This is a genomic window from Luteimonas granuli, assembly GCF_007795095.1.
Classification (GTDB): domain Bacteria; phylum Pseudomonadota; class Gammaproteobacteria; order Xanthomonadales; family Xanthomonadaceae; genus Luteimonas; species Luteimonas granuli.
Window position 1 is genome coordinate 1078098 of record NZ_CP042218.1, and the last position, 112946, is coordinate 1191043.

The 112946-nt window shown below is 70.7% G+C and carries 98 protein-coding genes, 1 tRNA gene and 6 pseudogenes (2 of these 105 cut by a window edge); 58 read left to right on the plus strand and 47 right to left on the minus strand.

The genetic code is table 11. The features are described 5' to 3' along the window. The 3 genes and pseudogenes from FPZ22_RS04940 to FPZ22_RS04950 form a co-directional block, all read left to right on the plus strand. Positions 1-348: the 3' portion of a DUF4124 domain-containing protein gene (locus tag FPZ22_RS04940; RefSeq protein WP_144890957.1), read on the plus strand. Its footprint begins 48 nt before the window's first position; 348 of the gene's 396 nt are visible here — the last part of the coding sequence; its start codon lies off the left edge, out of view; its stop codon occupies positions 346-348. Between the two features lie 92 nt (positions 349-440). Further along, positions 441-2186, plus strand: coding sequence for a proline--tRNA ligase (locus FPZ22_RS04945; protein ID WP_144890959.1), 1746 nt, complete (start codon positions 441-443; stop codon positions 2184-2186). A gap of 987 nt (positions 2187-3173) precedes the next feature. Beyond that, a pseudogene (locus tag FPZ22_RS04950) lies at positions 3174-3530 on the plus strand (H-NS histone family protein); the annotation flags it as partial. 107 nt (positions 3531-3637) lie between these two features. On the opposite strand, the gene FPZ22_RS04955 reads toward FPZ22_RS04950, so the two are convergent. Next, positions 3638-4882, minus strand: a complete 1245-nt coding sequence (locus FPZ22_RS04955) for a threonine/serine exporter family protein (RefSeq protein WP_144890963.1) — start codon at positions 4880-4882, stop codon at positions 3638-3640. Positions 4883-4966: 84 nt separating this feature from the next. Here FPZ22_RS04955 and FPZ22_RS04960 point away from each other — a divergent pair, with 84 nt between their 5' ends. The 4 genes and pseudogenes from FPZ22_RS04960 to FPZ22_RS13975 form a co-directional block, all read left to right on the plus strand. Further along, positions 4967-6070, plus strand: a complete 1104-nt coding sequence (locus FPZ22_RS04960; RefSeq protein WP_144890965.1) for an ABC transporter permease — start codon at positions 4967-4969, stop codon at positions 6068-6070. After that, positions 6064-6861 (plus strand): ABC transporter ATP-binding protein, encoded by a 798-nt coding sequence (locus FPZ22_RS04965; protein ID WP_425463037.1) that lies wholly within the window; start codon positions 6064-6066, stop codon positions 6859-6861. The genes FPZ22_RS04960 and FPZ22_RS04965 overlap by 7 nt, the downstream gene beginning before the upstream one ends. A gap of 3 nt (positions 6862-6864) precedes the next feature. After that, a complete protein-coding gene (locus FPZ22_RS04970; protein WP_144890967.1) occupies positions 6865-7791 on the plus strand; it encodes an MlaD family protein in 927 nt (308 codons plus the stop codon). Further along, a pseudogene (locus FPZ22_RS13975) lies at positions 7788-8417 on the plus strand (ABC-type transport auxiliary lipoprotein family protein); the annotation flags it as partial. The gene FPZ22_RS04970 and the pseudogene FPZ22_RS13975, both read left to right, overlap by 4 nt. 62 nt (positions 8418-8479) lie before the next feature. Here FPZ22_RS13975 and FPZ22_RS04980 read toward each other — a convergent pair. Further along, positions 8480-9409 (minus strand): IS110 family RNA-guided transposase, encoded by a 930-nt coding sequence (locus FPZ22_RS04980; RefSeq protein ID WP_144890969.1) that lies wholly within the window; start codon positions 9407-9409, stop codon positions 8480-8482. Positions 9410-9763: 354 nt separating this feature from the next. On the opposite strand from FPZ22_RS04980, the gene FPZ22_RS04985 reads away from it, so the two are divergent. Both FPZ22_RS04985 and FPZ22_RS04990 read left to right on the plus strand, forming a co-directional pair. Continuing rightward, entirely contained in the window at positions 9764-11425 is a 1662-nt protein-coding gene (locus FPZ22_RS04985; protein ID WP_144890971.1) for an electron transfer flavoprotein-ubiquinone oxidoreductase, read from the plus strand. Beyond that, the gene (locus tag FPZ22_RS04990; RefSeq protein WP_425463019.1) at positions 11422-13521 is read left to right on the plus strand and encodes a glycoside hydrolase family 99-like domain-containing protein; all 2100 of its coding nucleotides are present in this window, start codon (positions 11422-11424) and stop codon (positions 13519-13521) included. Before FPZ22_RS04985 ends, FPZ22_RS04990 begins: the two co-directional genes overlap by 4 nt. A gap of 58 nt (positions 13522-13579) precedes the next feature. Here FPZ22_RS04990 and FPZ22_RS04995 read toward each other — a convergent pair whose 3' ends face one another. The 3 genes from FPZ22_RS04995 to FPZ22_RS05005 all read right to left on the minus strand — a co-directional run bounded on the left by FPZ22_RS04995 (position 13580) and on the right by FPZ22_RS05005 (position 17445). Then, the gene (locus FPZ22_RS04995) at positions 13580-15964 is read right to left on the minus strand and encodes a reprolysin-like metallopeptidase (RefSeq protein ID WP_144890973.1); all 2385 of its coding nucleotides are present in this window, start codon (positions 15962-15964) and stop codon (positions 13580-13582) included. A 105-nt stretch (positions 15965-16069) separates the two neighbouring features. Beyond that, positions 16070-16705 (minus strand): CoA transferase subunit B, encoded by a 636-nt coding sequence (locus tag FPZ22_RS05000; RefSeq protein WP_144890975.1) that lies wholly within the window; start codon positions 16703-16705, stop codon positions 16070-16072. Further along, positions 16705-17445, minus strand: coding sequence for a CoA transferase subunit A (locus tag FPZ22_RS05005; protein ID WP_144890977.1), 741 nt, complete (start codon positions 17443-17445; stop codon positions 16705-16707). Before FPZ22_RS05005 ends, FPZ22_RS05000 begins: the two co-directional genes overlap by 1 nt. Positions 17446-17884: 439 nt before the next feature. Between FPZ22_RS05005 and FPZ22_RS05010 the strand changes: the two genes are divergently transcribed. The 5 genes and pseudogenes from FPZ22_RS05010 to FPZ22_RS05030 all read left to right on the plus strand — a co-directional run bounded on the left by FPZ22_RS05010 (position 17885) and on the right by FPZ22_RS05030 (position 23447). Then, on the plus strand, positions 17885-18637 hold the full coding sequence (locus FPZ22_RS05010) for an electron transfer flavoprotein subunit beta/FixA family protein (protein WP_144890979.1): 753 nt from the start codon (positions 17885-17887) through the stop codon (positions 18635-18637). Then, positions 18637-19582 (plus strand): annotated as a pseudogene (locus FPZ22_RS05015) (electron transfer flavoprotein subunit alpha/FixB family protein). The gene FPZ22_RS05010 and the pseudogene FPZ22_RS05015 overlap by 1 nt, the downstream one beginning before the upstream one ends. Positions 19583-19589: 7 nt before the next feature. Then, positions 19590-19973, plus strand: coding sequence for an EamA family transporter (locus FPZ22_RS05020; RefSeq protein WP_144890981.1), 384 nt, complete (start codon positions 19590-19592; stop codon positions 19971-19973). After that, entirely contained in the window at positions 19970-22597 is a 2628-nt protein-coding gene (locus FPZ22_RS05025; protein WP_144890983.1) for a DUF7657 domain-containing protein, read from the plus strand. The genes FPZ22_RS05020 and FPZ22_RS05025 overlap by 4 nt, the downstream gene beginning before the upstream one ends. Positions 22598-22664: 67 nt before the next feature. After that, positions 22665-23447, plus strand: a complete 783-nt coding sequence (locus tag FPZ22_RS05030; protein WP_144890985.1) for a glycosyltransferase family 2 protein — start codon at positions 22665-22667, stop codon at positions 23445-23447. A gap of 32 nt (positions 23448-23479) precedes the next feature. Here the strand turns inward: FPZ22_RS05030 and FPZ22_RS05035 are convergent, their stop codons facing one another. Then, positions 23480-24187, minus strand: a complete 708-nt coding sequence (locus FPZ22_RS05035; RefSeq protein ID WP_168198940.1) for a methionine biosynthesis protein MetW — start codon at positions 24185-24187, stop codon at positions 23480-23482. 131 nt (positions 24188-24318) lie between these two features. On the opposite strand from FPZ22_RS05035, the gene FPZ22_RS05040 reads away from it, so the two are divergent. Beyond that, positions 24319-25461: a glycosyltransferase family 2 protein gene (locus FPZ22_RS05040; protein WP_342779198.1), complete on the plus strand. Its 1143-nt coding sequence runs from the start codon at positions 24319-24321 to the stop codon at positions 25459-25461. Between the two features lie 124 nt (positions 25462-25585). Here FPZ22_RS05040 and FPZ22_RS13980 read toward each other — a convergent pair. After that, positions 25586-29374, minus strand: a pseudogene (locus tag FPZ22_RS13980) (glycosyltransferase); the annotation flags it as partial. Between the two features lie 73 nt (positions 29375-29447). On the opposite strand from FPZ22_RS13980, the gene FPZ22_RS05050 reads away from it, so the two are divergent. Continuing rightward, positions 29448-30116: a hypothetical protein gene (locus FPZ22_RS05050; protein WP_144890989.1), complete on the plus strand. Its 669-nt coding sequence runs from the start codon at positions 29448-29450 to the stop codon at positions 30114-30116. Positions 30117-30130: 14 nt separating this feature from the next. On the opposite strand, the gene FPZ22_RS05055 is transcribed toward FPZ22_RS05050, so the two are convergent. The 6 genes from FPZ22_RS05055 to FPZ22_RS05080 all read right to left on the minus strand — a co-directional run bounded on the left by FPZ22_RS05055 (position 30131) and on the right by FPZ22_RS05080 (position 37893). Further along, a complete protein-coding gene (locus tag FPZ22_RS05055; protein ID WP_168198941.1) occupies positions 30131-30934 on the minus strand; it encodes a sulfotransferase in 804 nt (267 codons plus the stop codon). Next, positions 30927-32213, minus strand: a complete 1287-nt coding sequence (locus FPZ22_RS05060; protein WP_144890993.1) for an ABC transporter ATP-binding protein — start codon at positions 32211-32213, stop codon at positions 30927-30929. The genes FPZ22_RS05055 and FPZ22_RS05060 overlap by 8 nt, the downstream gene beginning before the upstream one ends. 153 nt (positions 32214-32366) lie before the next feature. Then, positions 32367-33869 (minus strand): hypothetical protein, encoded by a 1503-nt coding sequence (locus FPZ22_RS05065; RefSeq protein ID WP_144890995.1) that lies wholly within the window; start codon positions 33867-33869, stop codon positions 32367-32369. Positions 33870-34201: 332 nt separating this feature from the next. Next, complete coding sequence (locus tag FPZ22_RS05070; RefSeq protein ID WP_144890997.1) at positions 34202-35413, minus strand: type II secretion system F family protein; 1212 nt, start codon at positions 35411-35413, stop codon at positions 34202-34204. A 3-nt stretch (positions 35414-35416) separates the two neighbouring features. After that, positions 35417-37111 carry a GspE/PulE family protein gene (locus FPZ22_RS05075; protein ID WP_144890999.1) on the minus strand — a complete coding sequence of 565 codons (1695 nt, stop codon included), beginning with the start codon at positions 37109-37111 and terminating at the stop codon, positions 35417-35419. Further along, entirely contained in the window at positions 37108-37893 is a 786-nt protein-coding gene (locus FPZ22_RS05080; RefSeq protein ID WP_168198942.1) for an ABC transporter permease, read from the minus strand. Before FPZ22_RS05080 ends, FPZ22_RS05075 begins: the two co-directional genes overlap by 4 nt. 120 nt (positions 37894-38013) lie before the next feature. Between FPZ22_RS05080 and gspG the strand changes: the two genes are divergently transcribed. The 9 genes from gspG (at position 38014) to FPZ22_RS05125 (ending at position 45744) form a co-directional block, all read left to right on the plus strand. Further along, positions 38014-38463: a type II secretion system major pseudopilin GspG gene (gene gspG, locus FPZ22_RS05085; protein ID WP_144891003.1), complete on the plus strand. Its 450-nt coding sequence runs from the start codon at positions 38014-38016 to the stop codon at positions 38461-38463. Next, positions 38460-38849 carry a pilus assembly FimT family protein gene (locus tag FPZ22_RS05090; RefSeq protein WP_144891005.1) on the plus strand — a complete coding sequence of 130 codons (390 nt, stop codon included), beginning with the start codon at positions 38460-38462 and terminating at the stop codon, positions 38847-38849. Before gspG ends, FPZ22_RS05090 begins: the two co-directional genes overlap by 4 nt. Next, positions 38846-39289 (plus strand): PulJ/GspJ family protein, encoded by a 444-nt coding sequence (locus tag FPZ22_RS13585; RefSeq protein ID WP_168198943.1) that lies wholly within the window; start codon positions 38846-38848, stop codon positions 39287-39289. Before FPZ22_RS05090 ends, FPZ22_RS13585 begins: the two co-directional genes overlap by 4 nt. Further along, positions 39286-39867, plus strand: coding sequence for a PulJ/GspJ family protein (locus tag FPZ22_RS05100; RefSeq protein ID WP_144891009.1), 582 nt, complete (start codon positions 39286-39288; stop codon positions 39865-39867). The genes FPZ22_RS13585 and FPZ22_RS05100 overlap by 4 nt, the downstream gene beginning before the upstream one ends. Before the next feature lie 22 nt (positions 39868-39889). Next, positions 39890-40954, plus strand: a complete 1065-nt coding sequence (locus FPZ22_RS05105; protein ID WP_144891011.1) for a type II secretion system protein GspK — start codon at positions 39890-39892, stop codon at positions 40952-40954. 25 nt (positions 40955-40979) lie between these two features. Beyond that, positions 40980-41951 (plus strand): hypothetical protein, encoded by a 972-nt coding sequence (locus FPZ22_RS05110; protein ID WP_144891013.1) that lies wholly within the window; start codon positions 40980-40982, stop codon positions 41949-41951. Beyond that, on the plus strand, positions 41948-42727 hold the full coding sequence (locus tag FPZ22_RS05115; RefSeq protein ID WP_144891015.1) for a hypothetical protein: 780 nt from the start codon (positions 41948-41950) through the stop codon (positions 42725-42727). The genes FPZ22_RS05110 and FPZ22_RS05115 overlap by 4 nt, the downstream gene beginning before the upstream one ends. Before the next feature lie 303 nt (positions 42728-43030). After that, positions 43031-45181 carry a secretin N-terminal domain-containing protein gene (locus tag FPZ22_RS05120; RefSeq protein ID WP_144891017.1) on the plus strand — a complete coding sequence of 717 codons (2151 nt, stop codon included), beginning with the start codon at positions 43031-43033 and terminating at the stop codon, positions 45179-45181. Between the two features lie 29 nt (positions 45182-45210). Continuing rightward, entirely contained in the window at positions 45211-45744 is a 534-nt protein-coding gene (locus FPZ22_RS05125) for a hypothetical protein (RefSeq protein ID WP_144891019.1), read from the plus strand. A 28-nt stretch (positions 45745-45772) separates the two neighbouring features. Here FPZ22_RS05125 and FPZ22_RS05130 read toward each other — a convergent pair whose 3' ends face one another. The 8 genes from FPZ22_RS05130 to FPZ22_RS05165 all read right to left on the minus strand — a co-directional run bounded on the left by FPZ22_RS05130 (position 45773) and on the right by FPZ22_RS05165 (position 51242). After that, positions 45773-46942, minus strand: a complete 1170-nt coding sequence (locus FPZ22_RS05130) for a cystathionine gamma-synthase (protein WP_144891021.1) — start codon at positions 46940-46942, stop codon at positions 45773-45775. Positions 46943-46994: 52 nt separating this feature from the next. Next, positions 46995-47468 carry a gas vesicle protein gene (locus FPZ22_RS05135; protein ID WP_144891023.1) on the minus strand — a complete coding sequence of 158 codons (474 nt, stop codon included), beginning with the start codon at positions 47466-47468 and terminating at the stop codon, positions 46995-46997. Beyond that, complete coding sequence (locus FPZ22_RS05140; RefSeq protein ID WP_144891025.1) at positions 47465-47809, minus strand: BrnA antitoxin family protein; 345 nt, start codon at positions 47807-47809, stop codon at positions 47465-47467. The genes FPZ22_RS05135 and FPZ22_RS05140 overlap by 4 nt, the downstream gene beginning before the upstream one ends. Continuing rightward, positions 47796-48077 carry a BrnT family toxin gene (locus tag FPZ22_RS05145; protein ID WP_144891027.1) on the minus strand — a complete coding sequence of 94 codons (282 nt, stop codon included), beginning with the start codon at positions 48075-48077 and terminating at the stop codon, positions 47796-47798. The genes FPZ22_RS05140 and FPZ22_RS05145 overlap by 14 nt, the downstream gene beginning before the upstream one ends. A gap of 90 nt (positions 48078-48167) precedes the next feature. Then, complete coding sequence (locus FPZ22_RS05150) at positions 48168-49544, minus strand: pyridoxal-phosphate dependent enzyme (RefSeq protein WP_144891029.1); 1377 nt, start codon at positions 49542-49544, stop codon at positions 48168-48170. Positions 49545-49688: 144 nt separating this feature from the next. Next, positions 49689-49907 carry an HP1242/YdcH family protein gene (locus FPZ22_RS05155; protein ID WP_144891031.1) on the minus strand — a complete coding sequence of 73 codons (219 nt, stop codon included), beginning with the start codon at positions 49905-49907 and terminating at the stop codon, positions 49689-49691. A 352-nt stretch (positions 49908-50259) separates the two neighbouring features. Further along, positions 50260-50859, minus strand: a complete 600-nt coding sequence (locus FPZ22_RS05160) for a hypothetical protein (RefSeq protein WP_144891033.1) — start codon at positions 50857-50859, stop codon at positions 50260-50262. Beyond that, the gene (locus FPZ22_RS05165) at positions 50856-51242 is read right to left on the minus strand and encodes a DUF4398 domain-containing protein (protein ID WP_144891035.1); all 387 of its coding nucleotides are present in this window, start codon (positions 51240-51242) and stop codon (positions 50856-50858) included. Before FPZ22_RS05165 ends, FPZ22_RS05160 begins: the two co-directional genes overlap by 4 nt. 97 nt (positions 51243-51339) lie before the next feature. Here FPZ22_RS05165 and FPZ22_RS05170 point away from each other — a divergent pair, with 97 nt between their 5' ends. Next, complete coding sequence (locus FPZ22_RS05170) at positions 51340-52449, plus strand: PilT/PilU family type 4a pilus ATPase (RefSeq protein ID WP_144891037.1); 1110 nt, start codon at positions 51340-51342, stop codon at positions 52447-52449. Between the two features lies 1 nt (position 52450). On the opposite strand, the gene maiA is transcribed toward FPZ22_RS05170, so the two are convergent. The 6 genes from maiA to rplM all read right to left on the minus strand — a co-directional run bounded on the left by maiA (position 52451) and on the right by rplM (position 56129). Beyond that, a complete protein-coding gene (gene maiA, locus FPZ22_RS05175) occupies positions 52451-53155 on the minus strand; it encodes a maleylacetoacetate isomerase (RefSeq protein WP_144891039.1) in 705 nt (234 codons plus the stop codon). Between the two features lie 81 nt (positions 53156-53236). After that, complete coding sequence (locus FPZ22_RS05180; protein WP_144891041.1) at positions 53237-54226, minus strand: fumarylacetoacetate hydrolase family protein; 990 nt, start codon at positions 54224-54226, stop codon at positions 53237-53239. Positions 54227-54324: 98 nt separating this feature from the next. Continuing rightward, positions 54325-55068, minus strand: a complete 744-nt coding sequence (locus FPZ22_RS05185) for a 2OG-Fe dioxygenase family protein (RefSeq protein WP_144891043.1) — start codon at positions 55066-55068, stop codon at positions 54325-54327. 111 nt (positions 55069-55179) lie between these two features. Then, positions 55180-55254, minus strand: a tRNA-Gln gene (locus FPZ22_RS05190). Between the two features lie 50 nt (positions 55255-55304). Next, positions 55305-55697 (minus strand): 30S ribosomal protein S9, encoded by a 393-nt coding sequence (gene rpsI, locus FPZ22_RS05195; protein WP_144891045.1) that lies wholly within the window; start codon positions 55695-55697, stop codon positions 55305-55307. A 3-nt stretch (positions 55698-55700) separates the two neighbouring features. Next, positions 55701-56129, minus strand: coding sequence for a 50S ribosomal protein L13 (gene rplM, locus FPZ22_RS05200; RefSeq protein ID WP_144893944.1), 429 nt, complete (start codon positions 56127-56129; stop codon positions 55701-55703). Positions 56130-56438: 309 nt separating this feature from the next. Between rplM and coq7 the strand changes: the two genes are divergently transcribed. After that, positions 56439-57080 (plus strand): 2-polyprenyl-3-methyl-6-methoxy-1,4-benzoquinone monooxygenase, encoded by a 642-nt coding sequence (gene coq7 / locus FPZ22_RS05205; RefSeq protein ID WP_144893946.1) that lies wholly within the window; start codon positions 56439-56441, stop codon positions 57078-57080. A gap of 21 nt (positions 57081-57101) precedes the next feature. Here the strand turns inward: coq7 and sugE are convergent. Then, positions 57102-57404 (minus strand): annotated as a pseudogene (sugE, locus tag FPZ22_RS05210) (quaternary ammonium compound efflux SMR transporter SugE); the annotation flags it as partial. A 140-nt stretch (positions 57405-57544) separates the two neighbouring features. Further along, positions 57545-58336: an adenosylmethionine decarboxylase gene (speD, locus tag FPZ22_RS05215; protein ID WP_144891047.1), complete on the minus strand. Its 792-nt coding sequence runs from the start codon at positions 58334-58336 to the stop codon at positions 57545-57547. 217 nt (positions 58337-58553) lie between these two features. Here speD and crp point away from each other — a divergent pair, with 217 nt between their 5' ends. The 3 genes from crp to FPZ22_RS05230 are packed head-to-tail and all read left to right on the plus strand — an operon-like array spanning position 58554 to position 60430. After that, positions 58554-59186: a cAMP-activated global transcriptional regulator CRP gene (gene crp / locus FPZ22_RS05220; RefSeq protein ID WP_246121004.1), complete on the plus strand. Its 633-nt coding sequence runs from the start codon at positions 58554-58556 to the stop codon at positions 59184-59186. 4 nt (positions 59187-59190) lie between these two features. Next, a complete protein-coding gene (locus FPZ22_RS05225; protein ID WP_144891051.1) occupies positions 59191-59658 on the plus strand; it encodes a GNAT family N-acetyltransferase in 468 nt (155 codons plus the stop codon). A 16-nt stretch (positions 59659-59674) separates the two neighbouring features. Beyond that, a complete protein-coding gene (locus FPZ22_RS05230) occupies positions 59675-60430 on the plus strand; it encodes a sulfite exporter TauE/SafE family protein (protein WP_144891053.1) in 756 nt (251 codons plus the stop codon). A 58-nt stretch (positions 60431-60488) separates the two neighbouring features. Here FPZ22_RS05230 and FPZ22_RS05235 read toward each other — a convergent pair whose 3' ends face one another. The 4 genes from FPZ22_RS05235 to FPZ22_RS05250 form a co-directional block, all read right to left on the minus strand. Then, positions 60489-61244 (minus strand): haloacid dehalogenase-like hydrolase, encoded by a 756-nt coding sequence (locus FPZ22_RS05235; protein WP_144891055.1) that lies wholly within the window; start codon positions 61242-61244, stop codon positions 60489-60491. Next, positions 61241-62062 (minus strand): indole-3-glycerol phosphate synthase TrpC, encoded by an 822-nt coding sequence (trpC, locus tag FPZ22_RS05240; RefSeq protein ID WP_144891057.1) that lies wholly within the window; start codon positions 62060-62062, stop codon positions 61241-61243. Before trpC ends, FPZ22_RS05235 begins: the two co-directional genes overlap by 4 nt. After that, the gene (trpD, locus tag FPZ22_RS05245) at positions 62059-63129 is read right to left on the minus strand and encodes an anthranilate phosphoribosyltransferase (protein ID WP_144891059.1); all 1071 of its coding nucleotides are present in this window, start codon (positions 63127-63129) and stop codon (positions 62059-62061) included. Before trpD ends, trpC begins: the two co-directional genes overlap by 4 nt. Positions 63130-63195: 66 nt before the next feature. Beyond that, positions 63196-63774 (minus strand): anthranilate synthase component II, encoded by a 579-nt coding sequence (locus FPZ22_RS05250; RefSeq protein WP_144891061.1) that lies wholly within the window; start codon positions 63772-63774, stop codon positions 63196-63198. A gap of 167 nt (positions 63775-63941) precedes the next feature. Between FPZ22_RS05250 and chaB the strand changes: the two genes are divergently transcribed. The 5 genes from chaB (at position 63942) to FPZ22_RS13985 (ending at position 68442) form a co-directional block, all read left to right on the plus strand. Continuing rightward, the gene (gene chaB / locus FPZ22_RS05255) at positions 63942-64169 is read left to right on the plus strand and encodes a putative cation transport regulator ChaB (RefSeq protein ID WP_144891062.1); all 228 of its coding nucleotides are present in this window, start codon (positions 63942-63944) and stop codon (positions 64167-64169) included. A gap of 181 nt (positions 64170-64350) precedes the next feature. Beyond that, positions 64351-65022 (plus strand): cytochrome c oxidase subunit II, encoded by a 672-nt coding sequence (gene coxB / locus FPZ22_RS05260; RefSeq protein ID WP_246120936.1) that lies wholly within the window; start codon positions 64351-64353, stop codon positions 65020-65022. After that, positions 65019-67541, plus strand: coding sequence for a cytochrome c oxidase subunit I (ctaD, locus tag FPZ22_RS05265; RefSeq protein ID WP_144891066.1), 2523 nt, complete (start codon positions 65019-65021; stop codon positions 67539-67541). The genes coxB and ctaD overlap by 4 nt, the downstream gene beginning before the upstream one ends. After that, a complete protein-coding gene (locus FPZ22_RS05270) occupies positions 67538-67918 on the plus strand; it encodes a hypothetical protein (protein WP_144891068.1) in 381 nt (126 codons plus the stop codon). Before ctaD ends, FPZ22_RS05270 begins: the two co-directional genes overlap by 4 nt. Beyond that, positions 67915-68442: a DUF2231 domain-containing protein gene (locus FPZ22_RS13985; RefSeq protein WP_144891070.1), complete on the plus strand. Its 528-nt coding sequence runs from the start codon at positions 67915-67917 to the stop codon at positions 68440-68442. The genes FPZ22_RS05270 and FPZ22_RS13985 overlap by 4 nt, the downstream gene beginning before the upstream one ends. Here the strand turns inward: FPZ22_RS13985 and FPZ22_RS13990 are convergent. After that, the gene (locus tag FPZ22_RS13990) at positions 68363-68890 is read right to left on the minus strand and encodes a CopD family protein (RefSeq protein ID WP_246120937.1); all 528 of its coding nucleotides are present in this window, start codon (positions 68888-68890) and stop codon (positions 68363-68365) included. The two genes, FPZ22_RS13985 and FPZ22_RS13990, sit on opposite strands and share 80 nt — an antisense overlap. A 108-nt stretch (positions 68891-68998) precedes the next feature. Here FPZ22_RS13990 and FPZ22_RS05285 point away from each other — a divergent pair, with 108 nt between their 5' ends. Both FPZ22_RS05285 and FPZ22_RS05290 read left to right on the plus strand, forming a co-directional pair. After that, entirely contained in the window at positions 68999-69898 is a 900-nt protein-coding gene (locus tag FPZ22_RS05285; RefSeq protein ID WP_168198944.1) for a cytochrome c oxidase assembly protein, read from the plus strand. Positions 69899-69961: 63 nt separating this feature from the next. Beyond that, entirely contained in the window at positions 69962-70222 is a 261-nt protein-coding gene (locus FPZ22_RS05290; protein WP_144891075.1) for a DUF2249 domain-containing protein, read from the plus strand. A gap of 5 nt (positions 70223-70227) precedes the next feature. Here the strand turns inward: FPZ22_RS05290 and trpE are convergent, their stop codons facing one another. The 3 genes from trpE to FPZ22_RS05305 form a co-directional block, all read right to left on the minus strand. Further along, positions 70228-71703 (minus strand): anthranilate synthase component I, encoded by a 1476-nt coding sequence (trpE, locus tag FPZ22_RS05295; protein ID WP_144891077.1) that lies wholly within the window; start codon positions 71701-71703, stop codon positions 70228-70230. A gap of 67 nt (positions 71704-71770) precedes the next feature. Then, positions 71771-72448 carry a ribulose-phosphate 3-epimerase gene (rpe, locus tag FPZ22_RS05300; protein WP_144891079.1) on the minus strand — a complete coding sequence of 226 codons (678 nt, stop codon included), beginning with the start codon at positions 72446-72448 and terminating at the stop codon, positions 71771-71773. A gap of 81 nt (positions 72449-72529) precedes the next feature. Next, complete coding sequence (locus FPZ22_RS05305; protein WP_144891081.1) at positions 72530-72859, minus strand: J domain-containing protein; 330 nt, start codon at positions 72857-72859, stop codon at positions 72530-72532. Positions 72860-72939: 80 nt separating this feature from the next. Here FPZ22_RS05305 and FPZ22_RS05310 point away from each other — a divergent pair, with 80 nt between their 5' ends. Beyond that, positions 72940-73875, plus strand: a complete 936-nt coding sequence (locus FPZ22_RS05310) for a phosphoribosylaminoimidazolesuccinocarboxamide synthase (protein ID WP_144891083.1) — start codon at positions 72940-72942, stop codon at positions 73873-73875. A gap of 12 nt (positions 73876-73887) precedes the next feature. On the opposite strand, the pseudogene glnE reads toward FPZ22_RS05310, so the two are convergent. From glnE to FPZ22_RS05330, 4 genes and pseudogenes are all read right to left on the minus strand, one after another. After that, positions 73888-76690, minus strand: a pseudogene (gene glnE / locus FPZ22_RS05315) (bifunctional [glutamate--ammonia ligase]-adenylyl-L-tyrosine phosphorylase/[glutamate--ammonia-ligase] adenylyltransferase). A gap of 82 nt (positions 76691-76772) precedes the next feature. Beyond that, the gene (locus FPZ22_RS05320; protein ID WP_144891085.1) at positions 76773-78887 is read right to left on the minus strand and encodes a coiled-coil domain-containing protein; all 2115 of its coding nucleotides are present in this window, start codon (positions 78885-78887) and stop codon (positions 76773-76775) included. Between the two features lie 6 nt (positions 78888-78893). Then, positions 78894-79523, minus strand: coding sequence for a hypothetical protein (locus tag FPZ22_RS05325; protein WP_144891087.1), 630 nt, complete (start codon positions 79521-79523; stop codon positions 78894-78896). A 55-nt stretch (positions 79524-79578) separates the two neighbouring features. Then, positions 79579-80700, minus strand: coding sequence for an OmpA family protein (locus tag FPZ22_RS05330; RefSeq protein ID WP_168198945.1), 1122 nt, complete (start codon positions 80698-80700; stop codon positions 79579-79581). Positions 80701-80839: 139 nt separating this feature from the next. Here FPZ22_RS05330 and FPZ22_RS05335 point away from each other — a divergent pair, with 139 nt between their 5' ends. Together FPZ22_RS05335 and FPZ22_RS05340 are read left to right on the plus strand one after the other, a co-directional pair. Next, positions 80840-81403, plus strand: coding sequence for an ECF-type sigma factor (locus FPZ22_RS05335; RefSeq protein WP_168198946.1), 564 nt, complete (start codon positions 80840-80842; stop codon positions 81401-81403). Next, positions 81400-84246, plus strand: a complete 2847-nt coding sequence (locus FPZ22_RS05340; RefSeq protein WP_144891093.1) for a serine/threonine-protein kinase — start codon at positions 81400-81402, stop codon at positions 84244-84246. Before FPZ22_RS05335 ends, FPZ22_RS05340 begins: the two co-directional genes overlap by 4 nt. A gap of 416 nt (positions 84247-84662) precedes the next feature. On the opposite strand, the gene FPZ22_RS05345 is transcribed toward FPZ22_RS05340, so the two are convergent. Genes FPZ22_RS05345 through FPZ22_RS05355 form a run of 3 tightly spaced genes read right to left on the minus strand, consistent with a single transcriptional unit; the run spans position 84663 to position 88409 of the window. Continuing rightward, the gene (locus FPZ22_RS05345) at positions 84663-86282 is read right to left on the minus strand and encodes a phytoene desaturase family protein (RefSeq protein WP_144891095.1); all 1620 of its coding nucleotides are present in this window, start codon (positions 86280-86282) and stop codon (positions 84663-84665) included. Between the two features lie 3 nt (positions 86283-86285). Then, positions 86286-87485 carry a UDP-N-acetylglucosamine--N-acetylmuramyl-(pentapeptide) pyrophosphoryl-undecaprenol N-acetylglucosamine transferase gene (locus tag FPZ22_RS05350; protein ID WP_144891097.1) on the minus strand — a complete coding sequence of 400 codons (1200 nt, stop codon included), beginning with the start codon at positions 87483-87485 and terminating at the stop codon, positions 86286-86288. A gap of 9 nt (positions 87486-87494) precedes the next feature. After that, a complete protein-coding gene (locus FPZ22_RS05355; RefSeq protein WP_144891099.1) occupies positions 87495-88409 on the minus strand; it encodes a DUF808 domain-containing protein in 915 nt (304 codons plus the stop codon). Between the two features lie 186 nt (positions 88410-88595). Between FPZ22_RS05355 and FPZ22_RS05360 the strand changes: the two genes are divergently transcribed. The 4 genes from FPZ22_RS05360 (at position 88596) to FPZ22_RS05375 (ending at position 96206) form a co-directional block, all read left to right on the plus strand. Next, positions 88596-89165 carry an ECF-type sigma factor gene (locus FPZ22_RS05360; RefSeq protein WP_246120938.1) on the plus strand — a complete coding sequence of 190 codons (570 nt, stop codon included), beginning with the start codon at positions 88596-88598 and terminating at the stop codon, positions 89163-89165. After that, positions 89158-91920 carry a serine/threonine-protein kinase gene (locus FPZ22_RS05365; RefSeq protein WP_144891103.1) on the plus strand — a complete coding sequence of 921 codons (2763 nt, stop codon included), beginning with the start codon at positions 89158-89160 and terminating at the stop codon, positions 91918-91920. Before FPZ22_RS05360 ends, FPZ22_RS05365 begins: the two co-directional genes overlap by 8 nt. A 77-nt stretch (positions 91921-91997) precedes the next feature. Beyond that, positions 91998-93185: a hypothetical protein gene (locus tag FPZ22_RS05370; protein WP_144891105.1), complete on the plus strand. Its 1188-nt coding sequence runs from the start codon at positions 91998-92000 to the stop codon at positions 93183-93185. 42 nt (positions 93186-93227) lie between these two features. Next, positions 93228-96206: a hypothetical protein gene (locus FPZ22_RS05375; protein WP_144891107.1), complete on the plus strand. Its 2979-nt coding sequence runs from the start codon at positions 93228-93230 to the stop codon at positions 96204-96206. Positions 96207-96295: 89 nt separating this feature from the next. Here FPZ22_RS05375 and groL read toward each other — a convergent pair whose 3' ends face one another. The 3 genes from groL to FPZ22_RS13765 form a co-directional block, all read right to left on the minus strand. Beyond that, on the minus strand, positions 96296-97936 hold the full coding sequence (gene groL, locus FPZ22_RS05380; RefSeq protein WP_144891109.1) for a chaperonin GroEL: 1641 nt from the start codon (positions 97934-97936) through the stop codon (positions 96296-96298). A gap of 68 nt (positions 97937-98004) precedes the next feature. Continuing rightward, on the minus strand, positions 98005-98292 hold the full coding sequence (groES, locus tag FPZ22_RS05385) for a co-chaperone GroES (protein ID WP_144891111.1): 288 nt from the start codon (positions 98290-98292) through the stop codon (positions 98005-98007). A 158-nt stretch (positions 98293-98450) separates the two neighbouring features. Continuing rightward, positions 98451-98951: an acyloxyacyl hydrolase gene (locus tag FPZ22_RS13765; protein WP_144891113.1), complete on the minus strand. Its 501-nt coding sequence runs from the start codon at positions 98949-98951 to the stop codon at positions 98451-98453. 184 nt (positions 98952-99135) lie between these two features. Between FPZ22_RS13765 and cutA the strand changes: the two genes are divergently transcribed. The 14 genes from cutA to FPZ22_RS05460 form a co-directional block, all read left to right on the plus strand. Then, positions 99136-99465 (plus strand): divalent-cation tolerance protein CutA, encoded by a 330-nt coding sequence (gene cutA / locus FPZ22_RS05395; protein ID WP_144891115.1) that lies wholly within the window; start codon positions 99136-99138, stop codon positions 99463-99465. Continuing rightward, positions 99462-101822: a protein-disulfide reductase DsbD family protein gene (locus FPZ22_RS05400; RefSeq protein ID WP_144891117.1), complete on the plus strand. Its 2361-nt coding sequence runs from the start codon at positions 99462-99464 to the stop codon at positions 101820-101822. Before cutA ends, FPZ22_RS05400 begins: the two co-directional genes overlap by 4 nt. Beyond that, positions 101822-102421, plus strand: coding sequence for a TlpA family protein disulfide reductase (locus FPZ22_RS05405; protein WP_144891119.1), 600 nt, complete (start codon positions 101822-101824; stop codon positions 102419-102421). The genes FPZ22_RS05400 and FPZ22_RS05405 overlap by 1 nt, the downstream gene beginning before the upstream one ends. Positions 102422-102534: 113 nt before the next feature. Next, on the plus strand, positions 102535-102981 hold the full coding sequence (gene aroQ / locus FPZ22_RS05410; RefSeq protein WP_144891121.1) for a type II 3-dehydroquinate dehydratase: 447 nt from the start codon (positions 102535-102537) through the stop codon (positions 102979-102981). A gap of 52 nt (positions 102982-103033) precedes the next feature. Further along, positions 103034-103513, plus strand: coding sequence for an acetyl-CoA carboxylase biotin carboxyl carrier protein (gene accB, locus FPZ22_RS05415; RefSeq protein WP_144891123.1), 480 nt, complete (start codon positions 103034-103036; stop codon positions 103511-103513). A gap of 10 nt (positions 103514-103523) precedes the next feature. Continuing rightward, entirely contained in the window at positions 103524-104891 is a 1368-nt protein-coding gene (gene accC / locus FPZ22_RS05420; RefSeq protein WP_144891125.1) for an acetyl-CoA carboxylase biotin carboxylase subunit, read from the plus strand. A 13-nt stretch (positions 104892-104904) separates the two neighbouring features. After that, the gene (gene prmA / locus FPZ22_RS05425; RefSeq protein WP_144891127.1) at positions 104905-105822 is read left to right on the plus strand and encodes a 50S ribosomal protein L11 methyltransferase; all 918 of its coding nucleotides are present in this window, start codon (positions 104905-104907) and stop codon (positions 105820-105822) included. Between the two features lie 39 nt (positions 105823-105861). After that, the gene (locus FPZ22_RS05430) at positions 105862-106770 is read left to right on the plus strand and encodes a DUF3426 domain-containing protein (protein WP_144891129.1); all 909 of its coding nucleotides are present in this window, start codon (positions 105862-105864) and stop codon (positions 106768-106770) included. Positions 106771-106858: 88 nt separating this feature from the next. After that, positions 106859-107131, plus strand: a complete 273-nt coding sequence (fis, locus tag FPZ22_RS05435; RefSeq protein WP_144891131.1) for a DNA-binding transcriptional regulator Fis — start codon at positions 106859-106861, stop codon at positions 107129-107131. A 71-nt stretch (positions 107132-107202) separates the two neighbouring features. Then, on the plus strand, positions 107203-108789 hold the full coding sequence (gene purH / locus FPZ22_RS05440; RefSeq protein WP_144891133.1) for a bifunctional phosphoribosylaminoimidazolecarboxamide formyltransferase/IMP cyclohydrolase: 1587 nt from the start codon (positions 107203-107205) through the stop codon (positions 108787-108789). 151 nt (positions 108790-108940) lie between these two features. Then, positions 108941-110227 (plus strand): phosphoribosylamine--glycine ligase, encoded by a 1287-nt coding sequence (purD, locus tag FPZ22_RS05445; protein WP_144891135.1) that lies wholly within the window; start codon positions 108941-108943, stop codon positions 110225-110227. Between the two features lie 82 nt (positions 110228-110309). After that, positions 110310-111302, plus strand: a complete 993-nt coding sequence (locus FPZ22_RS05450) for an LLM class flavin-dependent oxidoreductase (protein ID WP_144891137.1) — start codon at positions 110310-110312, stop codon at positions 111300-111302. Between the two features lie 300 nt (positions 111303-111602). Further along, positions 111603-112532 (plus strand): IS110 family RNA-guided transposase, encoded by a 930-nt coding sequence (locus tag FPZ22_RS05455; protein ID WP_144890969.1) that lies wholly within the window; start codon positions 111603-111605, stop codon positions 112530-112532. A gap of 51 nt (positions 112533-112583) precedes the next feature. After that, positions 112584-112946 carry the 5' portion of an MFS transporter gene (locus FPZ22_RS05460; protein WP_144891138.1) on the plus strand. It continues 1548 nt past the right edge of the window, so the window shows 363 of its 1911 coding nt (coding positions 1-363); the start codon lies at positions 112584-112586; its stop codon lies off the right edge, out of view.

A 112946-nucleotide genomic window follows, 5' to 3' on the forward strand; every position in this document is an offset into this window, starting at 1 on the left:
GCCTTCGCCCAGCAGACCACCGGCGAGGTCTATCAGTGGACCGACGCCAAGGGCGTGACCCACTACTCGCAGACGCCACCGCCCCGGGGCGACTACCAGCACCGGCTGATCACCTCGTCGGAGGGCACCGCGCCGACCGCGGCCGCGCCGACCGCAGCGGCACCGACCGCCGCCGGGAACTCCAACTGCATCATCGCCCGCGCCAACATCGCCGCACTGCAGGGCGAAGGCGAGGTGCAGCAGGACACCGACGGCGACGGCAAGCCCGACACCGTGCTCGACGCCGCCCAGCGCGCCGCCCAGCTCGAACTGGCCCGGGCCGCGGCCAAGGCCTACTGCGCGCCCTGAGCCAACCCTGTCCCTACGGGAGGCAGGGCGGGCACGGCCCGTGCTGCATGGCACAATCGCCGGTCCGAGCCACCAGACCGATGATGCCGCCGATGCGCCTGTCGCAGTTCCACCTCCACACCGAAAAGGAAACGCCCGCCGAAGCCGAGCTCGCCAGCCACCGGCTGATGCTCAAGGCCGGCATGATCCGCAAGCTCGCCGCCGGCATCTACACCTGGTCTCCGCTGGGCCTGCGCGTGCTGCGCAAGGTCGAGGCCGTGGTGCGCGAGGAAATGGACGCCGCGGGCGCGATCGAGCTGCTGATGCCCTCGATCCAGCCCCGCGAACTGTGGGAGGAAACCGGCCGCTGGGAGAAGTTCGGCGGCCAGCTGCTGAAGATCCGCGACCGCAAGGACGCCGAGTACGCCTACGGCCCCACCCACGAAGAGGTCGTCACCGACTTCGCACGCCATGAGCTGGCCAGCTACCGCCAGCTGCCGGTGACCTTCTACCAGGTGCAGACCAAGTTCCGCGACGAAATCCGCCCGCGCTTCGGCGTGATGCGCGCGCGCGAGTTCCTGATGAAGGACGCGTACTCGTTCGACGTCGACGCCGAGGGCATGGCGGCCTCGTACGCGAAGATGCACGCGGCCTACACCCGCATCTTCAGCCGCCTCGGCCTGCGCTTCCGCGCGGTGCTGGCGGACACCGGCGCGATCGGCGGCGACGCCTCGCAGGAGTTCCACGTGCTGGCCGACTCCGGCGAGGACGCCATCGCCTGGTCGGACACCGGCAATGACAACGACGCCGCCGGCTACGCCGCCAACGTCGAAACGGCGCGCGCCGCGGCGCCCGGGCCGCGCCCGGCGGCGACGGAAGCGATGCGCACGATCGACACGCCCACCCAGAGGACCTGCGAGGCGGTGGCGGAACTGCTGGGCATCCCGCTGCAGCGCACCGCCAAGTCGGTGGCCGTGGTCGGCCACGATGCGGACGGCGGACCGCAGTTCGTGGTGGTGCTGGTCCGCGGCGACCACGAAGTCAACGAGATCAAGCTGTCCAAGGTGCCGGGCCTGGGCGAGTACCGCATGGCCACCGAGGCCGAGATCCTCGAACACCTGGGCAGCGAGCCGGGCTTCCTGGGCCCGGTGGCGCCGGCGAAGCCGGTGCGCGTGGTCGCCGACCTCGAGGTGGCGGCGATGGCCGACTTCGTGGTCGGCGCGAACCGCCGGGGCGAACACCTCGCCGGCGTCAACTGGGGCCGCGACCTGCCGGAGCCCGACGCCGTCGCCGATGTCCGCAGCGTGGTCGAGGGCGATCGCGCCGAGGATGGCGGCGTGCTGCGCCTGATGCGCGGCATCGAGGTCGGCCACATCTTCCAGCTCGGCCGGAAGTACGCCGAGGCCATGGGCTGCACCGTGCTCGACGCCGCCGGCAAGGCCGCGGTGCCGATGATGGGCTGCTATGGCATCGGGGTGTCGCGCATCGTCGCCGCGGCGATCGAGCAGAACCACGACGACGCCGGCATCGTCTGGCCCGAGGCGATGGCGCCGTGGACGGTCGCGGTCTGCGTGATCAATCCGAAGAACGATCCGGCGGTGGCGGAAGCCGCGGCCGCGCTCCACGACGAACTCGCCGCGCGCGGGCTCGACGTGGTGCTGGACGACCGCGGCCTGCGCCCGGGGCCGATGTTCGCCGACATCGAGCTGATCGGCATTCCGCACCGTGTGGTGGTGTCGGGGCGCGGCCTCGAGGCCGGGACCTTCGAGTACCGCGCGCGGACCGCGGCGGAAGCGGAGAACCTGGAGCGCGAAGCGCTGCTGGAGCGGCTGGCGGGTCCGCAGGGGTCGCGGCACTAGCGGTTCCTGCAAGACACGCTGCGGGATTTTTCCGGTTCTTCTCCAGACTCCTGGGTGACGGCGTGCAGTTGGCGCGTTGTCGCGCTTCTGGCGCACGGTCGCGCCTTGGAGTCGCCTCATTGGGATCCGCGCAGCCCGTCCCGCGCACAGGAGCGGCCCCGTTGTGGTCCGCGCAGCCCGTCCCGCGCACAGGGGGTGTGCTCCCCCGGCCGTCTCCGCGTCCTGCTCCCATCGGCCGGCCGCCGGCCATCCATGGCCGGCTGTCCGCACACCCCCTGTGCGCGGGACGGGCTCCGGCGTTCTCCGGCTTCGGGAGGAAAGATCAAGAGCGGTCGCGGCCCGGGGCCGCTCCTGATCATGACGACGCGACCATTTAGGCGTTGACCTTCTTCCAGACCGTGACCAGAGGTCGTGCCCGCCACGGACGCAGGGGGATGCCCCCAGCCGGATTCTCCGCGTCCTGCTGCCAGATCCGGCCGCCGGCCATCCATGGCCGGCTCTGGGCATCCCCCTGCATCCGCGCCGGGCTCGGACCGTCGTCGCGGTGGGGAGCGAAAGCAGAAGTGATGGCTACGGCGAAACCGCTGTGTCGCAACGTGGGGAGTGGAGACGAGGGTGACGGCGATGTCCCCGGACGCGAGCGACCGTTCTTGATCTCCCGTCACGAATCCGGGAAAGGTCGTGCCCGTCCCGCGCACAGGGGGTGTGCGGACAGCCGGCCATGGATGGCCGGCGGCCGGCAGTGGGAGCAGGACGCGGAGACTGCCGGGGGAGCACACCCCCTGTGTGCGGGACGGGCTGCGCGGACCCCAATGAGGCGACTCCAAGGCGCGACCGTGCGTCAGAAGCGCGACAACGCCTACTCAAGATCCGGGCAGCGTTCCCCGGAGTTGGGAGATGAACTTTTTTGCCGGTCGTGGGCGATGGCGATTACCATCGCGGCGTCGCCGGACGTCCGGCATCCACCCCCAGACCATCGGAGACCGCATGTCCATCGACCTCAACACGCTTTCGGCCAGGGAGCTCGACTCGCTGATCACCCGCGCGAAGAAGCGCAAGACGGTGCTCAAGAAGCGCAAGCCGATCGCCGCCGTGCGCGCGCGCCTGAAGGCCGCGGCCGCCGCCGAGGGCTACACCATCGAGGAGCTGTTCGGAACCTCCGCGGGGGCCGCGCCCCGCGCGGCCAAGGCTCCGCGGGCGCCACGCAAGACTGGCGTCAAGGTGCCACCGAAGTATCGCAACACCGCCAACCCCGAGCAGACCTGGACCGGCCGCGGCAAGCAGCCGCGCTGGATGGCCGAGGAAGTGGCGAAGGGCCGCAGGCCCGAGGACTTCCTCATCGCCTGACCCCCTGTCCAGACCCCTCCTGCAGGAGCAGCTACAGCTGCGACCCACGTCGACGCCAAGTCCGGGTCGCAGCTGTAGCTGCTCCTGCGGGAGGTTCTTGCGGGTCACAGGCTGCGCCGCGCAGGCAGCAGCAGGTTGCCGAAGATCAGCCCCGCCACGATCGCCAGCAGGATGTTGACGACCGCCATCGCGGCGGTCTGTCCGGCGCCCAGGTCCTGCTGCTGCACCGAGGTGATCAGGGTGCGCACGCTGGCGCTGCCCGGCACCATCAGGATGATGCCGGGCACGCGCACCACCGCGCCCGGCCGCCAGGCCCAGCGCGCGTAGCCATTGCCCGCGGCGGTGATCACCAGCGCCGCCAGGAAGATGCCGAACTCCGCGCCCCAGGCCTGCCCGGCGGTGCGCGACACGAGGTAGCCGGTGGCCGCCGCCGCCGCGACCAGCGGGTAGTCGCGCGCTTTCGCACGGAACAGCACCGCGAAGGCGAATCCGGTGACCGCCAGCGCGCACCATTCGACCCAGTCCGGCTGGGGCCGCCACGCGCGCACCTGCGGTTCGATGCCGAGCATGTCCGCGGCCACCATCGCCACCATCGTGCCGACCGTGAGCATGATCATGATCGCCACCGCACCGGCGAACCGCGCCGTGCCCGAGATCAGGTGCTGGCTGGTGAGTTCGTTGATGGCGTTGGTCAGGGTCAGGCCGGGCATGAGCACGATCAGCGCCGAGATGATCACGGTGTTGAGGTTGAGCGGCGCCACCCAGGCCGCGACCAGGATCGCGATCGAGGCCGCCACCATGGCACTGACCGCGTCTCCGGCCTCGCGCAGGCGCGGCCGCGTGCGCGCGGCGACATGCAGCAGGCCGATCACCAGACCGATCACCGCGGCGGTGGCGATGTCCAGCCACGGCAGGCGCAGCAGTCCGCCCACCCCTGCTGCCACCAGGCCGAAGCCCATCACCTGCATCGCGCTCTGGCGGCGGGACAGCGGCCGGTCGAGCGCGCGCAGGGCGGCATGGCCTTCGGCCAGGCCTAGGCGCCCGGCCAGCACGTCTTCGGCGATGCGGTCGACGTCGCACAGGCGGCCGAGGTCGTTGTCGCCGGGCGGCAGGCGCAGCACCCGGGTCGCGTCGCTGTCGCCGGGCGGACGCATCGGATCGCTGAAGGACAGCACCATGCCCGTGGGATTGGTCCAGGGCTCGCACTCCAGGCCGAGCCGGTGCGCGACCATCTCGATCGCGGCCTCCAGGCGTGGACCGGTGGTGCCGTACATGTGCAGGTGTTCGGCCAGCTCGACCAGGAAGGCGATGCGGGCGGCGTAGGCTTCCTGGGGGAACGGGCGCGACATGGGTGCGAAGCATCGCACGCGCGCAGCGCCCCGTGTTCGGTATCCTCGCGTGCAGCCTTCGCCGACACGGACGCCTTCCGCCCGATGCCCGCCGCCCGCCCTCCAACGCTCGTGCTCGACGGCGAGCGCTTGCGCCTGTCGGGAAACTGGACCCTCGACCACGCCGGGGCAGTGTCCGCGGCGCTGTCCGGGGCGCCCGGCGGCGCCACCGGCGTGGATGCGGCCGGCATCGAACGCCTCGACAGCCTGGGCGTGCTGCAGCTGCTGCGCTTCGCCCGTCGCCGCGGCCTGGCCGACGACGCGCTGCGCTTCCGGGACGAACACCTGGCCCTGGTCGCCGCGATCGAGGACGTGGCCGACGACCGGCCGAAGCGACGCCGCGAATACGGCATCGTCGCCGCCCTCGCCCGCCTCGGCATGGCCATGCACCACAACGGCCGCGAGGTGGCCGCCCTGGTGAGCTTCCTCGGCGAGAGCCTGGCCAAGCTCGGGCGCACCGTGCGCCAGCCGCGGCGGCTGCGCCTCACCTCCACCGTCCACCACATGGAGCAGGTGGGCCTGGACGCGATGCCGCTGGTGGCCCTGCTGTCGTTCATGGTCGGCGCGGTCATCGCCTACCTCGGTGCCACCATCCTCGCCGACTTCGGCGCCACGATCTTCGTGGTCGAACTGGTGGGCGTCGCCTTCCTGCGCGAGTTCGGGGTGCTCCTCACCGCGATCCTGCTCGCCGGCCGCACCGCCAGCGCGTTCACCGCGCAGATCGGGATCATGGTGTCGCGCGAGGAGGTCGATGCCATCCGCGCGCTGGGACTGGACCCCATCGACCTGCTGGTGATCCCGCGGCTGCTGGCGCTGCTGGTGATGCTGCCGCTGCTGACCTTCATCGCCATGATCGCCGGCCTGGCGGGCGGCATGGCGGTGGCGGCGTTCGAGGTCGGCATCCCGCCGCAGGCCTTCGTGGTACGCCTGCAGGACACCGTCGAGCTGCGGCACTTCCTCGTGGGCATCGCCAAGGCGCCGGTGTTCGCGGTGGTGATCGGCCTGATCGGCTGCCTCGAGGGCCTGCAGGTGCAGGGCACGGCGCAGTCGCTGGGCGAGCGCACCACGTCGAGCGTGGTGCAGGCCATCTCGCTGGTGATCCTGCTCGACGCCTTCGCCGCGATCTGGTTCATGCAGGTGGGCTGGTGAGCGCCGGCGAGGCCGTCGTCCGCGTGCGCGGGCTGGTCAACCGCTTCGGCGCCCAGGTGGTGCACGACGGCCTCGACCTCGACGTGCGCAAGGGCGAGATCCTCGGCGTGGTCGGCGGCTCGGGCAGCGGCAAGTCGGTGCTGATGCGTTCGATCATCGGCCTGCGCACGCCCGACGCCGGCGAGATCGAGGTGCTCGGCGTCGATGCGCGCTCCGACGAGCCGGAGAACCGGCTGTACGTGGAACGCAATTCGGGCGTGCTCTTCCAGGATGGCGCGCTGTTCTCGTCGCTGACCGTGGGCGAGAACGTCGAGGTGCCGCTGAAGGAGCACCATCCCGACCTGCCCGAAGACCTGCGCCGCGAGCTCGCCCTGCTCAAGGTCAAGCTCGCCGGACTGCCGGCCGACGCCTTCGACAAACTGCCCTCGCAGCTCTCAGGTGGCATGCGCAAGCGCGCAGGTCTTGCGCGCGCGCTGGCGCTGGACCCGCCGCTGCTGTTCCTCGACGAGCCCACCGCCGGCCTCGACCCGATCGGCGCCTCCGCCTTCGACGAGCTCATCCTCACCCTGCGCGAGGCGCTCGGGCTGACGGTGTTCATCATCACCCACGACCTGGACACCCTGTACGCTGTCTGCGACCGCATCGCGGTGATCGCCGACCGGCGGGTGGTGGCGACCGACACCGTCGAGCGGATCGAGCGGTTCGACCATCCCTGGGTGCAGGACTACTTCAACGGCCCGCGCGGCCGCGCGGCAAGACAGGCGGGCCGACGCACCGCCGGGGAGCCCTGAGCGATGGAAACCAAGGCCAACTACGTCCTCATCGGCGCCTTCACCCTGGCGGTGGCGGTGGCCATGCTGCTGTTCGGCCTGTGGGCGGCGAAGTATTCCAGCGACCGCAACTGGCAGGCCTACCACGTGGTCTTCAACGAGCCGGTCACCGGCCTCACCGAAGGCGGCGCGGTGCAGTACAACGGCATCAGCGTGGGTTCGGTGGATTCGCTGTCGCTGGCGCCGCAGGATCCGCGCCGGGTGGTCGCGCGCATCCGCGTGCTCGCCGACGTTCCGGTCAAGGTCGACACCCGCGCCAAGCTGTCGATGACCGGCCTCACCGGCGCCACCTTCATCCAGCTCACCGGTGGCAGCCCGGAAGCGCCGCGGCTGGCGGCACGCGATGGCGACGCCATCCCGGTGATCCTGACCGAGGCCTCGGCGCTGCAGAACATCTCCGACACCGCCAACCGCCTGGTGGCGCGCCTGGACGAGGTGCTGAGCGATGAGAACGTGGCGCGCATCGCGAACACGCTCGAGCACGTCGAGACCATGACCGGCGCGGTGGCCGGGCAACGCGAGGACCTGGCATCGCTGATCACCAACACCCGCGTGGCCAGCGAGAAGCTGATCGAGGCCGTGGAAACGTCCAACCGCGCCATGACCGGCATCGACCGCGAGCTGGTCCAGAAGCTGCCCGCCATGGTCGAACGCCTGGAATCCACGCTGGCGCGGATCGATTCCGCGGCCGGCAGCGCCGACGCGATCCTCGGCGAGAACCGCAACGCCATCAACAGCTTCGCCAACGACGGCCTGGCACAGCTGGCGCCGACGCTGGCCGAGCTGCGGGCGCTGGTCCGCGACCTGCGCCGGATCAGCGACCGCTTCGATTCCAACCCCGCGCGCTACCTGCTGGGCCGCGACGCACCGAAGGAGTTCGAACCCGAATGAAGCCGACCATCCTCCTCGCCCGTGGCGCCGCCGTCGCGGCCGCGCTTGCGCTGGGCGCCTGCTCGATCCTGGGCGGCGGCGAACGCGAGCGCGGCGCGATCTTCGCCCCCGCCCCGCGCATCCAGGCCGACGCCTCCTGGCCCCGGGTGGACTGGCAGCTTTCGGTCAGCCCGCCCAGCGCCGCGCGCACCGTCGACACCTTCCGGGTGGTGGTCCGGCCCGTTCCCGGCGAGCTCCAGGTCTATGGTGGCGCCAGCTGGGCCCGGTCGCCCTCGGACATGGTCGAGGACGTGATCCTGCGCACCCTGGAGGATTCCGGCCACGTCCCCGGCGTGGCCCGACGCGGCGCCGGCGTGGCCCCCGACTACCGCCTGCTGCTGGACCTGCGCCGCTTCGAGGCCGACTACGCCGGCCGCGCGGTGCCCTCGGCCACCATCGAACTCCACGCCAAGCTGCTGCGCGCGCGCGAGCAGGGCATCGTCGCCGCGCGCACCTTCACCATCGCCGAGCCGTCCACGGCCACCGACGTCGCCAGCGTGGCCGACGCCTACACACGCGCCCTGGAAACGCTGGGCCGCGAGGTCGCCGGCTGGACACTCACCACCGGCGACGCCCACGCCCGCGCAGCCGCTTCCCCAACCCCGACGCCACCCCCCCTCCTCACCCCCGTAGGAGCAACTGTCTTTTTTCAGACCGAGGCTGGCTGCCAGGGTTTGCCATCCCTGAGCATGGCGTTGATCTGCCCGAGGAAGGCGCGCATGCAGGCAACCAGGGCCACCTTGGCGCATTTGCCGCGGCTCCTTAGAGCCTCATAGCGTCGCTTCAGGGCGGGCTGGGCGCGGATGGCGCTCCATGTGGCCATGTACAGCACGCGCCGGATTCCGGCACGGCCGCCCTGGATGCGCCGCAAGCCGCGCTTGCCGCCGCTGTCGGCGTTGTAGGGAGCAACGCCGACCAGGGCGGCGATCTGCCGGCGTTCGATCTGCCCCAGCTCGGGCAGGAAGGCGATCAGGGTGGCGGCGGTCACCGGGCCGATCCCGGGTACGGCCCGCAGTTGGGCGGAACGCTCGCTGTCGGCGTCAGCCACGGCTTGGGTGATGGCCTTGTCCAGCAGCGCGATCTCCGCCTGCTGCGCGCGCAGCAGGCGCTTCAGGCTGGCCACCACCAGCGGCTGGCCCTGTACCTGCTGCAGCCGACGCCGATCGTCGTCGCGTTGCTGCACCACCTGCGCACGGCGTTGCACCAACGCCTGCAGCCGCTGCTGTTGCGGCGTTTCCGCAGCGGCCGGCGGCATTTCGGTCACCTCCGCCATATGGGCCAGCATGGCCGCGTCGATCGGGTCGGTCTTGGCGGTCCGGCCCATCGCAGTGGCAAACGAGCGCGCCCGGTGCGGTGGCACGCGCACCACCGGCCATTCATCCTGCAGGGCAGCCATCACCGCCCGCTCGTAGCCGCCGGTCGCCTCCAGCAGCACCCGTTCCACCGGCAGCTTCCGCAGCCGCTGCGCCAGCGACCGGTGCCCGGCCGAGCTGTTGGCCACCTCGAACACCTCTCCGTTGGGCCGCAGCGCCACCGCCAGCGTGGCCTTGGCCACGTCGATCCCCACGAACACAGACATCTGCTTCTCTCCTAGACTGGACGGGAGAGCACTCTTGCCGGCCCATGCTTGTGCAGTGCGAGCTGCTGACTCGTTCAACTGTTCGGGCTCTGGCAAGAGCGTGGAGTGCGGGCGCCCTGGCTCCTACACGTGCTTCAGGGCACCCCAGCTTGTCGGCGTCCCGCACTCCGCTCTCACCTGCACGCTAGGCCAAAGCGAAGACACAAGCAGCTACAGCTGCGACCCGATCCGCCGACCTTCGCCGGTCGCAGCTGTAGCTGCTCCTACCAGTGTCCGAGGGATGCGGGGTGGGGCGGGATGCGGGGTCGGGCGGGATGCGGGACAATCCATGCATCCGCCGCACGGACCCGCCGCATGAACCAGCAAGCCGATCCCAGCGCCACCGTCGAGGTGCCCCAGCCCGAACGCGACGTCATGGAATACGACGTCGTCACCGTCGGCGCCGGCCCCGCCGGCCTGGCGTTCGCGATCCGGCTCAAGCAGATCGACCCGGACATCTCGGTCTGCGTGATCGAGAAGTCCAGCACCATCGGCGCCCACATCCTGTCGGGCGCGGTGATCGAACCCGGTCCACTGGACGCACTGCTGCCCGGCTGGCGCGACAGCCCGCCGCCCGTCTGCGTGCCCGCGACCGAAGACGAACTCTGGTACCTGACGAAGGACGGCGGCCGGAAGTTCCCGGTCGTGCCGCCGGGCATGCGCAACCACGGCAACTTCATCGTCAGCCTGGGCGCGATGTGCGCCTGGCTGGCGCCGCAGGCCGAGGCGCTGGGGGTCGAGATCTACCCGGGCTTCGCCGCCGCGCAGACCCTGCACGCCGACGACGGCCGCGTCATCGGCGTGCGCATCGGCGACATGGGCATCGCCCGCGACGGCTCGCAGAAGCCGGGCTACACCGCGGGCATCGACATCCACGCGAAGGTCACCGTGCTTGCCGAGGGCGCGCGCGGGCATCTGACCAAGCGCCTGGTGAAACGCTTCGGCCTCGACGCCGGCAGCGACCCGCAGGCCTATTCGATCGGCATCAAGGAGCTCTGGCAGCTGCCCGCCGGCCGCGCCACGCCGGGGAAGATCGTGCACTCGCTGGGCTGGCCGGCGGACAGTGCGACCTACGGCGGCAGCTTCCTGTACCACCTGGAGGGCGACCAGGTCGCGCTGGGTTTCGTCAGCGGTCTCGACTACCGGGATCCGGAGTACAGGCCATGGGAGGCCTTCCAGCAGTGGAAGAACCATCCCACGGTGAAGCCGCTGCTCGAGGGCGGAAGCATCCTGTCGGCGGGCGCGCGCGCGATCGTCACCGGCGGCTGGCAGTCGCTGCCCAAGGTGGAGATGCCCGGCGCGCTGCTGATCGGGGACACCGCCGGGCTGCTCAACGTGCCCAAGATCAAGGGCACGCACCAGGCCATCCGCAGCGGGATGCTGGCCGCGGAGCACCTGGCCGGCAGCGCACTGGAGCCCGAGGGCTTCGACGCGAAGCTGCGCGACTCCGACGCCATGCGCGAGCTGCGCGCGGTGCGCAACATCAAGCCGGGCTTCAAGAAGGGGCTGTGGTTCGGCCTGGCCAACGCCGCGCTGGAGACCGCGCTGGGCGGGCACACGCCGTGGACGCTCAAGGTGACGCCCGACTGGTCTTCGCTGCGCAAGCTGGGCGAGTACGAATCACCCGACCGCGGCTGGGGTCAGCGCGAACTCGCGCCGCGCGACCGCCTGGCCGGCGTCTACTTCGCCGCCACCGAGCATGACGAGGACCAGCCCGTGCACCTGCTGGTGCACGACACCACGGTCTGCGTGACCCGCTGCGCCGAGGAATACGGCAACCCCTGCACCCGCTTCTGCCCGGCCGGCGTCTACGAGATCGTCGACGATCCGGACGGCCCGGCGGGCACCGGCAAGCGCCTGCAGATCAACGCCGCCAACTGCGTGCACTGCAAGACCTGCGACATCAAGGATCCCTACGAGATCATCACCTGGGTGACGCCCGAGGGCGGTTCGGGGCCGAACTACCAGAACCTGTGAGCACGCGCGCGCCGTCCTGGCCGGTGCGGGTCCATCGCGCGGCGTTCGCCGTCGCGCGCTGGGCCTTCCGCGCCCTGCCGATGACCGACGCCGTCCGCGACCGCGCCAGGCAGCGCGTCCTGTCGTCGGCGCCGTCACTGCTGCCGCCGCCGCCGACCGGGCAGTGGTCGACGGCGATCCCCGAGTGGCGCCCGCGCGCGCAGGCCGGCGGCCGCGCGATCGGCCATCGCGTCCGCACCGGCGCGCCCGTGCCCGACCCCCTGCCCGCCCGGCTGGTGGCGTTCTACCTGCCGCAGTTCCATCCGATCCCCGAGAACGACGCCTGGTGGGGCAAGGGCTTCACCGAATGGCGCAACGTCGCGCGCGCACTGCCGCAGTTCGAGGGCCATGCGCAGCCGCGCCTGCCGGACGATCTCGGGTTCTACGACCTGCGCCTGCCGCAGACCCTGCAGGCCCAGGTCGAACTCGCGCGCGAGCATGGCGTCTCCGCGTTCTGCACCTACTTCTACTGGTTCGGCGGCAGGACGCTGCTGGAGGCGCCGCTGCGCCAGTGGCTCGATCACCCGGCCATCGACTTCCCGATCTGCCTGTGCTGGGCCAACGAGAACTGGTCGCGCCGCTGGGACGGGCGCGAACAGGACATCCTGATCGGCCAGTCGCACAGCCCCGAGGACGATCTCGCGTTCATCGCACACGTGGCCGCGTACCTGCGCGATCCGCGCTACCTGCGCATCGACGGCCGGCCGGTGCTGCTGGTCTACCGGACCGGACTGCTGCCCGACCCTCCGGCCACCGCCGCGCGGTGGCGTGCCTGGTGCCGCGACCATGGCGTCGGCGAGATCCATCTCGCCTGCGTGCACGCGTTCGAACGCGACGATCCGCGCGCCATCGGCTTCGACGCAGCGGTGGAGTTCCCCCCCAACCTGTCCTCGCCTCCGTCGCTGGCGGCGACGCAGCGCCTGCTGAACCCGGACTGGCGCGGCGAGGCCCCGGACTGGCGCGACCTGGCCCGAGAATGGGCGGGGCGCCCGATGCCGGCCTACCCCCTCCATCCCGCGGTCAACTGCGGCTGGGACAACGAGCCGCGGCGGCCGGGTCGCGGGCGCAGCTACCTGCATGCGTCACCCCGCGGCTACCGCGACTGGCTGGCGGCGACGATCCGCGACCGCCTGCCGCGAGGGAAGGCGGGCGACCTGGTCTTCATCAACGCCTGGAACGAATGGGCCGAAGGCGCGGTGCTGGAGCCCGACAGCCGGCTCGGGCATGCGTGGCTGGAAGCCACGCGCGAGGCGCTTGCCGCCGCCTGCCCTGCGGAACCGGCCGAAGCCGGCGACGGGCCGGCCATCCGCAGCGCCATCGTCGTGCACGCCTGGTATCCGGAGGTCCTCGACGAGGTGCTCGACGCCTTGGGCGAGCACGCGAAGGCGCACCGTCTCCTGGTCACCCTGCCGGCCGACCGCCGCGCCGCCGTCGACACCCTGCTGCAGCGCCGGGGGCTGGCTGCCGAACTCGTCGAGGTCGAGAACCGCGGCCGCGACGTGCTGCCATTCCTGGACATGCTGGACCGCCTGGAGCCTGCGGTCGACGTCGTGCTGAAACTGCACACCAAACGCTCGACCCACCGCGACGACGGCGATCTGTGGCGGCGGGAACTGCTGCAGCGCCTGGCCACGCCGGCGAGGTTCGAGGGCGTGCTGCGTGCGTTCTCGAGCGATCCCCGGCTCGGGCTCGTCGCGCCGGAAGGCCACGTCCAGCCTGTCCGGGACTATCTCGGTGCCAACGCAGGTCACCTGGCCCATCTGGGCCGCCGGCTGGGCCTGCCGGCCGCGGACATCGCCGGCGCCCGGTTCGTCGCCGGCAGCATGTTCTGGGTCCGCGTCGCGGCCCTCCGGCCCCTGCTGGATGCACACCTGTCGCGGGACGAGTTCGAGCCCGAACGGGGACAGGACGACGGCACGCTGGCCCATGCGATCGAGCGCAGCTTCGTCGCCGTCGCCGAGGCCGCCGGCTACCGGCTCGACACCGCTGCCGCGTGTTGCGGGGAACCGGCACCGGATCCCCAGGGGATCCCATACCGGTTCGCACGGCCCGGTTGAGGCGGGGGAGGCAGCCCCGCGTCCGGTCACGGACTCGGGGCCACTCAGCCACGGTCGATCAGTCGACCACCCCCCAGTTGGCCGGATACCCGCCGAAGAACACCGAGTTGAAGGTGTTGCCGTTTCCGGTCCACATGAAGAGGTCGCGGGCCGCGCTGGTCCACACGACGTCCGCCATCGCGTCGCCGTTGTAGTCGCCGATCGCCGCCACCGTATAGCCCGGCCCCACGGGGGTGATCAGGGCCGCGCGCACCACGGTGGTGCCGTTCATGATGCGGTAGCTGAACTCGCGCGTGACCGGATTGTGGAACATGACGTCGGAACGCCCGTCGCCGTCGACGTCGCCCGCGCCCACCACCTGCCAGCCCGACGGATAGCTGCCGAAGTACACGGACTGGAAGGTGTTGCCGTTGCCGGTCCACATGAAGAGGTCCCGGGCCGCGCTGGTCCAGACGATGTCGACGAGTCCGTCGCCGTTGAAGTCGCCGGTCGCCGCCACCGTGTAGCCCGGCCCCACGGGAGTGATGAGGGCCGCGCGCACCACGATGGTGCCGCTCATGATGCGGTAGCTGAACTCGCGCGTGCCCGGATTGTGGAACAGCAGGTCCGCACGCCCATCGCCGTCGACGTCGCCCGCGCCCACCACCTGCCAGCCTGGCGGATAGGTGCCGAAAAACACGGACTGGAAGGTGTTGCCATTGCCGGTCCACATGTAGAGATCGCGCGCCGCGCTGGTCCAGACGACGTCCTCGCGACCGTCACCGTTGAAGTCGCCGGTCGCCGCCACCGTATAGCCCGGGCCGACGTTGCCGATCAGGGCCGCCCGCACCACGGCGGTGCCGTTCATGATGCGGTAGCTGAACTCGCGCGTGACCGGGTTGTGGAACAGCACGTCCGAACGCCCGTCGCCGTCGACGTCGTTCTCCGCGGCACTGGTATCGCCGCCGGCGACGCTGTTCCGGAAGGCCGCGATCAACGGCGAGGTGTTGCGCAGGCTGCGCGCATTGTCGGCCTGGTTGACGATGCCGCAGGGGCGGCCTCCGCAGAAGGTCGACTCCGGATTGGAGAAGACGCGCCACGGGGTCTGTCCCTGGGTGCCGTAGGCCATGACGGTGTAGAAATTGCCGTTGGCCGCATCGGTCCTGAGGCCGAAGGAGTACGGGTAGCGCCCGTATTCGTTCGGATCGAGGACGCCGTCGGTGCCGCGCGCGCTCTCGATGTCGTGCTGCGAACCCAGGTTGTGGCCGAGCTCATGCACCAGGGTCTCGTCACGGCAGTAGTGGCCGTTGTCCGGGGCCTGCATGCCGTTGGAATCGCTGATCGCGGAGTAGCCGAAGCGCTCGTGGCCCGGCTGGATCTCGGTCTGCGCGCCACCGATCAGCCAGGCGATGCCGCAGCCTCCCTGATCGGCGTCGCGGAAGCGGCGGACGAGCGACACCAGGTCGGCGCCATAGGCCTCGCGCGCGTTCCGCAGCGGCTGGAGCGCGGCCGGAATCGGCACGGTGGTCTGGCCGTTGCTGCCGGTCAACTGCTCCAGCGCGGTCTCGTTGCTGCCGCTGTCGGGGTAGCTGACCTGCAGCGTGCCGACCAGGCGCAGGCTGACGTCCACGCCGCTGTTGGTGAAGGCCTGGTTGCCGACGGTGACCATGTGGTTGAGGCGGGTCTGCGCCTGCGAGGTGCCGCCCAGCATGCCGGCGAAGCCCGGCGTGTAGCCGAGCAGCACGTCGACGGTGGTGGTGGTCGCGGGCGGCTCCGCCGAGGCGGCGACGACCGACTTTCCGGCGCCCGCCATCCGCGGACCCTGCGGCTCCGGTAGCGGCGGCGGCACCCGGTAATCGGGTCCCACCAGGCCGGCGTTGATCCGCCGCTCCAGGGGCGAGAGCACGCCCTTCGCCGTGGTCGCCATCCACGTCTGGCCGGCGTTGGTGGTCAGCCTCAGCGCGTCGTCCTCGCCATAGGGCAGCACGCCGAACACCGCCTTCTCGCCGAAGGTCAGGATGCCGTCCATGCCGTGCTCGTCGCGCCCGATCCAGCTCCAGTCACCGCTGGGATGCTCGACGTGGCGCTCGTACGTCAGGTCGATCCGGCGACCGTCCGGGCCGGTCACGTGCAGGGTGCCGGTGGCGATCGCGTCCAGCGCATGCGCTTCGCTCACCCGCACCGGATAGAAGGTGTGCGCGCCGCGGCGCTGGATCGTACGGACCGCGTCGTAGCCGACGAGGTCGCCGCGGTCGGCATAGCCGGCGATGGTGTCGTCGGCGGGACGCAAGCGCGGCGGCGCCGCGGTCGCGCGCTCGGCAGCCGCGTCGGCCGGGGCGAGGCCACTGGCGCCTTCAGACGCTCCGGTCGATGCAGTCGCCGATAATTGGGACTCGGGGGCGCAGGCGGCCAGAACGACCGAGCCCAGCGCGACCATGAGGAAGGTCGATAAGCTGGAAGACATGGGGGCGGCACTCTCGGGAACAGGGAAACCCGAGACTACCCCCGCGTAGATTCAAAGACGGTGAGCACTTGCTGACTGGCGTCCAGGCTGCGTCGCCCGGCCCATTCAGCCCGCTGTCGCGAAGGGAACTCCCGTGCGCTCCCGCAGCATGTCCGCGTCGACGCCGTCCGCAGCCTCGACCAGCACCAGGCCGTCGGGGGTCACGTCGAACACCGCCAGGTCGGTGATGATCCGGCTGACCACGCCCACGCCGGTCAGCGGCAGCGTGCACTCGGGCAGGATCTTCGGCTCGCCGTTCTTCGTGCAGTGCTCCATCAGCACCACCACGCGCTGCACGCCGGCCACCAGGTCCATCGCGCCGCCCATGCCCTTGACCATCTTGCCGGGCACCATCCAGTTGGCGAGGTCGCCCGTGTCGGTGACTTCCATCGCGCCGAGGATGGCGAGGTCGATGTGTCCGCCGCGGATCATCGCGAACGAATCATGGCTGCCGAAGTAGCTGGCGCCCTGGCGCGCGGTGACGGTCTGCTTGCCGGCGTTGATCAGGTCGGCGTCGACCTCGTCCTCGGTCGGGAACGGGCCGATGCCCAGCAAGCCGTTCTCGCTCTGCAGCCACACGTCCACGCCTTCGGGGATGTGGTTGGCCACGAGCGTCGGCAGGCCGATGCCCAGGTTCACGTACATGCCGTCGGCGAGTTCGCGCGCGGCGCGCTGCGCCATCTGGTCGCGGGTCCAGGCCATCACTTGCCTCCTTCGCGCACGGTGCGCTGCTCGATGCGCTTCTCCGGCGAAGCGTTGACCACGATGCGGTCGACGTAGATGCCCGGCAGGTGCACCTGGTCGGGGTCGATCGCGCCCACCTCCACCAGTTCCTCGACCTCGGCCACGCAGACCTTGCCGGCCATGGCGCAGGCGGGGTTGAAGTTGCGCGCGGTCTTGCGGAACACCAGGTTGCCCGCGGCGTCGGCCTTCCAGGCCTTGACCAGGGCCACGTCCGCGACCAGCGCCGTCTCCATCACGTAGTGCTTGCCGCCGAATTCGCGGGTCTCCTTGCCCTCGGCGACCACGGTGCCGTAGCCGGTGGCGGTGAAGAAGGCCGGGATGCCGGCGCCGCCGGCGCGCAGGCGCTCGGCCAGGGTGCCCTGCGGGTTGAACTCGAGCTCCAGTTCGCCGGCCAGGAACTGGCGTTCGAACTCCTTGTTCTCGCCCACGTAGGAGGAAATCATCTTGCGGATCTGCCGCGTCGCCAGCAGCTGGCCGAGGCCGAACCCGTCGACGCCGGCATTGTTGGAGATCGCGGTCAGGCCGGTCACGCCCGAATCGCGCAGCGCGGCGATCAGCGCCTCGGGGATGCCGCAGAGGCCGAAGCCGCCGACCGCCAGCGTCTGGCCGTCGGCCACCACGCCGGCCAGCGCGGCCGCCGCATCCGGATACACCTTGGTCTTCGTGGTCCCCGCTGTCGGGGCAACGGCCTGGGCCATCGTGCAGCTCCTGGAAACGGGCAAAGGCCGACAGTCTAGCGCCAGCGCGCGCGCCGCCGGACCGTACCTTCGGACAGTGGCCCCAGGCGCGCCGGGCCCTCCGCTCCCTGTAGGAGCCGCTACAGCGGCGACCGCGGGTGCTCCCTGCAGGAGCCGCTACAGCGGCGACCGCGGGTGCTCCCTGTAGGAGCCGCTATAGCGGCGACCGCGGGTGCGGGTCGCAGCTGTAGCTGCTCCTACACGTTTGCCGTGGGGCGGATTACGCATTTGCCGGGGGGGGCGGACTACGCATTTTCCGGTGGGGCGGGTTGCCGCATTCGCCGGGGGCGGGCGGTGTCCGATTCGCATGGGAACGCCGGGGCCGCTAAAATGCCGGGTCCGCCGCGGGCGCTTCCGGTCCGCCGCAGGCGCTCCTCTTTCCCCAGGGACCTCCGCAACGATGAAGATCCTCGTCGGCTACAAGCGAGTGGTGGACTACAACGTCCGCATCCAGGTCAGGCCGGACGGTTCCGGCGTGGTCACCGAGGGCGTCAAGCTCTCGGCCAATCCTTTCGACGAGATCGCGCTGGAAGAGGCCTTGCGCCTGCGGGACAAGGGCATCGCCAGCGAGGTCGTGGTCGCCACCATCGCCCCGGCCGACGCCCAGGCGCACCTGCGCAACGGCCTGGCCATGGGCGCCAACCGCGCCATCCACGTGGTCACCGGAGCCGGCCAGGAGGTCCAGCCGCTGGCCGCCGCCCGCGCCCTGCTGAAGCTGGTCGAGAAGGAGTCGCCGGACCTGGTGATCCTCGGCAAGCAGGCGATCGACGACGACGCCAACCAGACCGGCCAGATGCTGGCCACGCTCTGGGGCCGCCCGCAGGCGACCTTCGCCTCGAAGCTGGAGGTGGCGGACGGCAAGGCCACGGTCACCCGCGAGGTCGACGCCGGCCTCGAGACGCTGGAGGTGGACCTCCCCGCCGTGGTCACCACCGACCTGCGCCTGAACGAGCCGCGCTTCATCAAGCTGCCCGACATCATGAAGGCCAAGTCCAAGCCGATGGAGTCCATCGCCTGGGCCGACCTCGGCGTCGACGAGGGCCAGGGCCTGAAGACCACGCACCACGCCGCGCCCGCGAAGCGCAGCAAGGGCGTGATGGTGAAGGACGCGGCCGAACTGGTCGCCGCACTCAAGGACAAGGGGCTGCTCTGATGGCCAAGGTACTCATCGTCGCCGAACACGCCGACGGCAAGCTCAACGGCTCCACCGCCAAGTGCGTGACCGCCGCGCAGGCGCTGTCGCCGGAAGCCATCGACATCGTGGTGCTGGCCGCCGACCCGGCCGCGGTGGCCGCCGAAGCGGCGCAGCTTGCCGGCGTCTCGCGCGTGCTCACCGTCGCCAACGAGGCCAACGCGAACGCCATCGCCCAGGTGCTGGCGCCGCAGGTGGCGAAGCTGGCCGCGGGCTACAGCCACGTCTTCGGCCCCAGCTCGACCTTCGGCAAGGACCTGATGCCCTGCGTGGCCGCGCTGCTCGGCGTGCCGCAGGTCTCGGACCTGATGTCCGTGGAAGGCGAACACAGCTTCAAGCGCCCCATCTACGCCGGCAACGCCATCGTCACCGTCGAGGCGCCGGCCGGACAGACCCTGGTCGCCACCGTGCGCACCGCCTCGTGGAAGGAGGCCGGCAAGGGCGGCAGCGCGGCGGTCGAGGCCGTGGGCGTCGACGCCCCCCCTCCCCACGCACACCCGCTTTGTCGGCCTCGCCGCCGGCGGCGGCGATCGCCCCGACCTGCAGAGCGCGAAGCGCGTGGTCTCCGGCGGCCGCGGCGTGGGCTCGGCCGAGAACTTCGACATCGTCTACAGGCTCGCCGACCGGCTCGGCGCGGCGGTGGGCGCCTCGCGCGCGGCGGTCGACGCCGGCTACTGCCCCAACGAGATGCAGGTCGGCCAGACCGGCAAGATCATCGCCCCGGAGCTGTACGTGGCCGTCGGCATCAGCGGCGCGATCCAGCACCTCACCGGCATCAAGGACGCCGGCACCATCGTCGCGATCAACAAGGATCCCGACGCGGCGATCTTCGAGATCGCCGACATCGGCCTGGTGGGCGATCTGTTCCAGGTGCTGCCGGAGCTGGACGCGGCGCTGGGCGGCTGACGCAGCGATGATCGTCTATCTCCTGGTCCTGCTCACCACCCTGTGCACCATCGGTGGCCAGCTGATCCTCAAGCGCGCGGTGACGGACCTGAAGCCGCTCATGGCGCAGGGGCCGATCGAGTTCCTCTGGGGGGCGGCCCTGTCGCCAATGGTCTACGCCGCGCTGGCGCTGCAGGTCCTGGGCTACGTGTCCTGGATGTTCGTGATCTCGCGGGAAAAGCTCTCGATCGCGTTCGCGCTCTCGGGCTCGACGTTCTACCTGTTGATGGCCGCGGCGAGCTGGTATTTCTTCGGTGAACGCCTGGGCCAGGCGCAATGGCTGGGCCTGGTGCTGATCTCGGTGGGCGTGGTGCTGGTGACCGCGGCCGCACAGCCGGGCAGCCCGGGGTGACATCGGCCGCGGCGGCGGCCAAGCCCCCGCGCGGCCGCGCGCTGCCGCGTACCGCGGCCATCCTCGCGGTCGCGGCTCTCCTCGCCTGGCTGTTCCTGCTGTCGCGCCACGAACTGCGCGTCAACCTGGAGTTCTCCGCCACGGCGCCCGGACCGGGCGAAATTTTCCACGCCGCCGAAGGCGAGGAGTTCAGCGCCGGCAAGAGCGTGTCCTTCGCCACCGTCAGCGACGGCACGGCGCAGAAATACCGCGTGGACATCGCGTCGTCCGATCCGGTGTCGCGGCTGCGCCTGGACCCTGCGACCGGACCCGGCGCCATCGCCCTGCACGGACTCCAGCTCCGCGGCAAGGTCCTGTGGCTCAAGACGGCGCGGGCGGACGTCCCGCTCGAACCGGCGTCCGCGCACCATGCCGGACCGCCGGCGCGCGATGCCGGGGGACTCCGCTTCGAGACCCTGGGCAACGATCCCTGGCTGGAGATCCGGCTGCCCCCGGACACCTTGAGCGCGCTGGAGCGCCGGACGCACGGGCTGCGGCTCCTGGCCGCACTCCTCTGCGGCTTCGGGGTCGTCCTGCTCGACATCGCGCTGCGGTTCGCGCTGAAGCACGCACCCCGCGTCCGCGACCGCGCGCGCCGCTGGATGGCGCGGCTGGAGCCCGCCGCGCGCGCCTGCAGCGACGAGGGGACGATCGTCTTCACCCCGGCATCCTTCCTGGTCGTCGCGCTGGGCCTGTCCCTGGCCGCCGCGGGCGTGGCCGGCCGCATCAACCTCTCGTCCGCCGGCATGTGGGACGCGTACCTGCCGACGCCGTCGGCCGGCGACTCGCTCCTGGTCGGCGAGCCCCGCGCCATCCGCACCGACGAATGGCTGGTACACACCCCATGGATGCTGAGCCAGGCCGCGAACGGTTATCCGCTGCACAACCCCGCCATCGGCGCGCTCAACGCCACGCTGCTGACCTCGGTGCCGGTCCGGCATCCGATCACCGCCTTCCAGCCGGAGTTCTGGGGCTTCGCGCTCTTCGACGTCGAGCGGGCGGTCTCCTGGTTCTGGATGTACAAGACGCTGGGCCTGTTCCTGTCGGCATTCCTGCTGCTGCTGCTGCTCACCCGCGGCGACGCGGGCATCGCGTTCCTCGGCAGCGCCTGGCTGTGCCTGTCCTCGTTCACCCAGTGGTGGTTCTCGACCAACCTGCCGGAAATCCTGGTCGGGCTGTGCCTGACCCTGCTCGGATTCCTGTCCGTCTGCCTGGCGACGCGGCGTGCGACCTTCGCCTTCGGCGTGCTGGCCTTCCTGCTGGGCGCGGCGACGTTCGCATTCCAGCTCTATCCGGCGTTCCAGGTGCCCCTGGCCTATGCGGCCGCCGCGATCGTGGCGGGCGTGGCGCTGGCGCGCGCGGACCGCGCGCGCTTCCGGCACCGCGCCGGCCTGCGCCTGGGCGCGCTGGCGGCCTGCGCGGCGGTGCTCGCGGTGCTGCTCTACCGCTTCGCCGTCGACGCCGCCGCGACCATCGAGGTGGTCTCCGCCACCGTCTACCCCGGCCAGCGCTCGACCGTCGGCGGCTCGATGCCCTGGCGCATGGCCTTCGACGGCGTGTTCGAAGGCTGGCGCTTCGGAGAGACGGACTTCCCCTACGTCAATTCCAATGCATCGGAATCCAGCGACTACATCGTGCTGTTCCCGCTGGTCGTGGCCGCCATGCTCTGGCACGGGCGGCGCGCGTTGAAGGATGGGCTGCTGGTGTCTCTCGCCACGTTCTGCCTGCTGCTCGCGGCCTGGATGACCATCGCCCTGCCCGACGCAGCGGCACAGGCGGTCTCGCGGCTGCTGCTGCTGTCCTTCGTGCCGCCGCCGCGGGCCTCGGTGGCGCTGGGCGTGGCCTCGGTCGTCCTGGTCACGGTCTGGATGGCCCGCCTGCGCGCGATGCCGCGGCCGCCCCTGAGCGCCTCGCAGCCCGCCTTCGCGGCCATCGCGGCCGTGCTCGCCTGGGCCTACGGACTGCAGCTGCAGGAGATCGATCCGGCCTTCTTCACCCGGACACGCCTGCTGCTGGGCACCGCGCTCGTCGCGCTCGGCGCCTGGGCGATCGTGCGCGGCAGCCGCCTCGCGTTCGCGCTGTTCGTGGTCGCGCTGTCGATCCCGGGCACGACGGTCAACCCGGTGTCGCGCGGACTGGCGCCCCTGCTCGAGAAGCCGGTGCTGGCCGCGGCCGTCGCCGCCAGCGAAGGCGAGCGGCCGGCGCGCTGGATCGTGGTCGGCAGCTTCGTCCTCCCGCAGGCGTTCAAGGCCGTCGGCCTGGACGTCCTGGGCGGCGCCACCTTCGCGCCGGACCACGAGGTCATGCGCGTGCTCGATCCCGACGCGCGCTCGGCCGAGGTCTGGAACCGGTACGCGCACATCCAGGTCGAATCCGACGCTTCGCTGGAGGCGCCCGCCTTCGACCTGGTGCAGGCCGACCTCTATCGCCTGCGCGTGGACGTCTGCGCCGCGCCACTGGAGGCGCTGGGCATCAACCGGCTCGCGTATCCGGGCGAGGCGCCGGAAGCGGACCTCGCCTGCCTGCGCAGGATCGGCGAACCGGTGCAGGGATTCTCGCTGTACGCGCGCGTCGCGGATCGATGACGCGCCGGTCGAGCGTGACCGCGCTTCCTATAATCGGCGGCCAGGTCCGCCCGGAGTCCGCGTTCCCATGAACCACAGCTTCGTCGTGCCGGCGTACGGCGAGTCTCCCCACCTAGAGGCCTGCCTGCGTTCGCTGGCGGCGCAGGAGCGCCCGACCTCGATCATCGTGGCCACGCCCACGCCGAGCCCGCGCATCGAGGCACTGGCCGCGGCGTACGGCGCGCAGCTGCGCGTCAACGAGCGCGGCGGCGGCATCGGCATCGACTGGAACTTCGCACTGTCGTGCGCGACCACGCGCTGGGTGACCATCGCCCACCAGGACGACGTCTACCTGCCGCGCTTCACCGCGGCCACCCTGGACGCGGCGGAGCGGCACCCGGACGCCAGCCTGGTCTTCACCGGCTACGCCGAGCGCACCCTCGACGGCATCCGCGTGGACACCACGCTGTTGCGCATCAAGCGCGCCCTGCTCGAGCTCGGCTTCCTCGGCGGCTCGCGCGCGGGCACCCGCTTCTTCAAGACCAACACGCTGCGCTTCGGCTGCGCGATTCCCTGCCCGGCGGTGACCATCGACCAGGCCCGCAACCACCTGCGCTTCCGCGAGGACCTGCGCATCGACCTGGACTGGGCCGCCTGGCTGGAGCTCGCGCGGCGCCCGGGCGCCTTCGTCTACGTGCGCGAGGTGCTGATGGAGCACCGCGTGCACGCCGACAGCGAGACCACGGCGGGCATCGCCGGCGGCGCCAGGGCGGCCGAGGACCGGGCGCTGCTGCGGATGATGTGGCCGGGTCCGGTCGCCGACGCCATCGCCGCCACCTATGGCATCGCCTACCGCAGCAATCCCGCCTGACCCCACGCCTGCCTCCACACCTGCAGGAGCAGCTACAGCTGCGACCCCGATGTGCCGCGGACGCGGGTCGCAGCTGTAGCTGCTCCTACAGGTCGTCGGTGGGGGCGTTGGTGGGGGGGGTGGGATTCGGGGGATGCGGTGTAGAGGACGCGCAGTTCGTGGTGCGGGAAGACGTCGCCGAAGGCGCGCACGTTGCCGGGAAAGTAGTGCGAGCCGGACAGCGTGAAGCCTGTGCCGGCCAGGACGGACGGCTGCGAGAGCATGGCCAGGTCGACGAAGGTGAGATGGGTCGCGTCGCTGGCATAGCCGCGGCGACCCGGCACGATCACCAGCGCGCGCTCGACGCCGAAGCCGCGCGCCGCACGCAGCAGGCTGTTGAGGCATTCGGCGGGGCGGTCCAGGTGTTCGAGCACATGGCTGATCACGATCGAGCCGTAGCGCCGGCCCGGCCGCCGCAGGGGCGACATCGTCCAGTCGTCCCCGGCGGCGTCGTAGTGCAGCACGTCCAGGCCCTGCGCCACGCAGTGCTCGACGGTGGCGGCATTGAGCTCCAGGCCCGTGGATCCTCCGGGAAGCGTGCGCAGCAGCTCGCCGATGCCGCAGCCGAAGTCGATCGTCGGCCCCTGCACCAGCGCGGCCGCCGAACGCAGGTAGAAGCCCCGCACCCACTTGCGCAGCCCGCTGCGGTCGAACTGGTAACGGGTGTAGCGGCCGTCGTAGGCGTCGGGGTTGGTGGTCATCGCGTTCGGGGCCAGGGTGATGGTCGCGGCTGTCGCCTGCTGCAGTGTAGCGGGCCGCCCGGTTACCATGGCCGCCGGCATCGCTCCCTCGCCCGCTCCACGACCCGTCCGTCCTTGCACAGGCTGGATCCATGATCGACTCCAAGGCGGCCACGGATGCCGCGCGCCCTCCGAGCATCGCGGTGGTCCTGCCCTGTTACCGGGTGACCGCGCACATCCTGGACGTCCTGGCCTCCATTCCCGACGCCGTCGAGCACATCATCGTCGTCGACGACGCCTGCCCGGACGGCTCCGGCGAGCTGGTGCGCAAGGCCTGCACCGACCCCAGGGTGCGCGTGCACGTCAACCCGACCAACCTCGGCGTGGGCGGCGCCGTGCTGCACGGCTACCGGCAGGCGATCGACGCCGGCGCCGACGTGATCGTGAAGATCGACGGCGACGGCCAGATGGACCCGCGCCTGATCGGGCACTTCGTCGGACCGATCCTCGCCGGCGACGCCGACTACACCAAGGGCAACCGCTTCTTCGACCTGACCAACATCGCGCGCATGCCGCGGCTGCGGATCTTCGGCAACGCCGTGCTGTCGTTCATGGCCAAGCTCTCGACCGGCTACTGGGACCTCTTCGACCCCACCAACGGCTACACCGCGATCCACGCCGACGTCGCCCGCCGCCTGCCCTTCGACCGGATCAGCCAGCGCTATTTCTTCGAGACCGACCTGCTGTTCCGGCTCAACACCCTGCGCGCGGTCGCGGTGGACGTGCCGATGGACGCGCACTACGGCGACGAAGTCAGCAACCTCAAGGTCTCGCGCGTCCTCGGCGAGTTCCTGGCGAAACACACTCGGAACTTCGGCAAGCGGATCTTCTACAACTACTTCCTGCGCGACCTGTCGCTGGCCTCCCCTCGAACTGGTCGCCGGGATCGTGCTCGTCCTGGGCGGCAGCACGTTCGGTGCGATCACGTGGTGGAACTCGATGCAGTCGAACGTGGCCACGCCCGCCGGCACGGTGATGCTGGCGGCGCTGCCGGTGTTCATGGGCCTGCAGTTCCTGCTGGCCTTCCTCGGCTACGACATCGCCTCGGTCCCGCGGCGCCCGCTGCACCGCGGCAACCGCCGCCTGGCCCTGGCCTGCCGGGGCCTGTCGCTACCCTGAGGCCGGGCGGGCACCGTCCCGCCGCCACTGGCCGGGCCTGCCCGGCACCGGGCCGGGGCCGGGCCTCGGCGCCCGCGGCGGAAACGCCAGCTCGAACGGCGCGCCGGTCAGGGTGAGGTTGGGGTTGTAGGCCGGGTCATGCAGCAGCGCATCGCCCCAGCGCGCGCGCATGATCGCGACCTCGCCCTGGAAGCGCGCCATCTTCTCCGGCGTGTCCTCGTAGCCGCGCGAGGCCGACTCGTGGTGGTAGAGCGTCGCGTACGGCGTCCACACGTTGCGGTAGCCGGCATCGAGGAGGCGCAGGCAGAAATCGATGTCGTTGAAGGCCACCACCAGGCGCTCGTCCAGGCCGCCCACTTCGTCCCAGACCTCCTTCCTGACCAGCAGGCAGGCCGCGGTCACCGCCGAAACCTCCTGTGCGACCAGGGCCCGACCGCACTGGCCTTCGTAGCCGGCCGGCCGGCCGGTATATGCATGGCCCGCCACGCTGCCGATGCCGAGCACCACGCCGGCGTGCTGGATGGTGTCGTCGGGGTAGCGGAGCATCGCGCCGACCGCGCCGATCTCCGGGCGCACCACCTGGCCGACCATCTCGCCCAGCCATTCGGGGCCGATGGTCTCGATGTCGTTGTTGACCAGGCCGATGATCGCGCCCGTGGCCTGCTCTGCCGCGAAATTGTTGATGCGCGAATAGTTGAACGGCGCGTCGTAGGCGAGCACCCGCACCCGCGGCTCGGCCTCGAGGCTGCGGAAATACTCCAGGGTGGCGGGCTCGGAGGACTGGTTGTCGACCACGAGGATCTCGTAGTCGGGATAGTCGGTCCGGTCGAGGATGCTCCGCACGCAGGTGCGCAGCAGCTCGACGCGGTCCCGCGTCGGGATGATCAGGCTGACCCGCGGCGCCGGCGACGGCACCGCCCGATGGACTTCGAGATGGCCGGCGCGGTTGGCGCGGACGCGCGCGCGCTGCCCGGTCCGCTCGAGGTGCTCCTCCACCGCCCGCATCCCCGCGCCACCGGCGTAGTCCTTGTGGTCCAGGCCGAGCGCGGTGGATCCGGCGATCGCGCGCCAGTGGTACAGCACCTTCGGCACGTGGCCAATCTCGTCGGGCCGCAGTCGCTCCACGCAGCGCAGCGCCAGGTCCCAGTCCTGCGCCCCTTCGAAGCCTTCGCGGAAGCCGCCGACCTCGCGCACCAGCGCGGTGTCGTACACGCCCAGGTGGCAGATGCAGTTCTGGGCCAGCAGCAGCTCGTAGTTCCAGTCCGGCTTGAAGTAGGGATCGAAGCGCTCGCCCTTCCCGCTGATCTTGTCCTCGTCCGAATACACCAGCCGCCAGCGCGGATTGGCGCCGAGGGCGGCGACCATCTCCAGCAGCGCGTGCGGACGCAGCTCGTCGTCGTGGTCGAGCAGGGCGACGTAGTCGCCGCGCGCCATCTCCAGCGCCGTGTTGGTGGCGGCCGAGATGTGGCCGTTGCGTTCGCGGAAGGTCACCCGGATGCGCGGGTCGCGGCGGGCGTACTCCTCGAGCACGCTGCGCACCTGCGGCGACGCGGACGCATCGTCGGCCACGCACAGCTCCCAGTCCGGGTAGACCTGGGCCAGCACGCTGTCCAGGCAGCGCCGCAGCCAGCGCTCCGGCGTCCGGTACACCGGCAGCAGGATCGAGACCAGCGGGCGCGCGGAGAGCGCATCGACGGTGCCGCGCAGGCGTTCGATCGCGGCGGCGTCGAGGGTGTCGTGGTCGCGGACCCAGGCGGCGTAGTCGTCGCCCTCGGGCAGGGTCGCCGCGGTGTACCGGGCATAGGCCACGTCGCCGCCATGGCGCAGCCCGCGGGCGAAGGCCGCCTTGGCGACCACGCGCAGCATGTCGAAGCGCTGCCGCCACGGTCGCGGCCCACCGTTTTGCCCCGCCAGGCGGGCCATCGTCGCCAACGCACGGCCGCGCCCGAGCCGGCGCAGGCGCAGGCCCGGCAGGCGGAAGCGGGTGTTGCGGGTGCTGGGGTCGAAGCGCAGCGCCGTGACGGGCCCCTTCAGGCGGATCACGGCGCGCAACCGACCGTCCGCGTCGGGCTCGGGGAGGGGCAGCCGTTCGGATTCGTAGATGCCGTCGCCGTAGTCGGGATACAGGCAGGGGGCGACCAGAGGGCCGTCGAGATCAGTGAGGTCGGCTTCGAGCAGGTACCAGCCGCCGTCAAGCGTCCGGTCGCGACTGTCGAGCATGAACCTGGGGTCCCCGCCCTCGCAGACCCAGGCTGCGTCCGCGCCGTCGGCTTCACGGCGGGCATCGCCCGCAGGGATAAGCGCCAGATCGATCGGGACACGCCTCGCCAGCAGGCCGCGGAAATGACGCCACCAGTGGGCCGACGAGCGCCGTCGCGCCCAGGCCAGCAGCTCGGCCTGCTGGGCGCGCAGCGTCATGAGCTCGGCAGCCAGGGCATGGTCACGGGCCGTTGCCGCGCGGATCTCTTCCTGGAGCCGCCCGCTCTCGCCGAGCGCGTCACGGAGCGTATCCAGGGACGCTGCCAGCGCGGCCTGGGCTTCGCCGACCATGGACACCTGCGCTCTCAACGCTTCACGGCCGGCTTCGCCGCTGGCCATGAGCGCGTGCAGCCGCTCGTCGAATCCGGTGGCCAGGGTCTCGAGCCGGAACCGGATCTCCACCCGCGCCCGCCCGTCGTCGCCCACCTGCTGCGGCAGTCCGCGCACGTCGACCTCGAAATACGGGTCGTCCCCAAGCGCCGCGAGGCGCAGTGCGACGCCCGGCGAATCGGCGTGCAGCTGCATCTCGCTGATGGCGCCCACGCGCTCGGGCAGGTCGTCGACCTGCGTCCCGCCGATGGCCAGCGACAGTACCGAATACACCCCCGGCGCATCGTCCGGGTCGATACGGAGGAAATCCGGCCGCGCACCCGCCGGCAACACGAACTCGGCGCACCTGCCATCCCCGCAGGACACCGCGTCGGCCCATACCGTGTACGCCTCGACGAACGAGGTCGTCGCCTCCCGGTAGTACAAGCGGCAGCGCCCGGGCTCGCGCAGCGGCGTCAGCGGCCGCCACAGTTCGAGGAGTGCGGCCAGCTGCAGCGAGGTGTCGACGCGCGACTTGTCCAGCCCCTGCCTGTGGATCTCGCGTTCCAGCAGGAACGGCACGTCGCGCGCGGCGGCATCGTCGACGGCGGCGAAGTAACCGGCGGAAGCCGCGTCGAAGCGCCGCGCGATGTCGTCGAACGCGGCCACGTCGGGCTCCGCGCCTTCCGCCCCGCGCAGCAGCAGAGCATGCAGCTCCGCCGCCAGCGGCGCGCAGAAGGACGACGCTTCCCAGTCCTCCGGCGCGGACCTGTGGTTGCGGAGCGAGCCGTCGAGGAACGCATCCACCTCGGCCTCCGCAGCGGCCGACGGCCGCAGCGCCAGGCCCAGCCCCCGCTCCCTGATCCTTGCCAGCTCGGCGCGCCAGTCGCGCAGCACCGCTTCATACGCCACGAACACCCGCGGTACGCCGCGCGTGGCGCGTTCGGCCTCGAGCATGTAGCGCAGCCACAGCAGATGCGCGCGCGGACGCGACAGCCCGTCGCGACGCTGCAGCGAAGCCGCCACCTCGTCGGGATGCCGCACCATCAGCAGCGCGCCCGGCCGGGTATCGGCGCTGCGCGCGGCGTCCAGCCACAGCGGCATGGTGCGGCTGCTGCGCGGATCCTTGACCACGACCGTGGAGTCGTTAGCGGCCAGTGTCCGGACCACGTCGGCAAGCGCTTCGCGCACGTGTTCGGCGACGGGACCTTCGTTCCAGTCCGAAGGCATCGGGCGCGGATCGTCCCAGGCCATCGCGAGCGCATCGAACAGGTGCTCGTGCGCGGCCACGACGCGGGTGTTCTCGAAATAGCCCTTGGGATTGTCCGCCGTGGGCGGCATCAGGTCTTCACCGAGTACCGCGCCGACCTTCTCGAGCATGCCCGCCAGCGCCGACGTCCCGCTGCGGTGCATGCCCAGGACCAGCAGCAACTCGCGCTTGGGAGCGGCCACGCCGCGCATCTCGTTCACGTCAGTGGGATGTTCGGCGGCGATCGGACGCGGAAGTATATCGATTCTGCGACAATCCTGAGCCTTGGCCCGCCCGCGCCCGATGCTGATCTCCGTCCATATCCCGAAGACGTCCGGCACCAGCTTCGGCCTGCTGCTGCGCCAGCGCTTCGGCGCGGCGCTGCTCGAGGACTATGACGACCGGCCGCTCTCCCGGGGCACGGTGCCGCGGATCGCATCCGCGGTCGGACACTGGCCGCTGCTGGCCCGCCGCCTCGCCGGCTACCAGGCGGTCCACGGCCATTTCCTCGCGCTCAAGTACCTGCCGCTGCGGGCACCCATGGTGACCTGGCTCCGCCACCCGGCGCAGCGCGCGGTGTCCCGCTACGAACATTACCGGCGCGAGGTCGCGGCCGGGCGCCCGCTGCAGCCGGTGGCGGGTCTGCGCCCCGGCCTGACGCTGGAGGAGTTCAGCCGCGTGCCGCGCTTCCGCAACACCTGCGCGAAATTCCTGCGCGGTGTCCCTCGCGGACGCGTGGCCTGCTACGGCTTCGCCGAGGACGTGGCCGGCAGCCTCGCGCGGATGCAGCAGGTCCTCGGCCTCGACCTGGGCACGTCTCTCCACGCCAACGCCAATCCTGTGAATGCCGGGCGTCCCTACGCACTCGAGCCGGCGCAGGAGCGCAGCCTGCTGGCCCTCAACGCCGAGGACTATCGCCTGTGGTGCTGGGCGCGCGAGCGCGAGGGGCTCTGAGGTCGGTACAGCGCCTACGGGTCCAGCAGCACGCCATGCCGTCGCGCCAGCGCGGCGACCTCGCCGCGCAGTCGCCAGCGCAGCGCCAGCCGTCCCGGCGACCACGCCGCCGGCGGCCTGTAGTCGCCCACGAACACCCGCTCCGTCCCGCCGGCACGGTCGGGCAGCCGGGACACGCCGAGGAAATCCGTCACCTGCGCGAGCACCTGCGTCGGCCGCGCCGCCAGGTCGCGCGAACGCAGCAACAGCACCTGCCCGCGCGGAAAGTGACGCAGCAGCACGTCCAGCTGTCCCGCATACCGGCCGCGTGCAACGTAGCTGCAGACCCGCAGCGGCGAATCCGGCGACCAGTCGTCGCTGTGCTTGCGCAGGCGCCAGGGCTCCAGCAGCACGGCCGCCAGCAGCGAGCGCGATTCCAGCCCCCGGCCACGCTCCATGAAATAGTGCGAGACCGCCCGCTCCACCGGATCGCGCAGCAGCAGCACCCAGCGCATGGCCGGGTTGTAGCGTGCCACCCGGGCCACCAGTGCGGGATGGAACAGCGTGATCGGCGTGGCGTCGCCATGCAGGCGATCGGCACCGACTTCGTCTGCGGCGTCGAAGTGCGGCGCGAAGCGCGCGTCCACCTGGTCCACGCTCCAGGCCTCGTCGAAGTCGGTCGCATCGAACACGTGCGCCTCCTTGCGGGCCGGCAGCGCCAGCTGCGGATGCTCCGCGAGGAAGCGCGCCAGCGCGCTGGTGCCGCCCTTCTGGACGCCGCCCAGGAGGAAGCGGATCCGCGGGCCTTCCGCAGGCACGCCGGAGACCGGCTCAGCCACCTTCCGCCTGCACCGGAGCTTCGGCGAACTCCACGCTCGCCGGCAAGGGGAACAGCCCGGTGAACTCTTCGCGGCAGTCGTCCACGACCTCGAACGACAGTCCCCCGTCATGGCGCGCCAGCACCCGCGCATTCTCCATCCCGGGGGCGTCGACCAGGCGCAGACGGACCCGGTAGGCACCGCGCTGCAGCAGGGCCTGGAAGCGGATCCGGAACTGCAGCCGCCCCTCCCCCGAGCGCGGCGGCAGGCGCACCCGGCGACCGCTGACCGGGACCCCACGCCGGTCGAGCACGTCGACGATGCAGGCCGCGGCGCCGATCGCCGGATCGGCGAACAGCTCCACGTCCACGTCGACCGGGTCGCCGTGCCGTAGCGCGATGTTCCGGACACCGTCGCGCAGGGTCGCGCGCAGGATCGCACCGTCCGGGGAGGCGAAGCCCTGGTCCGTGCGCACCGGCGCATCGGCCGCAGCCGCCGCGCTGGCCTTGGCATGGACCTGGAACAGGTACTGCTCGATCACGTCCTCCGGCAGGCCCTGGGCCGTCACCCGGCCCTCCTCCAGCAGGATGCCGCGCTGGCAGAACGCACGCAGCACGTTGAGGTCATGGCCGACGAACAGCAGCGTGGTGCCACGCGCCAGGATCTGCTCCATGCGCGCCATGGCCTTGGCCTGGAACGCGGCATCGCCCACCGCCAGCGCCTCGTCAACGATCAGGATGTCCGGGTCGATGTGCACCTGGACCGCGAACGCCAGCCGCAGCGCCATGCCCGAACTGTAGGTCTTGACCGGCTCGTCGATGTACTCGCCGATGTCGGCGAAGGCGATTATGTCGTCCAGGCGCTCGCGCAGCTGCGCCGGGGTGATGCCGAGGATGGCGGCATTGATGCGCACGTTCTCGCGCCCCGTCAGCTCCGGATTGAAGCCGGAACCCAGCTCCAGCAGGGCCGCGATGCGGCCGTTGGCCACCACCGTGCCAGTGGTCGCTGGCAGCACACCGGCGATGATCTGCAGCAGGGTGCTCTTGCCACTGCCGTTGAGACCGATGATGCCCAGGGCCTCCCCGCGCTCCAGGCTGAAGCTCACGCCCTCCAGGGCACGGTGCGTATGCAGGCGCGCCTGCGCCCCGGCCAGCAGCCGCTGCGAGAGCGCGGGAAACCAGCGGGTCCAGCCGGACATGCGGTACAGCAGCGGCCCCCACAGCCGGCTGGCAGGACTGGGCCACAGGTGATAGGTCTTGCCGACGTTGCGCACGTCCAGCGCGGGGGCGGAAGTGTTCATGCGGGTCCGAGGGGATCAGGCCGCACAGGATACCCGGCGCGCCGCTGCGACAGGCGCCTGCCCCAGGTCCAGGCACAAAAAGGCGGGCAGCTTGCGCTGCCCGCCCGGGTCTTGCAGCAGTACCGGATCAGATCCGGTACTGCCTTGTCACGGTCAGAGCGGGAGGTTGTGGCCCTTCTCGCTGTTCAGCTCGCTGATCACGCCGGTGGAGTTGCTGCGGTTCAGGCCGGAAGCGATCAGCTCGCTGCCCTCGGCGGTGGCGGTGATGATCCACTTGCCGGAGGTCGGCGCCCCGAGCGAGCCGGCCAGCTTGCCCGAGCCGTTCTCGATCTCGACCGAACGCAGGCTGATCGAGCCGTAGGCCGGCAGGGTGAACGTGGCGGAACCAGTCGAAGCCTTGCCCGCGTCGTCCACACCCGTCAGCGTCACGTTGAGCGGAACGGCGGTCGGGTTCGTGTAGCGCAGCAGCGACTCCTGCACCTGGTTCGAAGCCGGGTTGACGTTGTACAGCTTGACCACCGCACCGTTGTACTCGATCGGGGACAGCGAGCCAGCAACGGTGGTGGTGCGGTAAGCGGTACCTGTGCCATCGGGATCGATGACCGCCGTAACCGAGATCGCGGTCGGCTGGATTTCGGTGGTGCCGTTGCCCTTCAGAACCAGCTCCAGGCTGTTGGTAGCCGAACCCGTAGCATCGTTACCGTTCAAGTCGACGTTGGTGAAGGTCAGCGTCTTGCCATCGGTCGAAATGGTGCCCGTCACACCGTTGAGCGTGGCAACAGGCGCCTGGTAATAGTCACCCTGATCGGCGGCGGCCAAGGCCTTGTAGGCGCTGAAATCGCCAGTCATGGTCACGGTAGCGCGAGCTGCCACAAGCGCCGCCAGCCAAGCATCCACACCGGTGGCTTCGGCAATGTCGATGCTGCCGCCCGTGAAGGCGATAGCAGCGTCGCCCTCACCAACACCGTACGCCGGGGTGGCGCCGTCATCAACAAAGAAGATCTTGCGCGTGTCGGTGCCGCCGACACCCACGTCAATCTTCTCCGCCGTCGCATTCGGCGTGAACTTGACGCTCAGGCCTTCCGCCGACTTGACCAGGGTCCCGCTGGTCGAACCAAGCGTGCTGCCCGTGGTCGGATCGAGCACGGTAATGGTGGCGTTCAGGCTGCCACCCGCACCCAGCGTACCGGCCACGCCCTTCAGGCTCAGGCCCTTGACGGTGAAGCCTTCGCCCACCTTGGTGCCAGCCGCACGCGCCGGAACAACCGGCGGACCCACGTCACCGGCCTCACCAGCGTCCGGCACGACCAGGACCGTGAAAGTATTGCTGTTTGCGGTACCGGTACCGGTGACCAGGGTCGCCGACTCGGCATTCCCGGCGGCTTCCACGTTGGCGTCGGTCATCAGGGTGTTGATGGTCACGCCCGCCGGCAGCGTCACCTTGACGCTGTAGCCCGCGGTGCGACCCAGGTAGACGTCACTGCTGTCGGCGGTGATCGAGAAGTCCGGAACGGTAACGTTCGCCGTGGCGCTGCCGAACTGGTTCGAGTTGATGGTGGTGGTGGCACCGCTGGCAGTGACAGCGTAAGCCGCCGGCGCGGCGATCGCTGCAGCGATGGCAACCGCGATGACGCTGGCCTTGTTGAACTTCGACATGTCGAAAAACTCCATTTACTTGGGTTAAACAGCTGTGTAAGTACTTACCCGTAGCTCTTACCGGCCACCCGCTTACCCCGGCACCGTTTGGGCAAGCCCTCTGGTAGACCGGTCGCTTACGTGAACCCGGAAGGTTGAATGAATGCGGCGCCCCCCCCTGAATCCCCGGACAGCAAGCTACCGCGGCACCTTAACGAAAGGGTTACGGCGACGTCAAGCAGCTTGACGCCCCATGAACCGGATCGGACCTGAACGGGAAAAAATCGTGACCGCACACACGGTTAGGCTCGTTTCCGTTCAAGAAGATGACCCCCGGATGACCGCCGGGGCGCTCACACCACCAGGTCGTTGGCGCTGGTGATCGCCAGGATGATGCCGATCATGATCACCCCGATGGCGCCGCCGATCAGCAGGATGGCCGCCGGCTCGAGCAGGGCCAGGAACTGTTTCATGCGCCTTCGGCCAGCTTCTTCGCACAGCCGCGCCAGGGACTGCAGCATGGCCGGCAGCTCGCCGGAGCGCTCGCCCACCCGCACCAGGTTGTAGCCGGTGGGGGTCAGCGTCTGCTGCTCCTCCAGGGAGTCGGCCAGGGTGGCACCGGCGCGGACGTTGCGCGCCACTTCGTCCAGGCGCGCGCGGCGCCCGGGCGCACGCACGCTCGATCGCGCCAGGCCGAGCGCATCCAGCAGCGGTACCCGATTGCCCAGCAGGGTGCCCAGCACGCGCGCCCAGGCGGCGGTCTCGGACTCGACACGCCAGGTGCCGAGCATCGGCACGCGCTCCAGCCATTCGTAGGCGCGCCCCCGGGCGGCGGGGTCGCGCAGGAAGCGGGCGGCGGTGGCGGCCAGGGCCGCGAGCAGCAGGACCAGGGCCCACCACCACTCGCGCGCGAACATGCCGGTGTTGAGTACGGCCGCACCCAGCCAGGGCAGGCTGTCGGCGCGGTTGAGCAGGGCCGAGAACTTCGGCACCACGAAGGTGAACATCATCACCACCGCGCCCAGGCCGGCGAGAACCAGCACGGCCGGATAGGTCAGCGCCTGGCGGATCTCGGTCCGCACGCCTTCGTCGTATTCCATCTGCGCCACGGCATCGTGCAGGGCGCGGCCGAGCTGGCCGGCCTTCTCGCCGCTGCGCACCAGCGGCTCGACATAGGCCGGCAGCGGCAGGCCGGTGGCCATCAGCGCCTGCGAAAACGCCTGGCCCTGGCGCAGCGCGGCGGACATCGACTCGAAGGCCGCCAGCAGGCGCGGGTGGTGGGCCGAGCGGGTCTGGGCCGCGACCGCCTCGGCCAGGCCCACGCCCGAGGCGAGGAGGGTCGACAGTTCGTGCAGGGCGAGGATCAGGTCGGTGCTGCGGAGGCGCCTCTGCCGGCGCGCGCCGGGCAGGCGCCGGGAGGGTTGCAGCCCTTCCTCCCGCAGCGAGATCACCGACAGCCCGCGGCGCTCAAGGCTGCGGGCGGCCTCGCGCTCGGACTGGCCGGAAACCTCGCCTTCCAGCGCGGCGCCCTCCGCATTGAGCGCATTGAACCGGTAGCGGGGCATGCGTCAGACCGCCGTCACGCGCAGCACCTCGTCCACCGAGGTCAGGCCCTGCCAGGCCTTGAGCAGGCCGTCCTCGCGCAGGAAGCGGAAGCCGCGCTCGCGGGCCATGGCGCGCAGCTGCTGGTGGCTGGCGCCGGCCACCACGGCCTGCTGCATGGCCTCGTCCACCGGCACCAGCTCATAGATGCCGATGCGGCCGCGGTAGCCGGTGTTCTGGCATTGGCCGCAGCCGACCGGCTCCATCCAGCGCGCCGGTGCGTCCCCCAGCACCCGACGCGCCCAGCGGGCGGCCTCTTCGGCGATCGCCGGCAGCACGCCGGTGGCCGGGCGCGCGCAGTGCGGGCACAGGCGCCGCACCAGGCGCTGCGCCTGGACACCCTTGAGCGGGGTGGCCACCAGGAAGGGCTCGACGCCCATGTCGATCAGCCGGGTGAAGGCGCCCAGTGCGTCGTTGGTATGCACGGTGGACAGCACCAGATGGCCGGTCAGCGCCGACTGGATGGCGATCTCTGCCGTCTCCCGGTCGCGGATCTCGCCGACCATGATCACGTCCGGGTCCTGGCGCAGGATCGAACGCAGCGCACCGGCGAAGGTCAGGCCGATGTCGGCATGGGTCTGGATCTGGGTGATGCCGGGCAGCTGGAACTCGACCGGATCTTCGACCGTGATGATCTTCTTGCGGCCGTCGTCCGCGGCAGCGAGGGTGGCATACAGGGTGGTCGACTTGCCCGAGCCCGTGGGCCCGGTGACCAGCACGATGCCGTGCGCCTCGTGGCTCCAGGCGGTCAGCAGCTCGAGATGGTCGGGGGCCATCCCCAGGCGCTCCAGGCCCAGGTCCTTGCGCTCCTTGGGCAGCAGGCGCAGCACGATGGATTCGCCGTGCACGCCGGGCAGCGCCGAGGCGCGGATATCCATGGCCTGGCCGCTGGCGCGCACGCTCAGGCGTCCATCCTGCGGCAGTCGGCGCTCGGCGATGTCCATGCCCGAGATCAGCTTGAGCCGAGAGGCCACGGCGTCGAAGCGCTCGCGCGGCAGCTGCAGGCGGCTGTAGAGCACGCCGTCGATGCGGAAGCGGACCGCGAACTCGCGCTCGTCGGGTTCGAGGTGGATGTCCGAAGCGCGCTGTTCGACCGCCTGGGCGAGCAGGCTGTTGACCAGTTCGACCACCGGCGCCTCTTCGGCCAGTTCGCGCAGGTGGCGCACGTCGTCGCTGCCATGGCCGTCGCCGCGCGCTTCCTGCGCCAACTGATCGAGCGTGCGCTCCAGCAGCTGTGCGGTGACCAGCACGGGCCGCACCGGGCGCTGCGGATAGAGATAGGCCAGCACTTCCTGCAGCGCCGGGTCGAGCGGGTCGCGGCTGGCGCACCAGGCCTGGCCGTCGCCGTCCTCCCACAGCAGCACGCCACGGTCGCGCATCCAGTCGAGCGTGGCCTGGCCATCGCCGGGGACCACCCAGGCCGCGGCCGATTCCGGCAGCGCCACGTCGCGGCCGGCCAGCGGCAGGTCGAGCTGCAGGCACAGCGCGTCCAGCAGCTGGTCTTCGGACAGTGCGCCGATGCGGACCAGCAGGCTGCCCAGCCTGCCGCCGACGTCCTGCTGCAGTTCCAGCGCGCGCTCGAGATCCGCCGGGCGCACGGCGCTCCGCTCCAGGAGCAACTGGCCGAGCAGGGGTTGGGTGGTCGCTGCAATCGCGTTCATAGGAGGTCCGCAAAGCCCCGGCGCAGCACGGAGAACACCTTGTAGCCGACGGCGAACACCACGGCCGCGACCAGCGAATAGCCTGCGAAGCGACCGGGATCCGGCCAGCGGCCGTGCAGGATGCAGTCGCGCAGTGTCTCGGTGGGCCAGGTGATGGGATTGAAGTGGACGATGCCCTGCAAGGCCTCCGGCACCATGTCCAGCGGGAAGAAGACGTTGCCGGTGAACAGGACCGCCACCACCAGGATGCCGGTGAACTGCCCGAGGTCGCGGAGATAGACACCCAGCGCGGCGAACACCAGGGCCAGTCCGTACAGGAGCATCAGATAGGGCAGCAGCACCAGCGGCACGGCGAGCACCGAGAGGTGCCAGCCTCCGGCGAAGAACCCGTTCACGCCGACCAGGAGGGCGAGGCCCAGCAGCGAATGCACGAGCGCGGTGCCCAAGGGCACCGCGACCAGGACCGGCAGCGGGAACACCATCTTCCGGACGAAATTGCTGTTGCGCTGCATCAGGCCCGGCGCGAGCCCCACGGATTCGGCCAGCAGCCCATGGACCAGCAGGCCCGCGAACAGGTTGAGCGTGAAACCGAGATGGTCGCCCTCGGCCAGGCCCGGCCAGCGCGCCCGGAACACGGTTCCGAAGACGAAGCCATACAGCGCCAGCATCAGCATCGGCAACAGCATCGGCCAGGCCCAGCCCAGCAGGGTGCCGCGGTAGCGCGCCTTCAGGTCCTGCGCGACCAGGGTCCGCCAGAGCGCGAAGAGATTGGCGGCGCGCATGCTCATTGGTTGCGGAAGGGTGGCCATGCCTGGGACTGCGGAAAGGTTGCGGAAGGTTACCAGTTGGGCATGCCGCTCCCACGCTAGAATCGGGTTTCCGCACACCCCTCCGGTTCCCGCATGCGCAAGTCCTTCCGCTCCCCGTCCCGCATCCGCGGCTTCAGCCTGCTCGAAATGATCGTGGTGCTGGTGATCATCGGCCTGATCATGGGACTGGTGGGGCCGCGCTTGTTCAGCCAGGCCGACCGCGCCAAGGTCCAGACCGCGGAAACCCAGGTCAAGATGCTGCGCGGCGCGCTGCAGACCATGCGCCTGGACATCGGCCGCTTCCCGACCGAGGACGAAGGCCTGCAGCTGCTGACCCAGCGCCCGTCCGACGCCAGGCTGGCCAACCGCTGGCAGGGTCCGTATCTGGACGAGACGGTCCCGGCCGACCCCTGGGGCAATCCCTATCAGTATTCGCCGCGGGCGGCAGGCGACCATGCCTTCACCCTGTTCTCGTACGGTGCGGACGGCCAGGCGGGCGGCACCGGCCACGACGCCGACATCGGGCAACTGCCCGCGCCGTGACGCGCGCCTCCGGCTACACGCTGCTGGAGATGGTGGTGGTGCTGGCGCTGATGGGGCTGGCCGTGGGCATGGCTGCCCCCGCGGGCTTCCGCATGATCGAGTCGTGGCGCGAGGCGGGCGATGTGGACGAGGTGCTGCGGCAGCTGGCCGCACTGCCGACGGCGGCGCGCGAACAGGGCCGCGCGATCCGCCTGCCGCCCGACGACGGTGCGAGCATGCCGGCGGTACTGCCCGAAGGCTGGTCCCTCGAGATGGAGGAGGCGCTGGTGGTCCGGCCCAACGGCGCCTGCGGCAATGCGCAGGGACGGCTGCTGACCCGCCGCCAGGTGGTCGACTTCCGGGTGGAGGCGCCCTTCTGCCGGATCATCCGGACGCCGCCGCAGTGAACGCGGTCCGAGCCTGCACCAGCCGCTCCGCGCAGGCGGGATTCACGCTGCTGGAGGCCATCGTGGCGATGGTCGTCATGGGGACCTGCCTGCTGGCCCTCTACGGCTGGCTGTCCACCAACACCATCGCAGTGACGCGCGCGCAGGCGCAGATGCGGGCGGTCGCGGACGCACGTTCGGCGCTGGCGGCCATCGAGTCGATCAATCCGATGTCCGAGCGCAGCGGCACGCGCGAGATCCCGCCGCTTACCGTCAGCTGGGACTCCACACCCCTCACGCCGACCCGCCCCGGGATCAGCCAGGCCGGGATGCCCACGCTGTTCGACTTCGCGCTCTACCGGCTGGACGTGCGCGTCGCGCGGGAAGGCGCCGTGGTGCGTGAATTCCAGGTGCGGCGCGTGGGCTGGGTGCAGGCGCGCAGCGGGGGATTCGTCGAATGACGGCGCGCGCCCGCGGCTTCACCCTGCTGGAGATGATCGTCGTCCTGATGATCGCGGCCATGGCCCTGACGCTCGGCTTCCAGTCGCTCGGCCAGTGGCAGCGCGCGCAGACGGGCATCGCCGCGATCGGAGAGGCCGCGCGCGAGACGGTGCTGACGCAGGACTGGCTGCGCGACTCGCTGCGGGGCCTGACGCCGCTGGAGGATCCCGTGTTCACAGGCGATGCGGACGGCGTGGCCGGGATCACCCTGGCTCCGGTCCTGTCCGGACAGGGCGGGCTCACACCCATCCGCTGGCGGCTCGAGGATGAGGCCGGGGTGGCCTGGCTGTTGCTCACCGAACACGACGACACCCTGCGCCTGCCCTTGCCCGGCGGCGGACCCGCGCACTTCGGTTTCATCGACCGGGAGGGCGAAGTCCATGCGGAGTGGCCGCCGCGCCTCGGACTGCACGACCAGTTGCCGGCCGCGATCATGCTGACCATCGAAGCCGACGGCCAGCCGGCGCATGTATGGATCGCCGCGGTGGCCGGCGACCGCAACTCCTATTACCGGGCCTTCGAACGTGAGCCGGACTGACGCCCGCCAGCAGGGCGGCTTCGTGCTGGTGCTGGTCCTGGCGCTGCTGGTCGTCCTTACCCTGCTGGCGACCGCGGTGGCCGTGGCCGGCCGCCAGGCCGTGGCCGAGGCCCAGCTCGAAGTGGACCGCCTGGATGGCGAGCTGGACATGGTGTCCACGCGCGACACGCTGCTCTACATGCTGTCCGTCCAGTTCCGCACCCTCGGCGGACTCACCGTCGACGACAGCAAGATTCCGGCGATCGAGCGGATGCGCAACGACGCGGACGATGAGGGGGAAAGCGTCGTGCCGGTCGGCAACGAGATCCGCCTGGACTCGACGCCCTATGCCGGTCTGGGGAATGCGCGGTTTTCCATACAGGACGATCGCGGGCTGCTCAGTCCCAACTGGGCGGGCCAGCTGCTGATGCAGCGCTTCTACACCAGCATGGGTAGCCCGGCCCAGGACTGGGGACCGCTGGAAGCGAAGCGCCTGGACTACCAGGACGCCGACGATCTGCACCGGCTCGGCGGGGCGGAGAAGGACGACTACCGCAAGGCCGGACTGCCGCCCCCCAGCAACCGCGCGTTTGCCAGCCCGCTCGAACTGCGGCGTGTGCTCGGCTGGAACGGACTGCTGGCTCCACTGACGGACGAGCAGCTGCTGCGCCGACTGACCACGGCGCGTTCGGTGGAAATCAATGTGAACAGTGCGCCGCACGAAGTGCTCGCCCTGCTCCCGGGCCTGGACGACGACCATGCGGCACGCCTTGTGGATCTGCGGCGGCAGGCGCCTTTCATGTCCACCTGGCAGGTGGAGCAGCTGGTGCCGATCGATCCCGCCGTCTCCGACGGCCTGCTGACGCTCTTTCCAAACCTGTCGGGCAGCCTTACCCTATGGGATGCTCGGCTCGGCACCAGGCGACTGGTCCATTGGACCCTGACCCCCTACCTGGAAGGCAGTCCGCCCTGGCGCATCGACTACGAGGTCACCCTGCCGCGTGGCAATCCATCCGATCAACCCGTGGCTGCAGCGCCTGCAACTCCGCTTCTCACCCCGCCGGACGCTTCTGGGGACCCGGGGTGGCCAGCCGCTGCCGGGCGGTGAGAATCCGCATGCACTGACCTGCGTCGTGGCGCGGGAACTGTGCCTGTTCCTCTCCGTCGATGCGGGCAAGGTGCCGGAGAAGAAGAGACAGCCATTCCTCGAGACGACCGTGCGCCGCGCGGCGCCCTTCTCCGATCCCGCTTTCGGCGTGGCCTGGTCGGGGCCGCGCGCAGCCGTCTGGTACTGGTCGCAGTCCCGCGTGCTGGAACTGCTCGGCGGAGAACGACCCCGCCGCCTCCGCTTCGTGCCCGAGGCCCTGCTGACCGGTGCAACTACCGAGGCGGGGGCGGAACTCCTGACGGTGTCGTCGGGCTTCGAAGGACGCATCTGGAAGGCGCATCATCCGGTGGCCAGCCGCTGTTGGGGCGAACCGCCCTCGGCGCAGGACTGGCATGCGTTCCTGCGCGGCGCGGGACTGCCTGCCGAAGGGGACGTGCCGCCGCCGCAGCCTGCGCCAGTGGCGGATGCGCCATGGAGCTCTTCGGGCCACGGGCGGGCCACGCCGCTGGCCGGAATCGAGCAGTTCCTGCCGCGCATCGCGCTCGGCGCCGGAGCGCTGTTCCTGCTGGCCAGTGGTTTCCAGCTGGGCAGCATCATGCGCGCGGCGGTCGACACCGCGCGCGCGCGGCAGGCGGCAGCGACCCTGGACGAACCGCTGGCACGGATTCTCGACGCGCGCCAGCGCGCCGATGCGCACGCGGTCGACATCGAACAGCTGCTCGCCCTGCGCGGGCAGCCCTCGCAGCTCCGCCTGCTCGCGGAGGCGGGTCAGGTGATGCAGGGCCGGGACTGGCAGATGCGCATGTGGCACCAGCCGGTGCCCGAGCGGATCGAAGCCATCATCAGCATGCCGCAGCCCGATCCCGAGTTCCTGGTGACGGTGTGGGAGGCATCGCCCCTGTTCCAGGACGTGGCCACCGAGCTGTCACGGCAGCAGAACGAGGTGACGCTGCGCGCGAACATCACGACCGATGCCGCCGCAGAGGCCGCTCCGTGAGCTGGGCGTCGGTGCAATGGCAGGCGCTGAAGCGGCAGGTGGAGGACAATCCCCGGCTGAAGTGGGCGCTGTTCCTGATCGTGCTGCTGCTGGCGGCATTCGCATGGCAGGCGCTGGACGGGCTGCGTGTGTCGATGCAGCAACAGGCGATCGACGAGGAGGCCCGGCTGCGCCGCACGCGCGCGCTGGAGGGCCAGGACATCTGGCTGGCCCGCGCCGCGGAGGCCGCGACGATGGAAGACGCCCTGTGGGCCCAGCTTCCCGAGGCGAGCACCGTGGGACTGGCGCAGGCCAGCCTGCAGAACTGGCTGCGCGGTCTGTCGACGGCGGTCGCTGCCCGGCGCGAGCTGAACGTGTCGGTGGACAGCGCGCATGTGCTGGAATCGCCGGCGGGCGTCATCCGCGTCCACGGCCGCATCGCCGGTGCGCTCTCGGCCCGCCAGGCCATGGAGATGCTGCGGCAGATCGAGAGTTCGCCCAACCTGATGGTGGTGGAAACGATCACGATCCGGAGCGGACGGGGTGGGTCCGTCGACATCGGCATCAACGCCTATTACCGCCAGCCATCAGGGGGGAGACTCCATGAGGAAGCCGGTGCTCGGGCTCGCCGCGGCGGCCGTCCTCGGCGTCGTGGCAGGCGTGGCGTGGCCGCCGCCACCGATTCCGCGTGCGCAGCAGGTCGAACCGCCGTGGGCGCTGCCCGCAGCGGATACACTGCAGCGCTATTCGCAGGACCAGTTCCAGGCGGCGCGACGGAGCGTGGGCTGGCAGGGTGAGGACGTCGCCGGAGGCCCAGGCGATTCCGGCGGTCCGGACCGTGGCTGGCGCTTGGCCGGCCTGGTCGCCGGGCCGGAGCTTGTCGTTCTGATCCTGCGCGGGGGCGAGTCCGCGCCCACGCGGGTCCAGGTGGGCGGCTCGTTGCCCGACGGGAGTACGGTGCGCGACATCCGGCACGATGGAATCACGACCGAATCCGGTGGTTGCCTCAGGGTGTATCGATTGCACAGGCAAGCGCCCGTAGACACGTCCGGGGAGTGCGCCGACGCAACCCAGGCCGAAGAACCAAGGGAAAAGGCTACATGAGTCATCACGCCGTCAGGATCGCGCCAGCCGCGTTCGCTTGCGCCCTGCTGCTGGCAGGCTGCACCACCACGCCGGAAAAGCTCGCGCTGCCCGAACCTCTGGGAATACCGGCGCGCGCGGGCGCCATCGCGGAAGGGCTTCCGTCGGAGCCCGCCGACTCGCCGCCGCGCGTGCTGCGCGAATCCGACACGCCCTCGTCGGGAATTTCCAGCACCGCGGTCGCCGACCTTGAAACCGGCGAGCGGCTGCCGCCGATGGGCAGCATGCCCGTCAGCGTCAACGTCGACAGCCTGCCGATCCCGGTCTTCACCAACGAAGTCTTCGGCACCATCCTGGGCCTCAACGTCAATATCGACCCTGCGGTCACCAAGCTCCAGGAACTGGTGACGCTCCACACCAGCGAATCGCTCCAACCCCGGCAGTTGTTCCTGCTTGCCCGCCAGGTGCTGGCCGACTACGGCGTCAGCGTGCAGCTTGAGGGCGATCTGGTCCAGGTGCGCGTACAGCAGAAGGGCGCCTCGTCCACGCCGCCGCTGATCGTGAGCGGCCGGGCCCTCCCGGACGTACCGGTCAGCCATCGCCCCGTGTTCCAGCTGGTGGAACTGCAGGTGGTACGCAGCGGCGACGCCACGCGCTGGCTCACCACGCTGTTCGGCAACGAGGTCAAGGCGCAGGAAGACGCGCAGCGCAATGCGATCCTGATCAGCGGCAAGCCCGCCCAGGTGCAGCAGGCGATTGCGGCGCTGCGGGTATTCGACCGGCCGCTGATGCGAGGACGCGTGAGCACCCGTCTGGAACCCGCCTTCATGGGCGCTGAGCAGCTGGCCGACCGGCTGGTGGAGATCCTCAACGTGCAGGGCTATGGGGCCAGCCGCATGCTGGGCAATCCGTCGAGCATCATGGTGGTGCCGGTGCAGGCGGTGAATTCCGTGCTGATCTTCGCGACTTCGCAGCAGGTCCTTGACTTCGCGGTGTCGTGGGCGCGGGAACTGGACCGGCCGAACACCAGCGGCGGCGCCGATTCGATGTTCTATTACCAGGTCAAGAACACCAAGGCGGCCGACCTGGCAAGCGTCCTCAATGGCAGCATGACGCTGAGCCAGCGGGCCCAGGCCGAGAGCTCGAGCACCGTCGGCGGCGCGCCGGCCACCGCGGCGCCTCCGTCGCGCCCGACCAGCCTCGGCGGCCTGATCGTGGACGAGCCGCGAAACGCGCTGATCTTCCAGGGCGACCCGACCCAGTGGGAGCGCATGCTCACCCTGATCCGGCAGATGGACCACGCGCCGCGCCAGGTCATGGTGGAAGTCACCATCGCCGAGGTCACGCTCGAGGAAGGCGACCAGTTCGGCGTCGCCTGGCTGGCCAAGAACGGCTTCGGCCGCTTCGACGGCACCATCACGTCCGGCGTCCTGGGTGGCGGCGGCGGCGACAACGGTGGTTCCGGTGGCGGCAGCGGCCTCACCTACCTGCTCGACGTGGCGGGGCAGAACCGCTTCGCCCTGACCGCCTTCGCCAACGACAACCGGGTCAACATCCTGTCGGTGCCGCGCCTGCTGGTGAAGAGCGGCAACGAAGCGAACATCGACATCGGCACCGAAGTGCCGACGATCAGCATGACCACGACGTCGAACCAGACCACCGACGGCAACACCAACCTGCTGCAGTCGATCCAGTACCGCAAGACCGGCATCATCCTGCGCATCAAGCCCACGGTGTACTCGGACGACCGCATCGACCTGGACATCAGCCAGGAGGTCAGCGAGGCCATGCCGGTGGCCGACAACGCGGCGATCGGCTCGCCGGCGATCTTCAACCGCAGCCTCAACACTTCGCTCAGCCTGCGCGACGGCGGTTCCGTGGTGATGGCCGGCCTGATGTCGGAACGCCTGACCAATTCCAACAGCGGCGTCCCGCTGCTCAAGGACATCCCGGTCCTGGGCAATCTGTTCAAGAGCCAGAGCAGCGGCAAGACCAAGACCGAACTGGTGCTGATGATCGTGCCCTACATCGTGGAGTCGGACGACCGTGCCGCCGTGGTCAGCCAGGCGGTGGTCGACCGGCTGGAACTGCTGGAGCTGTCCCCGCTGCCCACTCCGTCCGTGCCCACCCCGCTGAATGGCGGCAGCACCACCTACCCGATCGACTGACTGCCATGCGCTCTTCCAGGAAAGCCGCCATGAACCTCGCTTCCCGACTCCTGATCCTCGGCACCACCATCCTCGTCCTGGCCGCCTGCGCGCGCCGCGAGGAAGATCCGGCCGAGGACGCCGGGGCTGGGGCCGATGCCGCTCCCGCCGCCGGCGCCGCGCCCGCGCCGCGCGAAAAGGTGGTCGCCGACGTGCATGCCCGGATCACACTGTCCCCAGCCGCCAACGCCGAACTGAAGGCCAAGGGAGACCAGGTGCTTGTCGAGGCGATCTTCGCCGGCGATCCCACTCCGGAGGCTTCGGGCCAGGCCAACGAGCTGGGCCTGATCGAACTCGGCAGGACCTCGCAGCCGATGTCCGGCGCCGGCGACGTCGCCTTCGACAAATCGGCCATCGACAACAGCCGGCTGCCGCTGATCATCGGCCAGCCGCAGCTGATCCTGAACGTCCGCAGCCAGCAGGGCCTGATCGTCTGTCCGATGTACTGGGAGTCCGTTGAAGTGGCGAGCCGGCAGACGGTGGAAGTGAGCTGCCGGCTCCCATCCGAGGCCGCCGCCGACTGACGGCGGCATCCCCGCGTCCCTTGGCGGCTCAGCCCGCCAGGGCGTTTTCGAGGTCGCGCCGCAGATCCTCGACATCCTCGATCCCCACGCTCAGCCGCACCAGCGCATCGCTGATGCCGAGCTGGCCGCGGCGCTCGGCGGGCACCGAGGCATGGGTCATCACCGCCGGGTGGTTGACCAGGCTCTCCACACCGCCCAGGGATTCCGCCAGGGTGAACAGCCGCGTGCGTTCGCAGAAGCGCTTCGCGGTCTCGAAGCCGCCCTTGAGCACGATCGAGACGATGCCGCCGAAACCGTGCATCTGCCGCGCGGCCAGCGCCTTCTGCGGGTGCGAGTCCAGCCCGGGATAGATCACCTTTTCCACCGCAGGGTGCGTTTCCAGCCACTCCGCCAGCACCTGGGCGTTCTGGCAGTGCGCGCGCATGCGCAGCGGCAGGGTCTTCAGGCCGCGCAGGGCCAGGAAGCTGTCGAAGGGGCCCTGCACGCCGCCGATGGCGTTCTGCAGGAAAGCCATTTTTTCGGCCAGCTCCGCGTTGTCGCCGACCACCGCCATGCCGCCGACCATGTCCGAATGCCCATTGAGGTACTTGGTGGCCGAGTGCACCACCAGGTCCGCGCCCAGTTCCAGTGGACGCTGCAGCATCGGCGAGGCGAAGGTGTTGTCGACGACCACCAGCAGGCCCCGCTTGCGGGCCACCGCGGCAACCGCGGCGAGGTCGACGATCTTCAGCATCGGGTTGGTGGGCGTCTCGATCCACACCATGCGGGTCTTCGGCGTGATCGCGGCCTCGAAGGCGGCCACGTCGGACAGGTCCACGAAGCTGAAGTCCAGCCCCGCGCTGCGCCGGCGCACGCGCTCGAACAGGCGGTAGCTGCCGCCGTAGAGATCGTCCATCGCCACCACATGGTCGCCGCTGTCCAGCAGTTCCAGCACGGTCGAGCTGGCCGCCAGGCCCGAAGCGAAGGCGAAGCCGCGGCTGCCGCCCTCCAGCGCCGCCACGCAGCGCTCGTAGGCGAAGCGCGTCGGATTGTGGCTGCGCGAGTACTCGAAGCCCTGGTGTTCGCCGGGACTGGACTGCGCATAGGTGGAGGTGGCGTAGATCGGCGGCATCACCGCGCCGGTGGAGGGGTCCGGCGACTGACCGCCGTGGATGGCGAGGGTGGCCAGGGCCAGTTCACCGGAATCAGCGTGGGACATGTCATGCACTCCTGAAAGAAATCGGCCCCGGGCGTGCGGGATACCGGGAAGTTTACCGGTGCGCCGCGGGACCGAACGTCCCGAAGCTGAAGCCGGATACCGCGTTGACACGGCCGCGCCAATAGACCCCTTCGTCAGTGGGTACCGAGTCTCCGGACGTCCCTACGGTCCGGGCGGCACGCAGGTGCAGGAAGACTGGCGGAGATTTCTCGTCATCCGGAAGTTCGTCGCGCTGTGCGTAGACCTCGCTGTAGCCGCCGATCCATTCCGCAAGTCCGGCGTCGACGCCTTGCGACTCGAGAAATTCCGACAACTCCTGGAACCAGCGCCTGGCGTTGACGAGGGTGCCGGTCACGATGGCGCCTTCGACATGCAGGGTGAGGCCGATTTCATTTCCCTCCGTCCGGTTCACGAACTCGACCAGCTCCTGCAGGAACCAGTCGACGCTCTGCCCCTCGATGGCGAGCCTGGCTGACAGCCCTGCCTTGGGGTCATTCCGTCCCTCGGCCTGATCCTGGGGGCTCATCCCAACCTCGCGAAGACGCTCGAGCGCGTGCGCAGGGGGCGAGCCACCGGTTCCCGCACATGACGGGACTGGACAGTACTGGTGATCACGAGTCCCTGGACGAACGTTCGCGAGGGAACAGGCTTCTGCCTGTGGCGCTCCATCGCGGCAACGAGACAATCGTTGATCTCGGTCTGGTAGCCGCGGCCCTTTGCTGTGGCCACTTCACGGAAATGCTCGATGACACGGTTGTCCAGATACATCGTGATGCGCGTCTTGCCCTCGCTGGAGAGGACGGCACCACGACGCGCTGTTTTCGCATCGTTGACGTAGCTGTCCAGGATGTCTTCATCGCTGCTCATAGCCAGCCTTCTCCTCTTCCCTTGCGCGGCGTGCCGAAATCAGCCGGACATTGCCGTTTCTTGGCGTCCAGGCCACCGTGACGATGCGCCCAAGCGCGTCCATGCCCGTGCTGATGTAGCGCTCCTCGAACTCGCCCTGCGCAGTTTTCCGGTCGGAACGGTTGGTGATCGCCTGCGGATCCATGAAAACGGGCTCGACATCGGCGAACGCGATGCCGTGCTTTGTCAGATTGCCGCGTGCCTTCCCTGGATCGAACTCGAACTCCATTTCCGACCCTGCGTATGCATGTATGCATACGCGGAGTATACGCCGTGTGGAGGCGGCCGCAAGGGCAACCGGTTACCCCTTTCGCAGGGACTAGTTCACCCGCCGCCGCAGCCAGTTCAACAGATCGATCCTGGTGATCAGCCCCAGGAACTTCTCCCCGTCCATCACGATCGCCACCTTCCCCGAATCGAACACCGGGAGCAGCGCCTCCACCGGCGACTTCACGTCCAGCACCTCGAGCTTGCTGACCATGGCGGTGGACACCGGGTCGCGGAACCGGGACTCCTTGCCGTACACGTGCATCAGCACGTCGGACTCGTCGAGGATGCCGGCCAGGCGCTCGCCGTCCATCACCGGGAGCTGCGAGATCTCGTAGAGCTTCATGCGCTGGTAGGCGGTGACCAGGAGGTCGTCCGGCTTCACCACGACGGTGTCCTTCTGCGCGTACGGGCGCAGGATCAGGTCGCGCAGGTCGCCGTGCTGCTCGCGCTCGATGAAGCCGTTGTCGAGCATCCAGTAGTCGTTGTACATCTTCGACAGGTACTTGTTGCCGGTGTCGCAGACGAACACCAGCACCTTCTTCGGCTCGGTCTGCTCGCGGCAGTAGCGCAGCGCCGCGGCCAGCAGGGTGCCGGTGGACGAGCCGCCGAGGATGCCCTCCTTCGCCAGCAGTTCGCGTGCGGCCAGGAAGCTCTCCTTGTCGGAGATCGCATAGGCCTTCTTGACGCGGGAGAAGTCGGAGATGGTCGGCAGGAAGTCCTCGCCGATGCCCTCGACCATCCAGCTGGCGGACTTCTCGCTGAGCGTGCCTTCGTTGATGTACTCGGCCAGGATCGAGCCGACCGGGTCGGCGAGGATCATCTCGACATCGGGCGCCTGTCCGGCGAAGCAGCGCGACAGCCCGCTCATGGTGCCGGAGCTGCCGCAGCCGAAGACCACGGCGTCCAGCCCACCCACCTCGGCCATCTGGCGCAGGATCTCGGGGCCGGTGCCGAACTCGTGCGCGGCCGGGTTGTCAGGGTTGCCGAACTGGTTGATGAAGTACGCGCCGGGGGTTTCGCGGGCGATGCGTTCGGCGAGGTCCTGGTAGTAGTCGGGGTGGCCCTTGGCGACGTCGGAGCGGGTCAGCACGACCTCGGCGCCCATGGCCTTGAGGTTGAAGATCTTCTCCCGGCTCATCTTGTCCGGGACCACCAGGATCAGGCGGTAGCCCTTCTGCTGCGCCACCAGGGCCAGGCCGATGCCGGTGTTGCCGGCGGTGCCTTCGACCAGGGTGTCGCCGGGCCGGATGTCGCCGCGCTTCTCGGCCGCCTCGATCATGCTCATGCCGATGCGGTCCTTGATCGAGCCGCCGGGGTTCTGGCTTTCGAGCTTGAAGTAGAGCTCGCAGCAGCCGGCGTCGAGGCTGCGCGCCTTGACGATGGGCGTGTCGGCGATGAGCCCGAGGACGGAATCGTGGATGGGCATGCGTGGCGGCCTGCGTGCGACGGGACGCCGATTATCGCATCGGCGGACGGGTGCGGGCCGGGAGGAACCGGCGCGGGCGGCGGCAACCGACGAGGATGGCGCCGCCGCCCGCGCGGCCTGGCTACGACATGGGGGACGTGGCGGTCAGTGCGCGAGGGCCTGGTACATGAGGGACAGACGATCCTTGGCGGCGAGCTTCTCGCGCTTCATCCGTGACAGGGTGGTGTCGTCGATCGGGAGCACGCCGAGCTCGGCGTCAAGCACTTTCTTGTCGAGTTCCTTGTGGTGGTGGTAGAGCTGCCGGAATTCGGGGTTCTGCTTGAACAGCGCGTCGAGTTCCGCCTGGGGTTGCCCTTCGAACATGGAGACCTCCTTCAGCCTGGGGCCCGCGCCTGCGTGCCGCGCGGACATGCAAAAACGCCCCGGACCTTGCGGCACGGGGCGTATCGTGGAGAAGGGACACTGGGGGCTTCCGGTCGCCATCCCTCGGGAGCGTCCGCGGGGCTGGTTGCCCGCGGCGACGTTCCCTCTGGAGTCGCTGGCTGCCTTCACGATATCGGTCCCTTCCAGAAGCGACTCCGTCAGGGGGAGCGGGAGCCTGCTTCCCGATCGACCCTACTCCTCCCCAGCAGGGGGAGCAAGGGCCGCCCGGCGGGAACGTGACGTGGTCGCCATAGGCCTGCAGGAACGTCGCCCGCCGCCCCCCGGAGACACCTCAGCGCGGGTCTTCCTCGAGGGATTTCAGCAGCTCGGCTTCCTGGCGCCGGAGCGCGGCCTCGCGCTCGCGGGCGGCCCGCAGGCGTGCGGCCTGGGCGCTGGCAACGTCGTCGAGTGCGCCCTCGGCGCGCTGGCGGGCGCCGGACTCCATCTCCGCCTCCAGGCGCAGGCGCTCGGCCTCCTCGGCCTGGATCCGGGCCTGGATGCGCAGGCGTTCGGCCTCGGCGCGGGCGCGGGCGGCGTCCTGGCGGCTTGCCTCGACCAGGAGCTCGCTGCGCTCGCGGTCGAGGCGGTCGATCTCGCGCCGGGCCAGCTCGGTGGCGGCGGCGATCTCGGCGGTTTCCACCCGCCATTCCGCGACCTGGCGGGCGTCGGCCCTGGGCTGTGAGCCACGGGCCGCGGCCAGGGCGTCGAGCGCCTGGCGGGCGCGCAGGCGCTCATAGGCCGCCAGCGGGGCGCGCTCGGGGTCGGCATCGAGGGCGTGCAGGCGGGCCTGCAGGGGTGCGACCACGTCTCCGGACGCGACGCGGTCCTGCGCCATCGCGGTGGCGGGGAACATCAGGGCCGCGAGCGCGGCGGCAGCGAGCGTGCGGTTCATGGCAGGTCCTCCGTTCCCAGGCGCCGGCGCAGCGAGGTCACCTCGGCGCGGCGCTGGGCGAGCGTGGCCTCGGCCTGGGCCTGGGCGCTGCGCGCGCTGGCGAGATCGGCCGAGGCCGACGACAGCTCGGCCAGCGCGCGGGCGTCGCGCTCGTTGCCGGCCGCCATTTCGGCCTGGGCACGGCTCAGGGCGGTCCGCGCGCGGTCCAGGTCCCGGGGCGCGTACTGCTGGGCGTCGGCGGCGTCGGCGCGGGCCACCGCCTGCTGCGCGGCGGAGAGCTCGGCGGTCGGCGGCGGCAGGCTTGCGCAGCCGGCCAGGGCAAGCGCCGTAACGAGACCTGCGCCATACAGGCGTGCCGGGAAGTGTGCGAAGCTAAAGCGCATATAGGGGGCCGTCGCGGTTATGGGGGCGCCCCGCCATTGTCAACAGCATCCGCCCGGATCGCAAACTGCGGTGCGGCGCGAGAGGGGATCCACGCGAATGGACATCGGCTACTTTCTCAAGCTGATGACGGAGAAGAACGCCTCCGACATGTTCCTGACCACCGGCGCGCCGGTGTACATCAAGGTCGAAGGCAAGCTGTATCCGCTCGGCAGCACCGGCCTGCCCCCGGGCATGGTCAAGAAGATCGCCTACTCCCTGATGGACGAGGGCCAGGTGCCGCAGTTCGAGCGCGACCTGGAGCTGAACATGGCGCTGTCGCTGCAGGACTCGGGCCGCTTCCGCGTCAACGTGTTCAAGCAGCGCGGCGAGGTCGGAATGGTGATCCGCGCCATCCGCAGCACCATTCCCTCGATCGAGGAGCTGCAGCTGCCGCAGGTGCTGAAGGAGATCATCATGGCCCCGCGCGGCCTGGTGCTGATCGTCGGCTCCACCGGCTCGGGCAAGTCGACCACGCTGGCGTCGATGATCGACCATCGCAACAGCACCACCTCGGGCCACATCCTCACCATCGAGGACCCGATCGAGTACCTGCACCGGCACAAGAAGTCGATCGTCAACCAGCGCGAGGTCGGCCTCGACACCCACGCCTTCCACAATGCGCTGAAGAACGCGATGCGCGAGGCGCCCGACGTCATTTTGATCGGCGAGATCCTGGACGCGACCACGATGGAGGCGGCGATCGCCTTCGCCGAGACCGGCCACCTCTGCCTGGCCACGCTGCACTCCAACAACGCCGACCAGACCATCGAGCGCATCCTCAACTTCTTCCCCGAGGCGGCGCACAAGAACGTGCTGATGAACCTGGCGCTCAACCTGCGCGCGGTGATCAGCCAGCGCCTGGTGCCGGGCGTGGACGGCCGCCGCCTGCCGGCGACCGAGGTCCTGATCAACACGCCGATGATCCGCGACCTGCTCCGCCGCGGCCAGGTGCACGAGATCAAGCAGGCCATGGAGGAGTCGCTGGAGGAAGGCATCGAAAGCTTCGACCAGTGCCTGTTCCGGCTGTACAAGGAGGGCCGGATCGAGCGCGAGACCGCGCTGCGCGCCGCCGACTCGCGCGACGGCCTCGACCTCAAGTTCCGCCTGTCCGAGGGTGGCGAAGGCGAGCACGACCCCTACGCCAACGTCTTCGCCGGCAACGCCTAGCCTAGCCCGGAGCGTCGGGCTGCCGCTCGGGACGCGCGGCGTCGAAGGCCGGCAGCGTGAGGCAGTGGCGCTCGATGCGCTCGATCAGCGGATACGCCGCCATGTCCACGCCGAAGCGCCGCGCGTTGTAGACCTGCGGCACCAGGCAGCAGTCGGCGATCGTGGGCTGGTGGCCCTCGCAGAACTCGCCGGTCGACGCGCTGTCCGTGAGCAGCGCCTCCAGCGCGCGGAAGCCGCCCTCGATCCAGTGCCTGACCCAGACGTCGCGCTCGGGCTGTGGCACCCCCCAGTCGCGCTCGAGGTATTGCAGCACGCGCAGGTTGTTCAGCGGATGGATGTCGCAGGCGACCACCTGCGCGAGCGCGCGCACCCGGGCGCGCTCGCGGGCAGTCGCCGGCAGCAGCGGCGGCTGCGGCCACATCTCGTCGAGGTATTCGAGGATCGCCAGCGACTGGCGCAGCATGCGCTGGCCGTGCTGCAGCACCGGCACCAGTTCCTGCGGATTGAGCGCGGCGAACGCCGGCGCATGCTGCTCTCCGCCGCCGCGCACCAGGTGCACCGGTGCGATGTCGTATTTCAGGCCCTTGAGGTTGAGCCCGATGCGCACGCGGTACGCGGCGCTGGAGCGCCAGTACGAATGCAGGCACAGCGCCCCATTGGCGCTGCTGTCGTTGCCGCCCGTCGCCACTTCACCCTGGATCGCCATGCCCGCTCCCCCTGATCCACGCCCCGATCCGACGCTCCACAGCCGCCCCCCTGATCCTGTCCGGGCGCCGCCCGGCGCGGCTCAGGGCGCGGGCTGATGCTCGATCAACTGGTCGATGGCACCGAAGATGCTCGCGCCTCCGGCGTCGAACATCTCGATGCGCACGCGGTCGCCGAAGGCCAGGAAGGGCGTCTTCGGTGCGCCGTGCTCCAGCGCTTCGACGGTGCGCTTCTCTGCGAAGCAGGACGCGCCCAGCGAAGTGTCCTGGTTGGCGATCGTGCCCGATCCGACCAGGGTCCCGGCCGAGAGCGGTCGCGTCTTCGCCGCGTGCGCCACCAACTGTGCGAAGTCGAACTGCATGTCCACGCCCGCCTCCGGCGCGCCGAACCACTCCCCGTTGACGTGGGTGACCAGCGGCCGGTGCAGCTTGTTGCCGCGCCAGGCATCGCCGAGCTCGTCCGGGGTCACGAAGACTGGGCTCAGCGCCGAACGCGGCTTCGACTGCAGGAAGCCGAAGCCCTTGGCCAGCTCGCCGGGGATCAGGTTGCGCAGCGACACGTCGTTGACCAGGCCGATCAGCTGGATGTGGCCGGCGGCCTGCTCCGGCGTCACCGCCATCGGCACGTCGTCCGTGACGACCACGATCTCGGCCTCGAGATCGATGCCATAGTCCTCGCTCACCACGCGCACCGGATCGCGCGGGCCCAAAAAGCCGGCGCTCGTCGCCTGGTACATCAGCGGGTCGGTGTAGAAGGTCTCGGGCACTTCGGCGCCGCGCGCGCGTCGCACGCGCTCGACGTGCGGCAGGTAGGCGCTGCCGTCGACGAATTCGTAGGCGCGCGGCAGTGGCGCGGCCAGCTGTGCGGGCTCGAGGTCGAAGACGCCGTCGGCGCGGCCGGCGTCGAGCGCCTCGGACAGCGCGGCCAGGCGCGGGGCGATGTTCGACCAGTCCTCGAGCGCCTGCTGCAGCGTCGAAGCGATGCCGGTGGCACGCACCGCACGCGCCAGGTCGCGCGACACCACCACCAGCGTGCCGTCACGGCCGCCTTCCTTCAGGGAACCCAGCTTCATCGCCACTCCGTGGAACTTCGCAATGCCGGGATTGTAGCGGGACCGGGCCAAGTGCGCGGGACGCGCTTTGTGTCAGGGATCTGCGTGCGGCAAAGCTCTCAGTCCTCGCCCTGGAACGCCCCCGCGCGATACGTGAGCACGAGGGTGTCGCGGTGGCCACGGCCATCGGGCAGCAGCGGTTGGATCGGCGTGGATTCGTGGATCACCCGGGTGTCGTCCATCAGCAGCAGCGACCAGGGCTCCTCGAGGGTGAACCGGTGGCCGTCGGGGCCCGCGGCATCGAACACGCGCGTCTCCCCGCCCTTGATGCCCTCGCGGCCGACCACGAACACGGCGACGAAGTCGACGCCGTCGCGGTGCGCGCCCTCCGGCGTCGGGCGGCCGATGCCGCCGCTGGTATCGATGCGGAACTGGTGCGCCTCGACGTACCACGGCCCGGTGTGGCGCACTCCGCTGCACAGTCCGCCGAGCGCGGCGAGCAGCCGCGGCCAGGTGGGCCCGGCCACCAGCGCGTCGGACAGCGGCTGGTACATGCGCGCCATGCCGCCATGCAGGGCGTTGTAGTCGAGCGACTGCCAGTGCGCGCGATGCGGCGCCATGCGCACCGCTTCGCCTTCGACCACGAAGCAGGAGTGCCGGCGGTAGCGGTAGCGGCCGCCGTCGCGCAGGTACGCGTCGGGGGGAAGATCATCCCAGCCGACGGTCAGGCCGGCGAGCTCGTCCGGAGCCAGCCCGGTGACCCCCGCCACGGCGGCCGGCGACAGCAGGGCATAGCCTTCGTCGCGCAGGGCGTCGCGCTCGGCGCCTTCGGGCGTGTACGGCGGCGGAAAGGTGATGGCCATGGCGTTGCCCCGGGGCGGCCACGGCGGGCGCGGGCGTGGCGGCCGCCGCCTGGCGCCCGGCCCGGAAAGGACGAAGCCCGCACTCGGCGGGCTTCGGACCTTGTTGCGATGTGGCAGCCCCGGATGGATTCGAACCACCGAATGCCTGAGTCAGAGTCAGGTGCCTTACCGCTTGGCGACGGGGCTATGCAGCGATTGTAGCGCAGGATCGCGCGAAGCGACCCTGAATACCGCGGTCAGCGCTTCGAGAACTGGGTGGCGCGGCGTGCCTTGTGCAGGCCGACCTTCTTGCGCTCGACTTCGCGGGCGTCGCGGGTCATGAAGCCGGCCTTGCGCAGCTCGGACTTCAGGCCCTCGTCGTACTCGACCAGCGCGCGGGCAATGCCCAGGCGGATGGCGCCGGCCTGGCCGGTGGTGCCGCCGCCGGAGGTCGTGACCTTGATGTCGAAGCTCTCGGTGTTCTTCGTCAGCTCGAGCGGCTGGCGCACGATCATGCGCGCGGTCTCGCGGCCGAAGAACTCGTCGAGCGGACGGTCGTTGACGGTGATGTTGCCCGTGCCGCGGCGCAGGAACACGCGGGCGGTGGAGGACTTGCGACGGCCGGTGCCGTAATTCTGGGTGATTGCCATGACTTAGATATCCAGGACTTGCGGCTGCTGGGCGGCGTGCGGGTGCTCGGAACCCTTGTACACCTTGAGCTTGCGGTACATCGCACGGCCCAGGGTGTTCTTCGGGAGCATGCCCTTGACCGAGTGCTCGATGACGCGCTCGGGGTGGCGCTCCAGCGCCTGCCCCAGGGTCTCGGACTTCAGGTTGCCGATGTACCCGGTGAACCGGTAGTACATCTTGTCGGCGAGCTTGTTGCCGGTGACGTGGATCTTCTCGGCGTTGATCACGATGATGTAATCGCCGGTGTCGACGTGCGGGGTGTAGACGGGCTTGTGCTTGCCACGGAGGCGACGCGCGATCTCGGTGCTCAGGCGGCCGAGGGTCTTGCCGGTGGCGTCGACCACGAACCAGTCGCGCTGGACGGTCTCGTTCTTGGCGGTAAAGGTCTTCATCGAGTAACTCTCAGGGGTGACTGGTCGGGCTGGTTGCGCGGGCCATCGCCCTGCGGAACTTCGCCTCGCGTTTTCACGTTCGGGGAACGCAAGAGGCGGAATTGTACCGGGCTCCCCCGGAGACCGCAACTCGCTGGTGGGGCGGGACTGGTTGGCGGCGGCAGGGTGCCATCGGGCCCTCCGCCGGCTGACCACGTGGTGGTCTTTATGCCGGCTGCGGACCCGATGGCACCCTGCCCCGAGCGCTGTCGCGAGATCGGACACCGACGGCCGGATGACCTCCCCCCCGTCAGGGCGCACAATCCACGCATGACCACGCGAAGCCTCTCCCCCCTCGACCGCCTGCTGGCGGATGCCCAGAACGCCCTCGAGACCGTGGCCGGCCGGCCGCGCGCCGAACGGCCGAATCCCGGCGCCGGCGAGCCGGAGGTGGAGCTGGACGACGCCGAACGCCGCCACGCGGCGGGGCTCATGCGCGTCAACCACGTCGGCGAGGTCTGCGCGCAGGCGCTGTACGTCGGCCAGGCCACGGTGGCCCGCGACCCGGCGACCCGCGCGCACCTGCTGGCGGCGGCGCAGGAGGAAACCGACCACCTGGCGTGGTGCGACGACCGCCTGCGCGAGCTCGACAGCAGGCCGAGCATCTTCAACCCGCTGTGGTACGGGGGTGCCTACGCCATCGGCGTGCTGGCGGGGCTGCGCGGCGACGGCTGGAACCTGGGCTTCGTCGTCGAGACCGAGCGCCAGGTCGAGGCCCACCTCGAGGAACACCTGCAGACCCTGCCGGGGGCCGACCTGCGCAGCCGCGCCATCCTCGAGACCATGAAGGTGGACGAGGCCCGCCATGCCGACAACGCCGAGGCGGCGGGCGCCCGCGTGCTGCCGCAGCCGATCCCGGCGCTGATGGCGATGGCCTCCAAGGTGATGAAGACCGTCGCCTACCGGATCTGAGCCGCTCAGCCCGAGACCAGCTTCCAGGCCGACCACGCCGCCCACGATCATCGCGATGCAGGCCAGCCGCGCGGGCGAGGCGCTCTCGCCGAACACCAGGATGCCGAAGGCGGCCACGCCCACGGCGCCGATTCCGGTCCAGATCGCATAGCCGGTGCCGATCGGGATCGACCGCAGCGCCTGCGACAGGCACCAGAAACTGACCACCATGGCGGCCAGCGTGCCCAGGCTGGGCCAGAGCCGGGTCCACCCTTCGGTGTACTTCAGGCCCAGCGCCCAGACCACCTCGAACAGTCCGGCCACCACCAGATAGATCCATGCCATCCGCTCGTCCTCCGCGTCGGCCGGAAACCATCGCCGGCGGCGCCGTAAAAGAAAAAGCGGCCCGGAGCCTTCGCTCCGGACCGCCGTCGGTCTTCGTCCGCGGGAAGCTTCCCGCGCGCGGGCCGTCCCGCGATCGGTGGTCACTCCACCAGGTTGCGCCCGTGGAACAGTTCCTCGATCTCGCGCTTGAGCAGCGCTTCGATCTTCATGCGCTCCTTGAACGACAGGTTGCGCGCCTTTTCCTCGAACAGGTACTGGTCCAGGTCGAAGTCCTTCAGGTGCATCTTCGTGTGGAAGATGTTCTCCTGGTAGACGTTGACGTCGAACATCTCGTAGCGCGCCTTGATGTTCTTGGCCAGGAAGTCCTGGATCGAATTGATCTTGTGGTCGATGTAGTGCTTCTTGCCCTTGATGTCGCGGGTGAAGCCGCGCACGCGGTAGTCGGCGATGACGATGTCCGACTCGAAGCTCTCGATCAGGTAGTTCAGCGCCTTCAGCGGCGAGATCACGCCGCAGGTGGCGACGTCGATGTCGGCGCGGAAGGTCGCGATGCCCGCCTGCGGATGGGTCTCGGGATAGGTGTGGACGGTGATGTGGCTCTTGTCCAGGTGCGCGACCACCGCGTCGGAGATCACGCCCTTGGCGTCGGCCTTGTCGATCACCGGCTGTTCGGAGATCAGGATCGTCACCGACGCGCCCTGGGGATCGTAATCCTGGCGGGCGATGTTGAGGATGTTGGCACCGATGATCTCGGCGACGTCGGTCAGGATCTGCGTCAGCCGGTCGGCGTTGTACTCTTCGTCGATGTATTCGATGTAGCGCTGGCGTTCGTCCTTGGAGACGGCGTAGCACACGTCGTAGATGTTGAAGCTCAGCGCCTTGGTGAGATTGTTGAATCCCTGCAGCTTCAGGCGGGGCAGCGGTTTGACCACGTCATACGATCCCGGTTCGGGCGGAAAGTGCGCGATTATGGAGCAAAGGACCGGTCGCGGCGAGCAACAGCAAGCTTGAGGCCCCCAGGACGCACTCGAGGCGGTTTGCCCGGCGGCGGCCGACGGCCTACCCTAGGTCGATTCCCCGTTCAACCAGTCCATGACCAACAACCCCGTGGCCATCCTCAGTACCTTCCGGCGTCCCCCGCATCCCCTCATGCCGTCGCCGGCGGCGATCGAGCGCTTCCTGGCCCACTGCCACCGGCGACGCTATCCCGCGCGCACCGAGGTCTTCCGCCCCGGCGACCAGGCGGGAACCATGTATTACGTCGTCAGCGGCTCGGTCAGCATCATCACCGAGGAGGACGACGGCCGGGAGCTGATCCTGGGCTACTTCGGTCCGGGCGAGTTCGTGGGCGAGATGGGCCTGTTCATCGAGTCCGACGTGCGCGAGGTGGTCCTGCGCACGCGCGTGCAGACCGAACTGGCCGAGATCAGTTACGAACGCCTGTACCAGCTGTTCGACGGCTCGCTGTCCGGAGATGCCACCCAGATCATGTACGCGATCGGGGCCCAGCTCTCGCGGCGCCTGCTCGACACCAGCCGCAAGGCCGGGCGCCTGGCCTTCCTGGACGTCACCGACCGCATCACCCGCACCCTGCACGACCTGACGAAGGAGCCGGAGGCCATGAGCCACCCGGACAGCACCCAGCTGCGGGTGTCGCGCCAGGAGCTGGCGCGGCTGGTGGGCTGCTCGCGCGAGATGGCCGGGCGCGTGCTCAAGAAGCTGCAGGCCGACGGCAAGCTGCACGCCCGCGGCAAGACCATCGTCCTCTACGGCACCCGCTGAGCCGATGCCGGCGTTCGAGCACGCGGGAACGCTGCCGGACGCCGACCTGCGCAGCGCGTCGGCGATCGATGCCGACGATGTCGCCGCCCTGCTCAGCGCGCTCGGCTATCCCTGCGAGACCGCGGACGCCGCGCGCCGCATCGCCACCATCACCGCCAACGACCGCCAGGCCCTGGTGGTCGCCCGCTGCGGCGGGCTGGTGACCGGCCTGGTCGCGCTGGACTTCATGTATTACCTGCCGCTGGACACCACCACCTGCCGGATCACGGCCCTCGTGGTGGCTCCCGGCGCGCAGGGCCGGGGACTCGGCCGGCAGCTGCTGCGCGAGGCCGAGCGCCGGGCGCGCGCCGCGGGGGCCGCCCGGATCGAGCTGACCAGCGGCTCGCAGCGCACCGAGGCCCACGCCTTCTACCGGGCCTGCGGCTTCGGCGACGGCACCCTGCGCTTCATCAAGCGTCTCGGCGACGCCTGAATCCGGACCACGTCGCATGGCGGACCTGCTCGGCAGCCATTTCCTGGTGTTCGTGGCCATCGGCCTGTGCGCGCAGCTGGTCGATGGCGCGCTGGGCATGGCCTATGGCCTGGTGTCGTCCTCGATCCTGCTGGCCATGGGCATGCCACCGGCCGCGGTCAGCGCCAGCGTGCACACCGCGGAAGTGTTCACCACCGGCGTGTCCGGCGCCGCCCACGGCATGCTCGGCAACGTCGACCGCAGGCTGATGCTGCGGCTGGCGGTGCCGGGCGTGATCGGCGGCGTGATCGGCGCCACCCTGCTCAGCCGCATCGACGGCGACACCATCAAGCCCTGGATCTACGGCTATCTGTTCGTGCTCGCGCTGCTGATCCTGCTGCGCGCGTTCGGGCGCCGGCTACCGCGCGGCGAAGTGAAGCGGGTGGGCCTGCTCGGCTTCGTCTCCGGCCTGCTGGACGCCATCGGTGGCGGCGGCTGGGGGTCGATGGCCACGTCCACCCTGCTCGCCCATGGCGGCGAGGCGCGGACCAGCATCGGCAGCGTCAGCGCCGCGGAGTTCGTGGTCACGCTGGCGATCTCGATCACCTTCCTGCTCTCGATCGGGCTCGAGCACTGGCAGGTGATCCTGGGCCTGCTGGTCGGCGGAGCGATCGCGGCGCCCCTGGCGGCGCTGCTGGTGCGCCATGTGCGCGAGCGCGCGGTGCTGTTCGCGGTCGGCGGCCTGGTGCTGGCGATCGCGGGCTTCCAGATCTGGCGGGCGCTGGCCGGCTGAGGGCGCAGCGGCAGGGCGGCCTGCCGCGAATCCGGTATCCGGGCCGTCGGCGGGCGCCTCAGCCGCGGTCCGAGGGCAGCATGCCGTCCGGCCCCACGCCGACCGCGACCGGCTCGCCGCCGCGACCCGGGCAGCCCCAGTTGAGGACCGGCGTGCCCGGCGGCAGTGCCTCACGGAAGCGTCCGATCGCGGCCTGCTTCGGATTCACCACCACCGGCCGGCGCGCGGCCCGCAGCAGCGGCAGATCCGCCCAGGAGTCGGAATAGGCGGCGTCGACGTCGCCCCAGCCGCGCTCGCGCAGCATGCGCATCTTCTCCTCGTTGTGGCAGTGGCGCGCGGCGACCACGGCGCCGAAGCGCGGGCCGATCAGCGTGCCGACCACCGGCACATCCTCGTGGGCGACGAAGGCGAGGATCGCGCGCGCCAGCTCGGGTGGCGCGCCGGTGGCGACCACCACGCGGTCGCCGCGTTCGCGGTGGGCGTGGAAGACCTCCAGGGCCACCGGCAGCAGCCGGGCCCGGATCTCGTCGACGTGGCCGGCGACGTAGGCGTCGGTGAGCGCGTCGAGGTCGCGCACGCGCCGGAAGCCCACGGTTCCGGCCCAGACGAAGCCGGAAATGCCCGCGCGCCGCGTCGGCAGGAACGCGACCATCGGCCCGAACACCGGCGCCAGCAGCAGCGCCAGCGCGGTGCGCCACCAGCTGCGCCTGATCAGCCAGGCGAAGAGGTGGCTGCCGGAGTCGCCGTCGTAGAGGGTGTGGTCGAAATCGAAGACGACCAGCGGCGCGCCGTCTCGCGGCGGCGCGCCGCTCATGTGCCGAACATCCCGCGCAGCGCGGCGCCCGGGTCGTCGGCGCGCATGAAGGCTTCGCCGACCAGGAACGCATCCACGCCCGCGCCGCGCAGCAGCGCGACGTCGTCCGCCGTCATGACGCCGCTCTCGGTCACCAGGCGGCGGCCTTCGGGCGCGAGCGTCTTCAGCGCCAGCGTCGTGTCCAGCGACACCTCGAACGATCGCAGGTCGCGGTTGTTCACGCCCAGCAGCGGCGCGCGGCCGTCGACCGGCGGCAGGCGCAGCGCGCGCTCGAACTCGCGGGCGTCGTGCACTTCGGCCAGCACGTCCATGCCCAGCTCCAGCGCCTGCGCGCAGAGGTCGTGCAGACGCGCATCGTCCAGGCCGGCCAGGATCAGCAGCACGCAGTCCGCGCCGAGCATGCGCGCCTCGTCGATCTGGTAGCCGTCGACGACGAAGTCCTTGCGCAGCACCGGCAGCGGGCAGGCGGCGCGCGCCTGCCGCAGGTAGTCGTCGGCGCCCTGGAAGAAGTCGACGTCGGTGAGCACCGAAAGGCATGCGGCGCCGCCGGCCTCGTAGCTGCGCGCAATGGCCGCGGGATCGAAATCCTCCCGGATCACGCCCTTCGACGGGCTGGCCTTCTTGACCTCGGCGATCACCGCGGCGTGGCCGGCGGCGATCTTCGCTTCGAGCGCGGCGGCGAAGCCGCGCGGTGCCGGCGCATCGGCCAGCCGGGCCCGCAATGCCGCGCGCGGCGTGCGCGCGCTCCGCTCGGCGACCTCCTCCAGCTTGCGCGCGAGGATGCGCGCCAGCACGTCGGGTGCCCCGGTCGCGCTCATGCGACACCCCCGGCCGGAGCGGCCATCGTGGTCGCGCCGCCGCCGAGCTCCCGGGTCACCGCAACGAACTCGTCCAGCTTCGCCCGCGCCGCGCCCGAAGCAATCGTCGCGCGCGCGAGCACCACGCCGCTTGCGATCGAGTCCGCGACCCCGGCCACATACAGCGCCGCGCCGGCGTTGAGCGACACGATCCGGCCCGGCAGCCCTTCGGCGTCGGCGAGCGCATCGAGCACCATCGCCTTCGATTCCGCGGCACCCTCGACGCGCAGGTTGCGGCTGGCGGCCATCGGGATGCCGAAGTCCTCGGGATGGATCTCGTACTCGCGCACCTGGCCGTCGCGCAGCTCGCCCACGAGCGTGCCGGCGCCCAGCGAGATCTCGTCCATCCCGTCGCGGCCCCAGACCACCAGCGCCCGCTCGGCGCCCAGCTCCTGCAGCACGCGCACCTGGATGCCGACGAGGTCGGGATGGAACACGCCCATCAGGATTGACGGCGCAGCGGCGGGATTGGTCAGCGGGCCGAGGATGTTGAACAGCGTGCGCACGCCCATCTCGCGGCGCACCGGCGCCACCACTTTCATCGCCGGGTGATAGGCGGGCGCATACATGAAGCCGATGCCGGTGCGCGCGATCGACTCCGCCACTGCCTCCGGCGACAGCTCGATGGCCGCGCCCAGGGCTTCGTAGGCATCCGCGCTGCCCGACGTGGACGACACGCTGCGGCCGCCGTGCTTGGCCACCCGCCCTCCGGCGGCGGCGATCACGAAGCTCGACGCAGTGGAGATGTTGAAGGTGTTCGCGCCGTCGCCACCGGTGCCGACGATGTCGACCAGGTGGCTGCGGTCGGCGACGTCGACCTTCCTCGCCAGCTCCTGCATCGCGCGCGCCGCCCCGGTGATCTCGCCGACGGTCTCCTTCTTCACCCTCAGTCCGATCATGATCGCCGCCGTCATCTGCGGCGAGACCTCGCCGCGCATCACCTGGCGCATGAGGTCGAACATCTCGTCCTCGAAGATCTCGCGGTGTTCGATGGTGCGCTGGAGCGCTTCCTGGGGAGTGATGGGCATGATCGAGGCTGGTTTATGTCGGAGGTAAGGGTCGCGATACGCGGCAGGCGCGGCCGCCGGGCGGCCTCAGGCGTCGAGGAAATTCCTCAGCAGCGCGTGCCCGTGCTGGCTGAGGATCGACTCCGGGTGGAACTGCACGCCCTGCACGGGGTGCGTGCGGTGGCGCAGGCCCATGATCTCCTCGCGGCTGCCGTCGTCGTTCTCGGTCCAGGCCGTGACCTCGAGGCAGTCCGGCAGGCTCGCCTGCTCCACCACCAGGGAATGGTAGCGCGTGGCCTCGTAGCCGTCGGGCAGCCCTGCGAACACACCGTTCCCGGCGTGGCGGATGGGCGAGGTCTTTCCGTGCATGATCCGCCCGGCGCGCACCACCCGGCCGCCGTAGGCCTGGCCGATGGCCTGGTGGCCGAGACAGACGCCCAGGATGGGCGTGGTCGGACCGAGGCGCTCGACGACCTCAAGCGACACGCCGGCCTGGTCGGGCGTGCACGGCCCCGGCGAAATCACGATGTGGCTGGGCGCGCGGCGCGCGATGTCGTCCACGGTGAGCGCATCGTTGCGCACCACCTCCACCTCGGCGCCGAGTACCTGCAGGTACTGGACGAGGTTGAAGGTGAAGCTGTCGTAGTTGTCGATCATCAGCAGCATGTGCGGCCACCCTGTTGTTCCACGGACTCCATTTTCCCCCGCCAGCGGCCCCCGCGTCTCGGGGCCGCGCCAGTTCGCAATTCCGGTGGCCGGATCCGGGACCGGCGCATCACGGGCAGGCCACGCCGCCCGGCCTACCTTCGGACCGTTTGCGACGGAGCATCCCCATGCCCTATTCCAGCATCAGCGAGCTTCCGGAGTCGGTCCGGGACAACGTGCCGAAGCACGCGCAGGAGATCTACAGGGAGGCCTACAACAGCGCCTGGGACCAGTACGCCGACGCCGACGACCGGCGCGGCGATGCCTCGCGGGAGGAGACCGCGCACAAAGTGGCCTGGTCCGCGGTCAAGGAAAAATACGCGAAGGGCGACGACGGCAAATGGCATGCGAAGTAGCCGCGCCTTCCGGCGCCGGCAACGCGGGCAGCTGACCGGCGCATTCACGCCCGCTCCCCGGACCGCCCGATAGCGTGCCCCGACTGCGGACGCTCCCCACCCGGCGTCCGCGCCGGCCGGGAGAACGGGAGTCGACGCCATCGGGGCCAACGCGCGCTTCGCACCTGTCCGCCTCGGCGTGGTGGCGGTCCTCGCACCGCTGGCGGGCTGCACCGGCCCGCAGTCCACGCTCGACCCGGCCGGCCCCGCCGCCGAAGCCATCGCCGGCATCTGGTGGGCGATGTTCTGGGGCGCGCTGGCGGTGTGGATGCTGGTGATGGCGCTGGTGACCTGGGCGCTGTATCGAGGGCGGAACACGCGAGCGCTGGCGAAGCCGCAGCGGCTGATCGTGGGCGGCGGGCTGGTGCTGCCGCCGGTGCTGCTGGCCGGCCTGCTCGTCCACGGTTCGGTGTCCAGCGCGCGCATCACCGGCCTGGACCGGGAGGTCGATGCGCGCGTCGATGTGATCGCCGAGCGCTGGCGCTGGCGCTTCCGCTACTTCGACGCGCAGGGCGGGGTGGTGGCCGAATCGCTGGACGTGCTGTCGCTGCCGCGTGGCCGCAGGGTCGAGTTCCGCGTTACCAGCACGGACGTCATCCATTCCTTCTGGATTCCGCGCCTCGGCGGCAAGGTCGACGCCATCCCCGGTCGGATCAACCATCTGCGCCTGCGCGCCGACCGGGGCGGGCGCATCCGCGGCCAGTGCGCCGAGTACTGCGGGACCGGGCACACGGTGATGGCGTTCGACGTGCTGGTCCATGATGAGACTGCGCACGCGGCGTGGCTGGCGCGCCAGGCGGAGACCGGGCGGTGAATGCTTCCGCACCTCCCGGCCTTACGCCCGAGGACGAGCGGCTGAGCGCCCTCCGCGCCACCTGGGCCACGCCGCCTGGCTGGCGCGGTCGCCTCGCCGCGGTCAACCACTCCACCATCGGCCTGCGTTTCATCGTCACCGGCCTGGCCTTCTTCCTCGTCGCCGGCCTGCTGGCGATGTTCATGCGCCTGCAGCTGGCCTGGCCCGGAAACCTGGTGCTGGACCCGCAGCGCTACGCCGAATTCACCACCATGCACGGCACCACGATGATGTTCCTGTTCGCGGTGCCGGTCATGGAGGGCTTCGCGCTCTACCTGGTGCCGAAGATGATCGGCTCGCGCGACCTGCCCTTCCCGCGGCTGTCGGCCTTCGGCTACTGGTGCTACCTGTTCGGCGGGCTGTTCCTGTACTCCAGCTTCCTGTTCGATGCGGTGCCCGACTCGGGCTGGTTCATGTACGCGCCGCTGACCGACTCGACCTGGTCGCCCGGCCTCAACGCAGACTTCTGGCTGATCGGCGTGACCTTCGCCGAGATCTCCGCGGTGGCCGCGGCCGTGGAGATGATCGTCGCCATCCTGGTCTGCCGGGCGCCGGGCATGGACCTGCGCCGCATCCCGCTGTTCGCGTGGGCGATGCTGGTGACGTCGTTCATGATCGTGTTCGGTTTCCCGCCGCTGATCCTCGCCAGCATCCTGCTGGAGATCCAGCGCGCCTTCGGCTTCGTGTTCTTCGATCCGGCGCTCGGCGGCGACCCGCTGCTGTGGCAGCACCTGTTCTGGCTGTTCGGCCACCCCGAGGTCTACATCATCTTCCTGCCCGCCGCAGGCGTGGTGTCGATGGTGGTGTCGACCTTCGCGCGCCGGCCGATGGTGGGCTACACCTGGATCGTGCTGGCCCTCGTGGGGACCGGCTTCCTCAGCTTCGGGCTGTGGGTGCACCACATGTTCACCGTCGGCATCCCGCTGCTGGCGCTGGCCTTCTTCAGCGCCGCGAGCATGGCGGTGGCGATCCCGATGGGCATCCAGGTGTTCGCGTGGATCGCGACGCTGTGGGCCGGCCGTCCGTGGCTGCGGGTGCCGACGCTGTACCTGTTCGGCTTCTTCTTCGTCTTCGTGCCGGGCGGGCTGACCGGGGTGATGGTGGCGATGGTGCCCTTCGACTGGCAGGCCCACGACAGCCACTTCGTGGTCGCGCATCTGCACCATGTGCTGATCGGCGGGCTGATGTTCCCCCTGTTCGCCGGGCTGCACTACTGGCTGCCGCTGGCCAGTGGCCGCGAACCCTCGGAGAGCCTGAGCCGCACCGCGTTCTGGCTGGTCTTCATCGGCTTCAACCTGACCTTCCTGCCGATGTACCTCACCGGCCTGCTGGGCATGCCGCGGCGCGCGTACACCTATCTTCCGGAACTCGGCCTCCACTGGCCCAACCTGGTCTCGACCGCGGCGGGCTTCGTGCTGGCGGTGGGCATGGTCGCGGTGCTGCTGGACGTGGCCCTGAGCTTCCGCCACGGCCCGCGCGCGCGCCGCAATCCATGGCGCGCCGGCACCCTGGAATGGGCGCTGGAGCATCCCGTTCCGGACTTCAACTTCGCCTCGGTGCCGCGGGTTCAGGGGCGCGATCCGCTGTGGGCGGATCCGCGGCTGGCCGAGGCCACGCAGCGCCCCGACGGCCTGCTCGGCGAAGCGCGCCACGGCGTCCGCGAGCTGATCGGCTCCAGCATCCTGGATGCGCGGCCCGAACAGGTGATCCGGATCTCGGGACCGACCCGGCTTCCGCTGCTGGCGGCGCTGGTGCTGGCGGCGCTGCTGGCGGCCTTCCTCGCCAAGCTGTACTGGCTGGCGGCGGCGATCGCGCTGCCGTTGCTGGCGCTGCTCTGGCGCTGGGGCTGGACCACCGGAGATCCCGGCGGGCCGGATGCGGTCGAGGCCGAGGCGGGCCTGGTGCTGCCCACGCAGTACGCCGCGCGCAACGCCCCGGGATGGTGGGCGCTGGTGATGTCGCTGCTGGTGGACGGCTCCCTGTTCGCGTCGCTTGTCTTCAGCTATTTCTACCTGTGGCTGGGGACGGACGCATGGCCGCCGGACGGGATCGGGATCGGGATCGCGAGCTGGCCGGCATCGCTGGTCGCGCTCGGGCTGCTGCTCGCCTGCGCGGCGGCGACGCGGCTCGCCGCGCGCGCGCTGCGCCAGGGTGCGCTGGCGCGGGCCGCCCGCGGTTGGACCTGGACCGCGTTGCTCGGAGCCGTCTTCATCGCCGCCCACGCCCGGGCGATGGCGCCCACAGGCGCGCCCGGCAATCACGCCTATGCGTCCGTGGCCTGGACGCTCGCCGGCTTCCACGCCGCGCACGTGGCGCTGGCGATCCTGTTCGCGCTGTTCGTCGCCGCACGGCTGCGCCAGGGACTGGTCAGCGCCGGGCACCCGCTCGAGGCGCGCATCACCGCCGCGCTCTGGCGCTACACCGTGGCCCAGGGCCTGCTCGCCTGGAGCGTGTTGCATCTGTTCCCGAGGCTGGCATGAAGGACGTGCTTTCCCCCTGGCGTCTGACCGGCATGGGCGCGCCGATGACGGTGTGGGCCCTGCACCTGGTGGCGGTCTACTCCCTGCAGGGCGTGGCCTGCGAGGAAGGCCTCGACCGTCTGCGGCTGGCGGGATCCGAAGCCCTGGCCTGGTGGCTGGTCGCGCTGACGGTGGTCGCGCTCGCAGTACTCGCCTGGCTCGGCCTGCGCGCATGGCGCGGTTGGCATGTGGCGCGCCTGGACGCGGACATGCCGCCCCGCATCGCCTCCCGGCGACGCTTCGCGGCCGCGGTCACCGGCGCGCTCTGCGTGCTTTCCGCGACGGCGATCGTCTACACCACCCTCCCCGTCCTCCTGCTGCCGGGATGCACCCGATGAACGCCGCCCTGCGTCCGCCCGAGCCGCCCGGGCTCAGCCATACGGTCGAGAGCAGGGTGTCCATCCGCAAGCACCCGGTCCATCCCATGCTGGTGGTGTTCCCGATCGCCTTCCTGGCGGTGGTCGCAGCCGGCGACCTGCTGTTCCTGTGGAGTGGCCTGCCGTTCTGGGCACAGATGGGGGCGGTGCTCAATGTTTCCGGCCTGGCGATCGGAGTGGTGGCGGCCGCAGTGGGCCTGGTGGACCTGCTGCTGATTCCCGTGGTGCGCCGGCATGTCTCCGCCTGGAGCCATGCGATGGCGGCGCTGATGCTGCTGGCGGTCGCCGCCGGCAATGCCTGGCTGCGCTGGCCGGATCCGGTGGCGGCGGTCTGGCCCTGGGGCCTGCTGTTGTCCTCGCTGATGGTGCTGCTGGTGGGAGTCGCCGGCTGGCTGGGCGGCGGACTCAGCTTCCACCATGGCATCGGCGTGGCCGCTGACGCCGGCGGAGACGACGATGGCCCCGATGCGCCACCGCAGGAATAGCCTCCGTGCCCGGCGGCGGCGGCAGGTCGCCTACGGTGGCCGGCTTGGCGGCGGTGAGCGCGGCGATCGCCAACAGCACCGGCAGGGGCGCCCAGCCCAGGATCCGGTAGAAGGCGACGCCGTGGCGGTCGCGTCCCTGGCCCAGCTCGTACAGCACCACGCCCATGTACAGGTGCAGCAGGACCACGCCGGTCACCAGCACGAGCTTCACCACCAGCCAGGCACCGTCCGGTCCGTAGGCGATCAGGGTCATGCCGCTCGCGATCGCCACCAGCGCCGCGGGCGACGCGAGGCGGAAGAACACACGATTGGCGACCACGCCGGAACAGCCCGGGTCGGCGTCGCGTTCGCCGCGGTGGCGCGCGACCAGCAGCCGCGGCAGGAAGAAGAGCCCCGCGAACCACAGCACCATCGCGGAGACATGCAGGATCTTGAGCCAGAGGTACATGGCGGCGTCCCGGGAAACCGGACCCAGCCTGGCGCGCCGCGTGCGAAGCGGCCGTGTGCGCGGCCGCGGCGACGTCCGCGGCCTTCTTCGCGCCGCGGTCGGTTCTCGATGACGGCCCTGCTCGCGTTCTGTTCAGGCCTGGCGCTCGCGCCCGGAGCGGCGTCCGCGCATGCGGGCCACGCGCACCCACCGACGCTCGCCACCGCCTGGTCACTCACCCCCTGGCTGCTGTTCCCCCTGGCGGCCTGGGTCCTGCTCTACGCCATCGGCCTGGCACGGCTGTGGCGTCGCGCCGGTGCCGGCGCCGGCGCAGGTGCCGAAGGCGTGGCTGCCGCCGCGACCGGCGTCCTCGTCCTCCTGCTGGCGACGATCTGGCCGCTGGATCGATACGGCGAGTGGTCGCTGGCCGCGCACGTCGCCCAGCACATGCTGCTGATCGCCTTCGTGCCGCCGCTGCTGCTCGCCGGGCGGCCCCTGGCCGTAGTCGCGCACGCGCTGCCCGCCCGTCTCGCGCGGGGGCTCCACCACTCGCTGGGTGCGGCCTCGTCGCGCATGGCGGACGCGCTCATCGCCGCGTCGGTCGCGCACGGCATCGTGCTCGGCGCCTGGCACCTGCCGGCGGCGACGACCGCTGCCCTAGACAGCGACCCGGTGCACTGGGCCATGCACGGCACATTCCTCGCCTCCGGCCTCTGGCTGTGGGCGGCGATGTGGAAGCGCCTCCGCGATCCGCACCTCGGGGCGGGCGCGGGCGTCGTGGCGATGCTCGCGGTGATGATGCAGATGGGTTTCCTCGGCGCGCTGCTGACCTTCGCCACGCGGCCGCTGTATCCCGTCTACGCCGGGCGCGCACCGCGGCTCGGCCTCGATGCCCTCGCCGACCAGCAGCTGGCCGGCGTGCTGATGTGGGTGCCAGCCTGCATCCCCTACCTGGCGGGCGCGACGTGGCTGCTCTGGCACGGCTTCGCGCGTCTGGCGCGACGCGACCGCGGATCGTCGCCGTCCTGACCTGGGTCATGGTCGCGCAGTTCGGTGGTCGGCAGGCTGGCGGTTCCACCGGAGGACCCCGCCATGACCGAAGCCGCCACCGCTGCGCCCGAGTACACCGCCCACCCCTTCGACGCCCGCGGCATCGCGCGCCGCTTCCGCCATTCGGCGATCTTCGGCGCCCTGGGTGCGCTGCAGCCCGGCGAAGCGATGCGCTTCGTCAACGACCACGACCCGCTGCCGCTGCTGGCGCAGCTCGAGGAGCGCTTCGGCCAGCGCCTGGAGATCCTCTACCTGCAGCGCGAGCCCGGCGCGATCGTGATCGATTTCATCATCCGGGCCTGAGCCCCTCAAAGTCCGCCGGCCGCCTGCGCCACCGCGCGGAACAGCGCGCGGCCCTTGTTCATCGTCTCCTCCCACTCCTTCACGGGGTCGGAGTCATGGACGATGCCGGCGCCCGCCTGCACGTGCAGGCGGCCGTCCTGGATCACCGCGGTGCGGATGGCGATGGCCATGTCGGCGTCGCCGTTCCAGGCGATGTAGCCGATGCTGCCGGCATAGACGTTGCGGCGGATCGGCTCCAGCTCGCGGATGATCTCCAGCGCACGGATCTTCGGCGCGCCGCTGACCGTGCCCGCGGGGAAGGTCGCGCGCAGCACGTCGGCGTAGGACAGCCCTTCGCGCACCCGGCCGGTGACCTCGCTGACGATGTGCATGACGTGGCTGTAGCGCTCGACCACGAACTGCTCGCCCACCTGCACCGTGCCCGGCTCCGACACGTGGCCGACGTCGTTGCGGCCGAGGTCGACCAGCATCAGGTGTTCGGCACGTTCCTTGGGGTCGGCCAGGAGCTCGGCTTCCAGCGCCGCGTCTTCCGCCGGCGTGGCGCCGCGCGGGCGGGTGCCGGCGATCGGGCGCACCGTGACCTCGCCGCCCTGCATGCGCACCAGGATCTCCGGCGAACTGCCGACGACCTGGGTGCCGCCGACGTCGAGGAAGTACATGTACGGCGAGGGATTCAGCGCGCGCAGCGCGCGGTACACGTCCACCGGACGCGCTTCGAACGGCACCGTCAGCCGCTGCGACAGCACCACCTGGAACACGTCGCCGCCGGCGATGTACTCCTTCACCTTCGCCACCGCGTCGATGAAACCTTCGCGGGTGAAGCCGGAAACGAAGTCTTCCTCGTCCAGCGCTGCCGGACGCAGGGTCTCGGGATAGCCGGCCCCGGCCTGGCGCAGGCGGTGCACCAGCGCGTCGAGCCTCCGCTGCGCCCGGGCCAGCGCCTGCGGCTCGCGCGGATCGGCGTGCACCACCAGGTACAGCCGGCCCTTGAGATTGTCGAACACCGCCAGTTCGTCGCACTGCATCAGCAGGATGTCGGGCGTGCCGAGGTCGTCGCGCAGGCCCGCACCGGCCGCCAGCCGCGGCTCGATGTAGCCGATGCACTCGAAGCCGAACCAGCCCACCAGCCCGCCGCTGAAACCGGGCAGGCCCTCGACCTCGGGCACCGACTGCTCGGCGCGCAGGCGCTCGACCTCGGCGAAGGGGTCGGCGACCTCGCGCTCGGCCACCACCTCGCCGTGCTCGCGCAGCGCGTAGCGGTGGCCGCGGAACTCGTGCACGCGCGCGGCCGGCAGGCCGATGATCGAGTAGCGGCCGAAGCGCTCTCCACCCTCGACCGACTCGAACAGGCAGCTGTGCGGGCCGTCGGCCAGCTTGAGGTAGACCGACAGCGGCGTGTCGAGGTCGGAGAGCACCTCGCGCACCACGGGAATGCGGGTATGGCCGGCGTCGGCGTGGCGCCGGAACTGTCCGGGGGTCATCGGCGGGCCCGTGCGCCGACGGGGCACGCGGCCACGCCGGGACCGCGGCCGGGACCCTGGCCGGCGCTCATGCCCGGACCGCGGCCGCCACTTCCGCGCGCATGCGCTCGATGACCCCGGCGTAATCCGGCGCCCCGAAGATCGCAGAGCCGGCGACGAAGGTGTCGGCGCCGGCCGCTGCGATCGCACCGATGTTGTCGGGCTTGACGCCGCCATCGACTTCCAGGCGGATCGGTCGCCCGCAGGCGTCGATCCGCTCGCGCACCTTGCGCAGCTTGTCCAGCGCGGACCGGATGAAGGCCTGGCCGCCGAAGCCCGGGTTCACCGACATCAGCAGCACCAGGTCGAGCTCGTCGAGCACGTAGTCCAGCACTTCCACCGGCGTCGCGGGGTTCAGCACCAGGCCGGGCTGGCAGCCGGCCGCGCGGATCAGCTGGACCGTGCGGTGGACGTGGCTGCTGGCCTCGGGATGGAAGCTGATCAGGGTGGCGCCGGCCTCGGCGAAGTCGCCGACGATGCGGTCCACCGGCGACACCATCAGGTGCACGTCGATCGGCGCGGTGACGCCGTGCTTCCTCAGCGCCGAGCACACCAGCGGCCCGACGGTGAGGTTGGGCACGTAGTGGTTGTCCATCACGTCGAAGTGCACCCAGTCGGCGCCCGCGGCGAGAACGGCGTCGACCTCCTCGCCGAGGCGGGCGAAGTCCGCGGAAAGGATGGAGGGCGCGATGACGGTGGGCTGCATGACGGACTCGAGGTTGGGAAGCGGCCCCGCCGCGCGGAAACCGCGGCGACGGGAGGGAGGACGATTCTACCGGCCCGGCTGCTACCGGCGCCCGCGCTTCTTGCGGATCCGGTCGTAGGCGCGGTTGACCTCGGCCGCCCTCCGCTGGGCCTGCTCGAGAAGCTCGGGCGCGGCGCCGGCCATGCGGTCGGGGTGGTACTGCGCCATCAACCGCCGGTAGGCGAGGTCGATCTCGGTGTCGCTGGCGCCCTCCTCGAGGCCGAGCACGGCGTACGCGTCGCCGCGGGCGGTGCGGAACCAGTCGCTGTCGAAGGCATGCCCGATCAGCAGCCCGATGAGGCCGCCGGCCGGATGCCGCATCAGCAGCCAGCCGGCGATGAACCCCAGGACTTTTCCATACCAGCGTTTCATGCGCGCGATTCTACCGCCCGCGGGCTCGCGCCGGCGCCCCGCATCGCTACAATGCCCCCCCGACGGCTCCAAGACGACCCATGGCAACGACCCTGCTCGAAGCCCATCTGCCCGGGCTCGAACTGCTCCACCGCGGCAAGGTCCGCGATGTGTACGGACTCCCGCCCGGCTCCGGTCCCGAGGAGTTCGGCCCGCTGCTGCTGATGGTCGCCACCGACCGCCTCAGCGCCTTCGACGTGGTGCTCCCCGACCCCATCCCCGGCAAGGGCGAGATGCTCTGCCAGGTCTCGAACTTCTGGTTCGACCGGACCGAGCACCTGGTGCGCAACCACCTGACCGGCATCGACGTGGCCTCGGTGCTGCCCGCGGGGGTGGATCCGGAACCCTACCGCCTGCGTTCGGTCGTCACCCGCCGCCTGAAGCCGGTGCCGGTGGAAGCCATCGCCCGCGGCTATCTGATCGGCAGCGGCTGGAAGGACTACCAGCGCACCGGGCGCGTGAGCGGCATCGCCCTGCCCGACGGCCTGCGACAGGCCGAGAAGCTGCCGCAGCCGATCTTCACCCCCTCGACCAAGGCCGCCGCCGGCGACCATGACGAGAACATCGACTTCGACACCATGGTGCGCACGATCGGCGCAGAGCAGGCCGAGCAGGTGCGCGACGCGACGCTGCGCCTGTATGCGTTCGCCGCGGAATACGCGGCCGAGCGCGGCATCATCCTGGCCGACACCAAGTTCGAGTTCGGCACCGACGCCGATGGCCGCCTGTACGTGATGGACGAGATGCTCACGCCCGACTCCTCGCGCTACTGGCCGGCCGACGCCTACGAGGTCGGCACCAGCCCGCCGAGCTACGACAAGCAGTTCGTGCGCGACTACCTTGAGACGCTGGACTGGGACAAGACCGCCCCCGGCCCACGCCTGCCCGCCGAAGTGATCGAGCGCACGCGCGCCAAGTACGCCGAAGCCCTGCAGCGGCTGGCGGGGATCGACATCGACGCGGCCAGGGCCGGCTGATCCGGCCGGTCGCTATCCGGCCGGGGCGAGGCCGGCCGCGCGCAGGGCCCCGGTGATGGCGGCGCGGGCGGCATCCAGTGATCCGTCAAGCGGCACGATGCGCGCACGGCGATCGAGGGTCTGCGCCAGGCCCAGGGACACCAGCGCGGCATGCGCCCCGCCGAGCGCCGCGGCCGTGGCGTCGTCGAGCACGCCGGCATCGCGGCAGGCCACGATCAGTTCGCGGGTCGCGCGCGGCAGGAGCAAGGCGGGGCGCTCCGCGGCATGCCCCAGCACCAGCGCCTGCAGCAGGAACTCCAGGTCGACCAGGCCCCCTTCCCCCTGCTTGAGGTCGAACAGGCCGCCGGCACTGCGGTCGAGCTGCGCGCGCATCCGGGCGCGCATGCCGGCGACGTCGGCGACGAGCGCCGCCTGCTCGCGTGGCCGTCCGAGCGCCGATGCGCGGACGTGCTCGAAGCCGCTGCGCAATGCCTCGTCGCCGGCGACGAAGCGCGCGCGGACCAGCGCCTGCTGCTCCCAGGTCCAGGCGCGCTCGCGCTGGTATTCGGCGTAGGCGGCGAGCGACGACACCAGCAGCCCGCTGCCACCGTCGGGGCGCAGGCGCACGTCCACCTCGTACAGCCGGCCCGCGCCGGTGAGCGTGCCCAGCAGCAGCACGATCTTCTGCGCCAGGCGCGCGAACCAGCGCTGCGCCTCGAGCGGCCGCGCTCCGTCCGACGCCGCGTCCGCCGGCGCGTCGTACAGGAACACCAGGTCCAGGTCGGAGCCGATGCCGAGCTCCTCGCCGCCCAGGCTGCCGTAGCCGATCGCCGCGAACGGCGCGTCGGCGACGACGCCGTGCGCCGTCCGCATCTCGCGCAGGGCGAGCTCGATCACCACCGCGACCACGCCGTCCGCCAGCCAGGCCAGCTGGCGTGCGCTGTCGATCGCCCCCAGGCGCGCGTCGAGCGTGGCGAGGGCGATGCGGAAGCTCAACGCCTGCCGCGTTTCATTGAGTGCGAACAGCACCCCCTCCACGTCGTCCCGCTGGAGCGCCGTGGCGCAGGCGGCGGCGAGCTGGGCGCGGTCGGGCATCGGGCCTTCGACGCGCGCGTCCAGCAGTTCGTCGAGCAGCAGCGGATGCGCGGCCACGCGTTCGGCCAGGAAGGCGCTGCGCGTGACCAGGCCGATCAGGCGCGCCAGCGCCGCGGGCTGTTCGTCGAGCAGCGCGAGGTAGCTGGCGCGGCGCAGGATGTTGTGCAGCAGCGCCAGAAGCCGTCGCATGGCCTGCAGCGGGCGATCGGCCGGTGCGCTCGCCTGCAGCATCACCGGCATCACCCGGTCCAGGCGCGCACGGGCGGCGTCGGAGAGTTCGCCCACGCTGGGCGAGCGCGCGAAGTCGCGCAGTGCGGCATCGACCTCGCCGGCATCGCCGAAGCCGGCGGCGGCCAGCACCGCGGCGTCGCCGCCCTCGGGCAGCGCGCGCCAGTAGCCCGCCAGGTCGCCGCTGACGTCGCCGCGCGATTCGTCGCGATGGGCGAGGAGCGCGTCGAACTCCGCGGCCACGCGCGCGCGACGCGGCGCGAGGTCGGCCAGCAGTCCCTCCCACGCCGTGTATCCGAGGCCGCGCGCGATGCGCAGGCGATCGACCGGATCGGCCGGCAGCGCGTGCACCTGCGCATCGCGCAGCATCTGCAGGCGGTTTTCCAGCCGGCGCAGGAACAGGTAGGCCTCGGCCAGGTCGGCCGCCGTCTCCGGTTCGATCTGGCGCGCGATGCGCAGCGCGTCGAGCATCGGCACCAGGCCGCGACCACGCAGCGCCGGCTCGCGTCCACCGCGGATCAGCTGCAGCGCCTGCACCAGGAACTCGATCTCGCGGATGCCGCCGGGGCCGCGCTTGATGTCGTCGGCCAGCTCCTTGCGCGCGACCTCGGCGGCGATCGCCGCCTTCATCTCGCGCAGGCCGGCGAGTGCGCCGTAGTCGAGGTAGCGGCGGTAGACGAAGGGCCGCAGCGCGGCCAGGAAGCGCTCGCCGGCCGCGATGTCGCCGGCCACCGGCCGCGCCTTCTGCCAGGCGTAGCGCTCCCAGTCGCGTCCCTCGCGCTGGAAATACTGCTCCATGGCCGCGAAGCTCAGCGCCACCCGCCCGGCGTTGCCGAAGGGGCGAAGGCGCAGGTCGACACGGTGGCAGAAGCCGTCGGCCGTGGGTTCGTCCAGCAGCCTGGCCAGGGCCCGGCCCAGGCGCGCGAAGTACTCCTCGGCGACCAGCGGACGCGGGCCGTCGCTCTCGCCGGCCTCGGCATAGGCGTAGACCAGGTCGATGTCGGAGCTGAAGTTGAGCTCGCCGCCGCCGAGCTTGCCGAGCGCGAACACCACCAGCCGCACCGGCGCGCCGGCGGCGTCGCGGACGACGCCGTGGCGGGCCGCGAACTGGATCTCGAGCGCGTCGAGCGCCAGGCGCAGGCAGTCTTCGGCCAGGCGGGTGCTGCCGGACAGCGTGTCGGCGACGCCATCCAGCCCGTTCACGTCGCGCCAGACGAGGTGCGCGGAGAACCCCGTGCGGTAAGCGCGCAGCAGGCCGGGCCATGTGTCCGGCCGGTCGGGATCCAGCCGGGGCGCAGGCGGCGCGGCGGCCGGATCGTCGAGCAGCGCTTCCCAGCACCGCGGGCTGCCGGGCGAAGACGTCCAGTGCGAAGTCGCTGGCCACGGCGACGCGGGCCAGCGCATCGCCATCGCGCTCCGCAAGCCCGGGCGGCAGCGGCGCCAAGCTGCGCCGCACCAGTTCGCCCAGGGCAGGATGCGGATCAGGAGCGTCGGCGGAGGGAGGCGGTTCCATGCGCGGATTGTGTCACTGCGCCGCGCACCGATCCCGCCTCCGTCCGCCCCGCTTCAGTACCGCATGCGCACTTCCTCGATCTTCACCTCGAAGGAGTTGCGGAGCAGCCCGGCACAGGCCTGGGTTTGCACCGCCATCGCCTGCAGCGGCGGCGCACGCTCGACCAGCGCGCCCGGGTCGTGCTTCCGCAACAGCAGGCCGACGCGTTCGAGCCCCGCCTGCTGCTGGCCTTCGGGTTTCCGCGCGGTCTCCACGAACTCCTGCAGCGCTGAAAGAACCCCGCCCGCGTGCTCGGCCAGCGGATCCAGCAACTGTTCCTCCCGCCCTGCGTAGAGCCCGCCCAGCGAACGCATGTTGCCGGCCAGGGCGGTAAACACGCCCTCCTGCAATCCAGCCACCGGGTCCCAGCCGGGGCACTGGCGCTCGAACATGAGGGCGGCCAGGGATGCGGCGGCGGCCGGAGAGTCCGGCGGCTCCGGAGCGTCCGGGGGGCATCCGGGCTGTCCGCATCGTCGGCCGTATCGGTGGCCGCAGGTTCCACCGGTGCGTCGTCGTCTCCGATTTCGACCACTTTCCCCGGCTGCGGCGTGGGTCGGTCTTCCATCGGCGCGCCCCCACGGGGCTCTTGCGCCGGCTTCTGCGCCGCCCCCTCGCCCGCGGGCGACCTCTCGCCTGCGGACGACCCCTCGCCTGCGGGCGGCTGCTCCCGAGGCTGGCGCCGATCCTTGCACAGCTCCCGGCGCCGCCACAGGTCCTTCATTTCCGCCATCACCGCGTCGAGCTGTCCGTCCAACTCCTCCAGCCGCTGGGCGGCGCCCACCGAGGCGCCGACGTTCTGCGCGGTGTTCACCGTGGCGCGGAACAACTGCCGGATCGTGTTGGCGATCCCCACCCTCGAGTCGCCCCTGAAGCGGTCCAGCGATTTCGACAGCACATCCAGAGAAGCATCCCCGACGACACCCTGCGTCCTCTCCCGGCCATGGGGATCGTTGCCGGCCTCCGCGAGTGTCCGTACATAACCGAGCAGGCTGTAGGCATCGGCCACGGTGGTCAGGAGGTCCTTCAGCGCACTGCCCTCCTCGATCATGGCCTTGAACCGGTTGGCGGACTTCGGGAAACGGGTGACCGCAAGCGCCAGCTCGGCGAGCTTGACCGCCAGTTCGGTCGCGTTGCCCTCGAAGTCGCGCAGAGAGCGCTCGAACTCCGGATCCTCCAGGACTTCACGGATACCTGCGAGGATGGCGTCCCTGCGCCGGTCCAGGCGCGCCTGCTCTTCGCGCAGCTTCGCGATGACTTCGTCCGTACAGGGCCGCACCTCGACCTGCAGCGGGGCGCCCGTGGGCTCGCCGCAGGCGCTCATGGCCTGGACCGTGGCCGTGCCCGGGGCGCGCGGACGCAACCCGAGCAGGCCGCCGGCATCGCCGATGGCTTCCACGACCGATGGGTCGGTCTGGTAGACGACCCGGCGCGCCGCCCCCCGGGGTTGCACTTTCACTGGCACGTCCACCTGTTGGATACGCCGGCCCCGCGCGTCGTACATGCCGATCTCCGCCGGCTGCCCGCCGTTGATCGAGCGCACCTCCAGCGCGTGCACGACTTCTGAGGCGGTGGCCTTTCCGCCCGGGCCGCCGCCGGTGCGCTCGGCCTTGACGGTGACGATGCCCGGCGCGATGGCGGTCAGGACAGCGCTGTTGCCGCGCGTGGCGATGTCGAGGACGCCCTGCTTGCTGGCCGTGAAGCGATAGGTGCCACCGGTGGACGCCGTCAGGGTGGTCCGTCCGCCCACGACGATGTCCGCGCAACCGGCAAGGGCGAAGCCCTCGGCCTCCGACGGCATCTGGCCGCAGGCGTCCCGCGCCTGCGAATAGCGTTCGGCGTTGCCGCTTCCTTGCGCCTGCCCGATCAGGCCTGAAAAATCGACGCCCAACGCTCCGAAGGCCTGGTCGTTGGCGGTCAGCATGGTGCAGAAGCCCTGGGCCACGTCGACCATGCCTTCGGCCAGGCTTTGCATGTCCCCGGCGCCGCCCCCTTCGAGCCGACCCAGGCCCCGCCTGAGCTGTTCGTCACCGGTCTCGAGTCCCTCGCGCTGCTGCTCGAGGATCTCCCGCGTGCGTGCGTCCTGTGCGACTGCGCCACTGGGCGTTGCGGCCAGGAGAAGGCCGGCCAGGGCCGCCCTGAGGATGTCGATGCGGATCATGGCGGATCAGGGGAGCGTCATCCGCTTCGCCGCATCCAGCGCGAAGGCGGGGTCCTGCCTGCCCATCGGGCCACCGCTGACGAACACGAACCACGGCTTGCCCGTCGGCTGCCAGAGCAGCGACTTGCCGTCGAGCCATGCCTGCCCGTCGAGGCCGGAGGCCCCTGTCACCGTGCCGCTTCCGCGGTGGTAGTCGACGGTGGCCTCGAACTCCTTGGCGGGGCGGATGTTGACCATCAGGAAGCGGCCGCTGCCCATGGTTTCCGCGGTCATCTCGGCGGGACCGTAGTTGCAGCCGCCCCAGGACGAGCCCATCCGCGGCATCGGTTCCAGGGTCGCCGGCGATCCGACCAGCTCGAGCACGTCGCTCTCGGCGAGGAAGGCGCAGGCGTCGACGACGGCCTCGCGCTCGCTGGCCTTGGCCCGCGCAAGCCGTTCCTCCATGTCCCGGCCCAGTGCCTGCAGTTGGGCTTCGGCCTCGGCGGGGTCGGAAGAGAGATGCTTCAAACGGTCGGCGGTGTCCTGCATCTCGGCCACGGCCTCGGCGCGCTGCTGCTCGGGGGACTTTTCCCCGCCACAGGCCGCGAGGGCCAGCGCGAACGCCGCGGACAACAGGATCAGGTTGGATGCACGCATGTCGGTCCCTCTGGTGCTGGATGGAATGGAATGGGATGAATCCGGGATCGGACCGTCAGAGGATCCGGTCGAGGATGCGGCGCGCCTTGTCCCTGACCTTGCCGTCGACCGCGGCACCAGCCTCGCTCTCGGCCGCCTCTCCGGCGTTCTCCGCGCGCTCGCGCGCGAAGCGACCCGCGTGCCCTTCCTTCCTGGGCTTCTCCTGCGCCGGTGCCGGGGACGGCGACGGCGCCGCCGGCCGTGCGGTGGCGGCAGCCGGCACTGCGGCGACGACGCCGCCAGTCTTCTTGATCTCGACCCGGCGGTTCGCGGCACGGCCCACTTCGCTGCGGTTGTCGGCCACGGGTTCGGTGTCGCCATATCCCTTCGCAGTCAGCCGCCCGTCGTCGATCCCGCGCTGGATCAGCGCGGCACGCACGCTGTTCGCGCGCTGCTGGGAGAGCGTCAGGTTGGACGCAGCGCTCCCGATGTTGTCGGTATGCCCGCCAACCTCGACATGCACCGACGGCACCTGCTGCAGCATCGACGCCGCCTGGTCCAGCACCGCCGCGGATTCGGCGCGGATGCTCGCCTTGCCGGTGTCGAAGTGGACATCCAGGGTAAGGAAGCCCTGCTGGGCGAACTGCTGCAGCAGTTCGTTGGCCGAAACCTCCTGGACCATGGCCTCGCTGGTCATGCTGGCGATGGCGTAGTAGTCGCCGTCGTTCACCGAGCCCAGGTGCACCCAGTACTCGCGTCCGCCCTCGTGCATTCGCAGGGTCGCGATCTGCTGCTGGATGTCGGCCCACTCGCTTGCGGCGAACGATTCCTTGCCCGGCTGCCAGACCACGGTGGCGCCCCGCGCCTTCGCGGCATCGAGGTGGTTGCGCAGGATCTTCAGGGGGGAACTGGGCGCGACACCATCGTCGATCCCGTAGGTCACGTACTCGTAGATGCCTTCGACCGTCTTCATCTCCGCTTCGAGATAGTCCCTGACAAGCCCGACCGGCACGTCCTTGGCATCGAAATCGGAGTACTCGCACTGCACGACGTGATAACCCTGCATCGGCGTGAACAAGGGATGCGGCTTGCAGTCGTCGGAGGCCCAGGCGGGCGCCGCGAGCGCCAGCGCCAGCGCCGGCGCGGCGGACAGGACCTGGAACAGGCGTGGCTGTGACAACGGACGGTGTGGCTTCATGGTCAACTCCCCGGATTGATGGACGGTCGACAGGACCAATCGAGAAGCGGGGCGATGAAAGGACACCCGCCCATCACAATGAGAATGGATCGCGTCCGTCAACTGGTGGAAGTCCATGCCCCATGCCAGACTCGCCGCCATGTCCGCCCAGGAAAATCCAGCATTGACGCTGTTGCTGGCGCAGGCACGGGGCGGCGACGCGGCGGCAGGTGAAGCGGTACTGGCAGCCGTCTACGGACCGCTCAAACAGCTGGCGCGCGCACGCCTGAGAGGCGGCGGCCGCGAAGCCTTCCAGACGACCGAACTGGTCCATGACGCCTGGCTGAAACTGGCCGGCAACCAGGTGCTTGCGCCGAACGACCGACGGCACCTGATGGGCCTGGCCGCAACGGCGATGCGCCAGATCCTGATCGACCACATGCGTCAGCGGCAGACCGAAAAGCATGGCGGCCAGTGGCAGCGGATGACCCTGACCGACTGCCTTGCGTCCGACGATGCCGCCGAGATCGAGGTGCTGCGCCTGGACGAACTGCTCCGCTCCCTGCGCCTGCTCGACCCGCGCGCGGCGCGCATGGTCGAACTACGCTACTTCGGGGGCTACGACGAGAACGAGATCGCCGATCTGCTCGAGGTCAGCGTGCGCACCGTGCGCCGCGACTGGCGCCGCACCCGCGCCTGGCTGAAGACGGAGCTGGAACAGTGACGCCGGAAAACCGCCTCCGCTGGCAGCGCGCCGGCGAGCTCTTCGACGCCCTGGTGGAACTGCCCGCGCACAGGCGCGAGGCCCGACTGGCGTCTCTGTGCGCCGGCGACATGGGGCTGCGTGCACTGGTGGAACGGTTGCTGGCTGCCGACGCCGGCGACACCGAGCCGTTCGCCGGCGATGCCGCGCGCTGGAGCGAGGAACTGGCCGCACGGCCGCCACACCCGCCCGACCTGCGCGGCCGTCGCATCGGCGCATGGCAGATCACCGGCATCCTCGGTCACGGCGGCATGGGCGTGGTGCACGAGGTGCAGCGCAGTGACGAAGCGTATCGACAGCGCGCCGCACTGAAGCTGATCCGCATCGGCGCGGACTCGCCCGCCACGCGCGAGCGCTTCCTGCGCGAGCGACAGACGCTGGCACAGCTCCGGCACCCCGGCATCGCCAGCCTGATCGACGGTGGGTTCACGGACGACGGCGAGCCCTATTTCGTCATGGAGTGCGTCGATGGCCAGCCCATCGACTCCTGGTGCGACGCGCGCGGCCTGGACCTGCGGGCGCGCACGGAACTGTTCGCCCAGGTGCTCGAAGCGGTGCAATACGCGCATCGCAATCTGGTGGTGCATCGCGACCTCAAGCCGTCGAACATCCTGGTCGACGACGAAGGCCGCGTGAAACTGCTCGACTTCGGCGTCGCCAAGCAGTTGCAGGAAACCGGCGCCGCCACCGTCGGCGAACGCGCGCTGACCCTGGAATACGCATCTCCCGAACAGCTTGAGGCGGCGCCGATCACCACCGCCACCGACATCTGGCAGTTGGGCGTCGTGCTGTACCGCCTGCTCGCTGGAGCACACCCTTTCGGGATCGATCAGGACACACCACTGCAGCGGCAGCTGCTTCAGCTCGGCCACGAGCCCAAGCGCCTGTCCAGGGCCGCCGCAGGCATCGGCGCCAAAGTCGCCGCCGCGCGCGGCCACCGCCCTGAATCACTGGCCAAGGCCCTGCGGGGCGACCTGTCCAGCATCGTGCAGGGCTGCCTGCAGCGCGCTCCGGAACACCGCTACCCCTCCGTCGAGGCCCTGTCTGACGACCTGCACCGTTGGCGCGGACACAAGCCACTGCGCGTGGTCGCACCCGGCCGCTGGAAGCGAGCCGGCCTGTGGCTGCGGCGGAATCGCGCCCTGACGGCGGCGGGCAGCGTCGCCGCCGTGGCACTGCTGCTCGGCGCGGGCCTGGCGATGTGGCAGGCGGGAGAGGCGAAGCGTCAGGCCGCGCACGCGCAGGAGGCGCTGCGTTTCCTCGCCGACACCCTTGGCGCCGCTTCCCCGGAGCACGCGCTGAGCCCGCAGATCAGCGTGCGCGAACTGCTGGACAAGGCCCGCCTGGAACTGGACAGGCGCGCCACCGTTGCCCCCGAAGTGCGCCAGCCGGTGCAGCGGACGCTGGCGGAGCTGTACCACGCCTTGGGCGACATGGGCACGGCGGTGAAGCTGTTCGAGCCCGGCTTTGCCGGCGTGGAGCCACGCGATCGGGACGAGGCCGTGGCCCTGGCCAGGACTCTGGGCTTCTACGCCGGCGCGCTGGACGAGGTGGGGCGCGGCCAGCAGGGTCTGGCTCTGTACCAGCGCGCGGCCGCATGGCGCGACAGGTTCGCCCCCGACGACCCGGGACAGCGACTGCATTCCCTGGTCGGCCTCGGATCGGGCCACTACGGCGCCCGCGACCCGGTCACTGCGATGGACTACTGGCGCCAGGCCATCGAAGCAGGCAGGACCATGTCCGAGCCACCGCTGGAGCCACTGTTCGCCGCCTATCAGTTGCTGAGCGGCACGCTGAGCGCCGGGCGCGATCATGCGCAGGCACTGGAGCTGGCCGACGAAGCGCTGGCACTGGCCGACAGACATGCCATCCCTGCCCTGGCCACTACTCGGGTCGGACTGCTGCGGCACAAGGCGGACGCGCTGGCAGGGCTGGGGGACGCCGACGCCGCCGAGCCGATCATCCGCGAGGCGATCGCGCTGCGGACACGGATGTCGGGCGAAACCGGAACCTGGATGGCTTCGCTGCAGAGCACGCTGGGCATCGTGCTGAACGAGCAGGGTCGCTACCGCGAGGCGCTGGAAGCGCTGGAGCATTCATATGCGCTGAGCGCGGAGGCATCCGACGACCCGCTCAACGCCGCGATCGGCCTGAGCAACCGGGCTTCTGTCCACGAGAATGCCGGCGACTACGCCGGCGCGCTGGAGCTGTTCGAACGCGCGATCGCGCGGCTCGACGAGGCCGGCACGCCCGCCGACGACGCCTGGCGCAGACAACTCGAACTCAACCACGCCCGTTGCCTGGTCCTGACCGGCGATTTCGACGGGGCCGACGCCAGGTTGCGCCATCTGCATGCGCGCGCCGTGGCGCTGGATGGCGAAGGTTCGGTCGAACACGGGCTGGCCACCTGGCAACGCGTGCTGTTGGCCCGGCGCCGGGGTGACGTGGACACGGGCATGCCGCTGCTGGCCGAGACGCGCGCGATCTTCCGCGAACTCGTGCCGGACACCCATGCGATCTTCGCCCACGCACTGCGCGCCGAGGCGGAGTTCGAACGCCATCGTGGCAACCACGCAGACGCCGAGCGCGCGCAGCGCGAGGCGGTGGAACGGTTGCAGACTGCAGGAGCCCTGAACCTGGCGATCGCCCACGCCGAGCTGGCCGGACTGCTGGCCCTGCGCGGAGACCACGCCGGCGCCCGGGACCTGCTGCACGAGGCCCTGCCCGTACTGCGCGAGATGGTGCTGCCGACGGAAATCAAGCGTGCCGAGGCGGAGGACCTGGCGCTCGCGCTCGCCAGATAAAAACGCCGGCCATCCATGGCCGGCTGTCCGCATACCCCCTGTGCACGGGACGGGCTCCGGCGTTCTGCGGCTTCGGGAGGGAAGATCGAAAGCGGCGGAGCCGGGCAGCTCCCGGTCATGACCCTCCGTTTCGACGCGAACGTCGACGTGGCCCTCGTCCCGACCGCGACCAAAGGTCGTGCCCGCCGCGGACGCAGGGGGCGGCCCGGACTTCACGGGAGCGCCCGTGGCGACCGACCCGGACTCGAACGAAGCGTCCCCTCGATCGGGAGAAGAACCAAAAAAAAGCCCGGAGACGGCGGAACCGTTTCCGGGCTTTGCTCCCTCCCCCACGTCGGGTGCAGGGCGATCGTGAAGGAAGCGTTACGCAACTTGCACGCTGCAGCGCAAAACGAGACTCACCAGTTCATTAACTCTCAGGTCCGTTCCGGCATGAAGCGGCGGCCGGAATCGCGCAGCAGCTCGCGCGCCGCGTTCCGCCCCGGAAGCCCGGTCACACCGCCACCGGGATGCGTACCCGAGCCGCACAGGTAGAGGCCCGGCAGCGCACCCCGGTAGCTGCCCTGCCCCAGCAGCGGCCGCGCCGAGAACAGCTGGTCCAGGCCGAGCGAGCCGTGGAAGATGTCGCCGCCCACGAGCCCGAACCTGCGCTCCAGGTCGAGCGGGGACAGGGCCTCGAAGCCGAGCACGCTGCGCGCGAAGTTGGGCGCGACCGCGTCGACGGTGTCGATCATCAGCCGCGCCACGGTGTCGCGATGCGCGTCCCAGCCGCCGTCGACCTCCGGGTTCACGTGCTGGCAGAACAGGCTCGCCACGTGATGCCCGGCGGGCGCAAGCGTGTCGTCCAGCGTGGAGGAGATCACCAGCTCGACGATCGGCGCGCGCGACCAGCCGGCGTTGTGCTGCTTCGACTTCGCATCGAAATACGCTTGCTCGAAATGGCGCAGCGAGTGGCCGACCAGGATGCCGCTCTGGTGGTGCGGCTGCAGGGTCGTTCCGGGTGCGGCGGTGAAGTCGGGCAGCTCCGACAGCGCCACGTTCATGCGGAAGGTGCCGGAGCCGCAGCGGTAGCGTTCGATGCGCTGCGCGGTGTCGTCGTCGAGGTGTTCGCGTGGCACCAGCTTCGTGTACAGCAGCTTCGGGTTGAGGTTGCTGGCGACGGCGTTCGCGCGCAGCTCGCGGCCATCGGCAAGCCGCACGCCCACCGCGCGTCCGCCTTCCACCAGCACCCGCGAAACCTCCGCATCCGTTTCGATCACCACCCCGCGCGCTGCACACTCGGCCGCCATCGCCTGCGTGATCGCGCCCATGCCGCCGATGGCGTGTCCCCACGCGCCCTGCCTGCCGTTCACCTCGCCGAACACGTGGTGCAGCAGCACGTAGGCGCTGCCCGGCGTGTACGGACTGGCGAAGTTGCCGACCACCGAATCCCAGCCCAGCGCCGCCTTCAGCGGCTCGCCCTCGAACCAGTGGTCGAGCAGTTCCCCGGCGGACTTGGTGAACAGGTCGAGCAGGTCGCGGCGTCCGCGCATGTCCAGGTGCCGCAGGCGCCGCGCAACCGAAAACGAGGCCAGCCAGTCGGCGAGCACGAAGCCGTCGCTGACGTTCGGAGGCGTCAGCAGCATCAGTTCGCGCAGCACCGCGACCACGCGTTCGAGCATGGCGAAGTATTCCGGCAGCCGCTCGGCATCGCGCGCCGACCACTTCGCCACTTCCGCCAGGCCATGTTCGCCGCCGAGGCGGAAGGCGCGGCCATCGGGCAGCGGCAGGAAGTTGGAGAACGGCCGCTCGACCACGCGCAGCCCGTGTTCGGCCAGCCGCAGGTCGGCGATCACGCGGGGGTTGAGCAGGCTCACCGTGTAGCTGGCCACCGAGTTGTGGAAGCCGGGGTGGAATTCCTCGGTCACCGCGGCGCCGCCGACGATGCCGCGGCGTTCCAGCACCCGGACCTTCAGTCCGGAGCCGGCGAGGTAGGCGGCGCAGACCAGGCCGTTGTGGCCGCCGCCGATGATCAGGACGTCGTCGTTCACGGCCATGCGTCAGCTCCTGCCCGCGGTCGCGGACGGCTTGGGTACGGCCAGCAGCGACTCGACCTCGTCGGCCAGGCGAACGGCGGCATCGGGACGGCCCAGGCGCGCGGCCGCAGCGGCGGCCTTCGTCAGCGGCGCGTCGTCGGGCGCGCGCACCGTGCCGCCGGCGGGCGCGTCGACCTCCGCACCGGCGAACAGCGCATGCAGCCGCGCCGCCAGCGCTTCGGCGGTGAATCCGCCGTCGTCCTCACGCATGCACCAGCCTGCACCGAGGCGCTCCAGCGCTTCGGCGTTGCCTCGCTGCTCCTCGCGGGAACCACCCTGCGGGATCGGCACCAGGATCGCGGGCCGCCCGACCACCAGCAGGTCGGCGATGGTGGTGGCGCCGGCGCGGGTCACCACCAGATGGGCATCGCGCAGGCGCGCGGCCATGTCGTCGAAGAAGGGGCGAAGCTCGACCTGGACGCCGGCGTCGCGCAACGCGGCGGCGACCGCATCCGCGTCGTCACCGCGGTACTGCAGCGACAGCCGCAGCCGGGCGCGCAGCGGTTCCGGCAGGGCCCGCAGCGCCGGCGGGACCACGCGTCCGAACACCGCCGCGCCCTGGCTGCCACCGACCACCAGCAGATGCAGCGGCGCGCCGTCGGCCAGCGGCGGGTAAGCCGCGTGCGCCGCCTCGAGGATCGACGCGCGTACCGGATTGCCGGTCTCCACAAGCTTGTGGCGCGCGCCAGCCTCCACGCCGGCGATGGCGCCGAACGAGGTCGCCACGCGATCGGCGAACCGAAGCAGCCAGCGGTTGGCCATGCTCAGCCGCGAACCCTGCTCGTGCAGCAGCAGCGGCAGGCCCAGGCTGCGCGCGGCCAGCGCCGGGGCGAAGCTGGGATAGCCGCCGAAGCCGGCCAGCACGGCCACCCCGCGCCGCTTCATGTCGGCGCGCGCCAGCAACGTGGCGCGCGCGATCACCGCCGCCGCCGCGAGCTTGCCGCCGAGGCCCCCGGCCAGGCTGCGTGCGGGCAGCACCACGTGCGGGAGGCCCTCCAGCGCCCGGGTGAAACGCGCGCCGCGCGACTCGGTATAGATCACGACCTCGTGGCCGCGGGCCTGCAGTTCGCGGGCCAGCGCCTCCGCCGGGAACAGATGGCCGCCGGTGCCTCCGGCGGCGAGACCCACGGTCGCGCGCCCTGCGCGCGCGGCATTGCCGTGCATGCGTACTCCTCAGTGCGCCGCGGCGGGCGACTTGCCGCGCACGCGATTGAACAGATTGACCGCGCCCAGCACCAGTGCGCCCACCAGCACGCCCACCACCAGGCTCGCGACGATGTCGGCGAGGAACGCCGGGACGCCCCACCCCTGCATCGCTTCCATCAGGCGATGCAGGGCATCGATGTTGTGCACGAAGATGCCGCCGCCGACCAGGAACATGGCGATGGTGCCGATCACGCCCAGCGTCTTCATCATCCAGGGCGCCAGGTAGACCAGCGCGCGCCCCAGGGCCTGCACCACGGTGCCGGGCCGCTTGTCCATCCACAGTCCGACGTCGTCCATCTTCACGATCGCCGCGACCAGGCCATAGATCACCAGTGTCACCACCAGCGCGATCACCGACAGCGACATCGTGCGCGTGACCAGTGGCTGCGAGGCGACCACCGCCAGCGACAGGACGATGATCTCGGCCGAGAGGATGAAGTCGGTGCGCACCGCGCCGCGGATCTTCTTCTTCTCCAGTTCGCGCGGGGTCTCCCCGGAGGCCAGCACCGCCTGCGCGCGCGCCTCGGGGTCGAGCTTCCCGTGGCGGTGGAACAGCTTCTCCACCACCTTCTCGAAGCCTTCGTAGCAGAGATAGGCGCCGCCGACCATCATCAGCGGCACCACCAGCACCGGCACCAGCCAGCTGATCAGCAGCGCCGCCGGCACCAGGATCAGCTTGTTGACCAGCGATCCCTTGAACACCCCCCAGACGACCGGCAGCTCGCGGCTGGCCTTCACGCCGGCGACCTGCTGGGCGTTGAGCGCGAGGTCGTCGCCGATCACGCCGGCGGTCTTCTTGGCCGCGGCCTTGGTCAGCACCGAGACGTCGTCGAGCAGGGTCGCGATGTCGTCGAGCAGGGTGAGCAGGGTGGCGCCGGCCATCGGGGATCCGCCGCGTCGGGTGGAACGGGATTGTCGCATCGGGTGGCACAGGATCGCGACACGGCCCCGTCACGCAGCGGGCATGCCCCCAACCGAAGGCTCACGGCAGGTGCGCGTGGATTGCGACCACCAGACGGCGCTGCTAACGTCCGCCGCTCCACACGGATCCGGGAGGGGAGCCGCGTGATGGATACGGAAATCACACAGTTGCTGGTCCGCGCCAGGAACGGCGAGCCCGAGCGCCTCGGCGAGGTGTTCCAGGCGCTGTATCCGGAGCTCATGCGCATGGCGCGCTCGCGCCTGCGGGGCTGCAACGCGACCATGACCCCGACCGTGCTGGTGCACGAGCTGTTCCTGCGCGTGACCTCCTCGGACAGCCTGAGCCTGGTCGACCGCCGCCACTTCTTCGCGGCCGCGGCCCAGGCCCTGCGCTGGATCATGGTCGAGGACGCGCGCCGCAGCCTGTCGCAGAAGCGCGGCGGCGGCGCGGTCCACGTGGAGCTGGACGAAGAGCTTTCGCCCGCGGCCCCGACGGGTGCCGCCGACACCGGAGTGCTCGCCCTGCACGAGGGCCTGGACGCCTTGGAAGAGCTCAGTCCGCAACGCCGCCAGGTGGTGGAGCTGCGCTACTTTGCCGGGCTGGAGTTCAAGGAGGTCGCCGAACTGCTGGGGATCTCCGAGCGCACCGCGCAGCGCGAGTGGGAACGCGCGCGCGCCTTCCTGCTGGCCATGCTCGAGGAGGGCGGCGATGGCTGAGCGGGAAGGCATGGACGCCTGGAAGCAGGCCGATGCGCTGTTCGACCAGTGGCTCGACATCGAGGCCGCCGGCCGCGAGGCCTGGCTGGCGGCGCGCGACACGGACCCGGGCGTGCGCGCGCGGCTGCAGCGGCTGATCGACGCGCACCTCCGGCCGAGCGCCGTCCTGGCCACGCCCGCCTCGGACCTGTCGGGCGTGCGCCTGGGCAACTGGACGCTGGAATCCGAACTCGGCCGCGGTGGCATGGCCGTGGTCTATCGCGCCTCGCGCAGCGACGGCATCGCCCGCCAGGATGCCGCGCTGAAGGTGCTGACCGTGGGCGCGCTGGGCGCCACCGGGCGCGACCGCTTCCAGCGCGAGGCCGAGATCCTGGCCCGCCTCAACCACCCCAACATCACCCCGCTGATCGATTCAGGCACGGGCCCCGACGGCACCTGCTGGCTGGCGATGCCGCTGGTCGAGGGCCAGCGCATCGACGCCTGGTGCGACAGCCACCGCCTGGACGCGCGCGGCGTCGCCAGGCTGTTCCTGCAAGTCTGCGATGCGGTGGCCTTCGCCCATCGCAACCTGGTGATCCACCGTGACCTGAAGCCGTCGAACGTGCTGGTGGAGGCCGACGGCCACGTCCGGCTGCTGGACTTCGGCATCGGCCAGTTCGCCGACGCCGAAGGCGAGTGCACGCAGACGCTCTGGCGCGCGCTGACGCCGGGCTATGCCGCGCCGGAACAGCTGCACGGTGCCCTGCCCACCACCGCGATCGACATCTATGGCCTGGGTGCGCTGCTGCACCGGCTGCTGACCGGGCGCACGCCGCGATCCTCGGATGAGCGCGCGATCACCACGCGACCTTCGGCGCTGGTGCGCGCCAGCGGTGATGCATACCACCGCCACTACACGCCACTGAAGAACGATCTCGACCGGGTGCTGTTGAAGGCACTGGCCGAGGAGCCCGAGCGCCGCTACCACTCCGTCGAAGCCTTCGCGGACGATCTGCGGCGCTGGCTGGACGGCCGGCCGGTGATGGCACGGCAGCCGGGCATGGCGTACCGCGCGCGCAAGTTCGTCGGCCGCAACAAGGTCGGCGTTGCCGCCGCGGTGCTGGTGGCGGCCAGCCTGGCCGCCGGCCTCGGCGCGACCCTCTGGCAGGCGCGCGAGGCTCGCCTGGAAGCCGAGCGGGCACTGGCCGCGCGCAATTTCATGGTCCAGCTGTTCGAGGCCAGCGACCCGGACGTGGCCCAGGGCCGCGTGATCACCGCGCGCGAACTGCTCGACCAGGGCGCGCACCAGATCCGCACCGCCTTCCCGGACACACCGCACCTGCGCACCGAGATGCTGCTCCTGCTTGGCGAGCTGTATCGCAGGATCGGCGAGCTGGAGGCTGCGGCGCCGCTGGTGCGGGAAGGCGCGGAGCTGGCCGGCATCCACGGCGATGGGAAGCAGCTGCTGCAGGCGAAGCTCGGCCTCGCCGGTCTCCACATGAGCGAACTGCGCCACGAGGAGGCCGTGGCGGAGTTCGAACAGGCGGAGGCCCTCCTTGCCTCGACGGGAAAGGTGCCGGGCCCCGAGCATGGCCGGATGCTGGTCGACCTGGGCGCCTCCCTGGCCTCCACGGGGCAGGTGCCCGCCGCGATCGGGCGCCTCGAGGCCGCGCTGGAGCTCGCACGGCGACACGATGTCTCCGACGAAACACTTTTCTCCTACCTCTTCGCGCTGGCTTCCACCCTCGACATGTTCGGTACGGGGCAGGCGCAGCGTGCGGACGACCTGTTGCGCGAAGCCCTGTCGCTGCAATCCATCGACAGCATGTCCCCCTCGCGCCGGCTGCCGGTCCACACCACGCTGTTCGGGCTCGCACTGGAGCGGGGCGACCTGGAGGAGGCACACGCGCAGGCGGACCAGGCCGTCGAGCTGACCAGGCTGATCCATGCGCCGACGCATCCCGAGCAGGCCGTGGTGCGCATCAACGTGGCACTGGCGCTGCTGCACATCGGTCGACTGGGCGAGGCGGAAGCACGGTTGCGCGAGGCGCTTGCGCTCCAGGAAGCCATCGATCCGGAGGGCCGTACTCCCCTGCGGGCAGGCACGTACCACAACCTGGCGCTGGCGCTGGAGCTGGCCGAACGCGACGAAGAGGCCGAGCCCTTCAGCTCCGGCGCCCGCGAGATGGCCCTGGAGCAGTACGGCCCGCAGGACATGCACTTCGCCATCGCCACCACCAACCTCGGCAACCTCTACCGCCGGCTGGGCCGCTTCGACGAGGCCGAGCCGCTGCTTGAGGAATCGCTGACGCTGCGGCGAAATCTCCTCGGCGATGCACATCCCCAGGTGGGGCACACCATCCTCCAGTTGTCACTGCTCCGGCTGGACCAGGGCCGGGCCGCCGAGGCGCTCGCTTTCGTGGACGAAGCGCTTGCCGTGTACGCGAAGGCCGAGTACCACGATCCACGAAGGGTTGCCGTCGCCGAGGTGCAGCGCGCCCGCGCCCTGGCGAAGTTGGGCCGTGTGCAGGAGGCGGCCGGAATCTTCGACCGCGTCGTCACCGAAGCCCGCGCCGCGGGCGTCGACAATGGCACGCAGTGGGTGCGGACGCTGGCTGCGCGGGCGGACTTCATGGACGCGTACCGGCCCGCGCTGGCGCGCCCGGCGATCACCGAGGCCTTCGAGGCCTATTCGCGGACCTTCGGCGAGGACCACCCCGGAACCCGGCGCTACGCCGCGCGGGCATCGGGGTCGGCCGAGGCTCCGGCGCACTGACCTGGCGGTGTCGCGCCGGGTGGCGGTTCCCGCCCCCGGATCTCGAATGTTGATGCTCGGACCCCAGGAGCATCCGCATGGATACCCGTATCAGCCCTGTTTCCGCCGCCGTCGCCGCCGGGCTTTCCGGCCTGGCGGCGCTGGTGGTGCCGCATCCCGCCGCCGCCCAGAAGGCCGAACTCCACGTCGAAGTCGCCACCCACACCCTGCCTGGCATGGGCGGGATGGGCGCGCTCGGCCGCCTGGCCGGCAACATGGCCGGCGGCACCGCCGCCTACGGGCAGGCCCGCCATCCCGGCATGCCCGGCCGCTACCTGGACATCGCGCTGGACAACACGCGCAAGCCCGGATCGCCCGCCACGCAGGCGATCCCGAAGGATCTTCGCCTGGGCAAGGCGCTGGACCTGCTGCCGCCCGAGCAGCGCGTGGCCACCGCCCCGGGCGTCAGCGACGGCAGCATCCCGGGCCTGGCCCAGGACAGCAACTACGAGGTGCGCTTCTACTGGGGCTGCGGCGAAGAGGCGCGCAAGGGCCAGCCGCGCAAGTTCACAGTGACCGTGCGCAACGGCAGGCAGTCCATGTCGGGCAGCGCGCCGCAGCCGCGTGCGGTGCCGAAGCTGGGCGTCGAGTCCGATCCCCGTTACGCGCTCTGGCCCAACCAGTCGAGCCGCAAGACGGTCCCGGGCAAGGCCTCGCTGGTTGGCGCCCACAGCGTGACCGGCGACGGCCTGTCCCGTCCCATCGACTTCCGGATCGACCCCGCGCAGGACTTCATGCCCGAGCTCGAGCTCAGGAGCGGCGGCGAGGCGGCGCAGGGCATCAGCCTGGACTGGAACCCCGTCGACGGCGCCCGCGCCTACTTCATCCACGCCATGGGCATGGACGGCGACGTGGTGGTGATGTGGAGCAGCTCCGAGGATGGCTACGCCGGCCCCGAACTGATGTCCTACCTGCCCGGCAACACGATCTCGCAGTGGCTGGGCAAGGGCACGCTGCTCTCGCCCGGAACGCGCCGCTGCGCCATCCCGAAGGAGATCTTCGCGGCCCACCCGATGGTGCAGATGATCGCCTATGGCGACACCCGCACCATCGAGGGCGACGAATGGCGCGTCCACCTGCGCAACAAGTCCACCGCGATGCTGATGGGCGCAGGCATGGGTGCAGGCATGTCCGCGGAGCCGGTCGAAGACAGCGCCAAGGATTCCGCGAAGGATTCCGCCAGGGACGCCGCCAAGGGCCTGCTGCGCGGACTGCTGCGCCGGTGACCGGTGCCCGCGTCACCCCACCACGCACATCACGGAAGCAACATGGACACTGACTGGAAGCAGGCCATCACGCGTGTCGCACGTGCTGCCGGAGCGCTCCTCTGGCTCGTGGGCAGGCACCTGTACGCGCTGCTGCTCGCGACGGGACGATTCATCGTGCAGCGGGCGATCCCGGCCGGTTGGCATTGGCTGCGTGGAACGGCATGGCCTGGACTGCGGCGCTTCTACCTGTGGCTGCCGCACCGGCGGAAGGTGGTGGCGGGCGCTGCGGCGACCGCGACCATCGTGCTCGCCGTCCTCCTCCTGCGGTCGACCCCGGAGCCATCCACGCAGCCCTCCGGACCGGCGACGCTTGCCTTCGCGCCGGTCGAAGCCGCACCCGCCGCGCCGGTGTTCCTGTCCGGCGTGGAGATCGCACCCGGCATGGAGTTCGAGGTGCGGATCGGCGGTGAAGTGGTCGCCTCGCAGCGCCTCGCCGACGGTCGCGTGCAGACGCATGTGCCGGTCACCTTCGGCCAGGACGGCTGGCCCATCGCACCGCGCGGTGAGCAGGCGATCGAACTGCGCAGCGGCGACGCCCTGCTCGCGAGGAGCAAGGGCGGCATCCGCGTGCTCGAACTCCAGCGCGCGCCGGGCACGACCGCGAAGGTGCAGCAATCGCTGGACACCATCGTCGCCGGATACGAACTGATCTTCGAGACCCTGCCCGCGCAGGACGACCGGGAGATGGCCCACCGCCGCGCGGTGATGGCGATGCTGAAGGGACTGGTCAGCGAGGGTGACCGGTCGCTGGCCGCCGTGCTTGCAGGCAATTCTCCCTGGCTCGAGGGTGCCGCCGCCGACCTCGAACTGACGGACGCGCTGCTGGCATCGAGCGGAGTCGCCGGCCACTACGCGGCCAGGGCCGCGGTGTTCCGGGGGCCGGGCCAGGTCGCGGCCGGTGCCGCCCTGCCCATGTCACTGGGACTGCCGCCCCTGCCGACGGGCCCGCGGTGCCGGCAGGGCGGCAAGGCCTTCGAGCTGGCCTGCCAGATGCAGGCGCATGGCCTGATCACCGACCTCTCGCAGGCCTACATCAAGCCCACGGCCGATACCTACGCCGACTCGATCGGCATCGCGCTGGGTGCACTTGGCCTGGACCCGGTCACCAGCGAGCTGATGGACAAGTACGCCAACAAGGCCATGGTCGTGCACCAGATCACCAGCGCCCTGCTGAGCGTGGTGAACTTCACGATGGAGAAGATCGCGCCGTCCCTGCTGCCTTCGGTCCTCGGCCGCTTCGAGCTCGAGGTCCATCCCACGCTGATCCGCAAGGGCGACATGACGAAGTCGCGGCTGATGGTGGAGGCACGCAACCAGCCCCAGACCATCACGGCCAACGACCTGGTGGACCTGGTGAAGTCCGTCCTCGGCCTGCCGAAGCTCAGCGCGCGCTTCGAGGGGCAGATCACCAAGGTCGGCTTCTTCGTCATCGACCTGTACATGATGGCGCTGCGGCAGTGGGGCGTCGAGCCACCGCGGGGCATGAACCCGGATGTGTTCACCATGCCCGCACGGACCTGGGGGCCGCTCGAAGTCGACAGCGCCGACCTGGTGACGCTCTTCAGCTACGACCCGGGCGTGCTTGCACCGCGCGAAGAGGACCTCGAATGGCTGGGCACGGCCACCGGCGTCGCGAAGGTGCGGATGATGCCGCGCGGCGGCGGGCGCGGAAAAGTCCTGGTCGACAACACCCTGTGCTGGGGCTGCGTCTGGAGCGGCGGCGCATTCGGCACGGAGATGCCGGAAGCCTCCGAGGAGGTGGCGGTCGACATTGCGTTCAAGGCGCTGCAGCCGCGCGGCCGCGCGCCCCACCGCACCTCGCTGCAGTGGACGCTGCCGCGGCGCGAGGACGGCAGCCCCGTTCCCTGCACGATCGATTTCGGCGATGGCTCGCAGCCTGAGCGGATTCCGGACTGCACGGACACGGACCAGGTCAGGCACGAGTTCCAGCACACCTCGCGGCTCGAGGAGGGCGGCGCGTGGAAGCCGACCCTGCGCATCGACGGCAGCGACATGAAGAGCGAGACGGAAGTGTTCACCGACTGGAGCTTCTTCGGCTCGCCGGACTCGGGACAGGCACCGGTGGATGCCAGGTTCTCCTGGAACGTGCCGTGGCCGCCGGACCGCAAGGCCCCGGCCTGCGAGTTCGATCCGGGCGACGGCTCGAAGCGGCAGCGCTTCGACGACTGCCTCGCAACCACGCACACCACGCAGACCTTCGAGCGCCGGGGCAGTTTCGCACCGCAGCTGACGCTCATCCATGACGGCCGCCGCGACTGGCTCACCGCACCGGTGTCGGTCGCCGCCGAGGGCAGCTGCGACGAGGACCTGCTGAAGGCCAAGGCCTGGACCGGGACGGTGTCGTACACCCATTCGCGCGATGTCTGGAATGCAAGGAGCGATCACCACGTCAAGTACAACCATCGGGTCAGCCTGGACGCCGAGATGGAGGAGCGCACCCGCCGCGAGTTCCGGGGTGACGACTATCTCGTGCAGTACTACAGTCCTCTGCCCCGCGGCACCGCGAGCATCGACTTCACATACCACAGCTATACCGGCGGAACGCTATCGTCCTACGACACGTTCAACGGACAGGGCGCGCTGAAGCGCCAGGAGCCGGACATGTCCGAGGAAGGCTCGATGCTGACCCTGATCCTGGACGCACGCAGGTGCATCTACCAGTTCCACCTGCAGGCGGAGGTCCACGGCTCGGGGCAGCGCTGGAACAGCCTGGGCGACAAGACAGAGGACTACAGCGGCTACCGCTGGATCAACACGGTCTGGTACGAGGGAGAGATCACGTCGTCCGCGTCCATCAGCGGCTCGGCAGCCATTCCGGTACGGAGCAAGGACGATATCCATGATCCGCAGGTCGACACGCCCATCTGGGTGGCGGAGCTGGACTTCGTGTCCGGCGCCTTGGGCGGAAATGGCCTTGGGACGACCACCGTCAACTGGAGCTTCCGGCCCGCCGACTGAGGCCGCAGGCCCGACACGCTCCAACAGGAAAGCCCCCGCATCGCTGCGGGGGCTTTCCCTTTACTGCGTTGACACGGGGCTGGCGTGGATCAGAAGCCCATGCCGCCCATGTCGCCCATGCCGCCGGCGCCGCCCATGGCGGGCTCTTCCTTCTTCGGCAGCTCGGCCACCATCGCCTCGGTGGTGATCATCAGGCCGGCGATGGACGCCGCGTTCTGCAGCGCGGTGCGGGTGACCTTGGTCGGATCCAGGATGCCGAACTCGACCATGTCGCCGTATTCGCCGTTGGCGGCGTTGTAGCCGAAGTTGCCCTTGCCGTCCTTGACCTTGTTGAGGATGACCGAGGGCTCCTCGCCGGCGTTGTTCACGATCTCGCGCAGCGGGGCCTCCATGGCGCGCAGGGCGATCACGATGCCGTGGTTCTGGTCCTCGTTGGCGCCCTTCAGGCCTTCGATGGCGGTCTTGGCGCGCAGCAGCGCGACGCCGCCGCCCGGGACCACGCCCTCTTCCACCGCAGCGCGCGTGGCGTGCAGGGCGTCCTCGACGCGGGCCTTCTTTTCCTTCATCTCGATCTCGGTCGAGGCACCGACCTTGATCACCGCCACGCCGCCGGCCAGCTTGGCCACGCGCTCCTGCAGCTTCTCGCGGTCGTAGTCGGAGGAGGTCTCCTCGATCTGCGCCTTGATCTGCTTGATGCGGCCTTCGATGCCGGTGGACTCGCCGGCGCCGTCGATGATGGTGGTGTTCTCCTTCGAGACCTGCACCTTCTTCGCGCGGCCGAGATCCTTGATCGTGGCCTTCTCGAGCGACAGGCCGACTTCCTCGGAGATCACGGTGCCGCCGGTGAGGATCGCCATGTCCTCCAGCATCGCCTTGCGGCGGTCGCCGAAGCCCGGGGCCTTCACGGCGCAGACCTTCACGATGCCGCGGATGGTGTTGACCACCAGGGTCGCCAGGGCCTCGCCCTCGACTTCCTCGGCGATGATCAGCAGCGGCTTGCCGGCCTTGGCCACGCCCTCGAGGACGGGCAGCAGGTCGCGCACGTTCGAGATCTTCTTGTCGTGCAGCAGGATGAAGGGGTCTTCCAGCTCGGCCGACATCGACTGCTGGTTGTTGATGAAGTACGGCGACAGGTAGCCGCGGTCGAACTGCATGCCCTCGACGACGTCGAGTTCGTTGTCCAGGCCCGAGCCTTCCTCGACCGTGATCACGCCTTCCTTGCCCACCTTGTCCATCGCCTGGGCGATCAGGTCGCCGATGTTGGCGTCGGAGTTGGCGGAGATGGTGCCGACCTGGGCGATCTCCTTGCTGGTCGACGACGGCTTGCTGATGTTCTTCAGCTCGGCGACGGCGGCGACCACGGCCTGGTCGATGCCGCGCTTGAGGTCCATCGGGTTCATGCCGGCGGCGACCGCCTTCATGCCCTCGCGGATGAAGGCCTGGGCCAGCACGGTCGCGGTGGTGGTGCCGTCGCCGGCGTTGTCGGAGGTCCTGGAGGCGACCTCCTTCACCATCTGCGCGCCCATGTTCTCGAACTTGTCGGCCAGCTCGATCTCCTTGGCGACGGACACGCCGTCCTTGGTGATCGTGGGCGAGCCGAAGCTCTTGTCGAGCACGACGTTGCGGCCCTTCGGGCCCAGGGTCGCCTTGACGGCGTTGGCGAGCACGTTGACGCCGCGCACCATCTTGGCGCGCGCGTCCTCACCGAAGCGGATTTCCTTCGCGGACATGTGTATTACCTCGAATATGGATCAGTGGAGTGGGGTCGGAACCGGGATTGCGGTGCGCTTCGGAGCGCTCAGCCGACGATGGCGAGGATGTCGTCCTCGCGCACGATCTTGTATTCGGTGCCCTCGTGCTTGTACGCCGAGCCGGAGTACTGGCCGTAGATGACCTTGTCGCCGACCTTCACCTTCGGCGCGCGCAGGCTGCCGTTGTCCAGCGCCTTGCCCTCGCCGACGGCGACCACTTCGCCCTTCGTGGGCTTTTCCTTGGCGTTGTCGGGAATGACGATGCCGCCGGCGGTGACTTCGTCGGCTTCGATCGGCTTGACGACCACGCGGTCGTAGAGCGGCTTCAGGTTCATGGCAATCCTCATAAGTGATTGATTTTGTTGGAACAAATGGCAAATCGGTCGCGAAGTCTAGCAGTCGGCCCTGCCGAGTGCCAGAACGCGCGCCGCGAAAACCCGGCAAGGGCCGGGATGCCCCCTAGGTGGAGTCGTTCAACGGGGATTCAAGGGGCTCAGAAGCGCCAGGCGCCGACCAGCATGGTCTCGCCGCGGTTGGGGCTGTGCAGGCTGGCGTTGGAGATGTGGCGCAGGAGCAGCGAGAAGCGGTCCCACCGCCAGCCGGCGGTGGTGACGAACTGCGGGTCGCCGGACAGCGCGTCGGTCTCGCCGGACTGGGCGCCGACGCCGGCGCCCAGCGTCAGGCCGTTGTCGGTGCGCTCGTAGCGCAGGCCGGCGAAGCCGACCGTGACGCTGTCGGCCAGGTCTCGGCCGGGGACGTGGCCGCGGCCATCGACGTGGATCGCGCCCACTTCGGCACGGATCACGGCCTTCTCCATCGACCCGAGACGGGGAAGCCACGCGACCGAGGCGACGCCGGTGGATTCGTTGTCGGTGGTGAAGGAGGCGCCGGCAGCGACCTCGACGTTGGACGCGGCCAGCGCCGGCAACGACGCCGACGCCAGGGCCAGCGCCAGGCCGGCGCGCAGCGCGGCAGAGCGGTGGGGAACCTGCATGGGGGAAACACCTGATGAACGGGCGGGGGAGGGGCGACAAGGATAAGGGCCCGGCAACTCCCTCGTTGTGCAGGCATCCGGAATGGTGCGTCCCCCGCGCGGGCCGCAGCGTGCCGGGGACACCGGCACCCGGGCGTCGGCGGTCCGCTACCCTATCGGACGTCCGACCCATCTCTTCGCGCCCATGACCGTTCTTCTGTGCCACTGCACCTGTCCCGACGTCCGGAGCGCCGACGCGATCGCGAGCGCCCTGGTCGAGGAGCGCCTGGCCGCCTGCGCGAGCGTGCAGCCGGGGATGGCCTCGGTGTACCGCTGGCAGGGCCGCATCGAGCGCGCGGAAGAGGTCCTGCTGCTGGTCAAGACCACGCGCGACCGCCTGGCGGCACTGACGGCGCGCATCCAGGCCCTGCATCCCTACGATCTGCCCGAGATCATGGCCTTCGAGACCGTCGGCGGCTCCGCTCCCTGGCTCGACTGGGTCGAGGCGGAAACGCGCGCGGAGCCCGTGGCATGAGCGTCCTGCGCAGCCTCGCAGATCGGGCATGGACCGCGATGCTCCTGCTGTCGGTGCTGCTGGCGCCGTCGGCGCACGCGGCCGGCCCCGAGGACCTGCTCCCCGTCGACGAGGCCTTCGCGCTGCGCGTGGAAGCCACGGCGCCCGACCGCATCGAGCTGGAATGGACGATCGCGGAGGGCTACTACCTCTATCGCCACCGCATGGGCGCGGAGCCGGTCGACGACGGCTTCCGCGCCGCGGCGGACGGACTGCAGCTGCCGGCCGGCAAGCGCCATGTGGACGAATTCTTCGGCGAGGTCGAGACCTACCGCCAGCGCGTGCTCGCCGTGCTCCCCGGCGAGGCCGTCGCCGCACGCACGCAGCTGAAGGTCCGCTACCAGGGCTGCGCGGACATCGGCATCTGCTATCCGCCGCAGACGCGCACGGTGACGGTGGCGCTGCCGCCGGCCCCGGCCGCCGCCGTGCCGGCGCGGCCGGACGCCGGCTTCGCCGCGCTCGGCCAGGCCCTGGGCGCGGGCGCTCCACGCGCGGGCTCCGGGCTCCCGGCGCTGGCCGGCCGCGCCGGCGCGCTGCCGCTGCCCGAGGACCAGGCCTTCACCTTCGAGGCCATCGTCGCCGACGGCGACACCGTGCTGATGCGCTTCACCCCGGCGCCCGGCTACTACGTCTACCGCGACCGCAGCAGCTTCCGCCTCGAAGCCGACGGCATCGAGGCCGGCGCACCGCGCTGGCCCGGCGGCGTCCAGCACAACGACGGCTACTTCGGCGACGTGGTCGTGTACTTCGACCAGGTGGACGTGCCGCTGCCGCTGCGCCGCAGCCACGGCGAGCCGCGCGACGCGGTGCTCACGGCGACCTTCCAGGGCTGCCAGGACGAGGGCATCTGCTATCCGCCGATGACCCGCAGCGTGCGCCTGTCGCTGCCGGCAAGTGCGCGCGCGGGCTCCGCCCCGGGCGCGCCGGCGGACGCGGACGCTGCCGGAGCCGCGGAGGCACTGGCGACCGCTGCGGGGGTGCTGGATGCGTCCCCGCCGCCGGCTGCGGATCCCGTCCCGGCCACCTCCGCCCCGGCCGCTTCCAGGGCCGGAGGCGATGCCACCGTCGACAACGCTGCGCGCAGCACGCCGCCCGCGTCCGCGCCCGGGCGCGGCGGCCTCGCGCTGGCCCTGCTGCTGGCGCTGGCTGGCGGCGTACTGCTCAACATCATGCCCTGCGTGCTGCCGATCCTGTCGCTGAAGGTCCTGGGCCTGGCCCAGGGCGGCGCCAGCCGCGCGCACGCCCGCAGCCACGCGATCTGGTACACCGCGGGCGTGCTGGTGGCGTTCGCCGCCATCGGTCTGCTGGTGCTGGGGCTGCGCGCCGCGGGCCAGGCCATGGGCTGGGGCTTCCAGCTGCAGCAGCCGGGCTTCGTGGCCGCGCTGGTGCTGCTGCTGGCCGCGGTCGGGCTGAGTCTGTCCGGCGTGTTCAGCATCGGCGGCAGCGCCAACCTCGGCCGCGGCCTGGCCGCGCGCACCGGGCCGGTGGGCGACTTCTTCACCGGCGTGCTGGCCTGCGTGGTCGCCAGCCCCTGCATCGCGCCGTTCATGGGGGGCGCCCTGGCCTACGCCTTCACCGCGCCTGCGGCGGTGGCGCTGCTGGTGTTCCTGGCGCTGGGCCTCGGCCTGGCGCTGCCGTTCCTGCTGGTCGGCTTCATACCGGCGCTGGCCGGACGCCTGCCGAAGCCGGGCCCGTGGATGGTGACGTTCAAGCAGGTACTGGCCTTTCCCATGTACCTCACGGCGATCTGGCTGGCCTGGGTGCTGGGCCGCCAGCGCGGCGTCGACGCCATGGCCCTGGTCGCCATCGGCGTCACGCTGATGGCGCTGGCACTGTGGTGGCTGGAGCACGCGCGCATGCGGGGCGGCTGGGTCCGCAGGCTGCCGGCGATCGCGCTGCTGCTGGTGGCGCTGTCCCCGGCCTGGCTGGTCACGGGCCTGCCCGCCCCGACGACGATGGCAGCCGCCGCTGAAGGCGAAAGCGTGCCCTACTCCGCTGCCCGCCTGCGCGAGCTGCGCGACGCAGGCACGCCCGTCTTCATCAACATGACCGCCGACTGGTGCGTGACCTGCAAGGCCAACGAGCGCGTCCTGTCCAGCCCGGCTTTCATCAGCGCGCTGGAGGGCACCGGCGCGGTCTACATGGTGGGCGACTGGACCAACGTGGACCCGGAGATCAGCGCCTTCCTCGAGGCCCATCGCGCAGTGGGAGTGCCGCTGTACGTGGTCTACCCGCGCGGCGGCGGCGAGGGCGAGGTGCTGCCGGCGGTCCTCGACCGCGACACGGCGATCGCGGCCCTGGAACGGGCGGCGCGCTGATGCGCACGCGCACGATCCTGCTGGCGGCGCTGGCCGCAGGAGTGCTGGGCGTGGCGGCCGGACTGGCGGTCAACGGTCCCGGGCCGCTGCTGCGCACCGAACTGGGCCAGCGCGCCGTGCAGGGGGCGATGGACGCGGTCGCACCACCGGCCCCGGAAGGCCTTGCCATCGCGAAGCGCGGAGGCCCCGTTCCCTCCATCACCCTGCCCGATCTCGCCGGCGCACCGCGGACCCTCCCGGACGACTTCCCAGGCCGCCCCCTGCTGGTGAATTTCTGGGCCAGCTGGTGTCCGCCCTGCATCGAGGAAATGCCCGAACTCGATCGCTTCGCCGCCGGACAGGGCGACACGGGTGTGCGTGTGGTCGGCATCGCGCTCGACGACCAGGCCGCGGTCGAGGACTTCCTGGCGCGCATCCCGGTGCGCTATCCGATCCTCATCGACGCCGCCGGCCCCCGCGACAGCGGCGTCCAGCTTGGCAACCAGCGCGGCGTGCTGCCCTATACCGTCCTGGTCTCCGCCGACGGCCGGCTGCTGAAGCAGCGCATCGGCCCCTTCGTGCACGGCGAACTGGACGGCTGGGCGGGCAAGGGCGAATGATTCAAACAAGCGCTTAAAGCGTGGCTTATTCGCAAAACTTCGGCGATCTGGACACGATCCGTCGCTTGCCCCAGACTGGCCGCCGTTTTTCGCAAAGGCGGTCAAGCGCCACGATGGACAGGCTCCTCGTCCTCCACGGCCCCAACCTCAACCTGCTCGGCAGCCGCGAGCCGGAGATCTACGGCCGCGACACCCTGGCCGCGATCGACGCCGGCCTGCGCGCGCGCGCCGAGGCCGCCGGCATGGCGTTCGAGAGCCTGCAGTCCAACGCCGAGCACGTCCTGGTCGACCGCGTCCAGGCCGCCGCCCGCGACGGCACCGCCTTCATCCTGCTCAACCCGGCCGCCTTCACGCACACCTCGGTGGCCCTGCGCGACGCGCTCGCCGCGGTCGCCATTCCCTTCATCGAGGTGCACCTGTCCAACCCGCACGCCCGCGAACCCTTCCGCCGCCAGAGCTTCTTCAGCGACCTGGCGATCGGCGTGATCGCGGGCTTCGGCGCCGCCAGCTATTCCCTTGCCCTGGACGCCGCCCTGGCCCGCCTGGCGCCGGCGTCCTGAACCCTGATCTCCACCGCCGGCGCACACGCCCGGCTCGACCCGAGAGGCCCGCATGGACCTGAGAAAAATCAAGAAACTGATCGATCTGCTCGAGGATTCCAACCTCGCCGAGATCGAGATCAAGGAGGGCGAGGAGTCGGTGCGCCTGGCCCGCACGCCGCGCACCGGCCATGCCGCACCGCAGCCGCATCACGCGGCTGCCGAGCCGCACCATGGCCCGGTGATGCCGATGCAGTCGCCGGTCCAGGCCGCCACCGGCGGTCGTCCCGCCGAGCCCACCGGCCCGACCCTGCCCGACGGCCACGTGGTGCGCTCGCCGATGGTCGGCACCTTCTACGCCTCGCCGGCGCCGGACAAGCCGCCGTTCGTGACCGTGGGCCAGACCGTGGCCGCGGGCGACACCCTGGGCATCATCGAGGCGATGAAGATGTTCAATCCGATCGAGGCCGACGTCGCCGGCACCGTGCTCGCGATCGTCGGCGAGAACGGCCAGCCGGTCGAATTCGACCAGCCGCTGTTCGTGATCGGCTGAGGCGGCGACCATGCTGGACAAGGTCGTCATCGCCAACCGCGGCGAGATCGCGCTGCGCATCCTGCGCGCCTGCCACGCACTGGGCATCCGCACGGTCGCCGTGCATTCCACGGTCGACCGCAACCTCAAGCACGTCGCCATGGCCGACGAGTCGGTCTGCATCGGCCCGGCACCGTCGCCGCAGAGCTACCTCGACATGGCCAGCATCATCGCCGCCGCCGAGGTCACCGATGCCCAGGCCATCCATCCCGGCTACGGCTTCCTGGCCGAGAACGCCGACTTCGCCGAGCGCGTGGAGCAGTCGGGCTTCGTCTTCATCGGCCCCCGGGCCGACACCATCCGCCTGATGGGCGACAAGGTCGAGGCGATCAAAGCGATGAAGGCCGCGGGCGTGCCCTGCGTGCCCGGCAGCGGCGGACCGCTGGGCGACGACGCCGCGGAAAACGTGCGCATCGCGCGCGAGATCGGCTATCCGGTGATCGTGAAGGCCGCCGGCGGTGGCGGCGGTCGCGGCATGCGCGTGGTCCAGACCGAGGCCGCGCTGCCCGGCGCCATCGCGACCACCAAGCAGGAGGCCAAGGCGGCCTTCGGCAACGACATGGTCTACATGGAGAAGTTCCTGGAGAACCCGCGCCACGTGGAGATCCAGGTGCTGGCCGACGGCCAGGGCCACGCGATCCACCTCGGCGAGCGCGACTGCTCGATGCAGCGCCGGCACCAGAAGGTGGTCGAGGAAGCGCCCGCGCCCGGCATCACCCAGCAGATGCGCGAGGAGATCGGCCAGGTCTGCGTCGAGGCCTGCCTGCGCATCGGCTACCGCGGCGCCGGCACCTTCGAGTTCCTGTTCGAGGACGGCCGCTTCTACTTCATCGAGATGAACACCCGCATCCAGGTCGAGCACCCGGTCACCGAGATGGTCACCGGCATCGACCTGATCCGCGAACAGCTGATGATCGCCGCCGGCCGGCCGCTGTCGATCCGCCAGGAGGACGTGGTGCTGCGCGGCCACGCCATCGAGTGCCGGATCAACGCCGAGGACCCGGACACATTCCTGCCCTCGCCCGGGCTGATCCAGCACTTCCACGCCCCGGGCGGGCCCGGCGTGCGCGTGGACAGCCACGTCTACGAGGGCTACCGCGTGCCGGCCAACTACGACTCGATGATCGGCAAGCTGATCGTGCACGGCGCGGACCGCGAGCAGGCGATCTGCCGGATGCGGGTGGCGCTCTCGGAGATGGTGATCGACGGCATCCGGACCAACATCCCGCTGCAGCAGCGCATCCTCGCCGACCGCGGCTTCGAGGAGGGCGGACGCAACATCCACTATCTGGAGAAGCGCCTGTCCGAGCGCAAGGAGAAGTCGCTCTCGATCCGCTGACGGGCGACCCGCGATGCCATACCTCGAACTCACGCTGCGCTGCCAGGAGTCGGAGCTGCCACGCTACGAGCACGCCCTGGACGATGTCGGGGCGCTGGCGGTGGTCATGCTCGACGCGGACGCCGACACCGGCAACGAACGCGCGATCCTCGAGCCGGGCGTCGGCGAGACGCCCCTGTGGGCGGAGGTCGCGCTGAGCGCCCTGTTCGAACCCGACGCCGACCCCCTGCTGCTGCTCGCCGCGCTGGAGAGCTTCGATCCCGGACTGGACTGGACGCGGGTGTCGTTCGGTACCGTCGAGGACCAGGACTGGGAACGGGCCTGGATGGACCAGTACGTGCCGCTGCGCTTCGGCCAGCGGACCTGGGTCGTGCCATGGAACCAGGAACTGCCGGACGAGGCCGGCAGCGACGCCGCCGTGGTGCGACTGGATCCCGGCCTCGCATTCGGCTCCGGCACCCACCCCACCACCGCACTGTGCCTGCGGTGGCTGGACGGACTCGCCGCCGAGGGCGTGCTCACCGGCGCGCACGTGCTCGATTTCGGCTGCGGCAGCGGCATCCTCGCGCTCGCCGCGCTCAAGCTCGGCGCCGCCCACGCCACCGGCATCGACAACGATCCCCAGGCGCTGCTGGCCACCGCCGACAACGCCGCGCGCAACGACGTCGACGACCGTCTCTCGGTCCACGCGCCGGACGATGCGCCGAAGGGCTCCTGGCCCGTGGTGGTGGCCAACATCCTCGCCTCGGCGCTGGACGAGCTGGCCGACACCATCGCCGCGCGGGTCGCGCCGGGCGGCCGGCTGGCGCTGTCGGGCATCCTCGACGGCCAGCAGGCACCGCTGCTCGCGCGCTACGGCGCCTGGTTCGACGACCTGCAGGTGACCGTGGACGGAGACTGGGTCCGCATCGACGGCGTCCGCCGCGGCTGAGGCTGCGGGGCGCGCGCGGCGCATGCTTGAATAGCACGCATGTTCGTCAACTGCCCGTCCTGCCACGCTCTCGTCGCCACCGACCCGGCGACCGACGAGCCGCCGGAGCGCTGCCCGCGCTGCGCCGCGCCGCTGCGCGGGGTGGCCGCGCCTCCGTACCCGACCGCGGACGCGCGCTCCGGAATGGCGGCGGCGGTCGCCGAGTTCGTGGGCGGCGGGTCCGGGCCCGAAGCGGGCGATCCGGCCACCGATCGCGCCGCGCAGCCGGCCATCCCGATCGCCAACCTGCTGCAGCAGGAGTCGTCGGGGCCGGCGGAAGCGGAACCCGACCCCGCGCCTGCGGAGGCCGCGGAAGAACCGGTACCCGAGCCCGGACCCCAGGCGGACCTGGCGCCCGAAGGTCCGCCCGGCCCGCTCCGCGCGGGCCGCTCCGAGCCCAGCTTCGCGCGCCGCCGTCGCGCGGGCGGGGACGCCGCGCCCGCGGGACGCCGCTGGCCCATGGCCGCGGCCATCGCCGGACTGGCCCTCCTGCTCGGCCTCCAGTGGCTGCTCGCCGAACGCGCGCACCTGGCGGCGGACGCCGGCTGGCGGCCGCTGGTCGAGCGCGCCTGCGCGGTGCTGCGCTGCAGCCTGCCGCCCTGGCGCGAACCGTCGGCGTTCGCGCTCCTCGAGCGCGACGTGCGCCCGCACCCCGAAGCGGAGGGCGCACTGCGCATCACCGCCAGCTTCCGCAACGATGCCGCCTGGGCGCAGCCCTGGCCGCAGCTGGTGCTGACGCTGTCCGACATCGACGGCCGTCCGCTGGGCGCACGCGCGTTCGCCGCCGCGGAGTACCTCGGCGGCGAGCCGCCCTCGGAACTCATCGGCAGCGGCCAGGGCGCGGTGATCCGCATGGACGTGCTCGAACCCGGACCGGGCGCGGTCGGCTTCGCCTTCGATTTCCGCTGAGCCGGGGCAATGGCAGCGATCCGGCGGGCGCGCTAGACTCGATCTCCGCCGCGCGCCGTTTTCGCGCGAACACGGCCCCGGGGTCCGATTGAACGCTGCCGACACCAACGAGCCGCAGTCCCGCGGCACGCCGCGTGCGCCGCTGCGCGAGCACGTGGCGACGGCCGTGCGCCGCTACATCCGCGACCTCGACGGCTGCGATGCCGAGAACCTGTACGGCATCGCCCTGCGCGAGCTCGAGATCCCGCTGTTCGTGGAAGTGCTCAACCACTGCGAGGGCAACCAGAGCCGCGCCGCGACCATGCTCGGCATCCACCGCGCCACGCTGCGCCGCAAGCTGCGCGACTACGGCATCACCTGAGCACGGAGCATCCGGCGGGCCGGACGGCCGGCGGCCGTATAATCGCCGTTTCCCCGCTGCCCCCACGTGCAATGACCGTCGATCGCCTGCCCCTGCGCCGGGCCCTGCTGTCCGTATCCGACAAGACCGGGCTGGTTGAACTCGCCAAGGCCCTCGCGGCGCGCGGCGTCGAACTGCTCTCCACCGGCGGCACCGCCCGCGCCCTGCGCGAGGCCGGCCTGCCCGTGCGCGACGTGTCGGAGGTCACCGGCTTCCCGGAAATGATGGACGGCCGGGTCAAGACCCTGCACCCGCTGGTGCACGGCGGCCTGCTCGGCCGCGCCGGCGTGGACGAGGCGGTGATGGCCGAGCACGGCATCGGTGCCATCGACCTGCTGGTGCTGAACCTCTACCCGTTCGAATCGGTCACCGCGCGCGCGGACTGCACGCTGGCCGAAGCCGTGGAGAACATCGACATCGGTGGCCCGGCCATGCTGCGCTCGGCGGCCAAGAACTTCGCCCGCGTGGCGGTGGCCACCGATCCGGCGCAGTACGCCGGGATCATCGATGAGCTGGCCGCGCACGGCGGCGCGCTGTCGGCCACGACGCGCTTCGCGCTCTCGGTGGCCGCGTTCAACCGCGTGGCCCAGTACGACGCCGCGATCTCGAACTACCTGTCCGCGGTCACCGGCACGGCGGACGACGTGCCGCAGCGCGCGCTGTTCCCGGCCCAGGCCAACGGCAGCTTCGTCAAGGTCATGGACCTGCGCTACGGCGAGAACCCGCACCAGCAGGCCGCGTTCTATCGCGACCTGCATCCGGCGCCGGGCTCCCTGGCCACCTTCGAGCAGCTGCAGGGCAAGGAGCTCAGCTACAACAACATCGCCGACAGCGACGCGGCCTGGGAGTGCGTGCGCCAGTTCGAGGCCCCGGCCTGCGTGATCGTCAAGCACGCCAACCCCTGCGGCGTGGCGGTGGGTGCGGACTGCGGCGAGGCCTACGGACGGGCCTACGCGACCGATCCGACGTCGGCCTTCGGCGGCATCATCGCCTTCAACCGTCCGCTGGACGCCACCACCGCGAAGGCCATCCTCGACCGCCAGTTCGTCGAGGTGCTGCTCGCGCCCAACTATGACGAAGGCGCACTGGACTACGCGCGGAAGAAGGCCAACGTGCGCGTGCTGCGCATTCCGTCGGCGCCGCCCTCGGCCGGCTTCATCGACGTCAAGCGCGTGGGCTCCGGGCTGCTGATGCAGACCGCCGACGACCGCGTCGTGACCCGCGACGGACTGCGCGTGGTGACGCGGCTGGCGCCCACCGAAGCCCAGTTCGCCGACCTGCTGTTCGCATGGAAGGTGGCGAAATTCGTGAAGTCGAACGCCATCGTGTATGCGAAGGACAACGCCACCGTCGGCGTCGGCGCCGGACAGATGAGCCGCGTGTATTCGGCGCGCATCGCCGGCATCAAGGCCGCCGACGCCGGACTCGAGGTCCCGGGCTCGGTGATGGCGTCGGATGCGTTCTTCCCGTTCCGCGACGGCCTCGACGCCGCGGCCGAAGCCGGCATCCGCGCGGTGATCCAGCCGGGCGGTTCGATGCGCGACGCGGAGGTGATCGCGGCGGCGGACGAGCACGGCATCGCGATGGTGTTCACCGGTGTCCGACACTTCAGGCATTGATGTCCGGCTGCGCCGGGCATCAATCCCAAAGTTCGCTGCGCGAACTTCGGGCCCCGCCCTGCGCTGCCACACCCCCATTCGCGCCTTCGGCGCGAATCGCCCCCTGACTCAGGGGGCTATGCTCCCATCCAACTGACGGCAAGGTCGAAGCATGAAGGTTCTGGTCATTGGTTCGGGTGGGCGCGAGCACGCGCTGGCCTGGAAGCTGGCGCAGTCGCCGCGCGTGGACGAGGTGCTGGTCGCGCCCGGCAATGCCGGCACGGCGGTCGAGGCCAAGTGCCGCAACGTGGCGGTCAAGGCCACCGACATCGAGGGGCTGCTGGCGCTGGCCCGTGACGGCGGCATCGCGTTCACCGTGGTCGGCCCCGAGGCGCCGCTGGTGGCGGGCCTCGTCGATCGCTTCCGCGCCGCCGGGCTGCGGGTCTTCGGCGCGACCGCCGCGGCCGCGCGGCTGGAAGGCAGCAAGTCGTTCGCCAAGGAGTTCCTCGCCCGCCACGGCATCCCGACCGCGCACTACGCCGTGTTCACGGAGCTCGAGCCGGCGCTTGCCCATGTACGCGCACAGGGGGCGCCGATCGTGGTCAAGGCCGACGGCCTGGCCGCGGGCAAGGGCGTGGTGGTGGCGACGACCCTGGCCGAGGCCGAGGCCGCGCTGGAGGACATGCTGTCCGGCGAGGCCTTCGGCGAAGCCGGCGCGCGGGTGGTGATCGAGGAGTTCCTCGACGGCGAGGAGGCCAGCTTCATCGCCATGGTCGACGGCCGCTTCGCGCTGCCCATGGCGACCAGCCAGGACCACAAGCGCGTGGGCGACGGCGACACGGGCCCCAACACCGGCGGCATGGGCGCGTACTCGCCGGCGCCGGTGGTCACGCCCGAGGTGCATGCGCGGATCCTGCGCGAGGTCATCGAGCCGACCGTGGCCGGGATGGCCGCGGACGGCGCGCCCTTCACCGGCTTCCTTTACGCCGGCCTGATGATCGGCGCCGACGGCGCGCCGAAGGTGATCGAGTTCAACGTGCGCTTCGGCGACCCGGAAACGCAGCCGGTGATGATGCGCCTGCGCTCGGACTTCGCCGCGCTGGTCGAGGCCGGCATCGACGGCGCCCTCGAAGGCATCGAGGCCGACTGGGACCCGCGCCCGGCGCTGGGCGTGGTGATGGCCGCGGAAGGCTACCCGGCGTCGCCGCGCATCGGCGATGCGATCAACAGCATCGACGCCCCGGACCTGCCGGACACCAAGGTCTTCCATGCCGGCACGCGCCTCGAGGGCGAACACGCCGTCACCGCCGGCGGCCGCGTCCTGTGCGTCTGCGCGCTGGGCGACAGCGTGGCCGACGCACAGCAGCGCGCCTATGCCGCGGTGTCGGGCATTTCCTGGCCGGGCGAGTTCCATCGCCACGACATCGGCTGGCGGGCAGTGGAGCGCGAGCGGGGCTGAGCAGCTCCCAGATGTGCTCTTCCGTGATGCTACGCGAGCGCATCCAGTAGGCTCGTGCCTTCCCCCGTGACGGAGTCCCACAATGCCCCGCCTCTCGATCCTCGAACTCGGCCGCGTGCGCGAAGGCGGCGACATCCGCACCGCGCTCGACGAGGCCCGCGAGCTGGCTCGCCAGGCCGAAGACTGGGGCTACGAGCGCTTCTGGATCGCCGAACACCACAACATGCCGTCGGTCAGCACCGCGGCCACCTCGCTGGTGATCGCGCACGTGGCGGCGGGCAGCACGAGGATCCGCGTCGGCGCGGGCGGCATCATGCTGCCCAACCACGCGCCCTACGTGATCGCCGAGCAGTTCGGCACGCTGGCCACGCTGTTTCCGGGCCGCATCGACCTCGGCCTGGGCCGCGCGCCCGGCACTGACCAGGTGACCGTGCGCGCCCTTCGCCGCGACCCCGCCAGCGGCGACCGCTTCCCGCAGGACGTCCTCGAACTGCAGGCCTGGCTGGGCCCGACGCGCCCCGGCCAGCGCGTGGAGGCCGTGCCGGGGGCCGGCACGGACGTGCCGCTGTGGATCCTCGGCTCCAGCCTGTTCGGAGCGCAGCTGGCCGCCGAGCTGGGCCTGCCCTACGGCTTCGCCTCGCACTTCGCGCCGCAGATGCTGGACCAGGCGCTGGCGATCTACCGCAGCCGCTTCCAGCCTTCGGCGCAGCTCGACCGGCCATACGCGCTGGTGGGGGTCAACGTGATCGCCGCGCCGACGGACGAGGAAGCGAAGTTCCTCGCGACCTCGCAACAGATGTCCTTCGCCGGCATCTTCCGCGGCGCGCGCGAACTCACGAAACCGCCCGTGGACGACATCGAGCGGTACTGGACGCCGCAGGAGAAGGCCCAGGCCTCGCAGATGCTGGCGCACAGCATCTACGGCAGCCCCGACACGGTGCGCGAAGGGTTGCGCGCGCTGATCGATCGCACGCAGGCCGACGAGCTGATGATCGTGTCCGACATGTACGACTTCGGCCACCGCCTGCGCTCGTTCCGGATGATCTCCGACATCGCCGCCGGCCTTCCTGCCTGAAGCCCGCGCCCCCTCCCCTGCAGGAGCAGCCAGGTCGCAGCTGTAGCTGCTCCCACAGAGTCGCCGCACCGCGGCTGGTCGCAGCTGCAGCTGCTTGTGTCTTCGCTTTGGCCTAGCGTGCAGGTGAGAGCGGAGTGCGGGACGCCGACAAGCTGGGGTGCCCTGAAGCACGTGTAGGAGCCAGGGCGCCCGCACTCCACGCTCTTGCCAGAGCCCGAACAGTTGAACGAGTCAGCAGCTCGCACTGCACAAGCATGGGCCGGCAAGAGTGCTCTCCCGTCCAGTCTAGGAGAGAAGCAGATGTCTGTGTTCGTGGGGATCGACGTGGCCAAGGCCACGCTGGCGGTGGCGCTGCGGCCCAACGGAGAGGTGTTCGAGGTGGCCAACAGCTCGGCCGGGCACCGGTCGCTGGCGCAGCGGCTGCGGAAGCTGCCGGTGGAACGGGTGCTGCTGGAGGCGACCGGCGGCTACGAGCGGGCGGTGATGGCTGCCCTGCAGGATGAATGGCCGGTGGTGCGCGTGCCACCGCACCGGGCGCGCTCGTTTGCCACTGCGATGGGCCGGACCGCCAAGACCGACCCGATCGACGCGGCCATGCTGGCCCATATGGCGGAGGTGACCGAAATGCCGCCGGCCGCTGCGGAAACGCCGCAACAGCAGCGGCTGCAGGCGTTGGTGCAACGCCGTGCGCAGGTGGTGCAGCAACGCGACGACGATCGGCGTCGGCTGCAGCAGGTACAGGGCCAGCCGCTGGTGGTGGCCAGCCTGAAGCGCCTGCTGCGCGCGCAGCAGGCGGAGATCGCGCTGCTGGACAAGGCCATCACCCAAGCCGTGGCTGACGCCGACAGCGAGCGTTCCGCCCAACTGCGGGCCGTACCCGGGATCGGCCCGGTGACCGCCGCCACCCTGATCGCCTTCCTGCCCGAGCTGGGGCAGATCGAACGCCGGCAGATCGCCGCCCTGGTCGGCGTTGCTCCCTACAACGCCGACAGCGGCGGCAAGCGCGGCTTGCGGCGCATCCAGGGCGGCCGTGCCGGAATCCGGCGCGTGCTGTACATGGCCACATGGAGCGCCATCCGCGCCCAGCCCGCCCTGAAGCGACGCTATGAGGCTCTAAGGAGCCGCGGCAAATGCGCCAAGGTGGCCCTGGTTGCCTGCATGCGCGCCTTCCTCGGGCAGATCAACGCCATGCTCAGGGATGGCAAACCCTGGCAGCCAGCCTCGGTCTGAAAAAAGACAGTTGCTCCTACAGAATGGCAGGGTCGATCGGGAGGGGAACGCATGGCGTACAACCAGTTCGAGCTGCTGCGCCAGCGGCGCTTCCTGCCCTATTTCGCCGTGCAGGCGCTGGGCGCCTTCAACGACAATGTCTACCGGCAGGCCATCATCGGCCTGCTGTTCCATCTGGGCGTGGACAGCGACCAGCGCACGCTCTACACCAACCTCGCGCCGGCGCTCTTCATCCTGCCCTACTTCCTGTTCTCCTCCATCGCCGGCCAGTTCGCCGAGAAGCTGGAGAAGCAGCGGCTGATCGTGATCACCACCACCATGGAGATCGGGATCATGACGCTGGCCGGCATCGGCTTCCTGCTCGGCCACATGCCGCTGCTGCTGGTGGCCCTGTTCGCGACCGGCATGCAGTCG

Coding starts and splice junctions, on each gene's coding strand:
- FPZ22_RS05290 (WP_144891075.1), top strand. CDS start 69,962: ATGACCGAAGCCGCCACCGCTGCGCCCGAGTACACCGCCCACCCCTTC.
- accB (WP_144891123.1), top strand. CDS start 103,034: ATGGACCTGAGAAAAATCAAGAAACTGATCGATCTGCTCGAGGATTCC.
- FPZ22_RS05080 (WP_168198942.1), bottom strand. CDS start 37,893: ATGCGCGCCGCCAATCTCTTCGCGCTCTGGCGGACCCTGGTCGCGCAG.
- FPZ22_RS05040 (WP_342779198.1), top strand. CDS start 24,319: ATGATCGACTCCAAGGCGGCCACGGATGCCGCGCGCCCTCCGAGCATC.
- FPZ22_RS05400 (WP_144891117.1), top strand. CDS start 99,462: ATGAGCGTCCTGCGCAGCCTCGCAGATCGGGCATGGACCGCGATGCTC.
- FPZ22_RS05455 (WP_144890969.1), top strand. CDS start 111,603: ATGTCTGTGTTCGTGGGGATCGACGTGGCCAAGGCCACGCTGGCGGTG.
- trpE (WP_144891077.1), bottom strand. CDS start 71,703: ATGACCCCCGGACAGTTCCGGCGCCACGCCGACGCCGGCCATACCCGC.
- FPZ22_RS05225 (WP_144891051.1), top strand. CDS start 59,191: ATGCCGGCGTTCGAGCACGCGGGAACGCTGCCGGACGCCGACCTGCGC.
- maiA (WP_144891039.1), bottom strand. CDS start 53,155: ATGGCGATCCAGGGTGAAGTGGCGACGGGCGGCAACGACAGCAGCGCC.
- prmA (WP_144891127.1), top strand. CDS start 104,905: ATGCCATACCTCGAACTCACGCTGCGCTGCCAGGAGTCGGAGCTGCCA.
- FPZ22_RS05335 (WP_168198946.1), top strand. CDS start 80,840: ATGTCCGCCCAGGAAAATCCAGCATTGACGCTGTTGCTGGCGCAGGCA.
- FPZ22_RS05030 (WP_144890985.1), top strand. CDS start 22,665: ATGAACCACAGCTTCGTCGTGCCGGCGTACGGCGAGTCTCCCCACCTA.
- FPZ22_RS05140 (WP_144891025.1), bottom strand. CDS start 47,809: ATGAGCAGCGATGAAGACATCCTGGACAGCTACGTCAACGATGCGAAA.
- FPZ22_RS05070 (WP_144890997.1), bottom strand. CDS start 35,413: ATGCCCCGCTACCGGTTCAATGCGCTCAATGCGGAGGGCGCCGCGCTG.
- FPZ22_RS05325 (WP_144891087.1), bottom strand. CDS start 79,523: ATGCGTGCATCCAACCTGATCCTGTTGTCCGCGGCGTTCGCGCTGGCC.
- FPZ22_RS05100 (WP_144891009.1), top strand. CDS start 39,286: ATGACGGCGCGCGCCCGCGGCTTCACCCTGCTGGAGATGATCGTCGTC.
- rpsI (WP_144891045.1), bottom strand. CDS start 55,697: ATGGCAATCACCCAGAATTACGGCACCGGCCGTCGCAAGTCCTCCACC.
- FPZ22_RS05000 (WP_144890975.1), bottom strand. CDS start 16,705: ATGGCCTGGACCCGCGACCAGATGGCGCAGCGCGCCGCGCGCGAACTC.
- FPZ22_RS05350 (WP_144891097.1), bottom strand. CDS start 87,485: ATGCACGGCAATGCCGCGCGCGCAGGGCGCGCGACCGTGGGTCTCGCC.
- accC (WP_144891125.1), top strand. CDS start 103,524: ATGCTGGACAAGGTCGTCATCGCCAACCGCGGCGAGATCGCGCTGCGC.
- FPZ22_RS05370 (WP_144891105.1), top strand. CDS start 91,998: ATGGATACCCGTATCAGCCCTGTTTCCGCCGCCGTCGCCGCCGGGCTT.
- FPZ22_RS05310 (WP_144891083.1), top strand. CDS start 72,940: ATGGCAACGACCCTGCTCGAAGCCCATCTGCCCGGGCTCGAACTGCTC.
- coq7 (WP_144893946.1), top strand. CDS start 56,439: ATGACCACGCGAAGCCTCTCCCCCCTCGACCGCCTGCTGGCGGATGCC.
- FPZ22_RS05405 (WP_144891119.1), top strand. CDS start 101,822: ATGCGCACGCGCACGATCCTGCTGGCGGCGCTGGCCGCAGGAGTGCTG.
- FPZ22_RS05005 (WP_144890977.1), bottom strand. CDS start 17,445: ATGGCCCAGGCCGTTGCCCCGACAGCGGGGACCACGAAGACCAAGGTG.
- FPZ22_RS05375 (WP_144891107.1), top strand. CDS start 93,228: ATGGACACTGACTGGAAGCAGGCCATCACGCGTGTCGCACGTGCTGCC.
- FPZ22_RS05345 (WP_144891095.1), bottom strand. CDS start 86,282: ATGGCCGTGAACGACGACGTCCTGATCATCGGCGGCGGCCACAACGGC.
- FPZ22_RS05135 (WP_144891023.1), bottom strand. CDS start 47,468: ATGAGCCCCCAGGATCAGGCCGAGGGACGGAATGACCCCAAGGCAGGG.
- FPZ22_RS04995 (WP_144890973.1), bottom strand. CDS start 15,964: ATGTCTTCCAGCTTATCGACCTTCCTCATGGTCGCGCTGGGCTCGGTC.
- FPZ22_RS05450 (WP_144891137.1), top strand. CDS start 110,310: ATGCCCCGCCTCTCGATCCTCGAACTCGGCCGCGTGCGCGAAGGCGGC.
- FPZ22_RS05180 (WP_144891041.1), bottom strand. CDS start 54,226: ATGAAGCTGGGTTCCCTGAAGGAAGGCGGCCGTGACGGCACGCTGGTG.
- FPZ22_RS05250 (WP_144891061.1), bottom strand. CDS start 63,774: ATGCTGCTGATGATCGACAACTACGACAGCTTCACCTTCAACCTCGTC.
- FPZ22_RS05330 (WP_168198945.1), bottom strand. CDS start 80,700: ATGAAGCCACACCGTCCGTTGTCACAGCCACGCCTGTTCCAGGTCCTG.
- FPZ22_RS04985 (WP_144890971.1), top strand. CDS start 9,764: ATGAACCAGCAAGCCGATCCCAGCGCCACCGTCGAGGTGCCCCAGCCC.
- FPZ22_RS04945 (WP_144890959.1), top strand. CDS start 441: ATGCGCCTGTCGCAGTTCCACCTCCACACCGAAAAGGAAACGCCCGCC.
- crp (WP_246121004.1), top strand. CDS start 58,554: ATGCCGTCGCCGGCGGCGATCGAGCGCTTCCTGGCCCACTGCCACCGG.
- FPZ22_RS05060 (WP_144890993.1), bottom strand. CDS start 32,213: ATGAACACTTCCGCCCCCGCGCTGGACGTGCGCAACGTCGGCAAGACC.
- purD (WP_144891135.1), top strand. CDS start 108,941: ATGAAGGTTCTGGTCATTGGTTCGGGTGGGCGCGAGCACGCGCTGGCC.
- purH (WP_144891133.1), top strand. CDS start 107,203: ATGACCGTCGATCGCCTGCCCCTGCGCCGGGCCCTGCTGTCCGTATCC.
- FPZ22_RS04970 (WP_144890967.1), top strand. CDS start 6,865: ATGGAAACCAAGGCCAACTACGTCCTCATCGGCGCCTTCACCCTGGCG.
- FPZ22_RS05230 (WP_144891053.1), top strand. CDS start 59,675: ATGGCGGACCTGCTCGGCAGCCATTTCCTGGTGTTCGTGGCCATCGGC.
- FPZ22_RS05360 (WP_246120938.1), top strand. CDS start 88,596: ATGGATACGGAAATCACACAGTTGCTGGTCCGCGCCAGGAACGGCGAG.
- FPZ22_RS05010 (WP_144890979.1), top strand. CDS start 17,885: ATGAAGATCCTCGTCGGCTACAAGCGAGTGGTGGACTACAACGTCCGC.
- rpe (WP_144891079.1), bottom strand. CDS start 72,448: ATGCAGCCCACCGTCATCGCGCCCTCCATCCTTTCCGCGGACTTCGCC.
- FPZ22_RS04955 (WP_144890963.1), bottom strand. CDS start 4,882: ATGTCGCGCCCGTTCCCCCAGGAAGCCTACGCCGCCCGCATCGCCTTC.
- FPZ22_RS04980 (WP_144890969.1), bottom strand. CDS start 9,409: ATGTCTGTGTTCGTGGGGATCGACGTGGCCAAGGCCACGCTGGCGGTG.
- FPZ22_RS05035 (WP_168198940.1), bottom strand. CDS start 24,187: ATGACCACCAACCCCGACGCCTACGACGGCCGCTACACCCGTTACCAG.
- gspG (WP_144891003.1), top strand. CDS start 38,014: ATGCGCAAGTCCTTCCGCTCCCCGTCCCGCATCCGCGGCTTCAGCCTG.
- FPZ22_RS13985 (WP_144891070.1), top strand. CDS start 67,915: ATGAACGCCGCCCTGCGTCCGCCCGAGCCGCCCGGGCTCAGCCATACG.
- FPZ22_RS05020 (WP_144890981.1), top strand. CDS start 19,590: ATGATCGTCTATCTCCTGGTCCTGCTCACCACCCTGTGCACCATCGGT.
- FPZ22_RS13765 (WP_144891113.1), bottom strand. CDS start 98,951: ATGCAGGTTCCCCACCGCTCTGCCGCGCTGCGCGCCGGCCTGGCGCTG.
- FPZ22_RS05130 (WP_144891021.1), bottom strand. CDS start 46,942: ATGTCCCACGCTGATTCCGGTGAACTGGCCCTGGCCACCCTCGCCATC.
- FPZ22_RS05355 (WP_144891099.1), bottom strand. CDS start 88,409: ATGGCCGGCGCCACCCTGCTCACCCTGCTCGACGACATCGCGACCCTG.
- FPZ22_RS05145 (WP_144891027.1), bottom strand. CDS start 48,077: ATGGAGTTCGAGTTCGATCCAGGGAAGGCACGCGGCAATCTGACAAAG.
- FPZ22_RS05120 (WP_144891017.1), top strand. CDS start 43,031: ATGAGTCATCACGCCGTCAGGATCGCGCCAGCCGCGTTCGCTTGCGCC.
- FPZ22_RS05305 (WP_144891081.1), bottom strand. CDS start 72,859: ATGAAACGCTGGTATGGAAAAGTCCTGGGGTTCATCGCCGGCTGGCTG.
- FPZ22_RS05235 (WP_144891055.1), bottom strand. CDS start 61,244: ATGAGCGGCGCGCCGCCGCGAGACGGCGCGCCGCTGGTCGTCTTCGAT.
- FPZ22_RS05285 (WP_168198944.1), top strand. CDS start 68,999: ATGACGGCCCTGCTCGCGTTCTGTTCAGGCCTGGCGCTCGCGCCCGGA.
- FPZ22_RS05160 (WP_144891033.1), bottom strand. CDS start 50,859: ATGAACCGCACGCTCGCTGCCGCCGCGCTCGCGGCCCTGATGTTCCCC.
- FPZ22_RS05150 (WP_144891029.1), bottom strand. CDS start 49,544: ATGCCCATCCACGATTCCGTCCTCGGGCTCATCGCCGACACGCCCATC.
- FPZ22_RS05270 (WP_144891068.1), top strand. CDS start 67,538: ATGAAGGACGTGCTTTCCCCCTGGCGTCTGACCGGCATGGGCGCGCCG.
- FPZ22_RS13990 (WP_246120937.1), bottom strand. CDS start 68,890: ATGTACCTCTGGCTCAAGATCCTGCATGTCTCCGCGATGGTGCTGTGG.
- FPZ22_RS05155 (WP_144891031.1), bottom strand. CDS start 49,907: ATGTTCGAAGGGCAACCCCAGGCGGAACTCGACGCGCTGTTCAAGCAG.
- cutA (WP_144891115.1), top strand. CDS start 99,136: ATGACCGTTCTTCTGTGCCACTGCACCTGTCCCGACGTCCGGAGCGCC.
- trpD (WP_144891059.1), bottom strand. CDS start 63,129: ATGCCCATCACTCCCCAGGAAGCGCTCCAGCGCACCATCGAACACCGC.
- trpC (WP_144891057.1), bottom strand. CDS start 62,062: ATGAGCGCGACCGGGGCACCCGACGTGCTGGCGCGCATCCTCGCGCGC.
- groES (WP_144891111.1), bottom strand. CDS start 98,292: ATGAACCTGAAGCCGCTCTACGACCGCGTGGTCGTCAAGCCGATCGAA.
- chaB (WP_144891062.1), top strand. CDS start 63,942: ATGCCCTATTCCAGCATCAGCGAGCTTCCGGAGTCGGTCCGGGACAAC.
- aroQ (WP_144891121.1), top strand. CDS start 102,535: ATGGACAGGCTCCTCGTCCTCCACGGCCCCAACCTCAACCTGCTCGGC.
- groL (WP_144891109.1), bottom strand. CDS start 97,936: ATGTCCGCGAAGGAAATCCGCTTCGGTGAGGACGCGCGCGCCAAGATG.
- FPZ22_RS05185 (WP_144891043.1), bottom strand. CDS start 55,068: ATGGCCATCACCTTTCCGCCGCCGTACACGCCCGAAGGCGCCGAGCGC.
- FPZ22_RS05430 (WP_144891129.1), top strand. CDS start 105,862: ATGTTCGTCAACTGCCCGTCCTGCCACGCTCTCGTCGCCACCGACCCG.
- rplM (WP_144893944.1), bottom strand. CDS start 56,129: ATGAAGACCTTTACCGCCAAGAACGAGACCGTCCAGCGCGACTGGTTC.
- FPZ22_RS05365 (WP_144891103.1), top strand. CDS start 89,158: ATGGCTGAGCGGGAAGGCATGGACGCCTGGAAGCAGGCCGATGCGCTG.
- FPZ22_RS05320 (WP_144891085.1), bottom strand. CDS start 78,887: ATGATCCGCATCGACATCCTCAGGGCGGCCCTGGCCGGCCTTCTCCTG.
- FPZ22_RS05165 (WP_144891035.1), bottom strand. CDS start 51,242: ATGCGCTTTAGCTTCGCACACTTCCCGGCACGCCTGTATGGCGCAGGT.
- FPZ22_RS05125 (WP_144891019.1), top strand. CDS start 45,211: ATGAACCTCGCTTCCCGACTCCTGATCCTCGGCACCACCATCCTCGTC.
- FPZ22_RS05065 (WP_144890995.1), bottom strand. CDS start 33,869: ATGTCGAAGTTCAACAAGGCCAGCGTCATCGCGGTTGCCATCGCTGCA.
- FPZ22_RS05075 (WP_144890999.1), bottom strand. CDS start 37,111: ATGAACGCGATTGCAGCGACCACCCAACCCCTGCTCGGCCAGTTGCTC.
- FPZ22_RS05170 (WP_144891037.1), top strand. CDS start 51,340: ATGGACATCGGCTACTTTCTCAAGCTGATGACGGAGAAGAACGCCTCC.
- FPZ22_RS04960 (WP_144890965.1), top strand. CDS start 4,967: ATGCCCGCCGCCCGCCCTCCAACGCTCGTGCTCGACGGCGAGCGCTTG.